At 71.3% G+C, this 112,600-nt stretch carries 103 protein-coding genes, 4 tRNA genes and 1 pseudogene (2 of these 108 only partly in view); 49 read left to right on the top strand and 59 right to left on the bottom strand.

The genetic code is table 11. The features are described 5' to 3' along the window. The 4 genes from AQI95_RS16975 to AQI95_RS16960 all read right to left on the bottom strand — a co-directional run. Window positions 1–999: the 5' portion of an ABC transporter ATP-binding protein gene (locus tag AQI95_RS16975; RefSeq protein ID WP_067123730.1), read on the bottom strand. 930 nt of this gene lie to the left of the window's left edge; the window shows 999 of its 1,929 coding nt (coding positions 1–999); it begins with the start codon at window positions 997–999; its stop codon lies off the left edge, out of view. Further along, on the bottom strand, window positions 999–2,732 hold the full coding sequence (locus tag AQI95_RS16970; protein ID WP_067123728.1) for an ABC transporter ATP-binding protein: 1,734 nt from the start codon (window positions 2,730–2,732) through the stop codon (window positions 999–1,001). The genes AQI95_RS16975 and AQI95_RS16970 overlap by 1 nt, the downstream gene beginning before the upstream one ends. A gap of 134 nt (window positions 2,733–2,866) precedes the next feature. After that, a complete protein-coding gene (locus AQI95_RS16965) occupies window positions 2,867–4,318 on the bottom strand; it encodes a xylulokinase (RefSeq protein ID WP_067123726.1) in 1,452 nt (483 codons plus the stop codon). 103 nt (window positions 4,319–4,421) lie between these two features. Beyond that, on the bottom strand, window positions 4,422–4,727 hold the full coding sequence (locus AQI95_RS16960) for a hypothetical protein (RefSeq protein ID WP_067123724.1): 306 nt from the start codon (window positions 4,725–4,727) through the stop codon (window positions 4,422–4,424). A 155-nt stretch (window positions 4,728–4,882) separates the two neighbouring features. Here AQI95_RS16960 and AQI95_RS16955 point away from each other — a divergent pair. From AQI95_RS16955 to AQI95_RS16935, 5 genes and pseudogenes are all read left to right on the top strand, one after another. Continuing rightward, a tRNA-Asn gene (locus AQI95_RS16955) sits at window positions 4,883–4,955 on the top strand. Between the two features lie 6 nt (window positions 4,956–4,961). Next, window positions 4,962–5,034: transfer RNA gene (locus AQI95_RS16950), tRNA-Asn, on the top strand. A gap of 176 nt (window positions 5,035–5,210) precedes the next feature. Next, a tRNA-Ile gene (locus AQI95_RS16945) sits at window positions 5,211–5,287 on the top strand. A gap of 241 nt (window positions 5,288–5,528) precedes the next feature. After that, window positions 5,529–6,690: pseudogene (locus AQI95_RS16940) on the top strand (molybdopterin-dependent oxidoreductase). A 17-nt stretch (window positions 6,691–6,707) separates the two neighbouring features. Continuing rightward, on the top strand, window positions 6,708–7,112 hold the full coding sequence (locus AQI95_RS16935; RefSeq protein ID WP_067124093.1) for a hypothetical protein: 405 nt from the start codon (window positions 6,708–6,710) through the stop codon (window positions 7,110–7,112). 518 nt (window positions 7,113–7,630) lie between these two features. Here AQI95_RS16935 and AQI95_RS16930 read toward each other — a convergent pair. Together AQI95_RS16930 and mreB are read right to left on the bottom strand one after the other, a co-directional pair. After that, entirely contained in the window at window positions 7,631–9,052 is a 1,422-nt protein-coding gene (locus tag AQI95_RS16930; protein WP_067123722.1) for a sensor histidine kinase, read from the bottom strand. Window positions 9,053–9,071: 19 nt separating this feature from the next. Further along, window positions 9,072–10,109 carry a rod shape-determining protein gene (gene mreB, locus AQI95_RS16925; RefSeq protein ID WP_067123720.1) on the bottom strand — a complete coding sequence of 346 codons (1,038 nt, stop codon included), beginning with the start codon at window positions 10,107–10,109 and terminating at the stop codon, window positions 9,072–9,074. Window positions 10,110–10,500: 391 nt separating this feature from the next. Between mreB and AQI95_RS16920 the strand changes: the two genes are divergently transcribed. Beyond that, window positions 10,501–14,124, top strand: a complete 3,624-nt coding sequence (locus AQI95_RS16920) for a S8 family serine peptidase (RefSeq protein WP_067123718.1) — start codon at window positions 10,501–10,503, stop codon at window positions 14,122–14,124. Here AQI95_RS16920 and AQI95_RS16915 read toward each other — a convergent pair. Together AQI95_RS16915 and AQI95_RS16910 are read right to left on the bottom strand one after the other, a co-directional pair. After that, window positions 14,099–15,517, bottom strand: a complete 1,419-nt coding sequence (locus AQI95_RS16915) for a carboxyl transferase domain-containing protein (protein WP_208614194.1) — start codon at window positions 15,515–15,517, stop codon at window positions 14,099–14,101. The genes AQI95_RS16920 and AQI95_RS16915 overlap by 26 nt on opposite strands. Beyond that, window positions 15,510–16,955, bottom strand: a complete 1,446-nt coding sequence (locus tag AQI95_RS16910) for an acyl-CoA synthetase (protein ID WP_067123716.1) — start codon at window positions 16,953–16,955, stop codon at window positions 15,510–15,512. Before AQI95_RS16910 ends, AQI95_RS16915 begins: the two co-directional genes overlap by 8 nt. Window positions 16,956–17,114: 159 nt before the next feature. On the opposite strand from AQI95_RS16910, the gene AQI95_RS16905 reads away from it, so the two are divergent. Beyond that, window positions 17,115–17,984 (top strand): ATP-grasp domain-containing protein, encoded by an 870-nt coding sequence (locus tag AQI95_RS16905; RefSeq protein WP_067123714.1) that lies wholly within the window; start codon window positions 17,115–17,117, stop codon window positions 17,982–17,984. Here the strand turns inward: AQI95_RS16905 and AQI95_RS16900 are convergent. Beyond that, window positions 17,981–18,538 (bottom strand): RNA-binding protein, encoded by a 558-nt coding sequence (locus tag AQI95_RS16900; RefSeq protein ID WP_244188758.1) that lies wholly within the window; start codon window positions 18,536–18,538, stop codon window positions 17,981–17,983. The two genes, AQI95_RS16905 and AQI95_RS16900, sit on opposite strands and share 4 nt — an antisense overlap. 129 nt (window positions 18,539–18,667) lie before the next feature. Here AQI95_RS16900 and AQI95_RS16895 point away from each other — a divergent pair, with 129 nt between their 5' ends. Both AQI95_RS16895 and AQI95_RS16890 read left to right on the top strand, forming a co-directional pair. After that, window positions 18,668–19,441: an IclR family transcriptional regulator gene (locus AQI95_RS16895; protein WP_067123710.1), complete on the top strand. Its 774-nt coding sequence runs from the start codon at window positions 18,668–18,670 to the stop codon at window positions 19,439–19,441. Beyond that, the gene (locus tag AQI95_RS16890; RefSeq protein ID WP_067123708.1) at window positions 19,438–20,286 is read left to right on the top strand and encodes an SMP-30/gluconolactonase/LRE family protein; all 849 of its coding nucleotides are present in this window, start codon (window positions 19,438–19,440) and stop codon (window positions 20,284–20,286) included. The genes AQI95_RS16895 and AQI95_RS16890 overlap by 4 nt, the downstream gene beginning before the upstream one ends. On the opposite strand, the gene AQI95_RS16885 is transcribed toward AQI95_RS16890, so the two are convergent. The 4 genes from AQI95_RS16885 to AQI95_RS16870 all read right to left on the bottom strand — a co-directional run bounded on the left by AQI95_RS16885 (window position 20,276) and on the right by AQI95_RS16870 (window position 26,687). Continuing rightward, entirely contained in the window at window positions 20,276–21,700 is a 1,425-nt protein-coding gene (locus AQI95_RS16885) for an FAD-dependent oxidoreductase (protein ID WP_107121664.1), read from the bottom strand. The two genes, AQI95_RS16890 and AQI95_RS16885, sit on opposite strands and share 11 nt — an antisense overlap. Then, window positions 21,693–22,922 (bottom strand): MAB_1171c family putative transporter, encoded by a 1,230-nt coding sequence (locus AQI95_RS16880; RefSeq protein ID WP_067123706.1) that lies wholly within the window; start codon window positions 22,920–22,922, stop codon window positions 21,693–21,695. The genes AQI95_RS16885 and AQI95_RS16880 overlap by 8 nt, the downstream gene beginning before the upstream one ends. Next, window positions 22,919–23,587 (bottom strand): toxin-antitoxin system, toxin component family protein, encoded by a 669-nt coding sequence (locus AQI95_RS16875; protein WP_079071294.1) that lies wholly within the window; start codon window positions 23,585–23,587, stop codon window positions 22,919–22,921. Before AQI95_RS16875 ends, AQI95_RS16880 begins: the two co-directional genes overlap by 4 nt. Before the next feature lie 148 nt (window positions 23,588–23,735). Then, window positions 23,736–26,687 carry a glycoside hydrolase family 35 protein gene (locus AQI95_RS16870; RefSeq protein WP_067123703.1) on the bottom strand — a complete coding sequence of 984 codons (2,952 nt, stop codon included), beginning with the start codon at window positions 26,685–26,687 and terminating at the stop codon, window positions 23,736–23,738. A 75-nt stretch (window positions 26,688–26,762) separates the two neighbouring features. Between AQI95_RS16870 and AQI95_RS16865 the strand changes: the two genes are divergently transcribed. From AQI95_RS16865 to AQI95_RS16855, 3 genes are all read left to right on the top strand, one after another. After that, window positions 26,763–27,221 (top strand): RrF2 family transcriptional regulator, encoded by a 459-nt coding sequence (locus tag AQI95_RS16865; RefSeq protein WP_067123701.1) that lies wholly within the window; start codon window positions 26,763–26,765, stop codon window positions 27,219–27,221. A gap of 141 nt (window positions 27,222–27,362) precedes the next feature. Beyond that, the gene (locus tag AQI95_RS16860) at window positions 27,363–28,016 is read left to right on the top strand and encodes a DUF4360 domain-containing protein (protein ID WP_067123699.1); all 654 of its coding nucleotides are present in this window, start codon (window positions 27,363–27,365) and stop codon (window positions 28,014–28,016) included. A gap of 170 nt (window positions 28,017–28,186) precedes the next feature. Then, entirely contained in the window at window positions 28,187–29,536 is a 1,350-nt protein-coding gene (locus AQI95_RS16855; protein ID WP_067123697.1) for an FAD-dependent oxidoreductase, read from the top strand. On the opposite strand, the gene AQI95_RS16850 is transcribed toward AQI95_RS16855, so the two are convergent. Together AQI95_RS16850 and AQI95_RS16845 are read right to left on the bottom strand one after the other, a co-directional pair. Next, a complete protein-coding gene (locus AQI95_RS16850) occupies window positions 29,514–29,699 on the bottom strand; it encodes a DUF397 domain-containing protein (RefSeq protein ID WP_067123694.1) in 186 nt (61 codons plus the stop codon). The two genes, AQI95_RS16855 and AQI95_RS16850, sit on opposite strands and share 23 nt — an antisense overlap. Next, the gene (locus AQI95_RS16845) at window positions 29,696–30,532 is read right to left on the bottom strand and encodes a helix-turn-helix domain-containing protein (protein WP_067123692.1); all 837 of its coding nucleotides are present in this window, start codon (window positions 30,530–30,532) and stop codon (window positions 29,696–29,698) included. Before AQI95_RS16845 ends, AQI95_RS16850 begins: the two co-directional genes overlap by 4 nt. Window positions 30,533–30,639: 107 nt before the next feature. Between AQI95_RS16845 and AQI95_RS16840 the strand changes: the two genes are divergently transcribed. Further along, entirely contained in the window at window positions 30,640–31,191 is a 552-nt protein-coding gene (locus AQI95_RS16840) for an ATP-binding protein (protein ID WP_079071292.1), read from the top strand. Window positions 31,192–31,300: 109 nt separating this feature from the next. Next, window positions 31,301–31,675 (top strand): VOC family protein, encoded by a 375-nt coding sequence (locus AQI95_RS16835; protein ID WP_067123690.1) that lies wholly within the window; start codon window positions 31,301–31,303, stop codon window positions 31,673–31,675. Window positions 31,676–31,700: 25 nt separating this feature from the next. On the opposite strand, the gene AQI95_RS16830 is transcribed toward AQI95_RS16835, so the two are convergent. Next, a complete protein-coding gene (locus AQI95_RS16830) occupies window positions 31,701–32,099 on the bottom strand; it encodes a VOC family protein (protein ID WP_067123688.1) in 399 nt (132 codons plus the stop codon). Between the two features lie 92 nt (window positions 32,100–32,191). Here AQI95_RS16830 and AQI95_RS16825 point away from each other — a divergent pair, with 92 nt between their 5' ends. Further along, entirely contained in the window at window positions 32,192–33,181 is a 990-nt protein-coding gene (locus tag AQI95_RS16825; protein ID WP_067123687.1) for a helix-turn-helix transcriptional regulator, read from the top strand. Here AQI95_RS16825 and AQI95_RS16820 read toward each other — a convergent pair. The 8 genes from AQI95_RS16820 to AQI95_RS16785 all read right to left on the bottom strand — a co-directional run bounded on the left by AQI95_RS16820 (window position 33,178) and on the right by AQI95_RS16785 (window position 43,501). Beyond that, the gene (locus AQI95_RS16820) at window positions 33,178–34,938 is read right to left on the bottom strand and encodes a pyridoxal phosphate-dependent aminotransferase (protein WP_067124087.1); all 1,761 of its coding nucleotides are present in this window, start codon (window positions 34,936–34,938) and stop codon (window positions 33,178–33,180) included. The genes AQI95_RS16825 and AQI95_RS16820 overlap by 4 nt on opposite strands. A gap of 79 nt (window positions 34,939–35,017) precedes the next feature. Continuing rightward, the gene (locus AQI95_RS16815; RefSeq protein WP_067123685.1) at window positions 35,018–36,169 is read right to left on the bottom strand and encodes an aldose epimerase family protein; all 1,152 of its coding nucleotides are present in this window, start codon (window positions 36,167–36,169) and stop codon (window positions 35,018–35,020) included. A 25-nt stretch (window positions 36,170–36,194) separates the two neighbouring features. Next, complete coding sequence (gene mmsB, locus AQI95_RS16810) at window positions 36,195–37,439, bottom strand: multiple monosaccharide ABC transporter permease (RefSeq protein ID WP_067123683.1); 1,245 nt, start codon at window positions 37,437–37,439, stop codon at window positions 36,195–36,197. Beyond that, complete coding sequence (mmsA, locus tag AQI95_RS16805) at window positions 37,436–39,013, bottom strand: multiple monosaccharide ABC transporter ATP-binding protein (protein ID WP_067123681.1); 1,578 nt, start codon at window positions 39,011–39,013, stop codon at window positions 37,436–37,438. Before mmsA ends, mmsB begins: the two co-directional genes overlap by 4 nt. 44 nt (window positions 39,014–39,057) lie before the next feature. Continuing rightward, window positions 39,058–40,167 (bottom strand): multiple monosaccharide ABC transporter substrate-binding protein, encoded by a 1,110-nt coding sequence (chvE, locus tag AQI95_RS16800; RefSeq protein WP_067123678.1) that lies wholly within the window; start codon window positions 40,165–40,167, stop codon window positions 39,058–39,060. A 48-nt stretch (window positions 40,168–40,215) separates the two neighbouring features. Then, a complete protein-coding gene (locus tag AQI95_RS16795; RefSeq protein ID WP_067123676.1) occupies window positions 40,216–41,184 on the bottom strand; it encodes a hypothetical protein in 969 nt (322 codons plus the stop codon). Window positions 41,185–41,336: 152 nt separating this feature from the next. Continuing rightward, on the bottom strand, window positions 41,337–42,341 hold the full coding sequence (locus AQI95_RS16790) for a zinc-dependent alcohol dehydrogenase (protein WP_067123674.1): 1,005 nt from the start codon (window positions 42,339–42,341) through the stop codon (window positions 41,337–41,339). Continuing rightward, window positions 42,338–43,501, bottom strand: a complete 1,164-nt coding sequence (locus AQI95_RS16785; RefSeq protein WP_067123672.1) for a mandelate racemase/muconate lactonizing enzyme family protein — start codon at window positions 43,499–43,501, stop codon at window positions 42,338–42,340. Before AQI95_RS16785 ends, AQI95_RS16790 begins: the two co-directional genes overlap by 4 nt. 202 nt (window positions 43,502–43,703) lie before the next feature. On the opposite strand from AQI95_RS16785, the gene AQI95_RS16780 reads away from it, so the two are divergent. Then, the gene (locus AQI95_RS16780; protein WP_067123670.1) at window positions 43,704–44,603 is read left to right on the top strand and encodes an SCO2400 family protein; all 900 of its coding nucleotides are present in this window, start codon (window positions 43,704–43,706) and stop codon (window positions 44,601–44,603) included. Window positions 44,604–44,790: 187 nt separating this feature from the next. Continuing rightward, entirely contained in the window at window positions 44,791–45,942 is a 1,152-nt protein-coding gene (locus tag AQI95_RS16775; protein WP_067123668.1) for a serine hydrolase domain-containing protein, read from the top strand. Between the two features lie 177 nt (window positions 45,943–46,119). Here the strand turns inward: AQI95_RS16775 and AQI95_RS16770 are convergent, their stop codons facing one another. Together AQI95_RS16770 and AQI95_RS16765 are read right to left on the bottom strand one after the other, a co-directional pair. Further along, a complete protein-coding gene (locus AQI95_RS16770) occupies window positions 46,120–46,539 on the bottom strand; it encodes an organic hydroperoxide resistance protein (RefSeq protein WP_067123666.1) in 420 nt (139 codons plus the stop codon). A gap of 108 nt (window positions 46,540–46,647) precedes the next feature. Next, entirely contained in the window at window positions 46,648–47,676 is a 1,029-nt protein-coding gene (locus AQI95_RS16765) for an NADP-dependent oxidoreductase (RefSeq protein ID WP_067123664.1), read from the bottom strand. A gap of 88 nt (window positions 47,677–47,764) precedes the next feature. Between AQI95_RS16765 and AQI95_RS16760 the strand changes: the two genes are divergently transcribed. Continuing rightward, the gene (locus AQI95_RS16760) at window positions 47,765–48,202 is read left to right on the top strand and encodes a MarR family winged helix-turn-helix transcriptional regulator (RefSeq protein ID WP_067123662.1); all 438 of its coding nucleotides are present in this window, start codon (window positions 47,765–47,767) and stop codon (window positions 48,200–48,202) included. Between the two features lie 20 nt (window positions 48,203–48,222). Further along, window positions 48,223–49,032 (top strand): EI24 domain-containing protein, encoded by an 810-nt coding sequence (locus AQI95_RS16755; protein WP_067123660.1) that lies wholly within the window; start codon window positions 48,223–48,225, stop codon window positions 49,030–49,032. A 32-nt stretch (window positions 49,033–49,064) separates the two neighbouring features. On the opposite strand, the gene AQI95_RS47355 is transcribed toward AQI95_RS16755, so the two are convergent. Further along, window positions 49,065–49,217: a hypothetical protein gene (locus AQI95_RS47355; protein WP_159056533.1), complete on the bottom strand. Its 153-nt coding sequence runs from the start codon at window positions 49,215–49,217 to the stop codon at window positions 49,065–49,067. 126 nt (window positions 49,218–49,343) lie between these two features. On the opposite strand from AQI95_RS47355, the gene AQI95_RS16750 reads away from it, so the two are divergent. Further along, entirely contained in the window at window positions 49,344–49,643 is a 300-nt protein-coding gene (locus AQI95_RS16750; protein WP_425264880.1) for a RidA family protein, read from the top strand. A gap of 90 nt (window positions 49,644–49,733) precedes the next feature. Here AQI95_RS16750 and AQI95_RS16745 read toward each other — a convergent pair whose 3' ends face one another. After that, window positions 49,734–50,315, bottom strand: coding sequence for a TetR/AcrR family transcriptional regulator (locus tag AQI95_RS16745; RefSeq protein ID WP_067123658.1), 582 nt, complete (start codon window positions 50,313–50,315; stop codon window positions 49,734–49,736). A 104-nt stretch (window positions 50,316–50,419) separates the two neighbouring features. On the opposite strand from AQI95_RS16745, the gene AQI95_RS16740 reads away from it, so the two are divergent. Both AQI95_RS16740 and AQI95_RS48330 read left to right on the top strand, forming a co-directional pair. Next, window positions 50,420–52,861, top strand: a complete 2,442-nt coding sequence (locus tag AQI95_RS16740) for a glycoside hydrolase family 3 protein (protein WP_067123655.1) — start codon at window positions 50,420–50,422, stop codon at window positions 52,859–52,861. Between the two features lie 130 nt (window positions 52,862–52,991). Further along, a complete protein-coding gene (locus AQI95_RS48330) occupies window positions 52,992–53,960 on the top strand; it encodes a hypothetical protein (RefSeq protein WP_067123653.1) in 969 nt (322 codons plus the stop codon). Window positions 53,961–53,971: 11 nt separating this feature from the next. Here the strand turns inward: AQI95_RS48330 and AQI95_RS16730 are convergent, their stop codons facing one another. Both AQI95_RS16730 and AQI95_RS16725 read right to left on the bottom strand, forming a co-directional pair. Further along, a complete protein-coding gene (locus tag AQI95_RS16730) occupies window positions 53,972–54,943 on the bottom strand; it encodes an aldose epimerase family protein (RefSeq protein WP_067123651.1) in 972 nt (323 codons plus the stop codon). A 26-nt stretch (window positions 54,944–54,969) separates the two neighbouring features. After that, a complete protein-coding gene (locus AQI95_RS16725) occupies window positions 54,970–55,863 on the bottom strand; it encodes an SGNH/GDSL hydrolase family protein (RefSeq protein WP_067124085.1) in 894 nt (297 codons plus the stop codon). Window positions 55,864–56,129: 266 nt separating this feature from the next. Here AQI95_RS16725 and AQI95_RS16720 point away from each other — a divergent pair, with 266 nt between their 5' ends. Next, a complete protein-coding gene (locus tag AQI95_RS16720; protein WP_067123649.1) occupies window positions 56,130–56,624 on the top strand; it encodes a DUF3145 domain-containing protein in 495 nt (164 codons plus the stop codon). Between the two features lie 82 nt (window positions 56,625–56,706). Here AQI95_RS16720 and AQI95_RS16715 read toward each other — a convergent pair whose 3' ends face one another. The 5 genes from AQI95_RS16715 to AQI95_RS16695 all read right to left on the bottom strand — a co-directional run bounded on the left by AQI95_RS16715 (window position 56,707) and on the right by AQI95_RS16695 (window position 61,676). Then, complete coding sequence (locus AQI95_RS16715; protein ID WP_067123647.1) at window positions 56,707–57,978, bottom strand: beta-ketoacyl-[acyl-carrier-protein] synthase family protein; 1,272 nt, start codon at window positions 57,976–57,978, stop codon at window positions 56,707–56,709. Between the two features lie 84 nt (window positions 57,979–58,062). Beyond that, window positions 58,063–58,311, bottom strand: a complete 249-nt coding sequence (locus AQI95_RS16710) for an acyl carrier protein (RefSeq protein WP_067123645.1) — start codon at window positions 58,309–58,311, stop codon at window positions 58,063–58,065. An 89-nt stretch (window positions 58,312–58,400) separates the two neighbouring features. After that, the gene (locus AQI95_RS16705; RefSeq protein WP_067123643.1) at window positions 58,401–59,432 is read right to left on the bottom strand and encodes a ketoacyl-ACP synthase III; all 1,032 of its coding nucleotides are present in this window, start codon (window positions 59,430–59,432) and stop codon (window positions 58,401–58,403) included. Between the two features lie 10 nt (window positions 59,433–59,442). Further along, complete coding sequence (locus AQI95_RS16700; protein WP_067123641.1) at window positions 59,443–60,369, bottom strand: ACP S-malonyltransferase; 927 nt, start codon at window positions 60,367–60,369, stop codon at window positions 59,443–59,445. A gap of 89 nt (window positions 60,370–60,458) precedes the next feature. Beyond that, the gene (locus AQI95_RS16695; protein WP_067123639.1) at window positions 60,459–61,676 is read right to left on the bottom strand and encodes a PucR family transcriptional regulator; all 1,218 of its coding nucleotides are present in this window, start codon (window positions 61,674–61,676) and stop codon (window positions 60,459–60,461) included. Between the two features lie 95 nt (window positions 61,677–61,771). Between AQI95_RS16695 and AQI95_RS16690 the strand changes: the two genes are divergently transcribed. After that, window positions 61,772–62,464, top strand: a complete 693-nt coding sequence (locus AQI95_RS16690; protein ID WP_067124083.1) for a pirin family protein — start codon at window positions 61,772–61,774, stop codon at window positions 62,462–62,464. Here AQI95_RS16690 and AQI95_RS16685 read toward each other — a convergent pair. Both AQI95_RS16685 and AQI95_RS16680 read right to left on the bottom strand, forming a co-directional pair. Continuing rightward, window positions 62,430–63,251: a serine hydrolase domain-containing protein gene (locus AQI95_RS16685; protein ID WP_067123637.1), complete on the bottom strand. Its 822-nt coding sequence runs from the start codon at window positions 63,249–63,251 to the stop codon at window positions 62,430–62,432. The two genes, AQI95_RS16690 and AQI95_RS16685, sit on opposite strands and share 35 nt — an antisense overlap. Before the next feature lie 19 nt (window positions 63,252–63,270). Then, complete coding sequence (locus AQI95_RS16680; RefSeq protein ID WP_067123635.1) at window positions 63,271–63,747, bottom strand: GNAT family N-acetyltransferase; 477 nt, start codon at window positions 63,745–63,747, stop codon at window positions 63,271–63,273. Window positions 63,748–63,844: 97 nt separating this feature from the next. Between AQI95_RS16680 and AQI95_RS16675 the strand changes: the two genes are divergently transcribed. Then, entirely contained in the window at window positions 63,845–64,309 is a 465-nt protein-coding gene (locus tag AQI95_RS16675) for a MerR family transcriptional regulator (protein WP_067123633.1), read from the top strand. A gap of 53 nt (window positions 64,310–64,362) precedes the next feature. Here AQI95_RS16675 and AQI95_RS16670 read toward each other — a convergent pair whose 3' ends face one another. From AQI95_RS16670 to AQI95_RS16660, 3 genes are all read right to left on the bottom strand, one after another. Next, window positions 64,363–65,211 (bottom strand): DUF4429 domain-containing protein, encoded by an 849-nt coding sequence (locus AQI95_RS16670; protein ID WP_067123631.1) that lies wholly within the window; start codon window positions 65,209–65,211, stop codon window positions 64,363–64,365. Window positions 65,212–65,277: 66 nt separating this feature from the next. Further along, window positions 65,278–66,495, bottom strand: a complete 1,218-nt coding sequence (locus AQI95_RS16665; protein ID WP_067123629.1) for an alpha/beta hydrolase — start codon at window positions 66,493–66,495, stop codon at window positions 65,278–65,280. Window positions 66,496–66,578: 83 nt separating this feature from the next. Beyond that, window positions 66,579–67,214: a TetR family transcriptional regulator gene (locus AQI95_RS16660; RefSeq protein WP_067123627.1), complete on the bottom strand. Its 636-nt coding sequence runs from the start codon at window positions 67,212–67,214 to the stop codon at window positions 66,579–66,581. A 66-nt stretch (window positions 67,215–67,280) separates the two neighbouring features. Between AQI95_RS16660 and AQI95_RS16655 the strand changes: the two genes are divergently transcribed. Continuing rightward, window positions 67,281–68,900, top strand: coding sequence for an MFS transporter (locus AQI95_RS16655; protein WP_067123625.1), 1,620 nt, complete (start codon window positions 67,281–67,283; stop codon window positions 68,898–68,900). A gap of 377 nt (window positions 68,901–69,277) precedes the next feature. Here the strand turns inward: AQI95_RS16655 and aceE are convergent, their stop codons facing one another. Next, window positions 69,278–72,025 (bottom strand): pyruvate dehydrogenase (acetyl-transferring), homodimeric type, encoded by a 2,748-nt coding sequence (gene aceE, locus AQI95_RS16650; RefSeq protein WP_067123623.1) that lies wholly within the window; start codon window positions 72,023–72,025, stop codon window positions 69,278–69,280. A gap of 381 nt (window positions 72,026–72,406) precedes the next feature. On the opposite strand from aceE, the gene AQI95_RS16645 reads away from it, so the two are divergent. From AQI95_RS16645 to AQI95_RS16620, 6 genes are all read left to right on the top strand, one after another. Further along, window positions 72,407–72,838, top strand: coding sequence for a DUF3052 domain-containing protein (locus tag AQI95_RS16645; RefSeq protein WP_067123620.1), 432 nt, complete (start codon window positions 72,407–72,409; stop codon window positions 72,836–72,838). Window positions 72,839–72,949: 111 nt separating this feature from the next. Continuing rightward, window positions 72,950–73,408, top strand: coding sequence for a peroxiredoxin (locus tag AQI95_RS16640; protein ID WP_067123618.1), 459 nt, complete (start codon window positions 72,950–72,952; stop codon window positions 73,406–73,408). 138 nt (window positions 73,409–73,546) lie between these two features. Continuing rightward, window positions 73,547–74,122 (top strand): calcium homeostasis/redox stress adaptation protein, encoded by a 576-nt coding sequence (locus AQI95_RS16635; protein WP_061920108.1) that lies wholly within the window; start codon window positions 73,547–73,549, stop codon window positions 74,120–74,122. Between the two features lie 130 nt (window positions 74,123–74,252). Continuing rightward, window positions 74,253–74,831, top strand: a complete 579-nt coding sequence (locus AQI95_RS16630) for a TerD family protein (protein ID WP_067123617.1) — start codon at window positions 74,253–74,255, stop codon at window positions 74,829–74,831. Between the two features lie 103 nt (window positions 74,832–74,934). Beyond that, window positions 74,935–76,074 (top strand): DUF475 domain-containing protein, encoded by a 1,140-nt coding sequence (locus tag AQI95_RS16625; protein WP_067123615.1) that lies wholly within the window; start codon window positions 74,935–74,937, stop codon window positions 76,072–76,074. A gap of 89 nt (window positions 76,075–76,163) precedes the next feature. Continuing rightward, window positions 76,164–76,901: a TerD family protein gene (locus AQI95_RS16620; protein WP_067123613.1), complete on the top strand. Its 738-nt coding sequence runs from the start codon at window positions 76,164–76,166 to the stop codon at window positions 76,899–76,901. A 45-nt stretch (window positions 76,902–76,946) separates the two neighbouring features. Here AQI95_RS16620 and AQI95_RS16615 read toward each other — a convergent pair whose 3' ends face one another. Next, entirely contained in the window at window positions 76,947–77,741 is a 795-nt protein-coding gene (locus AQI95_RS16615; protein ID WP_067123612.1) for a TerD family protein, read from the bottom strand. A gap of 189 nt (window positions 77,742–77,930) precedes the next feature. On the opposite strand from AQI95_RS16615, the gene AQI95_RS16610 reads away from it, so the two are divergent. The 3 genes from AQI95_RS16610 to AQI95_RS16600 are packed head-to-tail and all read left to right on the top strand — an operon-like array spanning window position 77,931 to window position 82,502. Beyond that, window positions 77,931–79,097 carry an HpcH/HpaI aldolase/citrate lyase family protein gene (locus tag AQI95_RS16610; RefSeq protein WP_067123609.1) on the top strand — a complete coding sequence of 389 codons (1,167 nt, stop codon included), beginning with the start codon at window positions 77,931–77,933 and terminating at the stop codon, window positions 79,095–79,097. A gap of 37 nt (window positions 79,098–79,134) precedes the next feature. Further along, the gene (locus AQI95_RS16605) at window positions 79,135–81,636 is read left to right on the top strand and encodes a phosphoribosyltransferase (RefSeq protein WP_067123607.1); all 2,502 of its coding nucleotides are present in this window, start codon (window positions 79,135–79,137) and stop codon (window positions 81,634–81,636) included. Further along, a complete protein-coding gene (locus AQI95_RS16600) occupies window positions 81,636–82,502 on the top strand; it encodes an HAD family hydrolase (protein WP_067123605.1) in 867 nt (288 codons plus the stop codon). Before AQI95_RS16605 ends, AQI95_RS16600 begins: the two co-directional genes overlap by 1 nt. On the opposite strand, the gene AQI95_RS44895 is transcribed toward AQI95_RS16600, so the two are convergent. Further along, the gene (locus AQI95_RS44895) at window positions 82,499–82,711 is read right to left on the bottom strand and encodes an FmdB family zinc ribbon protein (protein WP_079071310.1); all 213 of its coding nucleotides are present in this window, start codon (window positions 82,709–82,711) and stop codon (window positions 82,499–82,501) included. The two genes, AQI95_RS16600 and AQI95_RS44895, sit on opposite strands and share 4 nt — an antisense overlap. Before the next feature lie 175 nt (window positions 82,712–82,886). Between AQI95_RS44895 and AQI95_RS16595 the strand changes: the two genes are divergently transcribed. The 3 genes from AQI95_RS16595 to AQI95_RS16585 all read left to right on the top strand — a co-directional run bounded on the left by AQI95_RS16595 (window position 82,887) and on the right by AQI95_RS16585 (window position 87,723). Continuing rightward, a complete protein-coding gene (locus tag AQI95_RS16595) occupies window positions 82,887–85,094 on the top strand; it encodes a transglycosylase domain-containing protein (RefSeq protein ID WP_425264879.1) in 2,208 nt (735 codons plus the stop codon). 48 nt (window positions 85,095–85,142) lie between these two features. Beyond that, window positions 85,143–86,432, top strand: coding sequence for a polysaccharide deacetylase family protein (locus AQI95_RS16590; protein WP_067123603.1), 1,290 nt, complete (start codon window positions 85,143–85,145; stop codon window positions 86,430–86,432). A gap of 175 nt (window positions 86,433–86,607) precedes the next feature. Beyond that, entirely contained in the window at window positions 86,608–87,723 is a 1,116-nt protein-coding gene (locus tag AQI95_RS16585) for an amidase domain-containing protein (RefSeq protein ID WP_244188768.1), read from the top strand. On the opposite strand, the gene AQI95_RS16580 is transcribed toward AQI95_RS16585, so the two are convergent. The 3 genes from AQI95_RS16580 to AQI95_RS16570 form a co-directional block, all read right to left on the bottom strand. Continuing rightward, complete coding sequence (locus tag AQI95_RS16580; protein ID WP_067123601.1) at window positions 87,711–88,286, bottom strand: DUF4383 domain-containing protein; 576 nt, start codon at window positions 88,284–88,286, stop codon at window positions 87,711–87,713. The two genes, AQI95_RS16585 and AQI95_RS16580, sit on opposite strands and share 13 nt — an antisense overlap. A 105-nt stretch (window positions 88,287–88,391) precedes the next feature. Then, on the bottom strand, window positions 88,392–89,753 hold the full coding sequence (locus tag AQI95_RS16575; protein WP_208614203.1) for a coiled-coil domain-containing protein: 1,362 nt from the start codon (window positions 89,751–89,753) through the stop codon (window positions 88,392–88,394). A 101-nt stretch (window positions 89,754–89,854) separates the two neighbouring features. Continuing rightward, window positions 89,855–90,637 (bottom strand): DUF4097 family beta strand repeat-containing protein, encoded by a 783-nt coding sequence (locus AQI95_RS16570; protein WP_067123597.1) that lies wholly within the window; start codon window positions 90,635–90,637, stop codon window positions 89,855–89,857. Between the two features lie 218 nt (window positions 90,638–90,855). On the opposite strand from AQI95_RS16570, the gene AQI95_RS16565 reads away from it, so the two are divergent. Next, window positions 90,856–90,930: transfer RNA gene (locus tag AQI95_RS16565), tRNA-Val, on the top strand. Window positions 90,931–91,022: 92 nt separating this feature from the next. Here the strand turns inward: AQI95_RS16565 and AQI95_RS16560 are convergent. From AQI95_RS16560 to AQI95_RS16550, 3 genes are all read right to left on the bottom strand, one after another. Further along, window positions 91,023–91,346 carry a hypothetical protein gene (locus AQI95_RS16560; RefSeq protein WP_067123595.1) on the bottom strand — a complete coding sequence of 108 codons (324 nt, stop codon included), beginning with the start codon at window positions 91,344–91,346 and terminating at the stop codon, window positions 91,023–91,025. A gap of 112 nt (window positions 91,347–91,458) precedes the next feature. Then, on the bottom strand, window positions 91,459–91,911 hold the full coding sequence (locus AQI95_RS16555) for a MarR family winged helix-turn-helix transcriptional regulator (RefSeq protein WP_067123593.1): 453 nt from the start codon (window positions 91,909–91,911) through the stop codon (window positions 91,459–91,461). A gap of 140 nt (window positions 91,912–92,051) precedes the next feature. Continuing rightward, entirely contained in the window at window positions 92,052–92,951 is a 900-nt protein-coding gene (locus tag AQI95_RS16550) for a ketopantoate reductase family protein (protein ID WP_067123591.1), read from the bottom strand. 94 nt (window positions 92,952–93,045) lie between these two features. Here AQI95_RS16550 and AQI95_RS16545 point away from each other — a divergent pair, with 94 nt between their 5' ends. Together AQI95_RS16545 and AQI95_RS16540 are read left to right on the top strand one after the other, a co-directional pair. Next, window positions 93,046–93,291: a DUF2277 domain-containing protein gene (locus tag AQI95_RS16545; RefSeq protein ID WP_067124077.1), complete on the top strand. Its 246-nt coding sequence runs from the start codon at window positions 93,046–93,048 to the stop codon at window positions 93,289–93,291. Between the two features lie 285 nt (window positions 93,292–93,576). After that, complete coding sequence (locus tag AQI95_RS16540) at window positions 93,577–94,032, top strand: DoxX family protein (RefSeq protein ID WP_067123589.1); 456 nt, start codon at window positions 93,577–93,579, stop codon at window positions 94,030–94,032. Between the two features lie 162 nt (window positions 94,033–94,194). Here AQI95_RS16540 and AQI95_RS16535 read toward each other — a convergent pair whose 3' ends face one another. Next, window positions 94,195–94,725 (bottom strand): superoxide dismutase, encoded by a 531-nt coding sequence (locus AQI95_RS16535; protein WP_067124075.1) that lies wholly within the window; start codon window positions 94,723–94,725, stop codon window positions 94,195–94,197. Window positions 94,726–94,973: 248 nt separating this feature from the next. Here AQI95_RS16535 and AQI95_RS16530 point away from each other — a divergent pair, with 248 nt between their 5' ends. Further along, the gene (locus AQI95_RS16530) at window positions 94,974–95,588 is read left to right on the top strand and encodes a DedA family protein (RefSeq protein WP_067123588.1); all 615 of its coding nucleotides are present in this window, start codon (window positions 94,974–94,976) and stop codon (window positions 95,586–95,588) included. A 142-nt stretch (window positions 95,589–95,730) separates the two neighbouring features. On the opposite strand, the gene AQI95_RS16525 is transcribed toward AQI95_RS16530, so the two are convergent. After that, window positions 95,731–96,375, bottom strand: a complete 645-nt coding sequence (locus AQI95_RS16525) for an HNH endonuclease family protein (protein WP_067123586.1) — start codon at window positions 96,373–96,375, stop codon at window positions 95,731–95,733. 387 nt (window positions 96,376–96,762) lie between these two features. Here AQI95_RS16525 and AQI95_RS16520 point away from each other — a divergent pair, with 387 nt between their 5' ends. Next, window positions 96,763–97,344 (top strand): TMEM165/GDT1 family protein, encoded by a 582-nt coding sequence (locus AQI95_RS16520; protein ID WP_067123584.1) that lies wholly within the window; start codon window positions 96,763–96,765, stop codon window positions 97,342–97,344. Window positions 97,345–97,595: 251 nt separating this feature from the next. Then, window positions 97,596–98,264 (top strand): HAD-IA family hydrolase, encoded by a 669-nt coding sequence (locus tag AQI95_RS16515; RefSeq protein WP_067123581.1) that lies wholly within the window; start codon window positions 97,596–97,598, stop codon window positions 98,262–98,264. A 54-nt stretch (window positions 98,265–98,318) separates the two neighbouring features. On the opposite strand, the gene AQI95_RS16510 is transcribed toward AQI95_RS16515, so the two are convergent. Then, a complete protein-coding gene (locus AQI95_RS16510) occupies window positions 98,319–99,245 on the bottom strand; it encodes a peptidoglycan-binding domain-containing protein (protein WP_067124073.1) in 927 nt (308 codons plus the stop codon). Window positions 99,246–99,398: 153 nt separating this feature from the next. Here AQI95_RS16510 and AQI95_RS16505 point away from each other — a divergent pair, with 153 nt between their 5' ends. The 3 genes from AQI95_RS16505 to AQI95_RS16495 all read left to right on the top strand — a co-directional run bounded on the left by AQI95_RS16505 (window position 99,399) and on the right by AQI95_RS16495 (window position 102,892). Then, window positions 99,399–101,438, top strand: a complete 2,040-nt coding sequence (locus tag AQI95_RS16505; RefSeq protein WP_067123579.1) for a DHA2 family efflux MFS transporter permease subunit — start codon at window positions 99,399–99,401, stop codon at window positions 101,436–101,438. A gap of 264 nt (window positions 101,439–101,702) precedes the next feature. Continuing rightward, window positions 101,703–102,425, top strand: coding sequence for a helix-turn-helix transcriptional regulator (locus tag AQI95_RS16500; protein WP_067124071.1), 723 nt, complete (start codon window positions 101,703–101,705; stop codon window positions 102,423–102,425). 50 nt (window positions 102,426–102,475) lie between these two features. Then, window positions 102,476–102,892, top strand: a complete 417-nt coding sequence (locus tag AQI95_RS16495; RefSeq protein WP_067123577.1) for a nuclear transport factor 2 family protein — start codon at window positions 102,476–102,478, stop codon at window positions 102,890–102,892. Between the two features lie 37 nt (window positions 102,893–102,929). Here AQI95_RS16495 and AQI95_RS16490 read toward each other — a convergent pair whose 3' ends face one another. Beyond that, on the bottom strand, window positions 102,930–103,352 hold the full coding sequence (locus AQI95_RS16490; RefSeq protein ID WP_067123574.1) for a DnaJ family domain-containing protein: 423 nt from the start codon (window positions 103,350–103,352) through the stop codon (window positions 102,930–102,932). Between the two features lie 131 nt (window positions 103,353–103,483). Here AQI95_RS16490 and AQI95_RS16485 point away from each other — a divergent pair, with 131 nt between their 5' ends. After that, window positions 103,484–103,876: an FHA domain-containing protein gene (locus AQI95_RS16485; RefSeq protein WP_067123572.1), complete on the top strand. Its 393-nt coding sequence runs from the start codon at window positions 103,484–103,486 to the stop codon at window positions 103,874–103,876. A gap of 28 nt (window positions 103,877–103,904) precedes the next feature. On the opposite strand, the gene AQI95_RS16480 is transcribed toward AQI95_RS16485, so the two are convergent. The 3 genes from AQI95_RS16480 to proP all read right to left on the bottom strand — a co-directional run bounded on the left by AQI95_RS16480 (window position 103,905) and on the right by proP (window position 107,202). Beyond that, window positions 103,905–104,576 carry an O-methyltransferase gene (locus tag AQI95_RS16480; protein WP_067123570.1) on the bottom strand — a complete coding sequence of 224 codons (672 nt, stop codon included), beginning with the start codon at window positions 104,574–104,576 and terminating at the stop codon, window positions 103,905–103,907. Window positions 104,577–104,624: 48 nt separating this feature from the next. Continuing rightward, window positions 104,625–105,752 (bottom strand): DUF2330 domain-containing protein, encoded by a 1,128-nt coding sequence (locus AQI95_RS16475; protein WP_067123568.1) that lies wholly within the window; start codon window positions 105,750–105,752, stop codon window positions 104,625–104,627. A 73-nt stretch (window positions 105,753–105,825) separates the two neighbouring features. Next, window positions 105,826–107,202 (bottom strand): glycine betaine/L-proline transporter ProP, encoded by a 1,377-nt coding sequence (gene proP, locus AQI95_RS16470; protein WP_067123566.1) that lies wholly within the window; start codon window positions 107,200–107,202, stop codon window positions 105,826–105,828. A gap of 396 nt (window positions 107,203–107,598) precedes the next feature. On the opposite strand from proP, the gene AQI95_RS16465 reads away from it, so the two are divergent. Beyond that, complete coding sequence (locus tag AQI95_RS16465; protein WP_067123563.1) at window positions 107,599–109,662, top strand: bifunctional glycosyltransferase 87/phosphatase PAP2 family protein; 2,064 nt, start codon at window positions 107,599–107,601, stop codon at window positions 109,660–109,662. A 359-nt stretch (window positions 109,663–110,021) separates the two neighbouring features. On the opposite strand, the gene AQI95_RS16460 is transcribed toward AQI95_RS16465, so the two are convergent. The 3 genes in view from AQI95_RS16460 to AQI95_RS16450 are tightly spaced (at most 17 nt apart) and all read right to left on the bottom strand, a layout consistent with a single transcriptional unit that may run on beyond the window. After that, window positions 110,022–110,306, bottom strand: a complete 285-nt coding sequence (locus AQI95_RS16460; protein ID WP_067123561.1) for a hypothetical protein — start codon at window positions 110,304–110,306, stop codon at window positions 110,022–110,024. A 17-nt stretch (window positions 110,307–110,323) separates the two neighbouring features. After that, window positions 110,324–111,349 carry an NHL repeat-containing protein gene (locus tag AQI95_RS16455; protein WP_159056531.1) on the bottom strand — a complete coding sequence of 342 codons (1,026 nt, stop codon included), beginning with the start codon at window positions 111,347–111,349 and terminating at the stop codon, window positions 110,324–110,326. Then, window positions 111,339–112,600: the 3' portion of a hypothetical protein gene (locus AQI95_RS16450; RefSeq protein WP_159056530.1), read on the bottom strand. Its footprint extends 724 nt past the window's final position; 1,262 of the gene's 1,986 nt are visible here — the last part of the coding sequence; its start codon lies off the right edge, out of view; its stop codon occupies window positions 111,339–111,341. Before AQI95_RS16450 ends, AQI95_RS16455 begins: the two co-directional genes overlap by 11 nt.

The following is a 112,600-nucleotide window of genomic DNA, read 5'->3' as shown; positions in this document are numbered from 1 at the left end:
GGACAGGGAACCGGAGGCGACGCGCAGCCCGCCGACGACCGCGACCAGGACGTAGTTGAGGTTCGAGACGAACATCATCAGCGGCTGCATGACACCGCTGTTGAACTGGGCCTTGAACCCGGCCTGGTAGAGCGCCTCGTTCTGCTCGGCGAACGCCTTGGCCGACTCCTCGTGCCGGCCGAACACCTTCACCAGGGTGTGCCCGGTGTACATCTCCTCGACGTGGGCGTTCAGCTTGCCGGTGGAGCGCCACTGCTGCACGAAGTGCGGCTGCGACCGCTTGCCGACCCGGGTGGCCACGACGAACGACAGCGGCACGGTGACCAGGGCGACCAGGGCCAGGATCCACGAGACGTAGAACATCATGACGAGCACGCCGATGATGGTCAGCAGCGCGTTGATCAGCTGGCCCATCGACTGCTGGAGCGTCTGCCCGATGTTGTCGATGTCGTTGGTCGCGCGGGAGAGCACCTCACCGCGCTGGCGCTTGTCGAAGTACGACAGCGGCAGCCGCGACAGCTTCGTCTGCACGGACTCGCGCATGCGGAACACCGTGTTGTTCACGGCCCGGTTGACCAGCCTGGTCGCCACCGCCGTCAGCAGGCCGGCGATCAGGAACGTACCGGTCGCGAGCAGCAGGACGTCGCCCACGGCACCGAAGTCGATGCCCTTGCCGGGCGTGAAGTCGGTGCTCTTGAGCATGTCCGCGACGGAGCCCTGGCCATGGGCCCGCATCCGGTCCAGGACCTGCTCCTTGGTGGCCCCGGCCGGCATCCGGCGGCCGATGATGCCGGCGAAGACCAGGTCGGTGGCCTTGCCGAGGATCTTCGGGCCGATGACGCTCAGGGTCACGCTGACGAGCACGCACAGCAGCACGCCGTAGATCGTCAGCCGTTCCGGCTTGAACTGGGAGATGAGCCGTCTGCTCGACCCCTTGAAGTCCAGCGAGCGCTGGTCGGGACCTCCTGCGGACATCATGCGCCCCATGGGCCCGGCCATCAGGCGGCCTCCGCTTCCGTCAGCTGAGAGAGGACGATCTCCCGGTAGGTCTCGTTGCCCGCCATCAGCTCCCGGTGCCGGCCGGAGCCGACGACCCGGCCCTCGTCCAGCACGAGGATCCGGTCGGCGTCCCGGATGGTCGCCACCCGCTGGGCGACGATGACGACGGTCGCCTCGGCGGTCTCCTGGGCGAGCGCGCTGCGCAGGGCCGCGTCGGTGGCGTAGTCGAGGGCGGAGAAGGAGTCGTCGAAGAGGTAGATCTCAGGGCGCTGCACCAGGGTGCGGGCGATGGCCAGGCGCTGGCGCTGGCCGCCGGAGACATTGGTGCCGCCCTGCGCGATCGGCGCGTCGAGGCCGCCTTCCAACTTGCTCACGAAGTCCTTGGCCTGCGCCACCTCCAGCGCGTGCCACAGTTCCTCGTCGGTGGCGTCGGGATTTCCGTAGCGCAGGTTGGTGGCGACGGTGCCGGCGAACAGATACGGCTTCTGCGGCACCATTCCGACCGTCCTCGCCAGCAGCGTGGGGTCGATCTGCTGGACGTCCGTGCCGTCGACGAGCACCTCGCCCTCGGTGGCGTCGAACAGCCGCGGGACCAGCCCGAGCAGCGTCGACTTGCCGCTGCCCGTGGAGCCGATCACGGCGGTCGTCTCACCCGGCCGGGCCACCAGATCGACGGACTTCAGCACCGGCTCCTCGGCGCCCGGATAGCGGAAGCCGGCGCCCCGGATCTCCAGATGGCCGTGTGCGCGCAGTTCGGTGACGGGCGCGAGCGGCGGGACGACGCTCGAATCGGTCCCGAGGACCTCCTGGATGCGCTCGGCACACACCTCCGCGCGCGGCACCATCATGAACATGAAGGTGGCCATCATCACGGACATGACGATCTGCATCAGATAGGCGAGGAACGCGGTCAGGTCGCCGATCGCCATCTGGTCGCTGTCGATGCGGTGCGCGCCGAACCACACCACCGCGATGGACGACAGGTTCACCACCGTCATGACGATCGGGAACATCAGCGCGAGCATCCGGCCCGTGGCCAGCTGCATCTCGGTCAGATCGGTGTTGGCCTTCCCGAACCGTTCCTGCTCGTAGGTGTCGCGGACGAAGGCGCGGATCACCCGGTTGCCGCTGATCTGCTCGCGCAGCACCCGGTTCACCGTGTCCAGCCGGACCTGCATCGACCGGAACAGCGGTCGCAGCCGGCGCACGATGAGCGTGACGCAGATCGCCAGCACCGGCACGACGGCGACGAGGACCCCGGACAGCGGAACGTCCAGGCCGAGCGCCATCACGATGCCGCCCACACACATGATGGGCGCCGACACCATCAGCGTGAACGTCATCAGGACCAGCATCTGGACCTGCTGTACGTCGTTCGTCGTACGCGTGATGAGCGAGGGTGCCCCGAAGTGACCCACCTCACGGGCGGAGAAGGACTGCACCTGGTCGAACACGGCACCGCGCACGTCCCGGCCGAGCGCGGAGGCGGTGCGGGCGCCGTAGTACACGGCTCCGATGTTGCAGACGACCTGCGCCAGCGAGATGCCGACCATCAGGGCGCCGAAGGACAGGATGTAACCCGTGTCACCCTTCACGACACCGTTGTCGATGATGTGCGCGTTGAGGGTGGGCAGGTAGAGAGTGGCGCAGGTCTGCAGGAACTGCAGCAGCACCAGCAAGGCTATGGGTTTCTTGTACGGCCTGAGATGGGTCCGCAGAAGTCGTATGAGCACGCTACGTCTCTCGGGAGTCGACGACAGGGGGCTGGTGGGTGTGCCCTTGGCCCCTATCGTCGAACACTCCACCCGTGTTACCTCAACCCATTAACCCGGCGGCGAGGCGCGTACAACCCTGGGGATTCGGGGCGTTATGACTGAAATGCTCCAGGATGGGTCTGTTCCCGTACGGCCACGAACTGCTGCCGCACGGCCTGCCCCACGGCCAGCTCGTCGCCCGGCTCCAGCACCTGCGCCGCGGCCCCCTGCCAGGCCGGCGGGGTGCGCGGGTCGAGCGTGCCCTGCGACACGCCCAGGGCCCAGGCCGCCTGCCGGGCCGCGCCGATCGCCGCGTAGTCCGCGGGCTGGGGCACGACGACCTGCGCGCCGAACAGCGAGGGCGCGGCGGCCTGCACGGCCGTCAGCTCGGCGGCCGGGCCGAGCAGGAAGATCCGCCGCACGTCCACGCCCCGCCCGCGCAGCACGTCCAGCGCGTCGGCGAGCCCGCACAGCATGCCCTCGAACGCGGCCCGCGCCAGATGCTCGGGCTTCATCGACTCCCGTCGCAGCCCGGCGATCGTCCCCGCGGTGTGCGGAAGATTCGGCGTCCGTTCACCTTCCAGATAGGGCAGGAGGACGAGTCCGTGGGCGCCCGGCGTCGACTTCATCGCCAGCTCGGACAGGCTCTCCAGGTCCGGCAGCCCCAGAAGCTCGGCGGTGCCGCGCAGGGTGCGTACGGCGTTCAGGGTGGTGACGACCGGCAGATGCATACCGGTGGCGTCGGCCAGGGAGGTGATCATCCCGGACTGGTCGACGAGCGCCTCCGGGTGCACGGCCATCACGGACCCGGAGGCCCCGAGGCTCACCACCGCGTCGCCGAGCCCGATCCCGAGCCCGAACGCGGCGGCCATGGTCTCCCCGGTCCCGGCCGAGATCAGCAGCCCCTCCGGCGTCGTACCGGCCGCGTCCGACGGGCCGATCACCTCCGGCAGCATCGCCTGGTGGCCGAGCGCCAGCTCGACCAGGTCGGGCCGGTAGGCGCCGGTGGCGGCCGACCAGTACCCGGTCCCGGAGGCGCCGCCGCGGTCGGTGGTCCTGCGCGCCGGCCGCCCGAGCAGCTGCCAGACCAGCCAGTCGTGCGCCTGCAGCAGTACGGCCGTGCGGCGGGCGTTCTCGGGCTCGTTCTTCGCGAGCCAGCGCAGCTTGGTGACGGGCTGGGCGGCCTGCGGCGCACAGCCGACCGCCTGCGCCCAGGCCTCCCGGCCGCCGAGCGCGTCGACGAGATCCGCCGCCGCGACCTGCGCCCGCTTGTCGCCGCCGACCAGTGCGGGGCGCACGGTGTTGCCCTGGGCGTCCAGCGGGATCACCGCGTTCTGCTGGGCCGACACGCCGATGGCCTGCACGCCCTCCAGCAGGCCGCCGCCCGCGGCCTCGCCGAGGGAGAGCAGCCAGGCCTGCGGATCCACGTCACTGGGGCGTGCGCCGTCCGGCGTCTCGACCGGATGCGGTGCGTAGCCCTGCCGTAGTACGGCACCGGTGTCCGTGTCGCAGACCACGATGCGTGTGAAGTCCGGTGAGCTGTCCAGCCCGGCGACTATCCCCATACGGAGAATTTTGCAGCATTCCTGCGGTTGTTTTCGCCGGGGGCGGCGACTGGCCGTGGGCTGCCCCGTGACGTGCGCTCCGAAAAGTCCCCCGACGCGTCGCCTACGTGTTGCTCGTGCCCCAGTCGTCGTCGGGAGCGCCGTTCGGGTTTCGCTCCCGGAGGGACCGGACCCGCTGGGCCACGGTCTCGGGGACGCGGTCCCCGACCTTGCCGCTGACCGTGTGGAAGGCCATGCCGGCGTACTGGCGGCCCTGCTGGGCGGCGCTCTCGGCGGTATTGCGCACGGCCGGGTTCTGGGCGATCCGCCGGGCGGACTTCTTCAGCTGCTCGTAGCGCTCGCGTCCGGCCCTCGTGCCGAGTACGTAACCGAGAGCCAGTCCGGCGACGAACGTGAGCCGGTAGCGCATGGCTGCCACCCTTCCTTGCCTGTCTGCGGTGCGACGTGGGCGCCGGGGATACCGATTGGCGGAGCACCCCCCTGCTTGCGCTAATGTATGTGTCGCAGCGAGCGCCCGCCCCCTGGCGAATACCCAGGTAGGTACGTTCGATGCAATCGAGGCGATCCTCCGTAGCTCAATTGGCAGAGCAGCCGGCTGTTAACCGGCAGGTTACTGGTTCGAGTCCAGTCGGGGGAGCTTCGGTCCTCCGTAGCTCAATTGGCAGAGCAGCCGGCTGTTAACCGGCAGGTTACTGGTTCGAGTCCAGTCGGGGGAGCGCAGTGAACGAGGACCCCTAGGGGGTCCTTTTTCATGCCCGCGGGAACCGCCGCGCCTGCGCCGCTGTCCTCAAGGTCGTGAGCAGCGCGGATGCCGACCATCCGAAGCAGGAGATCGTATGAGCGGCTATGCTGCGGCAGACGGCGCGCACACATGTACGCGACACGCCGCTATGGGGCGGTAGCTCAGCCGGTTAGAGCAGCGGACTCATAATCCGTCGGCCGTGGGTTCGAGTCCCACCCGCCCCACCACTCGCTACACGTGCAGAAACCTTCTGACCTGCGGAATCGCGGGGTCCCGACGGGTCGAAGCCCTGGCACTTCATGCCGGCACCGTACGCCGGACGGATGCCCCTGACCGCCCGCACCTGCTGACGGATTCCTGACCTTCGGCGGCACGTCCCGTGGCCCTCGTCGCCGCAGGGATGCCGGACGTGACGTCCGTCTTCTGCAAGGGCTTCGGGCATTCCGTCGCCGGCTCGCGGCGGTTGGGATGGAAGCCGTGAGATCGCGCATTCCTTCGCTCCGGCCGCCGGTGTTCCGGGGGCGGTTGCACGACGCCCGGACGGCGACCTCGATCGGGCGGTGGCTGGGCCTGGCGTTCGCCGTGTGCTTCGTCACCGGACTGATCAGCCACTTCCTCCAGCATCCGCCGGGCTGGCCGGCCAACGACCTGCCGAGCCGCCCGGTCTGGGGCTACCGGCTCACCCAGGGCCTGCACGTGGCCTCCGGCATCGCTGCCGTTCCTCTGCTGCTGGCCAAGTTGTGGACGGTGTACCCGCGGCTGTTCGAATGGCCGCCGGCGCGCTCGGTGCTGCACGCACTGGAGCGGCTGTCGATCGGACTGCTGGTGTCGGGAGCCGTGTTCGAGTTGTTCAGCGGGCTGCTGAACACCGTCCAGTGGTACCCCTGGCCGTTCTCGTTCGTGCCCGTGCACTACGCGGTGGCCTGGCTGGTGGCCGGGTCACTGGTGCTGCACATCGCCGTCAAGGCCCCCGAGATCAAGGCCCATTGGAGCCGGCGGTCATCGGGAACGCTCGCCCTGCCCGCCGAGGACGCACCCGACCGGCGCTCGCTGCTGGCCGCGGTGGCCGCGGCGGTCGGTGCGGTCACGCTGACCACGGTCGGCCAGTCCTTCACCCCGCTGAGGAAACTCGAAACTCGATCTGCTCGCGCCCCGGCACCCGGACCACGGCCCGCAGGGCCTGCCGGTCAACCGCACCGCTGCCGCGGCCGGCGTCGGCCGCATCCCCGACGACGCCTACCGCCTGGTGGTGGACGGGCCGCGGCCCTACACGCTGACGCTGGCAGAACTGCGCGGCCTGACACAGCGTGAGGTGGAGCTGCCGATCGCCTGTGTGGAGGGCTGGAGCAAGTCGGCGCACTGGACCGGCGTGCGCATGACGGATCTGCTGGACCGGGCCGGTGCTCCGCCGCACGCGCGCCTGCGGGTCGTGTCGTTGCAGCTCCGTGGCGGCTACCGGGTCTCCGAGATGAGCCACGGGCAAGCCCGCGACCCGCTCACGCTGCTCGCGCTGCGCCTCAACGGAGAGGAACTCACGCCCGACCACGGTTACCCGGCCCGCCTCATTGCACCGAACCGGCCCGGTGTGCTGCAGACCAAGTGGGTCGGCCGACTGGAGGTGCTGTCGTGAAGCCGCGGCAGGTGAAGGTGAGCGTGACGCGCGTGCTGGCCGGCGCGGCCGGACTGGCGCTGATGGGCGTGGGGGCGTCGTCGCTGCTGGACGTGCCCGACCTGATGGACGTCCTGGTCTGGCTCGGCGGGGCCCTGGTCCTGCACGACGCGCTCATCGCGCCGTTGGTCCTGCTCGCCGGACTGGTCCTGGTCCGCGGCGGCGTGCGCGGGCCCGTACGCGGGGCGCTGCTGGTCGCGGGCGCGTTGACGGCCGTGGCGCTGCCGGTGCTGCTGCGTCCGGGCCCCAGGGCCAACTCCTCGGTTCTGCCGCTGGACTATCCGCGCAACTGGCTGCTCACACTGCTGGCGGTGGCCACGGTCACCGCACTCGTGCTCGCCGCGAAGGGGTTCAGTCGGCATCGGCGCCGTCCGCCGTCCTGAGCCCGCAGGGGTTTCTCGGGCGGGGACGGCACCACCGGCGCCTCGCCGCCCCGCCCTCGGCAGCCTGAAGAGGCCGCGGTCAACCTCCGTGGATCTGAACGGAGTTGACGGACCTTCGGGTGGCACGTCGCGGGCGTGCGACGCGGGCGGCGGAGAGCCGCACGAAACAGGGCGTCCGTCCCCGTTCACGGCTCGGTGAGAACTCGCACGACCGGGCCGACCGGACGACGCCCGCCGGTAGCGGAATGCGACCATTGGGTTGACCCGTACATGCTTGAACAGCCCGTGTGTTGGGCACGCACCTCCTACCGGCATCCACCGCCGGGCCGTACCGGCAGAGGGAGGGCGTCATGGACCGTCGCATCCGGGTACGCGTCAGCCGACGCCCCACCACCCCGCGCGAACGCGAGATCGACCGCAGGACGCCGTCGGGGCGCATCCTGCCGTACTGAGCACCGCTGCGCGCAGCGGCCAGGGGTCCTTCCGGGGACGGGAGTTGCTCCCGGGTTCGGCGCCGGTCACAACGGCGCCCGCCAGGTGGCCGTCGTGCCCTGCGCGTCCTCACCGGGTCCGAGGTCTCCGTCGTCGTACACCGTCAGCCGTACGGCCGCCCGGCCGTCCGTGAGGGTCGCCGTCGCGTCGACGGTCACCTCGATGCGGGAGACGCCCCGGCGGCGGGCGGCGGTGTCGAGGGCCCGCCGGAGCGTGGTGAGCAGCTGGCCGGCCACGCGGTCCGGGACCCGGCTGTCCACCGCGCCCAGGAAGCGGGTGGACGGCTGGAAGCCGAGCACCGCCGCCACGCCCGCCGTCTCGCGCAGCACCCGGCCCCGCAGCGTGGTCGGCGCCTCGGCGGGCGGCTGCTGGAGCGCGAAGATCGCCGTCCGCACCTCCTGGACGGTCGACTCCAGCTCGTCGACCGCCTTGCCGAGCATGTCCTGCACGACCCCCACCCGGGCCCGGCGCTGCGCCGCCTGCAGCATCATGCCCGTGGCGAACAGCCGCTGGACGACCAGGTCGTGCAGATCGCGGGCGATGCGGTCGCGGTCCTCGTACACCGCGAGCCGTTCCCTGCGGTGCCGGGCGCCGGCGAGGACCAGGGCGAGCGCGGCCTGGGAGGCGAACTGGGTGGCCAGGCGGTGCTCGACGTCCGTGTACGGGCGGGCGCCGCGCCGGCGCGGCAGCGCGAGGGTGCCGATGAGCTGCCCGTCCGCCTGCAGCGGCAGCATCATGCTGGGCCCGAACCGGTGCCGGACACGGGTCGTCATCCGCGGGTCGGTCGCCGAGTCGTCGATGAACACCGGCTCGCCGCCCAGCAGTTGCTCCAGCACCGGGCTGCCGGGCTCGATGTTCGTCCCGACGAGGTCCCCGGGGTCGTCGTGCGTCGACGCGGTGACGATCTCCATCCCGCCCTCGGGGGTGGGCTGGAGGATGACACCGGCGCAGGCGTCGGCGAGCAGCCTGGCCCGTTCCGCGACCGTCATCAGCGCGTCCGCGGCGCTCTCGCCGCTCAGCAGCGCGGTGGTGACGGCCGCCGCGCCCTCGATCCACCGCTCGCGCTGCCGGGCCGCCTCGTACAGGCGGGCGTTGCCGATCGCGGCGCCCGCCTGGGCGGCCAGCACCCGCAGCAGCTGCTCCTCCTCGCCGGTGAACGGGCCGCCGCCGCTCCTGCCGATCAGACGCAGCCGACCGAACGGCTCTCCGCCGACCAGGATCGGCACGTCCAGGCCGTCGGCGTCCTGCGGCGCAGGTGTCGTCGTACGGATCTCGGCCGGGCCGCCCTTGCCGGGGTCGGCCGTGCTCAGCGCCGCGTACCGGGCGCCGGTCAGCTCGGCGGCGCCGTCCACGATGCGTTGCAGGGTGGTGCGCAGTTCGAGTTCGGAGCCGACCCCGAGGACCGCTTCGAGCAGCGGCGGCAGGTGCGGGACGGGATCGCCGGGCATACGGTGTGCCGCGCGCGGCTCAGGCGGCCAGCGGGTTCAGCACCAGTGGCTCGATCCGGCCCTCCAGCATGGCGCCGAGGCCCTGGGCCGCACAGATGTCGGGCCGGTCGGCGATGTGCACCGGCATTCCGGTGGCCTGCCGCAGCATCTGGTCGAAGCCGGGCAGCAGCGCGGAGCCGCCGACCATCACGATCCCGCGGTCGGCGAGGTCGGCGACCAGATCGGGCGGGCAGTCGCGCAGCACCTTGCCGATGCAGTCGAGGACGGCGGTCAGCGGGGTCTGTATGGCGTCGCGCACGGCGGCGGTGTCCACGCGCACACTGCGCGGGAGCCCGGTGACCACGTCGCGGCCGAGGACCTCGGTCTGCGTCGGGCCGTGTGCGGTGAGGCCGTTGCTGGACAGGGCTATGTGCAGCGGACGCACGGACTGTCCGGGCAGCATCAGCTTGTGCTGGTGCCGCAGGTGCTGCACCACCGCGTGGTCCACGGCCTCGCCGCCCACCGGGACCCGCTCGGCCGAGACGATGGACCCGAGCGAGAGCACCGCGACCTGGGTGGTCGCCGCCCCGCACACCATGATCATGGTGGCCTCGGGGCGCTCTACGGGCAGTCCGCAGCCGATGGCGGCGGCGATCAGGGTGTCCACCAGCTCGACCCGGCGCGCGCCCAGCCCGACCAGCGTCTCGGTGATCGCCCGCTGGGCCAGCGGATCGGCTCCGTGCGGGGTGCAGGCCGCCGCCCGCAGCCGCAGATTGCGCCGCAGGGCACGGCGCGTCTTGTCGCCGAGCAGATGCCGCAGCATGCGGTGGGCCATCTCGATGTCGACCACCGTGCCCCCGGACACGGGGCGTACGACCGTGATGTAACCCGGTGTCCGTCCCGTCATCCGCTCCGCCAGCTCGCCGACGGCTATGAGCGCGCCGGAACGGGTGTTCACCGCGGCGACCGAGGGCTGGTCGACGATCAGCCCGGCGCCCTTCACATAGACCCTGGTACGGGCCGCGCCCAGGTCGACGCCGAAGTGGCAGCGGCGCAACTGCTCCAGACTGACGTTCACGACGGTCCTCCCGGTGCGCGTGCTTCGGTGTCGGTGCGCCCGGCCGGCTGGCGGGCCTCTCACAGCATCCTGGACGCGCCCTGGGGGCGGGCGCCTGCTGGAGGGGGCCGGGCGGGGTGCCGCCGAACGGGGGTTTTCGGCCGCGGCGCGCGATCCGGTGATGGACAGCGGGCCCCTTTCCCCACTCGCCGCTCCGCCGGCGACGGCGCGTCGGCCGCCGGTGCGGCCGACGACGCACGTCGCAATCCCTGTGGTTCCGGCAGGAGTTGGCGGATTGCCGCCAGGACGCGTTCCCGCCACCTCCCGTCAACACCGTTGCATCACCACGCACCTGACACTCGTCGCAGCACACGAGCCACTCGGACAGACACCCCGACGAGAAGAGGCGTGGATGACCAGAGGACCAGTCAGACGCGGGGCGGCACTGCTGGCGGTGGGGCTGGTGAGCGCCCTGCTGCCGGCCGGCCCGGCGCTCGCGCGGGAGCAGGCGCCCGCCCCGCACCCTCCGGCCGCCGCCGGCCCGGCCACCACCGTCACCCTCGTCACCGGGGACAAGGTGACCGTCACCGACCTCGGGCACGGGAAGAAGACGGTCACCGTGCGGCGGCCCGCGGGGGCCACCGGTGCCGTACGGACGCAGGAGAGCGACGGCGAGATCAGCGTCGTACCGGACGAGGCGCTGCCGTATCTGCGGGCCGGGACGCTGGACCGGCGCCTGTTCGACGTGAGCGGGCTGATCCGGCAGGGGCTGACGGACGCCGGGACCGACACGCTGCCGCTCATCGTGACCTTCGGCAAGGGCGCGCGGGCCGTCGCCCCGGCCGGGACCGAGCGGACCCGCAGCCTGCCCAGCCTGCGCGGTGCCGCGGTCGAGGCCGGCAAGGGGCGCACCTTCTGGCGGTCGTTCACCCGCCGCGACGGCGTCGACAAGGTGTGGCTGGACGGCCGGGTGAAGGCCGACATGGCCGAGAGCAACGCCCAGATCGGCACCGGGGCGGCCTGGGCGGCGGGCCTGACCGGCAAGGGCGTCACGGTCGCCGTCCTCGACACCGGGGTCGACCTGAGCCACCCGGACCTGGCGGACCGGGTGAGCACCACCAAGAGCTTCATCGACGGCGAGGACGTCGCCGACCGCAACGGCCACGGGACGCATGTCACCTCCACCGTCGGCGGCAGCGGAGCCGCCTCCGGCGGCAAGGAGAAGGGCGTCGCGCCCGACGCCACGCTCGCCGTCGGCAAGGTGCTCAGCGACGCCGGCTCGGGCAGCGAGTCGCAGATCATCGCCGGCATGGAGTGGGCGGCGCGGGACGTGCACGCCCGGATCGTCTCGATGAGCCTCGGCTCCACCGAGCCGAGCGACGGCACCGACCCGATGGCCGAGGCCGTGAACACCCTCTCCGCCCAGACCGGCGCGCTGTTCGTCGTCGCCGCCGGCAACACCGGCGCCCCGTCGTCCATCGGCTCGCCCGGCGCCGCCGACGCCGCCCTCACCGTCGGCGCGGTCGACTCCGCCGACCAGGCGGCCTACTTCACCAGCGCCGGACCCCGCTACGGCGACAACGCCCTCAAGCCCGACATATCGGCCCCCGGCGTCGACATCCTGGCCGCCCGCTCCCAGCTCGTCGACGGCAGCGGCTACTACACCTCCATGAGCGGTACGTCGATGGCGACCCCGCACGTCGCCGCGGTCGCCGCGCTGCTCGCGCAGGAGCACCCCGACTGGACCGGCGCCCGGCTGAAGGACGCGCTGATGTCCAGCTCGAAGCGGCTGGACGCCTCCGCCTATGTGCTGGGCGCGGGGCGGGTGAGCGTGCCGGACGCCGTCGAGGCCCGGGTCACCGCCACCGGCAGCGCCGACCTCGGCTTCTACAGCTGGCCGTACGACGCGGACAGACCGGTGACCCGGACGGTCACCTACACCAACTCCGCGGACCAGCCGGTCCAGCTGAAGCTGTCCGTGCAGGGCGCCCCGGACGGCGTCGCCACGCTCGCCGACACCTCCCTCACGGTCCCGGCCCACGGCACCGCCGCCACCACGGTCACCGGCGACGGAGCCAAGGCGCCGGTCGGCGAGACCAGCGGACAGATCGTGGCCGCCGACCCGACCGGCAGCGCCGTCGCGCACACCGCGTTCGGGCTGGTCAAGGAGGAGGAGCGGTACACGCTCACCGTCCACGTCAAGGACCGCGCGGGCGCACCCGCCCCCGCCGACCTCACCGTGCAGCGGCTCGCGGCGGGCGAGGACGCCCAGCCCGCCCGTGTCGGTGACTCCGGCACCCTGCGGCTGCGCCTGAAGCCCGGCACCTACTCCCTCGCCACCTTCCTCGACGTGCACGGCAGCCACGGCGCCGACTCCCTCGGCCTCGGCTTCCTCACGGCCCCCGAGATCACCCTCGACCACGACCAGGACGTCACCCTGGACGGCCGCGGGCTGCGCGAGATCAAGGCCGACGTCGACCGGCGCACCGAGACCCGCCAGCTCCTGATGGAGTACGACCGGCAGGCGAACGGCGCCGACCTCTTCGGCGCGGTCCAGGTGCCCCTCACCTACGACAGCGTCTTCGCCGCACCGACCGCGAAGGTCACCCAGGGTTCCTTCGAGTACCGGACGGTGTGGCGGCTCGCCAAGCCCCTGCTGGAGGTCAAGGGCGTGGGCGAGGCGACGGTCCAGGCCGGCGGCACCCTGATCGAGGGCCGTACGCGGCTGCCGCTCGTCGACGCCGGCGACGGCCCGTTCAGCGGGGTGTCCGGCAAGGCGGTGCTCGCGCACCTGCCCACCGGCGCCGACCCGGCCGCGCTCGCCCGGGCCGCGCAGGACGCGGGCGCCAAGGCGCTGTTCGTGACGGACGACGCGCCCGGCCGGCTGATGGCCTGGTGGGGCACCGACGACAACGCCGACCGGCCGCTGCAGATCGCCACGGTGAACGCGGCGGACGCGGCCCGGCTCCGAGCGGCGCGGACGGTCGAGATGACCGGCACCCGCAACTCCCCGTACGTCTACGACCTGTCCGAGGGCCACCCGGGCGCGATCCCCGACCGCGACCTGACCTACGCGCCCGGAGACCACGGACTCGCCGCCGTCCGGACGAAGTTCCACGCGTCACGGGGCACCGCCGGCGGCGAGTTCCGCTACTCCCTCACCGGCACCTTCGCGATCGGCCTCGGCTTCCAGGAGCGGATCGACCTGCCCGCCGAGCGCACCGACTACGTCTCCACCGGCCCCGGCCAGCTGTGGCACGAGTCCGTCACGATCGGCGACGGGACCCTGGAGGAGCGCAGCGGTCTGGTGCGGTACTCGGGCGGCTCACGTCCGGAGCTGAACTGGTTCCGGCCGGTGTGGCACCCATGGCTGGGCACCGGGCTCGGCTGGGGGCAGCAACGCGCGGGCAAACAGATCCAGTTGAACACCCCCGGCTGGGGCGACTCGGGGCCCGACCACACCGGCTTCGGCGACGCGTGGAGCGCGGACAGCGGCATGAGCCAGTCCACCGCCGTCTACCTCGACGGCACACAGGTGGACAAGAACACCGGCTCCGCCGCGTACGTCTGGGACGCGCCCGCCGACGAACACGCCTACAAGGTCGTCACCGACACCGCCCTGGACGCGGCCCGCTGGCCGCTCGCCACGACGGGGCACAGCGAGTGGACCTTCCGTTCCGCGGCGACGCCCGAGGACCACTGGACCTGTCTGCCGCTGATCAACCTCTCCTACGCCCTCGACACCGACCTCGCCGGGACCGTGCGCGGCGGGCAGCGGATCCCGGTCGGGCTCGGCGCCGCCTACGTGGCCCGTGCCACCGGCACCGGAACCCTGACCGGGGGCCGGCTGGAGGTGTCGTACGACGCCGGTGCGACATGGCGGACGGTACGGCTGACCTCTGGCCGGGGCGCCGCGTGGCACGGCACGCTCAGCGTCCCGCGCGGGGCGCCGTCCGTCTCGCTGCGGGCCTCGGCCCACGACGACAAGGGCGGCTCGGTGACCCAGGAGATCATCCGGGCGGTGGGGGTGAGATAGCGCCGCGGGGGTGGTCCGGGGGCTGTACGACGCCCCGGATCACCCCCAGCTCCACCAGGTCCTGCGGCCGGATCCGGAGCTGCTCGGCGGTCGCCTCGACCTCTGCCGTCGGGCGCTTGAGGATGGCCGCCGCCAGTTCCGGGGCGATCACCGAGAAGTAGCTGTCCGGGGTGGCCCAGGTGTTGCCGGGCGCGGCCAGGGCGAGGGCCCCGCCGGAGCCGCCCTCCCCTATGACGAGCGTGGTGACCGGGACCCCGGCCGCGGCCACCGCCGCGAACACCTCCGCGATCGCCGCGCCGGCCCCCTGCCGCTCCGCCTCCGCGTCGTTCGCGGCGCCCGGGGTGTCCACCAGCGTCAGCACGGGGATGCCGAGCCGGTCCGCGAGCCGGATCAGCCGGGCCGCGGTCCGGTACCCGGCGGGCCGGGTCGCCGCCCCGGTCTGCGCCGCGTAGGCCACGGTACGACCGTCCCGCTCACCGAACCCACACCGCATGCCGCCCGGATCCGTGCCGCCGCACCGGTCGCCGCCGATGTCACGGCGCCGGGCGAAGTAGGCGTCCAAGTAGGCCTGCGCGCGGGGCCGTTCACCGTCCCGGGCGCGCCGGACGGCGTCCCAGCCGGTGACCGGGAGTCCGGCGGCGCCGAGCGCGGCCGGGACGGGGGCCGGTGCGACGGGCCGGTCGCCCGCGTCCCGTGTCCCCCTCCGGCCGGCCGGACCGCCGGTCAGGAGCCGCAGCCACGACCCCAGTACCTCCTTCAGTTCGGCCGGGTCCACCACCGCGTCCGCCGAGCCGACCGCCACCTGGGACTCCGCGGTGTAGGCGGCGGGGTCGGCGTCGGCCGGGCGGACGCGGGAGCCGGCGAAGCCGACCTGGGCGCCGGGCAGCGCCAGCACGACGTCGGCGCCCGCGCCGAGCGTGGCCCAGCCGCCGCCGGTCGTCGGGTCCCGCACCACGGCGATCTGCGCCAGCCCCGCCGCACGGGTGAGCGCCGACTGCCGGGCCACGCGCTGCAGTTGGCTCAGTGCGAGCATGCCCTCCTGCATCCGGCTGCCGCCGGTCGCGGTCAACGGTACGACCGGCAGCCGGTGTTCACGGGCGTGGGCGTAGGCCGCCTCCAGCCGGTCCCCGGTGCGTTCGCCGAGGGAGCCGCCGAGGAAGCCGAACTCGAAGGCGATCAGCACGGCCCGGGTGCCCCCGACGTCCGCGGTGCCGCAGACGACGGACTCCTCCTCGCCGGTGCGCTCGGCGGCACGGGCGCGTGCGGCGTCGTAGCCCGCCCAGCCGAGGGGGCCGTCCGGGCCCGACCGCCGTGCCGGGCAGGGGAGTTCGGCGAAGCTGCCGGCGTCCGCGACCAGGGTCAGGATCTCCCGGGCCGAGCGCCGCTCAGACATCGGCCAGTGCCCGCTTCATGATCTTTCCCATGTCGTTGCGGGGCAGCGCGTCCAGGTAGCGGACGACCCGGGGGCGCTTGTGCGGGGCGAGGCGCCGGGCCACGTGGTCCGCCAACTCCTCGACTGCGGGCGGCGCCTTCGCGTCGGCCGGGACGATCCAGGCCACGATCCGCTCACCCAGGTCCGCGTCCGGCTCGCCGGTGACCGCCGCCTCCCGCACCGCCGGATGCTCCAGCAGTGCGTTCTCGATCTCGCCGGCCCCGATCTTGTAGCCGCCGCTCTTGATCAGATCCGTGGCCTTGCGCCCGACGATGCGCACGTACCCGTCGCTCTCCCGCACCGCCATGTCACCGGTGCGGAACCAGCCGTCGGCGGTGAACGCGGCGGCCGTGGCGTCGGGCCGGTTCAGGTACTCGGTGAACAGGTTCGCGCCGCGCACCTGGATCTCGCCGACACTCTCCCCGTCCTGCGCCGTGATCGGCGTCCCGTCGTCCTCCACGAGCCGCAGCTCGACGCCGGGCAGCGGTACGCCCACGGTCCCCGCGCGCGCCTCCCCGTCGGCCCGCACGCTGGTGTTCATCAGCGTCTCGGTCATGCCGTACCGCTCGATCACCCGCCGTCCGGTGGCCGCGGCGATCCGCTCGTGGTCGTGCACCGGCAGCGCTGCCGAGCCCGAGACCAGCAGCCGGGCCCGCCCGAGGGCCTCCGCCAGCTCCGGGTCCGCCGGGAGGGCCTCGGCGATGCGGTGGTACATCGTCGGCACCCCGAACAGCATGGTCGCGCCGGCGTTCAACTCCCGCGCCACGCCCTCGGTGGAGAACCGGCCGAGGTGCCGGACGCTGCCGCCGCGCCGCAGCGGTCCGAGGGTGCCCAGCACGAGCCCGTGCACATGGAACAGCGGCAGCCCGTGCACCAGCACGTCCTGCGCCGTCCACTGCCAGGCGTCGGCGAGCGCGTCCAGGGTGGTGGCGAGGGCCCGGCGGGGCAGGACGGCGCCCTTGGGCGGGCCGGTGGTGCCGGAGGTGTAGACGATCAGCGCCGGGTCCGTGTCGGAGGCGGACTCCTCGGGCACGGCGCCGCGGGCGTCCGCGTCGACGTCCAGCCGCTCCAACGCGCCGAGCGCGTCCGGGAGTCGGGCCCCCGGTGCGGCCAGCACCAGCGTGGGCGCGCTGTCGGAGACGATGTGCGCGAGTTCCTTCTCGCCCGACTTCGGGTTCAGCGGCACGGCCGCCGCCCCGGCGAGCAGGACGCCCGTCACGGCGACGGCGGTCTCCAGCTCGGGGGTGGCCCACACGGCGACCCGGCCGGCGCCGCGCAGCCGCCCGGTGAGCGCGCCGGCGGCACCCGCGAGATCGCCGTACGTCAAAGACCGCTCACCGAACCGCAGGGCGACCCGCTCGCCCGGACCACCCACCAGGGCGGGAAAGAGGGAGGACACGCGTCGCACTCCTAACACTGTCGACCGGTACCGTTCGGCACCCTTCCTACCCCAGGAGCCAGTTCCTCACCACCGTGCTCAGCTCAGCCGCGAGCCGGTGTACGACCGGAGGTTGTTAGCCTCACCGTGATCGGACCGTCGTACGAAAGGGAGTCCGCCATGCCCCGCATCGCCCTCGCCACCTACGACCCCGGCACCGAGCCCGGCAAGGACAGTGATCTGCCGGAGCTGGTGCGGGCGCTCAGGGCCGCCGGGGCCGGTGCCGAGGCCCGGTACTGGGACGATCCAGAGGCGGACTGGGCCGGCTACGACCTCGTCGTCATCCGGTCCACCTGGGACTACAGCTGGCGGGCCGAGGAGTTCGACGCCTGGGTGGAGCGGGTCGGCGCGCTGACCCGGCTCGCCAATCCGGCACCGCTGGTGCGCTGGAGCACCGACAAGCGCTACCTCGGTGAGCTGGCCGCCGCCGGTGTGCCCACCGTCCCCACCCGCTACATCGCGCCGGGCGAGCCCGCCGACCTGCCCGCCGACCACGAGTACGTGATCAAGCCGACCTCGGGCGCGGGCGCCCGGTTCGCCGCCCGCTACACGCCCGACGAGCACGAGACGGCGCTGCGGCAGCTCGCCCGGATGCACGCCGAGGGCTTCACGGCGATGGTGCAGCCGTACATGGCGGGCATCGACGTCGACGGGGAGCGGGCGCTGCAGTTCTTCGGCGGCGAGCTGCTGCACGCCAGCCGCAAGGGCGCCGTCCTCGCGCCAGGCACGCCGTACGACGCCGACAAGGTGGCTCACCCCGGCCTGGAGCCCTGGCGGCCCACCGAGGCGGAACTGGCGGTCGCCGAGAAGGCGTTGGGCGCCGTGCCGGGTGCGGACGCGCTGCTGTACGCGCGCGTGGACCTCGTGGACGGGGCGGACGGCGAGCCCCGGCTGATGGAACTGGAGCTGGTGGAGCCGAACCTGTTCCTGTGGCTGCATCCCGGGTCGCTGGAGCGGGTCGCACAGGCGATCCTGGCGGCTGCCTCCTAGACGATCACAGCCGTCCGCTGGAGCAGTCCCCAGGTGAACTCGGCGACCACCTCGTGCCGTACGCCGTCCGCGTCCGGCGCGGTGAAGGCCAGCCCCCAGCGGGTGGGTGCGGTGCCCTCCAGCGGGCGGGCCGGGGCGAAGGCGCGGGCGACCTCGTCCACCGTGCAGGACCAGGGGGCGAGGTCGGCCAGGGTCCGAAGCCTCGGGGCGGGGGCGTCCGGCGCCCGTACCAGCCACTCGTTCCAGACCCCGCCGTCCGGCCCGACCAGCACCTCGAAGCGCAGGTCGGGCCAGAGCGGCAGGGCCCAGCGGCGGGCCTCGCAGTCGACGTCGCCGAGCCTGTGCGGCAGCACGGTTTCGGGCTCGCCGAGGGCGGACCGGTACCGGGCGGCGGCGGACCGGGCCCTCGGGGAACGGACCATCGCCTGCCAGCGCTTGTTGGCCTCCCGCATGTCGGCCATCGACGCGCCGAGGGTCCGGCGGGCGTCCTCGACCAGATCCGGATTGTGGTCGGCCATGCGGCGCAGCAGCACCAACTGGAAGTCGACGTACATGCCCCCCATGGTGCCCGGCTCCCTCGGGACCATTGCCCGTGCACCTCCCCGTGACTAACCTGTGTTCGCCATGCCGATCGCTTGTTGAAATCTCGAACACGCGCCTATATCCAAGGGAGGGGGCCGGACGTGGGACGCCTCGTGCCTGCCGTGACCCGGGCTCTCGACATTCTTGAGCTGTTCCTCGACGGGGACGGGACGCTCTCCGCCCCCGACATCGTGCGCAAGCTGCAGCTGCCGCGCACCACCGTGCACGAGCTGGTCACCACGCTCGCCGCACGCTCGTACATCGTGCCCGTGCCGGACCAGCCCGGACGTTACCGGCTCGGCGTACGCCCGTACCAGCTCGGCAGCCGCTACGCCGAGCAGCTCGACCTCGCCGCCGAGGGCCGGCAGGTGGCCCGCTCGGTCGCCGAGACCTGCGACGAGACGGTCCATGTGGCGATCCTCGAGGGCACCGACGTCATCTACATCGCCAAGGTCGACTCCACCCACGCCGTCCGCATGGTCTCGGCCGCCGGCCGCCGCCTGCCGGCCCACTGCACCTCGGTCGGCAAGATGCTGCTGGCCTCCCTGCCCGAGCAGGAGCTGACGGCGCGGATCCCCGACGACGCCGAGCTGACCGCGATGACGCCCAACAGCATCACCGACCCCGCCGTGCTGCGCTCGGCGCTGGCGGAGATCCGGCGGCAGGGCGTCGCGGTGGAGAGCCGCGAGTCCAACCCGGACGTGAGCTGTGTGGCGGCCCCGGTGCGCGACCGCACGGGCCAGGTCGTCGCCGCCCTGTCCGTCTCGGTCCCCATGATCCGCTGGAGCGAGGAGCGGCGGGCCGAGCTGGCGCGGCTGGCGGTGAAGGGCGCGGCGGAGCTGTCCGAGCGGCTGGGCCACCGGAGCGCGGTGTGAGCGGCGGGTACGAGGTCGCCGTACGGGCCGAGGCGACGCTGGGCGAGGGCCCGACCTGGGACCCGGCGACGGGCCGGCTGATCTGGCTCGACATCCTGGGCATGCGCGTGCACACCTACGACCCGGCGACGGGCCGGCGCACCGTACGGACCACGGAGCAGCACGTGGGCGCTGCCAAGCCCCGGGAGGGCGGCGGCCTGGTCCTCAACCTCCGGGACGGCGTGGGCCTGGCGGACCCCGACGGCACCTTCCGCTGGCTGCACCACGAGCCGGTCGCGGGCCGTCGCGGGAACGACGCCGCCGTGGCTCCCGACGGCTCGCTGTGGGCGGGCACGATGCGCTACGACGAGGCGCCGGGCGGCGGCACGCTGACCCGGCTGACCGGCGACGGTACGGCGCGGACGGTCCTGTCCGACGTCACGGTCGGCAACGGGACGGGCTGGAGCCCCGACGGCCGGCTCATGTACCACGTCGACAGCCCCACCCGCCGGGTGGACGTCTTCGACCACGACGGCGAGCGGACCGGAGGCCGCCGCCCCTTCGTCCGGATCGAGGAGGGCGCGGGCTTCCCGGACGGTCTGACGGTCGACGCGGACGGCTGCGTGTGGGTGGCGCTGTGGGACGGCGCCGCGGTACGCCGCTATACGCCCGCCGGCGAGCTGGACCGGGTGATCAGCCTGCCGACGCCCCGTACGACCGCCTGTGCGTTCGGTGGCGCCGGCCTGACCGACCTGTACATCACGACGGCGCGTACGGGCCTGCCCGCCCCGCATCCCCTGGCGGGGTCCGTGCTGGTGGTCCCGGGGGCGGGAGCGGGGCTGCCCCAACCGGCGTTCAAGGGGTGACGGTGCCCACGGCGTCGACCCCCGCCGCCTTCCGCTCCTGCGCGGTCAGCGGCGGCCCCGTCAGCGGGGGCCTCAACGGCCCCATCGCCGCCGCGAGCAGGACCTGCGGGGTGAGCAGCACCTGCGCCCCCCGCTCCAGGGACGTCACGTCGGTGACCCGGCGGGCGACGCGGCCGTTGCCCGTCGCGGTGTACATCAGACGGCCGACGTAGGCGGACACGATCCGGTCCCGCACGGTGGGCCCGGAGGGCGTCGCGCCGGGGTAGAACACGTCCTGGCCGAGGGCCAGGTCCCAGGCCGCGCGGACCGGGCGGGCGACGGCCCGCTGCACGCGGCGCGCCAGCCCCGGCGTGCCCCAGCCGTGCCGCTTGACCACCTCGCGCAGCAGCAGCGCGCTCTGCGCGGCGACGGCCAGACCGTGGCCGTAGACCGGGTTGAACACGGCGAGCGCGTCGCCGAGCACGGTGAAGTTCTCGGGCCAGGCCGGCATCCGCTCGTAGAAGTGCCGGCGGTTGACGGTGGAGCGGGTGACCGACACCTCGGACAGCGGCTCGGCGCGCTCCAGCAGCTCGCCCAGCAGCGGATGCCGCAGCTTCTCCCGGGCGAAGGGGATGAACTCCTCGTCGGCGGCCGAGGGTTCGCCACCCCGGGTGCCGCAGAGGGTGACGATCCACCGGCCCTGCTCGATGGGCAGCAGGAAGCCGGATCGGCCGGGTCCGTCGCCGTGCGGATCGGACTGCAGGTTGACCACCGGGAAGTCGTCCCTGGCCGCCTCGGGGGCACGGAAGAGACGGCTGGCGTAGACGACGCCCGGGTCGATCTCCCGGTGCTCCGGCGCCGACAGCCCGAGGTCCGCCAGCCACCCCGTGGCCCGGGACCCGCGCCCGGTGGCGTCGACCACGAGATCGGCGCTCAGGGTGTGTTCGGCGCCGTCCCGGCTCCGCAGCCGTACGCCGGTGACCGCGGCGTCGGTGCCGGTGAGGCCGAGGGCCTCGGTGCGGTCGACGAGTTCGATCCGCCGGTCGGCGAGGACCTGTGCGCGCACGGTGGCGTCCAGCAGGTCCCGGCCGGCCAGGATCACATGGTGGGACTCGGGCCAGCGCCGGAACCAGCCCTGTGCGGAGAAGGCGACCATGCCCGTCGTGACCGGGTGCCGGCGCCCGCCGGCGGCCTGGAGCGCCTCGGTGATCCCGGGCAGCAGCTCCTCCACGGCCCGTACCCCGCCCGACCACAGCATGTGGGCGTGCCGGGCCTGCGGCAGCCCCTTGCGGGGTTCGGCGCCGTCGGGCAGCGCGTCGCGTTCGACGATCACGACCCGGTCGGCGCAGTCGGCGAGCGCGCGTGCCGCGAGCATGCCGGTGTGGGATCCCCCCAGCACGACGGCGGTTCTGACGGGGGAGGGGGCTTCAGTCATGCGCGGACACGCTCTCTGCCGGGGCGGCCGCGTGAGCGCGTACCGCCATGATGTCGTCGGGGTGGCGGAGGGCTTGGGACACGGCCTGGATTTCCTGGAGCAGGTAGGTCGTGTCGGGTCCGGAGGGCGAGCCGGCGCCGTCGGACCGCGCCGCCCGCTCGCCGCCGGCCGCGTCCAGCAGGGCCACGGCGGCGGCGAGGGCCCTGGCTCGGCCCACTTCGTGGCCGAGGGCGAGGGCGGAGTCGTACGCGCGTGCGCGCAGGTCCTCGTCGAGGTGCCGGGACAGTTGCAGCAGCGCGTCGCGGATGAAGGTCTCGCGGCGGATCAGGCGCAGTTCGGCGGGGGCCTGCGGGGCGAAGGGCTCGCGCTCGCCCGTGACCGTGCGCGTCAGCTGGTAGAGGGGGCCGAGGGAGCGGTGGCGCAGCCGGACGTTCCAGCGCTCGTGGAGATACTGGCCGACGTGCGGGACGATGAAGCCCACCGCGACCAGGGTGGCGGACACGCACGCGCCCGCGGGAGCCACGTCGGTGCTCAGCCAGTCCAGGTCGTGGCCGGTCCACCGGGCCACGACGGCCGTGAGCTTGGCGGCGTCGAAGAACAGGTTCGTGGCGTAGCCGACGCCCAGCAGCCCGAGCCCCCAGCGCAGCCAGGCGTCCAGGCCGTCCGTGCGGATCCAGTTCCAGATCAGCCGTGCCGTGATCGAACAGGCCACGGTGTGCGCGACGAGGTAGAGGAGGATCTCCTCACGCATGAACGGGGTGTCGGCGTAGTAGGTGTCGATGTCGCGCAGCCGCTCCACGGGCACGTCCGCGAGCGCGAACAGCACCCACAGGGCGACCACCACACCCGCGTAGACGGACACCACCCAGCGGGTCACCCGGCGGGTCTGGGCCGAGCGGTCGGAACGGCCGTTGCGCCAGGCGATGATCAGCAGCAGCCAGGACGCGCAGAGCGCGGTGAGCAGGGAGTACACCCAGGGCGCCGAGATGTTCGGCACCCCGGTGACCCGGTTCGTCCAGGCGATGGTCCGCGGGGACGCGAAGACGAACACCCCGCAGGCGAACAGCAGCAGTCCGCCGACGGCGCGCAGCATCGGGTCCCGCCACATCTTGATGATGCTGGGCAGCTTGATCGCCAGGGCGGCGGTCAGGACGGCCGTCGGGATCCAGAAGGAGATGGAGACGTCACCGGTGAATCCGGAGGAATCGAGCGCCAGGATCACGGCGTTGTTCCCCTCTCGCGTGCCGCTCCCTCCGCCTTGGGCGCGCGCCCCTTCGGCTCGTCCGCCTGCTCGCGTCCGCGATAGCCGAGGGTCCGTTGCACCGGGCCGAGGGAGGCGCCGGCACCGGCGCCGGAGTCGGCGAGACGGTGCCGGAACAGGGCGGCCAGGCGGTGCCCGAAGTCGTCCGCCTCGGCCTCGTCGGCCTCCCGGGAGCCGTTGCGGGCGGCCACCGTGAGGGGCGTGTCCCGCCAGCCGGGTGTGTCGGCGAGGGCGCGGGCCGCCGCGTCCCCGGCGAGGTGGTGGTGCCGGTGCCCGGCGTGCAGATGCCACAACTCATGGCCGAGGATCACCAGTTGCTGCACGGCCTCGGCCCGCTCCTCCACGATCACCAGGTCGAAGTCGGCGAACTCCACCCACAGCCCGGTGACCTCGATCTCGTCCGGGAAGCGCTCGAAGCGCAGGCGCACCGGCCGCCCGCCGCGCAGCCGGGTCATCTCCTCGCACAGCACCCGGCACACCTCGCGTACGCCGTCCGGCGCCGAGGGGCGGGTGCGGACGGCGGCGGCGAGGTCGCCGGCCAGCGAGCGCATCGCCGAGCCCGGACGGGAGCGCCGCAGCCGTGCGGTCAGGCGTGCCGCCCGCTCACGCGCGCCCGCGATGCCCATCGCCTCCCCCTTCTCCCGGCCGCTGCAGGGCCCGGCTGTAGGGCCCGTCCGAGGGTACGCGCCTGGATGTGTTCGCGTCATGCGATCCGACGAGCGTCGTTCAACCGGGAACGACCCGGTGAGCGTGTACGTGATCAGGGCGGCACGGTCAGACGGGGGCGACCGGCAGCCCGCCGCTCGCCCTGCCGAGCAGCGTCAGGCTCACCTTCCCCGGCCCCGACAGCGTGGTGAACTCCGACAGGACCGCCAGCGCGAGGGTGTTGGTGCCCCGGGTGCGCAGGATGCCGTTCGGCAGGACGAAGGTGTGCTGCGGGCCCACGTTGTTGATGTACTGGCCCATGTTCCAGCCGTTGAGGAAGATCTGCGCCCGGTAGGCCCGGTACGGATCGTCCTCGAAGGTCAGTCCGATCGAGGCGTCGACGTCCGCCGGAACCGACAGCCGGAAGCCGGTCCGGTACCAGGTCACGCCCTGGTACCGGGCGGCGCGCGGGAAGGCCGTCGGCTCCCAGTCGTGGTCCCGGAAGGCGGGCAGGTGCCAGCCCTTGCGCTCGCCGTACAGGCCGCCGTTGTTCATCGGGCCGCGCACGGGGTCGGGGGCCGCCGCACCCTGGATCCGCCACGTCACCTTCGGCGAGGCGCCGTGGAAGGTGGCGGCCACGAGGCCCCGGGCCGTCTTGTGGGTGTCGAGGCCCTTGCCGTCCTGGTCGCGCTGCATGCGCCGCACGAGCACGGACAGCACGTGCCGGCCGGGCGAGCGCAGCGCCTGCCGCACCGGGAAGGCGGCGGTCGCCGCCCAGCTCCCCTGTCTGGTGGTCGTGTCCTTGTCCGGGACCGGCATCCGGTGGGTGCCCAGCGGCTCGCCGTCCAGCCAGGCCATCAACAGGCCCTGGGTGCCGGTGCTGTACGCGAGCGCGACCTCGTCCAGGCCGGTCGAGTCCGTGAAGGTGCCCCGGTACCAGACGTCTCCGTAGTGGAAGCCGTAGTCGTCGGCGAAGAGGACCGGCCGGCCGTCCGGCACGGGCGTGGTGCTGAACGACGTCCGCTTGTCGGCCGTCTTCCAGCCCGAGTCGTCGAAGCCGGGCCCGGCCTCTGGGTTCTCCCTGCGCATCCGCCAGCCGCCCAGCTCGGGCAGCTTCACCTCGGGCGCGGCGGGCAGCAGGCCGGTGGTCATCAGGCTGCCGGACAGCGTCACCCGGGTGGGCAGTCTGCGCCCGTTCCACACCAGGCTGTCGATCCCGCGCGGCCCCCACACCTCCACGCTCGTCGTCTCGGTGACGTCACCCGTCAAGTGGACCTCGGAGCCGCGCAGTTCGACATGGCGCAGCAGCGCCGGGCCGTACACGAGCAGGGTTCCCGACGGGGTGTCGTACGGGAACAGGCGTACGACGGTGGCGTCGTCGGCGAAGAGCAGCAGCAGCGGCGTCTCGCTCTCGCCCTTCTGGACCAGCACACGGGTCAGTCCGCCCTGGCCGAGCGGTACGTTCACGTGCAGCTCGTCGTCGGCGAACGCCCAGGCGGCCTCCGGGTCCAGACGCATGACGCTGGGCTCGGTCCGGCACTTCAGCACCAGCTCGGCCATCTCCGCGCGGCGCCCCGAGAACAGGGCGATGTCCTGCCGCCCCGCCGTCACGCACAGCACGGGCTCGGCGGTGGCGTACTTGAGGATCCGCCCGCCCAGCTTCAGCCCGGTCGTCAGCAGCCTGGCGTCCTTGCCGGGCACGGTGACCCGCACCCGGCCGGCATCGGTCGGCAGATCGGTGGTGACCGGGTCCGCGGCGTCGTTTCGGGCGACGTAGACGTGCGCGCCGGTGTCCGGGTTGGCCAGGTGGTAGACCTTCAGGCCGTCGGCCTTCACCTCGGCCGCCCGGTCCAGCTTGGCGAAGTCGGGCACGCGCTGCAGCAGATGGCCGAGCTGGTGCATCGGCGCGATCTTCTCGGTGACGCCCCGGCCCTCGTCGATGGCGGCGCCGTAGTCGTACGACGTGTAGACGACCGGCGCGGGCAGCCAGCCCCAGGAGGTCCCGCCGAAGGTCATGTACACGTTGTGCAGGGTGAGCCCGTTGGCGAGGTTGGTGAGGTAGAACCGGCGCTCGTAGGCGGCGTCCCGGGTGCGCCGCGACTCGGCGTACCCCTTGCCGTCGAACATGGCCCCGCCCCACGGGTCGAACCAGCCGCCGCCGAACTCGGGCACGAACCCCGGCGTCGACGGCGAGGCGCTGGCCCCGCCCTTCGCGCCGCCGGGCCCGAACGTCCCCCAGTCCGGCGGGGTCTGCGTCGGCGACGGATACCCGTCGAAGCCGTACAGCCAGCCGTCCTTCTCGCCGCCGGTGTCGAACGAACCGGGCACCCAGTAGCCGTTGCGCCCCTTGTCGTTGTGGAACAGCGGTACGTCGATGCCGTCGGCCCGCACCTTCTTGTACAGGTGCGACATGTACGCCCGGCCGCTCTCGTCGAGGTGGGCGTCGTACTCGTTCTCGATCTGGTACAGCAGGATCGTGCCGGTGCCCCGGGTGTACAGGTGCCTTCGGGCGATGCGGTTCACCTGGGTCAGCCACTCGTCGACGTGCCCCAGATAGGTCGGGTCGTCGGTCCGGGCCCTGCCCTCGGTCGCCGCCAGCCAGCCGGGGAAGCCGCCGCCGTCCACCTCGGCGTTGATGTACGGGCCGGGCCGCAGGATGACGTACAGCCCCGTCTCGGCGGCCGTGCGCAGGAACAGATCGAGGTCCCGGACGCCGGTGAAGTCGTACGTCCCCGGTGCGGGGGAGTGGTAGTTCCAGGCCGCGTAGATGCTCACGGCGTTGTACCCGTGCGCCCGCATCTTCTGCAGCACGTCCCGCCACAGGGAGGGGCTCGGCAGTCTGAAGGGGTGCATCTCGCCGGACCACACGACCAGCCGTTCGCCGTCCACGAGCAGCGAGTACCGGTCGTAGCCGATCGTGTGCGGCTCGCCGTCGGCGCTGGGCGGGGCGGGTGCCGGTCCGGTCGGCGCGCCGTGCGCCGCGTAGGCCGAGGGCGCCCCGGGGCCGCCGCTGCCGCCCAGGGCGAGCCCCAGGGCGGTCGAGCCGGCCAGGGCACTGAAATTACGTCTGCTGAGCGCCAAGGTGGATCCTCCCGGGCGATCTTACGGGGCGCGGGTGCGGCCATTCTCCACGCGGCGACGCCCCACAATGGATCCATGAGGATCTCGGCGCGGGCGGATTACGCGGTACGGGCGGTACTGGAGCTGGCCGTACGGCAGGGTAACGGCCCCGTGAAGGCAGAGGAAATCGCCTCCGTCCAGGCCATCCCGCACAAGTTCCTGGAAGGGATCCTGGGCGACCTCAGGCGTGGCGGGATCGTCGACAGCCGGCGTGGCGGAGGCGGCGGCTACCGGCTGGCGCGGGAGGCGGCCGACATCACGGTCGCGGATGTGATCCGGGCGGTGGACGGCCCGATCGTGTCGGTCCGCGGCGAACGCCCGACCGGCCTCGCCTACACCGGCACCGCACAGCCCCTGCTGCCGTTGTGGATCGCGCTGCGCGCGAACGTCCGCCGGATCCTGGAGGGTGTCACCCTCGCCGATCTCGCGGCGGACGAGCTGCCGGAGCCCGTCCGTGCGCTGGCCGCGGAACCGGGGGCGTGGGAGAACCCGTAGCCGGGTGCGCGGGCCGTGGTGAAAAACTCCGGATGTGAATGGCCGGAGTTGAGCCTTCCGGGTGTGGGCCGGGCTTTCTACGATGCGGAGCGCTTCACAGGCTCCACACAGACCCCCCACACACGACTATTGGGAGAAACCATGGCTGGTGGACTCCTCCTGAGCGGCGCCGTGGCGGCGCTGCTCTCCACCGCGATACCCGCCCACAGACCCGCCGGCGGAGTGTTCGACGACCCGCCCCCGGACAAGATCGTCATCGACGTGGCGACGGTGAACGGCTCCGGGTGCCCCGAGGGCACCGCGGCGGTCGCCGTCTCGCCGGACAACACCGCCTTCACGGTGACCTACAGCAACTACCTGGCCCAGGCCGGCGGCAACTCCGACCCCACGGCCTTCCGCAAGAACTGCCAGCTGAACCTGGTGGTCCACGTCCCGCAGGGCTTCACCTACGCCGTGGCCAGCGCCGACTACCGCGGCTTCCTGGCCCTGCAGCCCGGCGCGAGCGCCACCCAGAAGGCCTCGTACTACTTCCAGGGCTCCTCGCAGACCGTGCCCAGGACCCACCCCTTCAGCAGCCCCTTCAACGACAACTGGGAGGCCAGCGACAGCACGGACTGGGCTCAGCTGGTCTGGGCGCCCTGCGGGGTCCTGCGCAACTTCAACATCAACACCGAGCTGCGCGTGAACGCGGGCACCACCAACGCGGACAAGGTCAGCTTCATGACGATGGACTCGACGGACGGGGACATCAGCACCGTGTACCACCTGGCATGGAAGCAGTGCCCGAGCAGCTAGGCCCGCACTCGCACCTGCACCGTCCATCCACGTAGACGACCGGATCCGGCGTTACGGCGTGCAGGCCCATGAATGCATGATCGTGGGCCTGCACGCGCTCCCCGAATGCTTCACGAGCCCCATGTCAGGGCTCTCGGCGGTGCCGTTGACTCGGGTGGATGGGAAACGACATGAGTACAGATCGCCCCTGGGGCAAGGCTGTCGTCATCGGCGGCAGCTACGCCGGACTCGTGACCGCACGCGTCCTGGCCGACTTCTTCCATGAGGTCGTCCTCGTCGAACGGGATGCCGTCGACGAGGACACCGGCGTCCATCCGGGCGCCCCGCAGGGCTACCACGCGCACGCGATGCTCGCCAGGGGCGGGCAGATCCTGGAGCGGCTCTTCCCGGGCCTGCGCGAGGAGTTGAGGGAGGCGGGAGCGCCGTTCTTCGACTACGGCGAGGGCATCGACTACCTGCTGCCCGTCGGACTCGCGCCACGGCAGCGTACGGGCGTGGCGATCCAGACCTTCACCCGCGACGAACTGGAACGCCGCCTGCGCCGCAAGGTGCTCGCCCTGCCCCAGGTCAGGCTGATGCCGTCCACCCGGTGCACGGAGCTGACCCGGGACTCCTCGGGCCGGGTGAGCGGCGTGATGTGCCGATCGCAGAGCGACGAGCCGGTCCAACTCGCCGCCGACCTGGTCGTCGACGCCTCCGGACGGTCCAGTTCCCTGACGGACTGGCTGGGCGCGATGGGGATCACCGTGCCGCCGAAGCGCACGGTGAAGGCGAAAGTCACCTACACGTCGATGAACTTCGACCGGCCCGCGGCGAACGACCCCGGCCACCCCGGCTTCTACGTCGCCTATCAGATGCCGTTCGCACCCACCGTGCCCCGGGCCGGCGTCCTGCTCGCCGTGGAGCGCGACCGCTGGACCTGCTCGCTGTTCGGCTTCGAGGAGCAGCCGCCGACCGACGACAAGGGTTACCTGGAGTTCGCGGAGAGCCTGGACAACCCGCGCCTGGCCGAGCACATCGCCCGGCGCACCGTCCAGGAGCCCACCCGTCGCTACACCAGCGTCGACAACCAGTGGCGGCCCTTCCACGCCGTCGGCAACTGGCCCGACCGCCTCATCGCCGTCGGCGATGCCGTCTGTGTCTTCAACCCCGTCTACGGCCAGGGCATGACGGTCGCCGCGATGGAGGCGGAGCTGCTGCAGACCATGCTGGAGCAGTGTCGCGCGAGCGGCCGACTGGACGGCCTCGCCCGCGGATTCCAGAAGAAGGTGGGCCGTCTGGTGCTGGGCCCGTGGACGCTGTCCACGAACTCGGACCTGATGTGGTCCCCGAAGGGCCAGCCCCTCGCCGCGCGCTTCGCCCACTGGTACAACACGCGTCTGTTCCACGTGGCGGTGAAGGACGTGGCCGTATGGCGGCGGTTCGTGCGGGTGGTGAACATGGTGGGCTCACCGGCCCTGCTGTTCCATCCCTCGGTGGCCCTGAAGGTCCTGACGGTCACTTCCCGCCGGCGTGCGTGACGAACGCGGACCAGGCGGCGGGTGAGAGGGCGAGCGAAGGACCTTGCCGGTCCTTGGAGTCGCGGATGTGGATGGTGGCGGGGCAGGTGGCCACCTCCACGCAGTCGCCGTCACCGCCGCTGCTGTAACTGCTCTTGAACCAGGCCAGTTCGGAGGTGTTCATAGGTCCCCTCGCATCCGCTGCAGCAGACTCCGGGAGTCATCCAGAGTGAGAGCCTGCGAACGCATCCTGGCATACCGCTGGTTCAGGATGCTGAGCTCTTTCGCGTCGGATACGAGCAGTCCACCTCGCTGTCCCTCGCAGTAGGCGAACCACTTGTTCTTCGGGGTCTCCAGCAACTGCATGGGTCCGTCGAGACCGGCGTGGGATTTCCGGACCGTCGGCATGACCTGGATCTCAACGTTCCGTAGATCGCTGATCTCCAGCACGTGGTCGATGAGTTCCCGTGTGACCTCGACTCCGCCTGTGCGCCGCTGAAAGGCGTGCTCCTCGACGATGAAGCCGAACGCCGTGTTCGGCCGGTCGCGCAGCAACTGCTTGCGCTTGGCTCGGGCGGCCCAGTTGTCCTCGATCTGGTCGTCGTCCAGCGGCGGAAGCTGTTCAGTGAACAGGACCCGCGCGTACCGCTCCGTCTGCAGCAGCCCCGGCACCATCCTGGACTCGTACGTGTAGAGCGTGATGGCCAGCTTCTCCAGTCCGGCCCATCGCCGGAACCAGGAAGCCAAGCCCGCCTCCCGCTCCAGAAACTCCGCCGCCCTCCTCAACGCCCCCGTGTTCCCCAGCGCCGGCTCCGCCGCCTCCACGAAGTCCGGGTCCGGCATCCTCCTGCCCAACTCGATGGACGCGACCGTGTGTTTGGAGAACCCCACCAGTTCCCCGAGTTCCTCCCTGCTCAGCCCGTGATACTCCCGGAGGGCCTGTACCACCGCTCCGAACTGGCGCAGACTGACCGACGACTCCGGCTCACCGCCGTTTCCCGTACCCATGGCGCACATGGTTACGGCCTGTCACGAGTACTGTCCAGGCCGTGACTGCGTACGCTGCGCGAGCGTACGCGGTCCGCACCTGGTGAAGTGCCGGTCACGCCCGCCACATTGGGCCCATGACCGCACCGCCCCACGCCACCCGCACCGTCACTCAGCGCCTCAGTTCCACCCCTCGCGGCGCCCGCCTGGCAAGGCATCTCACGCTGGCCCAGCTCGACACCTGGGGCATCCCGCACGGCACCGAGACCGCCGACGCGGTCGCGGCGATCGTCGCCGAGCTGGCCGCCAACGCCGTCACCCATGGGCGCGTACCGGGGCGGGACTTCGAACTGAGGCTGGTCCGGCTGGCCGGGAGCATCCGCGTCGAGGTGAGTGACACGCACGACGGACGACGGCCGCCCGGACCCGAGGACGTGACCGAGCCGGGGCCGCTCGCCGAGGCGGGGCGCGGGCTCGTGCTGGTGGACGCGCTGGCCGACCGGTGGGAGGTGGTCCAGCGCGACCCGCTCGGCAAGACCGTACGGGCCGAGGTCGACATGCCGCCGTGGCTCAGTACGGCGTTGGTGCGAGAACGGGGGACTCGCCAACCGGATCATGTAAAGTCGCCCGACGTGAACACCGGACCGGCGCTACGCCACACACGGATCGGCTACCCGGTGAGGGGCTGACCGCACGGCGGGTGCGCGGAAGGCACCCCCTCGGTTCGGCACGCGGACCTCCTGATGCTCGCGCATCGCGAGTCCGTTCTTCGTGCCGAACAACAAAGAGGTCAGCCGCATGGCAGTCACGTTCAACCACACCATCATCGCCGCCAAGGACCGCACCGAATCCGCCCTGTTCTTCCGCGAGTTGCTGGAAGTCCAGGAAGCGCCGTCCTGGGGCCCGTTCACCAACATCCAGCTCCCCGACGGCGTGCTGCTCCAGTTCGCCGAGCCGCCCGTGGAGATCCAGATGCAGCACTACGCGTTCCTCGTCGACGACGAGCTGTTCGACCGGGCGTACCAGCGGCTGTGTGATCGCGGCATCGAGCACTGGGCCGATCCGCAGATGCGGCGCCCGAACGAGATCAACGACGAGCACGGCGGTCGAGGGGTGTACTTCAAGGACCCGGCCGGTCACGCGATCGAGCTGATCACCCGCCCCTACCTGTAGTCGACCCACAGACCCCCGCCGGCCGTCAACGTGCGAACTTTGCGACGGCCGCCGGGGTGACGGGGGTGAAGAAGTTCACGAGGTTGCCGTCGGGGTCGCGGAACAGCAGCGATCGGTTGCCCCAGGGCATCGTGGTGGGCTCGGTGACGAAGTCGGCGACGAAGCCGGTCAGGTTCTCGTGGACGCGGTCCACGTCGTCGACGAGGAACTCGGTGATCACGCTGTGGTTGTCCGCCGGGCGGGCGGAGCCCGGGGCGAACAGCGGGACGGTGCGCGTGCCGGCGATCGCGAGGGTGGCGTTGGGGGTCCTGAGTTCGGCGAAGTCCTCGGTGGCCCACACCGCCTGCACCCCCGTGGCCCGCTCGTAGAACTCGACGAGGCGCGCGACGTCGCCGGTGATGATGCGGATCGAGACGAAGTCCATGGTGATCTCCTTGGCTGCTGGAGCTGCTGTGCTTCGCAGGCTAGAAGAAATAGTGGACAGAATCGGTCCTGTATTCGCGTTAGGCTGGGAACATGCCTCGCCCCACCGGCCGCGTGCTGACACTCCTGGAGTTGCTGCAGTCGGGCGGCACCCGGACCGTGGCCGAACTCGCCGATCGGCTCGGCGTGGACGGGCGCACCGTGCGGCGGTACGTGGACCAGCTGGTCGACCTCGACGTGCCCGTGGAGTCGGTGCGCGGCCGCTACGGCGGGTACCGGCTCGCTCCCGGGTACCGTCTGCCTCCGCTCATGCTCAGCGACGACGAGGCGCTGGCTGTGCTGCTCGGCCTGGTCGCCGGCCGCCGGTCGGGGTTGACGGCGGCGGGGCACACCGCGAGCGAGACGGCAACGGCCAAGATCCGGCGGGTGCTGCCCGGCCACGTCGCCCGCCGGCTCGACGCACTCCTGGAATCCCTCGCCTTCACGGACCGCCCCGGCGAGTCCGCCACCCCGGACGCCGGGGTCCTGCTCACCGTCGCCGACGCGGTACGACACCACCGACCGGTCTCGATCAGATACACCGACCGCGAGGGCCGGCGCAGCGAACGCACGCTGCACGCGTACGGAATCGTCGCCCATTCGGGCCGGTGGTACGTCACGGGCACGGACCCGGAGATCGGCGAGGACCGCACCTTCCGGCTCGATCGCATCGCGGACGCGAGGACCCTGCCCGGCTCGTTCGAGGCGCCCGTGGACCCCGATCCGGCACAGCGAGTGCTGTCAGGGTTCGCCACGGCCGAGTACCGGCATGAGGTGACCCTGCGGATCCACGGGACGGTCGAGCAGATCCGCGCCCACCTTCCCGCCGGCGTCGCGCGCCTGGAGGAGCACGCGCCCACGTCGGACAAGGACCCGGCGGCCGAGCGGTGGCTGCGCGTCGAACTGCGGGCGGAGCGGCTCGACTGGTTGCCTGCGGTACTCGCCGCACTCGACCGGCCGTTCGTCATCGAGCGCCCCGACGAACTGCGCGACCTGGTCATCGCACGCGCCGAACGCCTCGCGTCCTACGCCCGCCGAACCTAGCCCGCCGCGTTCGGCCAGCTCTGGGCGTTCGGCCAGCCGGTGGCCGGCGCCGGGGTCAGGCCGGTGGCGGCGGCAGGCGCCGTCATGCCGCGCACCTGAGCCGCCGTGAGACCGCCACGGGCCGGGACTCCGGGGGGAGTGGGGGCGATCGCGGCGGCGGGGGCCGGTATCGGGACGGGGGCGGGAGCGGGCGCCGGTGTCGGCAGAGGTATCGGGGGCGGCAGGGGAGCAGGCGTCGGTACCGGGACCGGCTGGGGGACCGGCATGGGGGCCACCGGCTGCTGCACGGGTGCCATGGGCTGCTGCACGGGTGCCATGGGTGGCGGCGCCGGGACCGGCTGGGCCGCCGCGGGCACCGGCGCCTGCAAGGGCGGTGCCGGGAGTGGTGCGGGGGTCGGCTGGGGTGCCGCGGTCAACGGCTGGGGCGCCGCCGGCAGCGGCATCCCGGCGCCGGGCGGTACGGCGGCGGGGAGCGGCATGCCGGTGCCGGCGGCCGGAGCGGGAGCGGCGGTCATGGCCTGGGCCTGTGCGGCCAGGCCCGGTACGCCGCCTCCGTTGGTCGCGCCCACCAGCCGGTCCACCGCCGCCGTACCCGAGCTGTAGCTGGTCCCGGTGCCCAGCTCGGGTACGGCGGCTCCCCTCCTGGACCCGTAGAGCACCTGCTCCAGGCCGGACACCAGGCGACGCACGTCGACCTGGGGGCGCACCACGAGTCTCAGGAAGCGGCTGGAGGATCCGATCTTGTTTCCGCACTCGCGGACCAGAAGCCGGTGCTCGGTGAGCATCCGGTCCCGGACCACCGTGCCCTCGGCGCCGACGGGCAGCCGTACGAAGAGGAAGTTCCCCTGGGAGGGGTAGACGGTGAGGCCGGGGAGTGCGGAGAGGTGGCCGGCCATGTCCAGGCGGTCGCGGCGGATCTGCTGAAGGCTCTGCGCGTACTCGGCGCCGTGCTCCTTCAGCATGAACACCACGTGCTCGGCGAAGGAGTTGAGGTTCCACTTCGGCAGCATCGAGCGGACCTTTCCCGCGAGGGCCGGGTTCGCCACCAGATAGCCGAAGCGGATGCCGTGCAGGCCGAAGTTCTTGCCGAGGCTGCGCAGGACGATGACGTTCGGGCGGAGCATCGCCTCCTGGACGACGCTGGGCTCGGTCTCGGCGTCGGCGAACTCCAGGAAGGACTCGTCCACGACCACCAGGTCCAGGTCGGCCATCGCGTCCATGAACTGCACCACCGACTGCTTGCGCAGATAGCCGCCGTCGGGGTTGTTCGGGTTGCAGATCACCGCCACCCGGGTGCCGCGCCGCCGGATGAACTCGGCGTACTGGGCGAGGTCCAGGGCGAAGCCGCTGGCCTCCTGGAGCGGGAACATGTCGACCCGCTTGCCCGTCTCCATCGGCTGGTCCGTCCAGCGGCCGAAGGTGGGGACGGGGACGGCGAGGGACTCGCGGACCAGCAGATGGTCGATCCAGGTGATCAGTTCGGTGGAGCCGTTGCCCATCGCCACGCAGCTCGGCGGCAGTTGCAGCAGTGAGGACAGCTCACCGGTGATGATGTCGGCGCTGCTCGGGTAGTACGTGACGATCTCGCGCAGCCGGGCCGCCAGCTCCTCGAACATGGCCGGCGTGGGGAAGTACGGATTGCACGGGACGCAGAAGTCCACCGGGCCGGTTCCGTCGCCGCCCTCTCGCGTCAGCGCCGCCATCGAGGGGCTGTGCGCGGCGGTGCCGCGGAACAACGTGGTGACGTTGCCGGCCAAAGGTTCCTCCGTTCGGGCGGCCCGCGCGGTGGAACGCGGGCCGCCCTTCAGTACGGAGGCGGACGTGCCGTCGTTCAACTCATGTGCTGAACTTGTGAATGGTGGTCGTCCGGTACGTCCGGCCCGGCCGCAGCACGGTGGAGGGGAACGACGACTCGTTCGGCGAGTCCGGGAAGTGCTGGGTCTCCAGGGCCAGCCCGTCGCCCTGCCGGTAGGTGCGCCCGGACGGGCCGACGAGGGTGCCGTCGAGGAAGTTGCCCGAGTAGAACTGCACACCGGGCTGGTCGGTGAGGATCTTCAGGGTGCGGCCGGAGCCGGGGTCGCGCAGGGTCACCACGTGCTCGGGGCGGGCTGTGACGCCCTTGTCGAGGACGAAGTTGTGGTCGTAGCCCTTCGCCGTGACCAGCTGCGGGTGGCCGATGCGGATGTCCCGGCCGATCGGCTTGGGGCGGGTGAAGTCGAAGGGGGTGCCCTCGACCGCCGCCAGCTCGCCGGTGGGTATCAGGCCCGCGTCGGTGGGGGTGAACCGGCCTGCGGCGAGGTGGAGTTCGTGGTCGTAGATGCCGCCGCCGCCCTCGCCCGCGAGGTTGTAGTACGTGTGGTTGGTGAGGTTGACGACGGTCGGCCTGTCGGTGGTGGCCTCGTAGTCGATGCGCCAGTCGCCGTGCCGGGTGAGCGTGAAGGTCACCTTCGTCCGCAGCGTGCCGGGGTAGCCCATCTCGCCGTCGACGCTCGTGTAGTACAGGTGCAGTCCGACGTCCGCGCCGTCGGTGAACGGCTCGACGTCCCACACCTTGGTGTTGAAGCCCAGCCTGCCGCCGTGCAGGCTGTTCACGCCGTCGTTGACGGACAGCTGGTACGTCGTGCCGTCAAGCGTGAAGCGGCCCTTGGCGATGCGGTTGCCGTAGCGGCCGATGGTGGCGCCGAAGTAGGTGGTCCCGGCGACGTACGCGGCGAGGTTGTCGTAGCCGAGCGAGACGTTCGCGTGGCGGCCGTGGCGGTCCGGGATCTCCAGGGACTGGACGATGCCGCCGTAGGAGAGGACCTTCAGGCGGGTGCCGCCGTTCTGCAGCGACCAGCGGTACACCTTCGTGCCGTCGGCGAGCGTGCCGAAGTACTCCTTCACGGGCTTGCCTGCGGAAAGGGCCTGGGCGGTGCCCGTGCCGAGCGCGGTGGCCGCGAGGCCCGCCGCCGCGGCGCCGGCGATGACCGTGCGTCTGTTCAGTTCCATGTGGTGCGGCTCCTTTGAGCGACGCTTACGAACCGGACTTGCGCTTGTTCCACACGTCGAACCCGACCGCCGCCAACAGGGCCAGGCCCTTGATGACCTGCTGCCAGTCGGTGCCGACGCTGAGGAGGTTCATGCCGTTGTTCAGTACACCGAGGACGAGACCACCGATGATGGCGCCGAGGACGGTGCCGACACCACCGCTCATGGAGGCGCCGCCGATGAACGAGGAGGCGATGGCCTCCAGCTCGAAGCCGTCGCCCGCCTTCGGCGAGGCCGCGTTCAGACGGGCGGCGACCACCAGACCCGCCAGGGCCGCGAGCACGCCCATGTTCAGGAACACCTGGAAGGTGATGCGCCTGTCCTTCACACCGGACAGCTTGGCCGCCGGCAGATTGCCGCCGATGGCGTAGATGTGGCGGCCGAAGACCGAGTTGCGCATGACGTAGCCGTAGCCGCCCACCAGCGCGCCGAGGATGATCAGGACGATCGGCGCGCCGTCGTAGCTGGCCAGCAGCAGCGTGAGGGCGAGGATCGCGGCGACCAGGGCGACCAGCTTGAGCAGGAACAGCCGCACGGGCACGACGACGAGGGAGAACTCCTGCTGGCGGCGCCGGTCGCGGACCTCCTGCCACACCACGGCGGCGATCAGGACGATGCCGAGGAGCAGGGTGAGGTTGTGGTAGTTGGTGTTCGGGCCGACCTCGGGCAGGAAGCCGTTGCCGATCTTCTGCAGGCCGTTCGGGAACGGGCCGAGGGTCTGGCCCTTGAGCAGGATCTCGGTGAGGCCGCGGAAGAGCAGCATGCCCGCCAGGGTGACGATGAACGACGGTATGCCGAGATACGCGATCAGGAAGCCCTGCACGGCGCCCGCCGCCGCGCCCACCAGCAGGCACAGCATCAGGGCGAGGGGCCAGGCCATGCCGTGCTGCACGGTCAGCACGGCCGCGAACGCGCCCACGAACGCCGTGATCGAGCCGACCGACAGGTCGATGTGCCCGGCGATGATCACCAGCATCATGCCGATCGCGAGGATCAGGATGTAGCTGTTCTGCAGCACCAGGTTGGAGACGTTGCGCGGCAGCAGCAGATCGCCGCCGGTCCAGAACTGGAAGAGGACGACGATCAGACCGAGCGCGATCAGCATGCCGTACTGGCGCATGTTGCGGCGCAGGCCGCCGAGCACCAGCCGCAACAGGCCCGCGCCGGCGGCCGATCCGCCCTTGCCCGGCGGCGCGGCGGCCGGGCTCTTGTCGGTGACGTCCGTGCTCATCGCGTTACCTCTTCGTCCTTCGCCTTGTCGGTCGGCGCCTTGTCCTTCGTCATCCGGCGCATCAGCACTTCCTGCGTGGCCTCGGCCCGCGGCACCTCACCGGTCAGCCGCCCGGCGGCCATCGTGTAGATGCGGTCGCACATGCCGAGCAGCTCCGGCAGCTCGGAGGAGATGAAGACGACCGCCTTGCCCTGGGCGGCCAGCCGGTCGATGACCGTGTAGATCTCGTACTTGGCGCCCACGTCGATGCCGCGCGTGGGTTCGTCGAGGATCAGCACGTCCGGACCCGCGAAGATCCACTTGCTGAGCACGACCTTCTGCTGGTTGCCGCCGGACAACTTGCCCACCGGCTCGAACACCGTCGGCGCCTTGATGTTCATCGAGGTGCGGTAGCCCTCGGCGACCTGCCGCTCCGCCTGCTCGTCCACCACGCCGCGCTTCGCGACCTTCTTCAGCGCGGTCAGCGAGATGTTCCGGTTGACGGTGTCGATGAGGTTGAGGCCGTAGTGCTTGCGGTCCTCGGTGACGTACGCGATGCCGTGCTCCACCGCCTGGGCGACGGACTTCGTACGGATCTCCGTGCCGTCCTTGAGGACCGTGCCGCCCGCGTACCGGCCGTAGGTGCGGCCGAAGACGCTCATCGCGAGTTCGGTGCGGCCGGCGCCCATCAGGCCCGCGATGCCGACGATCTCGCCCCGGCGGACGCTGAGCGACACATCGTCCACGACCTTGCGCTGCTGGTCGATGGGGTGAAGGACGGTCCAGTTGCGGATCTCCAGCGCCGGTGCCGCGCCCTCCTGCGGCTCGTGCGGGGTGCGCTCGGGGAAGCGGTGGTCGAGGTCGCGGCCCACCATGCCGCTGATGATCCGGTCCTCGGTCGTCTCCGGCGCCTTCACGTCGAGCGTCTCGATGGACCTGCCGTCGCGGATGATCGTCACCGAGTCGGCGACCCGGCGGATCTCGCCCAGCTTGTGGGAGATGATGATCGAGGTGATGCCCTGGTTCTTCAACTCCAGGATGAGATCGAGGAGTTTGCCGCTGTCCTCGTCGTTCAGCGCCGCCGTCGGCTCGTCGAGGATGAGCAGTCTCACCTCCTTCGACAGGGCCTTGGCGATCTCCACCAGCTGCTGCTTGCCCACGCCGATGTCGGCGACGCGGGTCTCCGGGTGCTCGTCGAGGCCGACCCGGCGCAGCAGTTCGGTGCCGTGTCCGAGGGTCTCGTTCCAGTTGATGAACCCGCGCGTGGCGTGTTCGTTGCCGAGGAAGATGTTCTCGGCGACGGAGAGGTACGGCACCAGCGCCAGCTCCTGATGGATGATGACGATGCCGCGCCGCTCGCTCGCCCGGATGTCCTTGAACCGGCAGACCTCCCCCTCGAAGAGGATCTCGCCCTCGTAGGTGCCGTGCGGATGGACGCCGGAGAGCACCTTCATCAGGGTGGACTTGCCGGCGCCGTTCTCCCCGCAGATGGCGTGGACCTCGCCCCGGCGGACGGTCAGGGTGACGTCCGACAGCGCCGTGACACCGGGAAAGGTCTTGACGATCGAGCGCATTTCCAGGACGGGTCCCGCCATGGTCGTGCCTTCCAATCAGGTTGGGGTCGGGCAGAAGGGCGGGATCACTTGAGCTGGGACTCGGTGTAGTAGCCGCCCTTGACCAGGACGTCCTCGTAGTTGGTCTTGTCCACGCTCACCGGCTGGAGCAGATAGGCCGGGACGACCCTGGCGCCGTTGGTGTAGGTCTTGACGTCGTTGACCTGTGGCTTCTTGCCGTGCAGGACGTCGTCGACCATGGTCACCGCGACGGAGGTCTCCTTGCGGCTGTCCTTGAAGACGGTCTGGGTCTGCTGGCCCGCGATGATCGACTTGACCGAGGCCAGTTCGGCGTCCTGGCCGGTGATGACGGGCAGCGGGTTGCTGCCCGATCCGTAGCCGTCGGACTTCAGCGCGGAGATGACGCCGATGGAGATGCCGTCGTAGGGCGAGAGCACCGCGTCGACCCGGCCGCTCTTGTAGGACGAGGTGAGGATGTCCTCCATGCGCTTCTGCGCGGTGGTGCCGTCCCAGCGCAGCGTGGTGACCTGGTTCAGTCTGGTCTGCCCGGACTTCACGACCAGCTGCTTCTTGTCGATGTACGGCTGGAGCACCTTCATCGCGCCGTCGAAGAAGTACTGGGTGTTGTTGTCGTCGTTGGACCCGGCGAACAGCTCGATGTCGAACGGGCCCTTCCTGCCGGTGTCCAGGCCGAGCTTGTGGACGATGTAGGTGCCCTGGAGGGTGCCGACCTTCTCGTTGTCGAACGAGGCGTAGTAGTCGACGTTCTTGGTGCCGAGGATGAGCCGGTCGTAGGCGATGACCGGGATGTTCGCCTGGGCGGCCTCCTGGAGCACGTTGTTCAGGGACTTGTTGTCGATGGCCGCGATGATCAGGCCCTTGACGCCCTGCGTGATCATGTTCTCGATCTGCGAGACCTGGGTGCTCGGGTCGTCCTCGCCGTAGACCAGCCTGGTCTTGTAGCCCTTGGCCTTGAGGTTCTCGACCATGTCGTTGCCGTCGTTGATCCAGCGCTCGGAGGATTTCGTCGGCATGGCGATACCGATGGTGGCGCCCTTGACGTCACCCGTCTTCTCCTTGCTGCCGCCCGAGCCGCTCTGGCCGCAGGCGGTCAGGGTGAGGGCGAGCGAGGCGGTGGCGGATATCGCGGCGAGGGCGGCTCTGCGGTTGGGCATGGTGAACTGTCCTTGATCGTCTCGGCGTCGGGAGGTCGGTGCGAGGGTTCAGGCGTTGCAGGGGAAGCGGTGGAGCGGTCCGGGCAGCCGCGAGCCGAGCGGCGCCATGTCGCCGTCCGCGCCGTGCCGGGCGAGCAGGTCCAGGGCGAGCCGGCCGCGCCGCACCCGCTCCCGGGCGGTGTCCAGGGTCAGATCCCGCAGGTGGGCGCCCCACGGGTAGATGCCGGGCGCCTTGGACAGACCGAACTTCAGATAGAGCGGGGCGCCGCGCCGGATCAGCTCGGCGACCTCGTACATCCGCACGTAGCCGCCGAGGTCGTCGGGGGCCTCGATGTACATGTCCATCGGGGCGGCGGACACCCGGCGGATCTCGGTGAGGTGATCCAGCGTCAGATCGCTGGGCACGTTGACGGAGTCGGCGCCGAGCCGCTCGTAGACGGCGTACGAGGCGGGGTTGACGGGACCGACGAGCGCCGAGACCTTCAGCGTGGTGCCGGCGGGGATGACGCCGCTCTCCCGGGCCCGGTGCAGCGTCCACAGCACGCCCTCGTCGGCGACCAGCAGACACGTGACGCCCAACTCCGTCGCCCGTACGGCGTCCTCGACGCAGCCGGCGACGGCGTCGTGGCCCCGTGCGCGCAGTCCGGCCCCCCGTGAGTCGGAGCGCACCGAGCCGCCGATGTCCCAGGTGCCGCGCGGGCCGGTGAACAGGCAGAGTTCGATGTCCCGTGCGCCGGTCGCCCCGACCATCTCGGTGATCTCGGCGTCGGTCAGCATCCACACGCCGCTGCCCTGGCTGATGCGGTGGATCGGCACATCGAGGCGCGAGGCCTCCTTCAGGACGACGGCCAGCGCTTCGGGACCCTCGCAGGAGGGGATCTCGGTGCGCCAGCGGCCGCCGCCCGGGAAGCTGTGCCCGGAGGCGTCGGCGGGGTCGAGGGCGGGCGCGGCCAGGCCGAGCGCGGCGAGCGCCTGCTCGCCGGGCCTGCGGGCCGCCGGAGCGGAAGCGTCGGTCACAAGCTGTCCTTAGTGTTCGATATTTCGGACATGGTTCGGGACTCTGGGTACGGAAAACCGTTGGAGCTACGCCGGTCGGGGCGCCGTCAGGTGACGCCCCGACCGGCGTACGGCCAGGGCCCGCGACCCCGGCAAGGTCCGGAAGAGAGGCCCTACGGGCGCAGCAGCACCTTGCCCACCCCGGGGTCGCCCGCGCCGACGAGATCGATGGCCCGGGAGAACTCGGTCAGCGGCAGCTCGTGCGTGACCAGCGCCGACGGATCCAGCAGCCCGGCGCCGAACACCCGCACGGTGTGCGCCCAGGCGGCCGGTGGCGCCCCGAAGACGGTCTGCACCTCCAGCTGCCGTACGACGAGATCGGTCGGGTCGAGCCCCTTGGCACCCGGCGCCGGGATCCCGGTCAGGACCAGCCGTCCGCCGCGCCGGAGCAGGGCCGCGGCGGTACGCGCGGCACCGGCCGAGCCGGCCGTCTCGACCACGACGTCGAAGTCGTCCGGCAGCGCCTGCTCGCGCAACCGGAAGTCGGTGGCCCCGAACCGCCGCGACAGCGCTTCCCGGTCGTATCCGGTCCCCACGACGAGCAGCTCGGCCGGTGAGACGGCCTTCAGGAACTGCACGGCGAACATCCCGAGCGTGCCTGTGCCGACCACCGCGACCCGCTCGCCCGGCCGGGCGCCGGCCTTCAGCGCCGCCGCGGCGACACAGGCGGCCGGTTCCAGCAGGGCGGCGGCGGTGAGATCGGCGTCGTCCGGCAGGACGTGCAGCAGCCGGGCCGGCAGGGTGAGCGTGCCGGCCATGGCACCCGGCAGGGTGAACCCGGTCTCCTCGTACCCGGCCGTGCACAACGTGCTCTCGCCCGCGTGGCAGCGGTCGCACACCTGGCAGTTGCGGAAGCCCTCCCCGACCACCTTGCGGCCGACCAGGCCCGTGGGCACCGAGGCGCCCACGGCGCGCACCGTCCCCGACCACTCGTGGCCCGGCGTCAGCGGATAACGGACGTACCCCTCGGGCCGGTTGCCCTGGTACACCTCGCGGTCGCTGCCGCAGATGCCGACCGCGTGCACGGCCACCAGCGCCTCGCCCGGGCCGGGCTCGCGGGGTGTGTGCGCGACGAGCCGGTGCCGGCCCGGAGCCTCGACGAGGACGGCGCCGCTCACCTGGTCTCCTTCGGCCTGCGCTGCTCCCAGCCCTCGGCCCACAGATCGAACCGGGCCTGCGCCTGCGGGAATTCGGCGGCGGCGTCGGTGTCCAGCTCGATGCCGAGGCCGGGCGCGTGGGACAGATGGAAGCACCCGTCCTCCGGATCGACCTGCGGCGCGCCCTTCACCACCTGCTTGATCTCCGCGTCCGCGAAGTCGTTGAAGTGTTCGAGGATCTTGAAGTTCGGTGTGGTGAAGCCGACTTGGAGGGAGGCCGCGGTGAGCACGGACCCGCCGACGTTGTGCGGGGCGAGCAGCATGTAGTGCGTCTCGGCGGTGGCGGCGAGCTTGCGGGTCTCCCAGATGCCGCCGATGTGACCGACGTCGGGTTGGAGGATGTCCGCGGCCTGGCTGTCGAACAGCTCGCGGAACTCGATCCGGTCGTGGATCCGCTCACCGGTGGCGACCGGTATGTCCACCTTGGCCGCGACCTTCTGAAGCGCCTTCAGGTTCTCCGGCGGCACCGGCTCCTCCAGCCAGGCCGGACGGAAGGGCGCCATCTCCTTGGCCAGCCGGACGGCGGTGGCGGGGGAGAAGCGGCCGTGCATCTCCAGCATCAGCTCGGTCTCCGGGCCGATCGCGTCCCGTACGGCCTCGATGAGCGAGACGGCGTACAGGGTGTCCTGGTGGTCCAGTTCGAAGTGGCCGGTGCCGAAGGGGTCGATCTTCAGTGCGCGGTAGCCGCGCTCGACGACACCCTGGGCGGCCTTGTGGTAGGCCTCCGGCGTCCGCTCGGTCGTGTACCAGCCGTTGGCGTAGGCCTTGACCTTGTCCGTCACCTTGCCGCCGAGCAGCTGCCAGACCGGCACGCCCAGCGCCTTGCCCTTGATGTCCCAGCAGGCCATCTCGACGACCGCGATGCCGGACATGACGATCTCACCGGCGCGGCCGTAGTCGCCGTACTTCATCCGGCGTACGAGATCCTCGACCGCGAAGGGGTCCGTGCCGACGATGTGAGGGGACTCGGCCTCCCGCAGATAGCCGATCAGCGCGTCTGTTCGGCCGAGCATCCGGGTCTCGCCGACTCCCGTGATGCCCTCGTCGGTGTGCACCTGGACGTAGGTCAGGTTGCGCCACGGCGTGCCGACCACGTGTGTGCTGATTCCGGTGATGCGCACGGCAGTTGCCCTTCAGCTGTTCGAAATTTCGTCACACGTTCGAAATGCTGGCGTGACAGTAAGGACGGGGCGGTCGGGGTGTCAATGGGTCGAACGGATAACGGTTCCGGCAGACTCTTTCGTGGATTCTTCCGCTGCTCTACGAAACCTTCACAAGGGTGCCTAGGAACCTGACCCACGGGGAATCTAGTCTTCCGGCGTCATGGACTACTGCCACCCGTGCCGACGGCACCTCAACGGCGCCCTGGCCTGCCCCGGGTGCGGAACGCCGGCGCGCTCCACCGCGCAAGCGCCCGTCGCGCACGCCTACGCGGGCACGGGTGAGACTCCGGGCCACGGCGCCCCGCAGGAACACGCCCCGCAGGAGCACGCGCCTCAGGCGTACGAGCCCCGGTCGTACGAGCCTCAGGGGTACCGCATCCCCCACCAGTTCGCCCCGGCGGAGCCCGCGGAAGAGGAACCGGACCCGCACGAGGAGCCGGAAGCGGCGGCCGAGTCCGCGGCCGACTCCGAGCCGGGCGGCCGGGCGGCCCGGCGCAGGGCGCGCGGCGCCGCCACCGTGAGCCCCGCCGACGCCGACGCCAGCCGCCGCGACCGCAAGGCCGCCGCACACCGGCGCAGGCGCCGCCGTACCGTGCTGATCACCGCGGGCTTCGTGCTGGCCGCGAGCGGCCTCAGCCTCGCCGAACTCGGCACGGACGCCCCCTTCGCGCCCTTCTCCAGCGGACAGCCGGACTCGTCGCGGGACACCGCGGCCGACGGCGGCACGTCCTCCGCGTCCCCCGGTACCACGGCCGACCCGGCCTCCGACACCTCCGGTACGGCCTCGGGCGCCTCCGGCGGCGCCTCCCCGGACGCCTCGGCCTCCGCGTCCGCCACCGCGTCCTCGACGGCCAAGGACTCCGCGTCGCCCGGCGCGAAGGACACCGGCACGGCGCGGCAGACCGCCACGACGGGCTCCGGCACCACCCCCAAGGCCCCGGCGCCCCCGGCCACGTCCCGCCCGGCCGCCACCCCGTCCGGCGCCCCGACGACGGCCGCTCCGTCCCCGACGCCGTCGCCCACCAGGACCTGCACCCGGTTCCTGTGGTGGTGCACCTGAGCCCTGCCGCGCGCCCGCGCACCACCTCGCGCCATCCGCCATACGGGGCAGGGGTGACACCCCGAGGCGCTCGCCGCGGTTGAGTCGAACAGGTGCATCGCCCCGTACCGGTCTCGGGAACGTCCGAAGCGGGAACGGGCGTTGTACCGAGGGGGAGCAGCGAGAGCGGCTCAGTTGAGGAGAGCGGATGACGCAGCAGATCACCGTCCACGGCACGGTCGCCGAGGGCTTCGAGGCGGTGCGCGAGGAGTTCGCCGCCTTCGTCGAGCTCGAACGCGCCGACTACGAGGGCCAGTTGTGCGCGTACGTGCGCGGCCGGCGGGTCGTCGACCTGTGGGCGGGCACGGAGGCGGACTCGCTGTACGGCGTGTTCTCGTCCACCAAGGGAGCCGCGCACCTCGTGGTCGCGCTCCTGGTGCAGGACGGCACGCTGGAGCTGGACCGCAAAGTGACGTACTACTGGCCCGAGTTCGCTGCCGAGGGCAAGGGCGCGGTGACCCTCCGGGAGCTGCTGGCGCACCGGGCGGGCCTGGTCGGGATCGACGCCGGGTTCTCCGCCGAGGAGATCGCCGACGACCGGGCCATGGCCGAGCGGCTCGCCGACCAGAAGCCGTTCTGGCGGCCGGGGACGGCCTTCGGCTACCACGCGCTGGTGATCGGCGCGCTCGCCGGAGAGGTGGTCCGCCGGGCCACGGGGCACACCTTGCAGGAGGTCTACGAGGAGCGGGTGCGCGCGCCGTACGGGACGGACTTCTTTCTCGGGCTGCCCGAGTCCGAGGAGCCCCGCTTCCGGCCGGTGCAGCCGATGCTGCCGACCCCCGAGCAGCAGGCCCTGGCGGCTGCCGCGCCGACCGGCCCGCACACGCTGACCTCGATCGCCTTCAACACCCACGTCCCGGAGCCGGGCACGCTGGCGGACTACGCCAACTCCCGCCTCGTACGGGCGAAGGGCCCGGCGTCGGCGGGCGGTGTCGCCTCCGCGCGGGGGCTCGCGCAGATGTACGCCACGGCGATCAGCGAAGTGGACGGCCGCCCGCCCCTGCTGAAGCCGGACACGGTGGCCGAGGTGGGCCAGATCCACTCCGTCGGCTACGACCTGGTGGCCCGCGCCCACAAGGCGTACGGCCTGGGCTTCCAGGCCACGGCGGACATGTGGCACCCCGCCCTGGGCGCCGGCACCTTCGGCCACAGCGGCGCCGGCGGCACCCAGGCCTTCGCCGACCCCCGCAGCGGCCTGGCCTACGGCTACACGCGCCGGCGGATGGTGTTTCCGGGGGGAGCGGCACCGGAGAACGACGGGCTGGTGAGAGTGGTCCACAAGGCGGCGCTGGCGAGCTGAGCCGGCCCAGGGGCGCGGGGCTGTGTCTGACATGCGGCTCCCGCCGCGTGGGCGCGACCGGCCCACGGCGACCGGCACCCGGCGGCCGACCGCACCCGGCACCCGCCCCCCCCGGCCGAAGAAGAGACCGCACCCCACGTCCAAGGGTGCGGCCTCCACTGTCTGAAACGACGCTCGTCAGGCCAGCGTCACGGTGATGTTGCCGCGCGTCGCCTTCGAGTAGGGGCACACCTGGTGCGCCTTCTCGATCAGCTCCCGGGCCGCCTCGGCGGAAACGCCGGGAATGCTCGCCGAGATCTCCACGATGATCCCGAACCCGTCGTCGTTCTTGCCGATGCCGACCTTCGCGGTGACGGTGGAGCCGGAGACGTCGGCCCCCTCCTGCCGGGCGACGACCCCCAGCGCCCCCTGGAAGCAGGCGGAGTACCCCGCGGCGAACAGCTGCTCCGGGTTGGTCCCGGACCCGCTGCCGCCCATCTCCTTCGGCGGGTTGACGACGACGTCGAGTCGGCCGTCATCCGTGGCGACCCGGCCGTCGCGGCCGTTCTCGGCGGTGGCGACGGCGGTGTACAGGACGTCGGACTGCGTGATGGGCATGCGGTTGTCTTCCTCCTCGGTCCGCCGCGACTCGCGCCCACGATCGACGGCAGATTTCGGAAAGAAGTTACCGCATGCCGGAAACGCTGGGGAAGGCCTGTCGGGGCCTCAGAGCTTGACGATCATCTTCCCGATGTTGTCGCCCCGCAGGACCCCGAGGAACGCCTCCAGGGTGTTCTCGATGCCCTCGACGACCGTCTCGCGGTACTTCAGCTCGCCCGAGGCGACCCACGGCCCGACCTTCTGGACGAACTCCGGCTGCAGGTCGTAGTGGTCGCCGACCAGGAAGCCCTCGATGCGGCCCCGGGTCTGGATCAGCCGGGCGAGGTTGCGCGGGCCGGGCGCGGGCTCGGTGTTGTTGTAGACCGAGATCATGCCGCAGACGGCGATGCGGCCGCCCTGGTTGAGCGAGCCGATGGCCGCCTCCAGGTGGTCCCCGCCCACGTTGTCGAAGTAGACGTCGATGCCGTCGGGCGCGGCCTCGCGCAGCTGCTCGGAGACCGGGCCGTTCTTGTAGTTGAACGCGGCGTCGAAGCCGTACTCCTCGACCAGCAGCTTGACCTTCTCGTCGGAGCCGGCCGAGCCGATCACCCGGGAGGCGCCCAGGAGCTTGGCGAGCTGGCCGACCTCGCTGCCCACGGCACCCGCCGCGCCGGAGACGAAGACGACGTCGCCCTCCTTGAAGGCGGCGGTGCGCAGCAGGCCGGCGTAGGCGGTCAGGCCGGTCATGCCGAGGACGCCGAGGAACGCCGACAGCGGTACGTCCCGCGCCTCGACCTTCACGGCCGGCACGGACGTCGGGCCCACCTTGACGGCGTGCTTCGCGTCCAGGGCCGCGTACTCGCGCCAGCCGAAGAAGTGCAGGACGTGGTCGCCGACCTCGATGCCCTCGGCGTTGGAGGCGATCACCTCACCGACCGCGCCGCCCTGCATGACCTTGCCCAGCTCGAAGGGGGCGGCGTACGACTTCGCGGCTGACATCCTGCCGCGCATGTACGGATCGACGGAGAGGTACTTGTTCCGTACCAGCACCTGGCCTTCGCCGGGGGTCGGGACCGGGGCCTCGACGAGGGTGAAGTCCTCGGCCTTGGGCCAGCCGACGGGACGGCTGAGCAGGTGCCACTCGCGGTTGATCATGACAGCGCCTTTCCTGATACTTCAGAACCTGAAACAACCATGCGCTTCAATATTTCATGATGTCAAGTAAGCGGGTATCCTGGCGGGTATGGCCACAGCACCGAAGACCCATCGCCCCGACGCCCTCACGATGGAGGTCGTCGAACTCATCGGGGATGTCGTGGCCCGCTTCTACGCGGACTACGAGGAAGCGGCGGGCGAGCACGCGCTGACCGGCCCCCAGGCCCGGCTCCTCAGTCTGCTCTCGGTGGAGCCGCTGCCGATGCGGAAGCTGGCGCAGAAGCTGAAGTGCGAGCCGTCCAACGTCACGGGCATAGTCGACCGCCTGGAGTCCCGGGGGCTGGTCGAGCGCCGCCCCGACCCGGCGGACCGCCGGGTGAAGGTGGCCGCCGCCACCGACGAGGGCCTGAACGTCGCCCGTGACCTGCGCGAAGGCCTCCATTTCGCCCGCGAACCGCTCGCCGGCCTCTCGGCCGCGGAGCGCCGCTCGCTGCGCGATCTGCTCCGCCGCATGCTGGCCGGCTGAGCATCGGTAAAGTTCCGGTCATGCGCGATCTTGGGGTGGGGTTCCGACATCTGCTGGAGGGCCAGCGCTGGATGGCCCGGCACGGCCGCCAGTACGGCTTCGGGCTGCTGCCCGGCCTGATCACCCTGGTCCTCTACGCGGCGGCGCTGATCGCGCTCGCGCTGTGGGGCGAGGACGCGGTCACCTGGGCGACCCCGTTCGCGGACCACTGGTCCAGCCCCTGGCAGGGCCTGTTCCGCGGGTTTTTGACCGCGGTCCTGTTCGCCCTCGGCTTGCTGTTGGCCGTGCTGACCTTCACGGCCCTCACCCTGCTGGTCGGCCAGCCCTTCTACGAGAACCTCTCGGAGCAGGTCGACGCCGACGTCTCGCCCGACGGCACCGCCCCGCGCTCGCAACTGCCGCTCTGGCGCGAGCTGTGGATCTCGGCCCGCGACAGCCTGCGCGTGCTGGTGCGGGCTGCGCTGTGGGGGGTGCTGCTCTTCGCCCTCGGCTTCCTCCCCCTCGTCGGTCAGACCGTCGTGCCCGTGATCGGCTTCTTCGTCACCGGCTTCTTCCTCACCGAGGAACTCGCCGCCGTCGCCCTCCAGCGCCGGGGCGTCGAACTGCGCGCCCGGCTCGCCCTGCTGCGCTCCCGCAAGACCCTGGTCTGGGGCTTCGGCGCACCCCTCGGCCTGGCCTTCCTCGTCCCCTTCGTCGCGGTGTTCCTGATGCCGGGCGCCGTCGCGGGCGCGACGCTGCTCACCCGGGAGCTGCTCGGGGAGGAGCGCGCGGACGACCGCGAGTCCGACGTCGCCCGCACCGCATCGCAGTCCCGCACCGCACCGCAGTAGCGAGCGAGCCGCCCGGCGCCGCGGCGGGCGGGTCAGCCGGGGATCCGTTCCGCCGCCTCCCGCAGCGCCGCCACGAAGGCCCGCGCCGCCGTCGCCACCGGCGTCGCCGAACTGCCGGTCACCGCGGCGGTGTCGGAGAGCTTCCGGCGGGCGGCCGAGGACCTCTCCCCGGCCCGCGCCGACATCGCCCGCGCCGCCGCCCGGATCCGAACCGCCTGAGGGCCCCGACCGTCTGAGGGCCCCGACCGTCTGAGGGCCCTGACCGTCCGACGACCCGCGACCGCCTGAAGACCCCGTCCCGGAAGGCTCCGATGAACGTCACCCTCGACAACCCCGCCGACGCCCCCCAGCCCGCCAACGCCCACTACTCACAGGTCGCCCGTGTCGAACACGCCGACGGCAGCGCCCTGTTGTTCCTCTCCGGCCAGATCGCCGAGGGCGCCACGCTGGCCGAGCAGACCCGTGGTGTCTTCGAGACCATCGAGGCGCTGCTCGCGTCCCACGGGGCCACGCTCGCGGACGTCATCAACATCCGCACCTGCCTCACCGACATCGGCGAGCTGGACGCGTACGCCGCCGGTTCCTGGCGGGCGCCGCGCCGACGAGCATGACCTTCGAGGTGCCGCGGCTCTTCCGCCCACAGGCGCAGGTGGAGGTCGAGGTCGTGGCGGCGGTCCCGGCCACGCGCCGGCGGCCGGCCCTCAGTCCGCCGGCTCGCCCAGCAGCCGCAGGAAGTCCCGGAACGCCTCCGGCATGTCCACGGACCCCGGATCCAGCAGCCACTGGTACTGCAACCCGTCCATCACCGCGACCAGCAGCGGAGCGGTGCGCTCGGGGGTGAGGCCGTTCGGCAGGCGGTCGCCGTACTCGGCGCGCAGCACCGCCGCCATGGACGCGCGGACCTCGGCGTACCGCTCGGTGAAATATCCCCGCGCGGGATGATCCTCCGTCACGCTCTCCCCGAGCAGCGCCGAGAAGGTCTGGATGATCGCCGGGCGCATCGCGTTGTACTCCACCAGCGACGCCAGCAGCTCCATCCGCCACCGCGGGTCCGGCACCGCGTCCCACCGGTCCCGCTCCTGGAGGACGGCCACCAGCAGCGCGTCCTTGGTGGGGAAGTAGTGCAACAGCCCCTGCTGGGTCAGCCCGACCCGCTCGGCCACGGCGGCGAGGCTCGCCCCCCGGTAGCCGCGCTCGGCGATCACCTGGAGCGCGGCCCCGACGATCTCCGCACGCCGCTCCTCGCTCCTGACCCTCGCGTTCATGACGTCACCGTACGTCATCCGTTCGACCGAAATATAACGTCAGAATAACGAAACCTACCGCTCTACAGGTAGTCGATGCACGATGGAGGCACCTGCACGGACTGCAACGAGGAGGCACCGCGATGGCGGGATCCCAGCCCACCCCGGCCGACACGGCCCGCGAGACGGCCGTCGAGGCCGCCCTCGGCAAGCTCGGCCTCGACGCCAAGGCACGGCTGCTGGCCGGCCAGGACATGTGGACCCTGCCCGCCCTGCCCGAGATCGGCCTGGAGCCGCTGGTCATGTCCGACGGTCCGATCGGCGTCCGGGGCGTGCGCTGGACCGCGGACGACCCCTCCGTCGCCCTGCCCTCACCGACCGCGCTCGCCGCCACCTGGGACCCCGAACTCGCCCGCCGGGCAGGCGTGCTGCTCGCCCAGGAGGCCCGGCGCAAGGGCGTCCATGTGCTGCTCGCGCCCACGGTCAATCTGCACCGCTCCCCGCTCGGCGGCCGGCACTTCGAGTGCTACAGCGAGGACCCGTACCTGACCGGCGCGATCGGCACCGGCTATGTGACCGGCGTCCAGTCCGGCGGGGTCGGCACCACCGTCAAGCACTTCGTCGCCAACGACGCCGAGACCGACCGCTTCACCGTGGACAACCTGGTCTGCGAACGCGCCCTGCGCGAGCTGTACCTGGCCCCCTTCGAGACCATCGTCGAAAACGCCCACCCCTGGGGCATCATGACCGCCTACAACCAGGTCAACGGCACGACGATGACCGAGCACCACTACCTGGTCGACACGGTCCTGCGCGGCGAATGGGGCTTCGACGGCGTCAACGTCTCCGACTGGATGGCCGCCCGGGACACGGTCGGCGCCATCAACGGCGGTCTGGACGTGGCCATGCCCGGACCGCGGACCGTCTACGGCGAGGCCCTCGCCCGAGCCGTCCGGGACGGCGAGGTCGAGGAGAGCGCCGTCGACGCGGCCGTACGCCGCGTGCTGCGGCTCGCCGCCCGCGTCGGGATCCTCGACGGTGCCGAGCCCGTCGTGGCCGAACCACCCGCGCCCGTCGACGGCGAGGCCCTCGCCCGCGAGATCGCCCGCCGCTCCTTCGTCCTCGTCCGCAACGAGAACGCCGCCCTGCCCCTGAAGCCGAACGGCACCGTGGCCCTGATCGGCGCCGCCGCCCGCGACGCCCGCGTCCTCGGCGGCGGCTCGGCCACGGTCTTCCCGGCCCGGATCGTCGCTCCGCTGGACGGACTCACCGCCGCACTTGCCGAGGGCACCCTCAGCCACACCGTCGGCGCCGACCCGTCCACCGAACTCGCCGTCGCCGACCAGGGCTTCACCCTGCGGGCCGTCTGCCGCGACGCCGACGGCGACGTCATCGGCACCCGGTCGGCCCCGAACGGCCTGATCCAGTGGATGGGTTCGGACCTCCCCGCGGGCGTCACCCACGACCGGCTGCACTCCGTGGAGCTGACCGGCACCTTCATCCCGCGCGAGTCCGGCCCGCACACCTTCGGCATCAAGGGCATGGGCGCCTTCACGCTCAGCGTCGACGGCACCACGCACTTCGACGACGTCCAGCGCCCCGACAAGGAGGACCCCTTCGAGGCCCTGTTCGGCGCCCCCGTCCCCCGCGCCCAGGCCGACCTCGTCGCGGGCGAGCCGGTCGCCGTCTCCCTCACCTACGTCGTCCAGTTCCCCGACGACGTGCCCATGAGGGTCATCACCTTCGCGCTCTCCCACTCCGCGCCGCAGCGCGACCCCGACGAGCTGATCGCCGAGGCCGTCGAGGCGGCTCGCGGCGCCGACACGGCCGTCGTCATGGTCGCCACCACCGACCGCGTCGAGTCCGAGGGCTTCGACCGCACGGACCTCAGGCTCCCCGGCCGCCAGGACGACCTGGTCCGCGCGGTCGCCGCGGCCAACCCGAACACGGTCGTGGTCGTCAACTCCGGCTCGCCGGTGGAACTGCCCTGGCGCGAGGACGTGGCCGCCGTCCTGCTCAGCTGGTTCCCCGGCCAGGAGGGCGGCGCCGCCCTCGCCGACGTCCTCACCGGCACCCACGAGCCCGGCGGCCGGCTCCCCACCACCTGGGGCTCCCTCGCCGACGCCCCGGTCACCCGGGTCACCCCCACCGACGGCCGACTGCCGTACGACGAGGGCGTGTTCATCGGGTACCGCGCCTGGGACAGGGCCGGCCGCACCCCGGCGTACCCCTTCGGCCACGGCCTCGGCTACACCGACTGGAGCTACGAGTCCCTGGAGGCCGACGGCACCACCGCGCGGATCCGCCTGCGCAACACCGGTGCACGGCCGGGCCGCGAGGTCGTCCAGGTCTACGTCCGCCCGGCCGAGCCCGACCCCGGGCGCCCGGCCCGGCTGCTGGCCGGCTTCGCCTCGGCCGAGGCCGGTCCCGGCGAAGCAGTCGAGGTGACCGTCGCCCTGCCCCGCCGCGCCTTCGAGATCTGGGACGAGAAGGCGAAGGCGTGGGTGTTTGTGAAGGGTTCGTACGAGATCGCCGCCGGACGCTCGATCGCGGACCGCAGGCTCACCGCGCCGATTAACGTCTGATCCGGGACAAGTCCCCCACGAGCAGCCCCGGTCCGGGACCTGACCCCTGGACCGGGGCTCGCCACCTGCGGATACGTATAGACTCCCGGCCCGCGAGACCGGAAGTCAGCGGGTACGGGGGAGAGACATCGTGTATCCAGGCCAGCCACAACAGCCGGGTCCGTACGGGCAGCAGCCGCCCGCGGGACCGTACGGGCAGCAGCCGCAGTACCAGCAGCAGCAGCCCTATCCGCAGCAGCAGCCGTACGCGCCGCAGCAGCCGTACGCGCCGCAGGGCTATCCCCAGCAGCCCCATCCGCAGCAGCAGCCGTACCCGCCGCAGGGCTATCCCCAGCAGCCCTATCCGCCGCAGCAGCCGTACCCGCCGCAGCAGTCGGCCCAGCCGCCCGCTCAGCACGTCGGCGAGGGACGGATGCGGCTGGATCCGAACCTCACCCCGGCCCAGCGCGACCTGGCGCTGAAGATCCAGGCCAAGTCCAAGCCCATGGCCTACGGCATGGTCCTCGGCATCCCGCTCACCTTCGGCGGCGTCCACTACGGCATCACGCGCCAGCCCCTCGGATTCGTCGCGGCGCTCGCCGGACTGGGCCTGCTGGCCTTCGGCGTCTTCTCGCTGCTGCAGATGAGGGCTCTCAAGCAGCAGCTGCGGCTCATCACGGCGGACGCCTGGCGCTCCCCGGCCGCGCATCTGCCCGGCGCCCGCAAGGCCGCCACGCAGGCCGCCTACCTCAACGGCCTGCTCGTCCTGCTGTCCCTCGCCGCGACCGGCTACCTGCTCTACAAGGGAGCCGGCTGGGGCGCCTACGGCAACTCCCTCGGCTTCGGCGCGCTGATGCTGGGCGCCGCGCTGCCCTTCGGGATGGCGCTGGCCGCCGCCACCACCGTCCCGCAGTTGCTCCAGGTGATTCCGGCGGGCGCGAAGGTGGGGCGGAGCCTGTACTCGATCATCTTCGTGCTGGCCACGACGGTGACGGGGGAGGGCATCAAGGGCGGCTCGCCGGGCCCGGTCGTGGGCGGTGGCGCGACCTTGCTGATCTGCGGCGGGGCCATGTCCCTGCTCGGGAAGGCGGCCAAGCGGATGCGGGGGGAGCAGGGATAGGCCGTCGGCGCTCAGCGTGCCGAGAACACGTACACCGTCTGCGACCTGAAGGTCTCGCCCGGCCGCAGCACCGTGCTCGGGAAGTCCGGGTGGTTCGGGGAGTCGGGGAAGTGCTGGGTCTCCAGGGCGATGCCGTCGCCCGGGGCGAACGGGCTCGCGAGGTGGTCGGCGGTGTAGAGCTGGACGCCCGGTTCGGTCGTGGCCACGGTCAGGGTCCGCCCGGAGGCCGGGTCGTGCAGCTCGGCGGCCTCCTGCGGGTCGGTGGTCACGCCCTTGTCCAGGACGAAGTTGTGGTCGTAGCCCGAGCCGACCGTGCGGGACGCGCGGAAGTCGAACCGGGAGCCGGCCACGTCCGCCAGGACCCCCGTCGGAATCAGGTCGGCGTCGACGGGGGTGAAACGGGAGGCGGCGAGCCGCAGTTCGTGCCCGCCCGCATGGCCCGAGCCGGCCAGGTTGAAGTAGCTGTGGTTGGTGAGGTTGATCACGGTCGGCGCGTCCGTGACCGCCTCGTACGCGATCCGCAGCGCACCGCAGGCGTCCAGCGTGTACGTGGCCGACACCTCCAGCCGGCCCGGAAAGCCCTCCTCACCGTGCGGACCGACCCGGCTCAGCCGCACCCCGCCCTCGACCGGCTCCGCCGCCCAGACCCGCTTGTCGAAACCGCGGGCGCCGCCGTGCAGGGAGTTCGGGCCGCTGTTCGGCTCCAGGGCGTAGACCACGCCGTCCAGCGGGAAGCGGGCGTGCGCGATCCGGTTGGCGTACCGGCCGACGAGGGCGCCGAAGTACGGCCCCGGGTGCGCGAGATAGCCGTCCAGGCCGGCGAACCCCAGCACCACCTCCGCCGTCCGGCCCTCCCGGTCCGGCACCCGGACCGAGCGCACGATCGCGCCGTACGTCAGGACCTCCACCCGCGTCCCCGCGCGCTCCAGCGTCCAGAGGTGGACCTCGGTGCCGTCGGAAAGCGTGCCGAAGAGTTCGTTCATATGGAAAACCCTAGGCGATCAATGCCCTAAGCAACCGGACCGGCGGCGGTGATCGTCCGGTACGCGATCGCCGCGAGCCGGGCCTGGCCGTCCTTGCCGGGATGGAACCAGTCCCAGTGGCTGAGCTGGTCCGTGTCGAAGCGGTAGTCGTAGACCGCGCCCCCGTCGAAACGGCAGCGGCGGTCCTTGGCGCAGACCTCCTTCAGCACCTTGTTGTACTCCACCACCCGCTGCTGCACCCGGTCCCGGCGCACCACGGCAGCCCCGCTCAGATCGTCCGCGTCGGACAGCATCGACGGGCAGATGCCGAGCTTCCACACCTGCTTGCCCAGCGGATTGGTCCGCCCCTGCGACCACAGCCGCTTCAGGTTCGGCACGCTCGCCACGTACACCTGCGTCTTCGGGTGGGCCGAACGCAGCGTGCGCAGTGCCTCCTCGAAGTCCGCGCGGAAGGCGGTCACCGAGGTCATCGCCGCCGCCGACGACCGGCAGGCGTCGTTCGCGCCCGCCATCACCGTGACCAACTCGGGGTCGCGCCCCGCCGCCTGGGACATCTGCTCCGGCAGGTCCGCCATGCGGGCCCCGGTCTCCGCGTAGTTCCAGCTGCGCTCCGCCGCGCCCTCGACGCCGAGCAGCCGCACCGCCAGGCTGTCGACCTTCGCGTCGCTGCCCGTCGCCCACGACACCTCGGGGCAGTCCGAGAGCACCGTGCACGCGTCGAAGCCGCGCGTGATGGAGTCACCGACCGCGGCGATCGAGCTCGGGCTGCGGTTCCACAGCGGCGCGGGCTTGGCGGCGTGCGCCCTGGTGCTCTCGGGCGCGGGCGAACTCCCGCCCATGACGTCGCATCCGGCGACGCCCAGCACGGCGACCGCCATGACGGCGAGAGCGGCGCGCCCACGGCTGCTTCGCTTCCGCATCCCCTGCTGATCCCCTCGGTCGTCGAATCCGGTGTCTTCGGTGCTTCCTCCCATAACAACGTGCGAGGGTTCCCGACCGGGTGCCTTGGAACGGAGCACCCCCGTACAAGCGTCCCCCTGGGTGAATGGCGGAGGTTTCCTGGCACCGGGACCGACGGTACGTCACACTCCTTGCACCGCCGCAGGGTAGCCTCGCCATCAACGCGGCCGTCGCGCCACAGCCGCCAGCCAGTCCGCAAGATGTCCCGCTCTGTCCGGAGGTTCGGGTGACGACACGTGGAGTTCTGTACGTGCACTCCGCGCCGCGCGCGCTGTGCCCGCATGTCGAGTGGGCCGTCGCCGGGGTGCTCGGCACGCGTGTCAGTCTCGACTGGATCCGGCAGCCCGCGGCCCCCGGCACCTGGCGCTCGGAGTTCTCCTGGCAGGGCGAGGCCGGTACGGCCTCCAAGCTGGCCTCCGCGCTGCGCGGTTGGCACCTGCTGCGTTTCGAGGTGACCGCCGAGCCCTGTCCGACCGCCGAGGGCGAGCGCTACAGCTGCACTCCCGACCTCGGCATCTTCCACGCCGTCACCGGCATCCACGGCGACATCCTCATCCCCGAGGACCGGCTGCGCGCGGCGCTGACCCGCGCCCAGCGCGGCGAGACGGAGCTGGAGGCGGAGATCGCCAAGCTCCTCGGCAAGCCGTGGGACGACGAACTGGAGCCGTTCAGGTACGCGGGCGAAGGCGCCCCGGTGCGCTGGCTGCACCAGGTGGTGTGAGTCCGCGCCGTCCCGCTTCGCGCACGGACGAGGGCCCCCGCCGTTCGGCAGGGGCCCTCGTCCGTGTTCTCGTACGGTGTTCTCAGACGGTCCGGAACGCCAGCACCACGTTGTGCCCACCGAATCCGAACGAGTCGTTCAGCGCGGCGATACGGCCCTCGACGGGCAGCTTCCGTGCCTCGCCCCGGACGACGTCGGCGTTGGCCTCCGCCTCGGGGTCGATGTTCTCGACGTTGATGGTCGGCGGCGCCACCCGGTGGTACAGCGCGAGCACGACCGCGACCGACTCCACGCCGCCCGCACCACCGAGCAGGTGACCGGTCATCGACTTGGTCGCGGAGACCGCCATGTGGTCCGCGTCGTCGCCGAACACCTTCCGCAGCGCCTTCAGCTCGGCGATGTCACCGGCCGGCGTCGAGGTGGCGTGCGCGTTGACGTGCACGATCTCGGCCGGGTCCAGGTCGGTGTTGTCCAGCAGGTTCTGCAGCGCGTGCGAGATGCCGCGGCCCTCCGGCTCCGGCTGCACGATGTCGTGGCTGTCGGCGGAGACGCCCTGCCCGACGGCCTCCGCGTACACGCGCGCCCCGCGCTTCGCGGCGTGCTCGGCGGACTCCAGGACGACGACGCCGGCACCCTCGCCGAGGACGAAGCCGTCACGGGCGACGTCGTAGGGGCGCGAGGCACCCTGCGGGTTCTCGTTGTTCTTGGACATCGCCATCATGTTGCCGAACGCGGCGATCGGCAGCGGGTGGATGGCGGCTTCCGTACCGCCGGCGACGACGACGTCGGCGCGGCCGGTGCGGATCATCTCGATGGCGTAGCCGATGGCCTCGGCGCCCGAGGCGCACGCGGAGACCGGCGTGTGCACGCCCGCACGGGCGCCCACGAGCAGGCCCACGTTGGCCGAGGGGCCGTTCGGCATCAGCATGGGGACGGTGTGCGGGGAGACGCGGCGGACGCCCTTCTCCCGCAGCACGTCGTACTGGTCGAGCAGGGTCGTCACACCGCCGATGCCGGAGGCGATGACGGCGCCCAGCCGGTCCGGGTCGACGCTGGAGTCCTCACCGGCCTTGTCGGTGAAGCCCGCGTCCTTCCAGGCCTCCTGAGCGGCGATCAGAGCGAACTGCGCGGAACGGTCCAGCTTGCGGGCCTGCGGCCGCGGGATGACCTCGGTGGGCTCCACGGCGATCGGAGCCGCGATACGGACGGCCTGCTCGGCCGCCCACTCCTGCTCCAGGGGCTTGACACCGGACGTGCCGGCGATCAGGGCCTCCCAGGTCGAGGCTGCGTCGCCACCCAGCGGTGTGGTTGCGCCGATACCGGTGACGACCACGGTGCGATTGGTCGGGCTCACGGGAATTCTTTCTCCAACGGATACGGGATTCAGCGGCGCCACCGCCGGGTGGCGGGGCCTTGCAGCCTGGGCCTAGAGGGTGGCTCAGGCCTGGTGCTTGAGGATGTAGTCGGTGGCGTCGCCGACGGTCTTGAGGTTCTTGACGTCCTCGTCGGGGATCTTCACGTCGAAGCGCTCCTCGGCGGCGACGACGACCTCGACCATGGACAGCGAGTCGACGTCCAGGTCGTCGGTGAAGGACTTGTCCAACTGGACGTCCTCAACCGGGATGCCGGCGATCTCGTTAACGATCTCGGCGAGACCCTTGACGATCTCTTCCTGAGTGGCGGCCATGTTGGCGCTCCTTCTTCGATGTCTCGATGTTTCAGACGGTTTGTGGCACATTGCTGCCGCGCTGGATCACACGATCCGGCACGGAGTGCCTAGGGGAGGGTAACGACCGTGGCGGCGTAGACGAGACCCGCCCCGAATCCGATGACGAGCGCGGTGTCACCGCTCTTCGCCTCCCCGGTCGCCAGGAGCCGCTCCATCGCGAGCGGAATCGAGGCGGCCGAGGTGTTGCCGGTGGTGCGGATGTCCCGGGCGACCGTGACATGCTCCGGCAGTTTGAGAGTCTTCACCATCGAGTCGATGATCCGCACATTGGCCTGGTGCGGGATGAAGACGTCCAGGTCGTCCGGGCTGATCCCGGCCGCGTCCAGCGCCTGCTGGGCGACCTTCGCCATCTCGTACACGGCCCAGCGGAACACCGCCTGGCCTTCCTGGGTGATCGCGGGGAACTTGACGTTGCCCTCGCTGTCGAGGGGCAGTTCGGACACGTCGCCGATCCTGAACCGGTCCCACGGCACGGTCTGCTTGATGGTCTCGGACTTGTCGCCCTCCGAGCCCCACACGGTCGGGCCGATCGCCGGCTCCTGCGAGGGACCGACGACGACCGCGCCGGCGCCGTCACCGAACAGGAAGGCCGTGGCCCGGTCCTCCCGGTCGGTCAGGTCGCTCAGTCGCTCCACGCCGATGACGAGCACGTACTCGGCGGAACCTTCCACCACCATGCCCTTGGCGAGGGTCAGGCCGTAGCCGAAGCCCGCGCAGCCGGCCGAGATGTCGAAGGCGGCGGCCTTGTCGGTGCCCAGCTTGTCGGCGATCTCCGTGGCCACGGCCGGGGTCTGGCTGAAGTGCGAGACGGTCGAGACGACCACGGCACCGATCTGCTCGGCGTCGATGCCGGCGTCCGCGATCGCCTTGCCGGAGGCCTCGACGGACATCGCGGCCACGGTCTCCTCGGGCCCCGCCCAGTGCCGGGTCTCGATGCCCGAGCGCGAGCGGATCCACTCGTCGGAGGAGTCGATCTTCTCGAGGATCACCTCGTTGGGCACCACCCGGGTGGGGCGGTAGCCGCCGACGCCGAGGATGCGCGCATACGGGGCGCCCTTGCTGGGCTTGATCTTCGCCATGTACGGCTCCTTAGGCGGCGGCGTGCTCCGCGATCAGCTCGCGGGCCGTGTCGAGGTCGTCGGGGGTCTTCAGGGCCAGCGTCTTGACGCCGGGCAGCGCCCGCTTGGCCAGGCCGGTCAGCGTGCCACCCGGGCACACCTCGATGAGCGCGGTGACGCCCAGCTCCTTGAACGTCTCCATGCACAGGTCCCAGCGCACGGGGTTCGCGACCTGGCCGACCAGCCGCTCCAGGATCTCGGCGCCGGCCGCGACGGTGCGGCCGTCCTTGTTGGAGACGTAAGGGAGCCCGGGGTCGGCGGGCGTCAGCTCGGCGGCGGCCTTGGCCAGCGTCTCGACGGCGGGAGCCATGTGCTGGGTGTGGAAGGCGCCGGCGACCTTCAGCGCGACGACCTTGCGGACGCCCTCGGGCTTGTCCTCGCTCAGCGCGGCGAGCTGCTCCAGCGTGCCCGCGGCCACGATCTGGCCCGCGCCGTTGATGTTCGCCGGGGTCAGGCCCAGCTTCTCCAGGTGCGCGAGTGAGGTCTCGGGGTCGCCGCCGAGCAGGGCCGACATACCGGTCTCGGTGATCGCGGCGGCATCGGCCATCGCCAGACCCCGCTTGCGGACCAGAGTCAGCGCGTCCGTGTCGTCCAGCACGCCCGCGACAGCGGCGGCCGTGAACTCGCCGACGCTGTGGCCGGCGACGGCGCCCGGAGCGATCACGGACATGTCACCGAGTGCCGCGGCGGACAGGATTCCGGCGGCGACCAGCAGCGGCTGGGCCACCGCGGTGTCACGGATTGCGTCGGCGTCGGCCTGGGTGCCGTAGTGCACCAGGTCCAGTCCGATGGCGTCCGACCATGCGGCGACGCGGTCCGCGGCACCGGGGAGATCGAGCCAGGGAGTCAGGAAGCCAGGCGTCTGGGCGCCCTGGCCGGGAGCGACGAGTACGAGCACTCTCACACTCTCTCTTGGGGACGGCCAGGGCCGCCCGTGGGGACAGGGACGAAGAACACGAAGGGCTTTTGTGGGCCCCCGACAAAACCCTATGCCTGGGCCTCACCGTCGGCCAGACGCCCGAGGATGAGCGCGATCCGCAGTGTGAACGCGGATCGTACATCCGATGGCGACCAACCGGTGACGTCAGTCACACGTCGGAGCCGGTAGCGCACGGTGTTCGGGTGAACGAAGAGCATCCGGGCCGCGCCTTCGAGGCTGCTCGCCTGCTCCAGGTAGACACTCAGGGTTTCCAGCAGCGCGGACCCCGCTTCCTCCAACGGTCTGTAGATCTCCTCCACCAGCTGCTCGCGGGCGCTCGGATCGCCCGCGATCGCACGCTCCGGCAGCAGATCGTCCGCCAGCACCGGCCGCGGCGCGTCCTGCCAGGCCGAGCAGGCCTTCAGTCCCGCGGCGGCGGCCTGCGCGGACCGCGTGGCGGCCAGCAGATCCGGTACGACGGGCCCCGCGACGACCGGCCCGGCGGCGAAGGGCCCGATCAGCGACTTGGCGACGGCCAGCGGATTGCTGCTGCCCCCGGCGATCACCACGAGCCGATCCCCGAGCACGCCGGTGAGCACCTGCAGCTTGGCGTGGCGAGAGGCCCGCCGGATCGCCTCGACGGTCAACTCGCTGTCCCCGTCGGGCGCGGTCCCGAGCACGACGCACACATGCTCCGGCGAGTTCCAGCCGAGCGCGGCGGCCCGGCTGACGGCCCCCTCGTCGGCCTCTCCGCTGAGCACCGCGTTGACGACCAGCGACTCCAGCCGGGCGTCCCAGGCACCGCGTGCCTCGGCGGCCTGCGCGTACACCTGCGCGGTGGCGAAGGCGATCTCCCGGGCGTACACGAGCAGCGCCTCGCGCAGCACGCTCTCGTCGCCGGGGGCGGCCACCTCGTCGATGGCGCTCTCCATGACCTCGATGGTGGTCCGCACCATCTCCACGGTCTGCCGCAGCGTGATGGCCCGGGTCAGCTCGCGCGGCGCCGTCCCGAAGACATCGGTGGAGATCGCCTGCGGGGCGTCCGGATGCCGGAACCACTCGGTGAAGGCCGCGATGCCCGCCTGGGCGACCAGCCCGATCCAGGAGCGGTTCTCGGGAGGCATGGCCCGGTACCACGACAGGGTCTCGTCCATGCGCGCGATGGCCTGCGCGGCGAGGGACCCGGAGGACTTCTCCAGCCGCTTCAGGGTCGCGGCGTGCGGGTGGACGTCGTGTGCGTGGTGATCGGCGTGCGGCACGCCGCTGTGGGATTCGGGTTCGGGCACGGGGACAAGACTGCCTTATCCGGACGCCGCCGTGCGCCGCCGGGTCGAGGTGCGGGCGCCGGGCGGCCCGCGGCCGGTCTACGGTGGTGCGCGTGATGGACGTACGGCGCGCCGGTGAGCGCTACCCGGGGGGCGACGCGGAGGCCGGCATCCAGTCGTGGCACGCCTTCTCCTTCGGGCCGCACTACGACCCCGGCAACCTGCGCTTCGGAGCGGTGATCGCCTGCAACGAGGAGCGGCTCGCGCCCGGCGCCGGCTTCGACGAACACCCGCACAGCCACACCGAGATCGTCACATGGGTGGTCGAGGGCGAACTGACCCACCGCGACTCCACCGGCCACGAGAGCCGGGTACGCCCCGGCGACGTGCAACGGCTCAGCGCGGCCGCGGGCGTGCGGCACGTGGAGCGCAACGACGGATCGCTGCCGCTGACCTTCGTCCAGATGTGGCTGGCCCCGCGGGAGCCCGGCGGGGAGCCGTCGTACGAGATCGTCCCGGGGATCGCCGACTCCACGCCGTACGCCGTCCCGGAGGCGGGGGCGATGCTGCACGTCCGCCGCCTGGCCGCCGGCGAGCGGACGGCCGTGCCGGACGCGGCGTACGTGTACGCCCATGTGGTCCGGGGCGAGATCGCGCTCGCCGGGCAGACGCTCGGGCCGGGCGACTCGGCGCGGCTCACGGACGCGGGCGATCTGTCGGCGGTGGCGGCGACGGCGGCGGAGCTGCTGATGTGGGAGATGGCCCCGGCGGACCTCAGCCGCGCAGTTCCGCCAGCACCCCGTCCGTGAACACCGGCCACGCCTCGACCGCCCAGGGCCCGAACGCCCTGTCGGTCAGGGCGGCGCACGCCACCCCCGCGTCCGGGTCGATCCACAGGAACGTACCGGACTGGCCGAAGTGGCCGAAGGTCCGCGCAGACGACGAACTCCCGGTCCAGTGCGGCGACTTGGCGTCCCGGATCTCGAACCCCAGCCCCCAGTCGTTCGGGTTCTGGTGCCCGTACCCCGGCAGCACCCCCTTCGTCCCCGGATACTGCACGCTCATCGCCTGTGCGACCGTCCGCGGATCCAGCAGCCGCGGCATCTGCACCTCCGCCGCGAACCGGAGGAGGTCGGAGACCGTCGACACCCCGTCCTTGGCCGGCGAGCCCTCCAGCGTCGTCGACGTCATCCCCAGCGGCTCCAGCACCGCCTGGCGCAGATACTCCGGGAAGGGAATGTCCGCGGCCTTGGCGATGTGGTCGCCGAGCTGCTCGAACCCGGCGTTGGAGTACAGCCGCCGCTCCCCGGGCGGAGCCGTCACCCGGTGCTCGTCGAAGGCCAGCCCGGAGGTGTGGGCGAGCAGATGGCGCACGGTCGAGTCGGGCGGCCCGGCCGGTTCGTCCAGCTCGATCGCGCCCTCCTCGTACGCGACGAGCGCCGCGTAGGCCGCCAGCGGCTTGGTGACCGAGGCGAGCGGGAAGCGGTGCCCGAGGGGGCCGTGCGTCCCGAGGACGGTCCCGTCGGCTCGTACGACGCCCGCCGCCGCGGTGGGCACGGGCCAGTTCTCGATCGAGGCCAGGCTGTTCAACGACATGGTGCCGAGCCTATGCGGCTCACAGGAGCAGCCGCATCGACGGGTCCGGGTCGCGCGTGAAGCCGAGCGAGGCGTACAGCGGTTCGGCCGCCGGGGAGGCGTTGAGCAGCACATGCCCGGCGCCCCGGGCCCGGAACCAGGCCAGCAGCTCCTCCATGCACGCGCGCGCGTACCCGCGGTGCCGGGCGTCCGGGTCGGTCGCCACGCTGAACACGTGCCCCACGCGCCCGTGCGGATTGCCGGCCCTGCCGATGCGGTACTCCAGCGTTCCGGCCGCCAGCGCGGCCAGCGCCCCCGGCCGGTCCGGACGCTCGACGACGAAGGCCGCGAAGTCCGCGTCGCTCTGCGCGAGCCGCTCCCGCAGCGTCGGCAGGGACTCGGCATGCCACTCGGTCGGCCCGGCGCCGCCCGCGCTCCAGAGCGAGTCGATCATGACCTGCCGCAGCCGCAGCACTTCACCGGCGTCCTCGGGCAGCGCCCGCCGTGCAAGACTCATGCGCCGCACGCTAGCGGTGCGACCAGGCTCGCGTCCTGCGGATTTCTTACCCGATCCGCTTGCTTGGAGTGCACTCGAAGGCCATAGCGTGGAGACCATGACGGTGATGCAGACCACGCCAGCGGACACCGGACCAACGGCCCCCGCCGACATCTGCTCCGCCCCGCCCAGGCGCCATCCGCGACCCGACGGCCAGGACCGCTACACGATCAGCGAGGTCGTCGTGTTCACCGGCCTGACCGCGCACACCCTGCGCTGGTACGAGCGGATCGGCCTGATGCCGCACGTCGACCGTTCGCACACCGGCCAGCGGCGCTACAGCAACCGCGACCTGGACTGGCTGGACTTCGTGACCAAGCTGCGGCTGACCGGCATGCCGGTGGCGGACATGGTCCGGTACGCGGAGATGGTCCGCGAGGGCGAGAGCACCTATCCGCAGCGGCAGGCCCTGCTGGAGTCGACCCGCCGGGACGTCCTGAGCCGGATCGCCGAACTGCGGGACACGCTCGCCGTGCTGGACCTGAAGATCGGCTTCTACGCGAGAGAGGGGAGCCCCCGATGACCGACGCCGGGCTCGCGTGACCTTTCGCCTGGGAGCGGCGGCCGGCCCGGGGGCTACAGCTCGGCCAGCAGCTCGGCCTTCTTGCCGGCGAACTCCTCGTCGGTGACCAACCCGGCCTGGTGCAGCTCGCCCAGATGCCGGATGCGCTCGGCGATGTCGGCGGGGTCGCGCCGCGGCGGGGCCGGCACCGCGGGTACCGGCCCCCGCGTGCGTACGGCGGCCAGGACCGCCGCGGCGAACGGCAGCGACTCGTGCACCGGCCCGTACCCCAGCCCGAAGACGACGGCCGCCGGATCCTGATCGGCCTGCACGGGCGCGTCCGGGGCCGCGTCGCGGCGCACCAGCCGCAGATGGCCCTCGAACACCTCCGGTGACCGCCACTCCACGCCGCTCAGGTCGGTGACCGCGAGGCTCTGGTCGCCGGCCTTCCACTTCGCCGACGACGCGCCCGTCCACGACCAGCGGAACTGCACCGCCGTACCGTCGAACGACGCCTTTCCGTCGTACGCCTTGAACGACAGCGGCGCCTCGGGCGCGGCCACCAGATGGCGCTCGACGGGCCCGGACTCGGTGAGCAGCCCCTTCAACTCGTCCGCGTAGTACTCGGCGAGGGTCTCGCGCTCGGCCGGCAGCACCAGCCGGTACGGATCGGAGCCGTCCTTCAGCTGCCCGGCCGCCGCCTCCACCAGCGGATCGGCGCCGGCGCGCGGCAGCAGCCGCAGGACGACGGTGCCGCGCCTGCCCGGCGCGAGCGTCACGCCCTCGACCGCGGACAGCGGGATACGCCGCTCCCCGAGCGCCTGGAACAGCTTCGGTGTCCGAATCCCCCGTTCGTAACGGATGAGCACGGAGTCGGACTCGAACTCCCAGACGGCATGAAATCCCGCCAGTACGTCACCCATGCGGCTCATCGTATGCGGCACGTGCTCCTCCGTCGCCACCCGCGCAGACCGCACTTCCTGCTGTTTCTACGCGCGTCCGGCCGTCGTCGTGCCGGACGCACCGGCCCGGCACGCGTCGTTCTCGCGTGCGCACGTCACCGCGTCGTACGCGCCGACGCCGACGTCGGCGAGATTGCGCAGGCTGTCCGTGCCGGGCTGGAAATAGCCGGCGTGACCCTTGGCGTCCCGGGCGGACAGCACACGCGCGCCGAACTCCGAGGACACCGGATCGGCACCGTGCCCGAGCCCGCCCAGCTCCAGATACGGCACGTCCTGGATCCAGTCGGTGGCGTCCCGCATGGCCCACACCCGGGCAGAGGTGTCCAGGTGGGAGGCGGCGGAGACCCGCATGCCGGGGCTCGCGGCCACCGCTATGTCGGTCACCCGGTCCGGCATGGCGTGCGCGGCGACACCGCAGACCACCGTGCCGTAGCTGTGGCAGATCGCCGCCACCGGGGCCCTGCCGGGCAGGCCGCCCAGCATGGCGTTCAGCCGCACGGCGCCCTCCTCGGCGCGCAGGCCGGTGGCCGCGTCCACGCCGAGTCCGTCGGGGGCGGTGTAGTCGGCCCAGGCGATCACGGCCGTCCGGGTCGTGGGGCTCTGGGCGCGCTCCGCCGCGTACAGCGCCTTGGCCATGCCGACCGGGGCGCTGTAGGGGCGGTAGGTCTTCTGGAAGGTGAGCAGATCGGTGTCGACGCCGGGGACGACGACCGAGATCCGCTGGGCCGTGTCCAGGTTCCCGAACACCTCCGCGACGCGGCCCGAGCCCTCGGGGTCGAAGGCGAGGACCTGCCGGCCGGGGCTCAGCAGGGCCTCGTAGCGGTGCATACGACGGCCCGCGTCCTGCTGCCCGGCCGCGCTGAGCCGGCTGTCGTGCATGCGCTTCTTCTCGACCTTGCGGGCCTGGTCCAGCGCGATGTGGTTGGCGCGGTAGCGCAGGGTGACCGGGGCGCCGTTCATGTTGCCGACCGCGAGCGGGTAGCGGTGGGCGAGACGGGCCTGGTCCTCGGCGCCGAGGGAGGTGAAGAAACGGCTGAGCCGGGCCGGCGCGGCCTCGGGGTCCGGCAGGTGGAGGCCGTGGACGGTGCCGTGTCGCCACTTGTCGAGCGAGGCCTGCAGTTCGGTCGACTCCCGGTGGGTGCGCAGGGCGGTCCAGCCGGTGGTCGCGAGCATCACGAACACCACGGCCAGCGCCAGCAGTGCGCGCCAGACGTTCAGTTGCGGGGAGGTATCGAAGGAAGTCACTGGGAGGACACACTAGGAGAACGGCGGGGTCTCGGGGTAACCGAGTGACAGGTATCACGTTTCGTGATACGCCGAACGCCCCGTCAGTGATCTCGGTCCGCGCGCCAGTTCCCGGTGAGCGCCGAACCCACCTGGTCCAGGTAGGACGCGGTGAGTTGGCGGACGGCGCCCAGGCTGAGGTCGTCGCCCTTGCACCACTGCCGTTCCGTGACCCTCATCACGGCGCCGAACACGGCCACGGCGAGTCGCGGCCGGGGGTCGGCGTCCACGTCCACACCCTCGCGCTCGGCCAGCAGGCGCGCGATCGTCTCCTCGGTGGCGGCCGAGCGGCGCAGGTGGGCGGCGAGCAGCGCGGGCGTGGACTCGATCGTCCGGTACATGCGCAGATGCAGATCGATCGGGACGGCCGTCTCGACGGTCCCGCGGATCGCGTCCCAGCCCTGCAGGATCGCCTGCCGCAGGGCCTCCATCGGTGCCTCGTGGGCCGGGCGCGCCCGTACGGCGGCCACGAAGTGCTCCTCCGTCATGGCCTGCACGGCGAAGGCCGCGTCCTCCTTGCCGGCGAAGTAGCGGAAGAAGGTGCGCTGGGAGACGTCGACGGCCTCGGCGATCTCGTCGACGGTGGTGTGCTCGTAGCCCTGGGTCGTGAACAGCTCCAGGGCGGCCCGCAGCAGCGCCTCCCGTGTGCGCTGTTTCTTGCGTTCCCGCAGTGTTTCCATGGGTGTCAGTTACTGACGGATGAAATGGTTTGTCAATTGTCAGAGGCTGACACTAACCTCGTTCGTATGACTAGTCAGACCACCGTCGACGCGACGGGGCCGGGGGACAAAAGCTCGGCCGCCCCGCCCGCGTCGGCTCCGGCCGCGGGGCTGCGCGGCCATCCGTGGCTCACCCTCATCACCGTCGCCGTAGGCGTCATGATGGTGGCCCTCGACGGCACCATCGTCGCCATCGCCAACCCGGCGATCCAGAAGGACCTGGGGGCCACCTTCGCCCAGGTGCAGTGGATCACCAACGGCTACTTCCTCGCCCTCGCGGTCTCCCTGATCACCGCGGGCAAGCTCGGTGACCGCTTCGGCCACCGGCAGACCTTCCTCATCGGCGTCACCGGCTTCGCCGCCGCCTCGGGCGCCATCGGCCTGTCGAGCAGCATCGCCGCGGTCGTCACCTTCCGCGTGTTCCAGGGCCTGTTCGGCGCGCTGCTGATGCCGGCCGCGCTCGGCCTGCTGCGGGCCACCTTCCCGGCCGAGAAGCTCAACATGGCCCTCGGCATCTGGGGCATGGTGATCGGCGCGTCCACCGCGGGCGGCCCGATCCTCGGCGGTGTCCTCGTCGAGCACGTCAACTGGCAGTCGGTGTTCTTCATCAACGTGCCGGTCGGCGCGCTCGCCCTCCTCCTGGGCGTGCTGATCCTGCTCGACCACCGCGCCGAGAACGCCCCGCGCTCTTTCGACATCCCCGGCATCGCGCTGCTCTCCGGCGCGATGTTCTGCCTGGTGTGGGCGCTCATCAAGGCCCCGGCCTGGCACTGGGGCAACGGCAGGACATGGGCCTTCATCGGCGCGTCCGTGGTGCTCTTCGTCGCGTTCGCCCTGTGGGAGACGAGAGTCAGGGAGCCGCTGATCCCGCTCGGCCTGTTCCGCTCGATCCCCCTCTCGGCGGGTGTCGTGCTGATGGTCCTCATGGCCATCGCCTTCATGGGCGGCCTGTTCTTCGTGACGTTCTACCTGCAGAACGTCCACGGCATGCGCCCGATCAACGCGGGTCTGCACCTGCTGCCGCTCACCGGCATGATGATCGTCGGCTCGCCGCTCGCCGGCGCCGCGATCACCAAGCTCGGCCCGCGCATCCCGCTGGCCGGCGGCATGGCCGCGACCGCCATCGCCATGTACGGCATGTCGACGCTCAAGGCCGACACCGGCAGCGGTGTCATGTCCATCTGGTTCGCGCTGCTCGGCCTCGGCCTGGCACCGGTCATGGTCGGCGCCACCGAGGTCATCGTCGGCCACGCCCCCATGGAGCTGTCCGGCGTGGCGGGCGGCCTCCAGCAGGCGGCCATGCAGATCGGCGGCAGCCTCGGTACGGCGGTGCTGGGCGCCGTGATGGCCTCCAGGGTCGACAGCGACCTGGCGGGCAACTGGAACGGGGCCGGGCTGCCGAAGCTGACCCCGGATCAGCTGGGCAAGGCCTCCGAGGCGGTTCAGGTCGGTGTGGCGCCGGTGCCGAAGGGTGTTCCGGAGCAGGTCGCCGCGAAGATCACCGATGTCGCCCACGACACCTTCATCTCCGGCATGAGCCTCGCCTCGCTGGTCGCGGCCGGCGTGGCGGCGGTCGCCGTCCTCGTCGCGCTGCTCACCAAGCGGGGTGCGAACGCGGAGGCGGGTGCGGGCGTGGGCCACATCTGAGGGCCGTACCCGCGGGATTTCCCCTATCAGGGTGACTCCGCTAAAGATCCCTCGCACCGGACGCACGCCGCAGGTCACAGTGGGTCAAGTCCTCCGCAGGACATGGGAGGACCGCCGGGCCGCGGCGTGCGTTGCGGAGGGGGCTGCGCAGGCCTGCGGCGCCTCGGCGGGGGCGGCAGCGGGGTGGGGACGCGTTCACCGTCGCCGGGTGGGGATCCGTGCCCGGCTGCTCGCGCAGTTCCCCGCACCCCTGAGGGGGTTGCAGTGCAACTTCCGAAGGGGCGCGGGGAACTGCGCGAGCAACCACGACGGATCCGCACCCGGCAGCGAATCGGCGCCCCCACCCCGGTCGCCGCCCCCGCCAAGGCCGCGCAGCGCTACGCGTCGCCGCCCGCCGCTCCCGGATCCGCCGCCGAGACGTCCAGCAACTGGTAGCGGTCGATGGCCTGCTTCAGCGCGGACCGGTCGATCTTGCCCTCCCGGGCCAGTTCCGTCAGCACCGCGACGACGATCGACTGCGCGTCGATGTGGAAGAAGCGCCGGGCCGCCCCCCGGGTGTCGGCGAAGCCGAAGCCGTCCGCGCCGAGCGACTGGTACGTGCCCGGCACCCACCGCGCGATCTGGTCCGGAACCGATCGCATCCAGTCGGACACGGCCACGAACGGACCCTCGGCGGCGCTGAGCTTCCGCGTCACGTAGGGCACCCGCTGCTCCTCCTCCGGATGCAGCAGGTTGTGCTCCTCGCACGCCACCGCCTCGCGGCGCAGCTCGTTCCACGAGGTGGCCGACCAGACGTCGGCGCGCACGTTCCACTCCTCGGCGAGGATCCGCTGGGCCTCGAGCGCCCACGGGACCGCCACGCCCGACGCCATGATCTGCGCCGGGAGCGAGCCGGCCGTGCCCGGCCGCAGCCTGTGGACGCCCTTGAGGATGCCCTCGACGTCCACGTTCTCCGGCTCGGCCGGGTGCTGGATGGGCTCGTTGTAGACGGTCAGGTAGTAGAAGACGTCCTCGCCGTGCGGGTGCTCGGCGTCGCCGCCGTACATCCGGCGCAGGCCGTCCTGCACGATGTGCGCGATCTCGTACGCGTACGCCGGGTCGTAGGCCACGCACGCCGGGTTGGTCGAGGCCAGCAGCTGCGAGTGGCCGTCCGCGTGCTGCAGACCCTCACCGGTCAGGGTCGTACGACCCGCGGTCGCGCCCAGGACGAAACCGCGTGCCAGCTGGTCGGCCATCTGCCAGAACTGGTCACCCGTGCGCTGGAAACCGAACATCGAGTAGAAGACGTAGACGGGGATCAGCGGCTGGCCGTGTGTCGCGTAGGCCGAGCCGGCCGCGATCAGGGACGCCGTGCAGCCCGCCTCGGAGATGCCGTCGTGCAGCATCTGGCCGGTCGGCGACTCCTTGTAGGCGAGGAGCAGGTCCCGGTCCACCGCCTCGTACTGCTGGCCGAGCGGGTTGTAGATCTTCGCGCTCGGGAAGAAGGAGTCCATGCCGAACGTGCGGTACTCGTCCGGCGCGATCAGCACGAACCGCCGGCCGATCTCCTTGTCCCGCATGAGGTCCTTGAGGAGCCGGACGAACGCCATCGTCGTGGCGATGGACTGCTGGCCCGAGCCCTTCTTCACGCTCGCATAGGTCTTGTCGTCCGGCAGTGCGAGCGGCTCGGCACGCACGACGCGCGTCGGGACGTACCCGCCGCACTGCTTGCGCATGTCGTGCATGTACTGGATCTCGTCGGTGTCCCGGCCCGGGTGGTAGTACGGCGGCAGGCCGGACTCCAGCTGCTGGTCGGTGATCGGCAGGTGGAGGCGGTCCCGGAAGCGCTTGAGGTCGTCGACCGTCAGCTTCTTCATCTGGTGCGTGGCGTTGCGGCCCTCGAAGTTCGGGCCCAGCGTCCAGCCCTTGATCGTCTTGGCCAGGATGACCGTCGGCTGGCCCTTGTGCTCCTTGGCCGCCTTGAACGCCGCGTAGATCTTGCGGTGGTCGTGACCGCCGCGGCCCAGGTGCAGGATCTGGTCGTCGGTCATGTTCTCGACCATCGCGCGCAGCCGGTGGTCGTCGCCGAAGAAGTGCTCGCGGATGTACGCGCCGGACTCCGTGGCGTACGTCTGGAACTGGCCGTCCGGGGTCGTGTTCATCTTGTTGACGAGGATGCCGTCGCGGTCCTGCGCGAGCAGCGGGTCCCAGGTGCGGTCCCAGATCAGCTTGATCACGTTCCAGCCGGCGCCCCGGAAGATCGACTCCAGCTCCTGGACGATCTTGCCGTTGCCGCGCACCGGGCCGTCCAGGCGCTGCAGGTTGCAGTTGACGACGAAGGTCAGGTTGTCCAGGCCCTCGCGGGCGGCGATGGACAGCTGGCCGAGCGACTCCGGCTCGTCCATCTCGCCGTCGCCGAGGAAGGCCCACACGTGCGACTTGGACGTGTCGGCGATGCCGCGCGCCTCCATGTAGCGGTTCATCCGCGCCTGGTAGATCGCGCCGAGCGGGCCGAGGCCCATGGAGACCGTCGGGAACTCCCAGAAGTCCGGCATGGAGCGCGGGTGCGGGTAGCTGGACAGGCCGTCGGGGTACTTCGACTTCTCCTGGCGGAAGCCGTCGAGCTGGTCCTGGGTGAGCCGGTCGAGCAGATAGGCGCGGGCGTAGATGCCCGGCGAGGCGTGGCCCTGGAAGAAGACCTGGTCGCCGCCGTCGCCCTCGTCCTTGCCGCGGAAGAAGTGGTTGAAGCCGACGTCGTAGAGCGAGGCGGAGGAGGCGAAGGTGGCGATGTGGCCGCCGACGCCGATGCCGGGGCGCTGGGCGCGCGAGACCATCACGGCCGCGTTCCAGCGGGTCGCGTTGAGGATCTTGCGCTCGATCTCCTCGTTGCCCGGGAAGAACGGCTCGTCCTTGGTGGCGATCGTGTTGACGTAGTCCGTGCTGCGCATCTCGGGCACGGACACACGCTTCTCGCGGGCCCGTTCGATCAGTCGGAGCATGAGATAGCGGGCCCGTTCCCGGCCGCGCTCATCCACGGCGGCGTCGAGGGAGTCGAGCCACTCCTGGGTCTCTTCGGGATCGAAGTCAGGAACCTGACTCGGAAGGCCGCCAATGATGATCGGATTGCGATCGGATCCGGAAGCCACGCTGTTCCTTACCTGTCAGAGGGCCGATTTTCTGCTTTTCTTCACCTGTCTGCACCGTCCCCCATCGTGTACCTGGGGACGGCGTACGTCATCTCATCGCTGGTTCCATCGGTCGAAACGCAACGATACGCCCGGGGTGTGACGTGCCTGGCAAAGGTGTTCGAGAGGCGCCGCAAAACAGGCAAATGTGTGTGATGTGGAACACGCTGGATCGGGATACGGTGCCAGAAGTTGCGGCGACAAGGCCGGGATCGTCACCGTTTCGGCGGTCCGAAGGGCCGGGTACTTGCGCGATCCGTCCCGCCCGTGTGGACTACGGCCAGGCAACGCGCGCACGCGCGTGGCTGAGTTTTTCCCAAAGACATGATCAGGAGGCAGACCGTGAGCGCGACCGCGGACCACGCGGAGACGAACCTGGCCGTCAGGCTGGGTTTCCAGCCCGACCAGGTGGTCCAGGAACTCGGCTACGACGAGGATGTGGACCTAGAACTCCGCGAGGCCATCGAGGCGGCCACCGGCACCGAACTGGTGGATGAGGACTACGACGACGTGGCCGATGCCGTGGTGCTGTGGTTCCGCGACGAGGACGGAGACCTGACGGACGCGCTGGTCGACGCCATCGGGTTCCTCGAAGAGGAAGGCCAGATCGTCCTTCTCACGCCGAAGACCGGCCGGGACGGCTACATCGAGCCCAGCGACATCAGTGACGCGGCGCGGACGGCCGGCCTGTCGCAGACCAAGAGCGTCAGCGTGGGCAAGGACTGGAACGGCAGCAGGCTTTCGACCCCGAAGGCCGGCTCATCCAAGCGGTGACTGTCTTCCGCAGGTGAGCGATGCGGGGGCGGCGGTCCCCTCGGGAGGCCGCCGTCCCCGCCGCCGTAGGCTGTTCTCCTCCGAACAGCCCACCGAAAGGGAAACATCCCGATGGCGATCCAGGTCGGCGACAAGGCCCCCGACTTCGAGCTCAAGGACAACCACGGCAAGGCCGTGAGGCTCTCGGACTTCCGCGGTGCCAAGAACGTGGTTCTCCTCTTCTATCCCTTCGCCTTCACCGGTGTGTGCACCGGCGAGCTGTGCGAGCTGCGCGACAACCTGCCGAAGTTCGTCAACGACGACACCCAGCTGCTCGCCGTCTCCAACGACTCGATCCACACCCTGCGCGTCTTCTCCGAGCAGGAGGGCCTGGAGTACCCGCTGCTCAGCGACTTCTGGCCGCACGGCAACGTCTCGCGCGCGTACGGCGTCTTCGACGAGGACAAGGGATGCGCCGTCCGGGGCACCTTCATCATCGACAAGGAAGGCGTCGTGCGGTGGACCGTGGTCAACGGCCTGCCGGACGCGCGCGATCTGGACGAGTACGTGAAGGCGCTCGACACCCTGTAGGCCGACCGTGGCCGACACCTGTGATTCTCCGGGTCCAGGGTCTGCGAGGGGCGGGAACCCGTCACTAGGATCGGCACGTTGATCCCATATCCGAAGCACGACGGGGCTCCCCGCCCCTGGACACCACATGGAGGACCCGTGGGAGTCAGCCTCAGCAAGGGCGGCAACGTATCGCTGACGAAGGAGGCCCCGGGCCTGACCGCCGTCATCGTCGGTCTGGGCTGGGACGTGCGCACCACGACCGGCACGGACTTCGACCTCGACGCCAGCGCGCTGCTGCTGAACAACTCCGGCAAGGTCGCCAGCGACCAGCACTTCGTCTTCTTCAACAACCTCAAGAGCCCCGACGGCTCGGTCGAGCACACCGGTGACAACATCACCGGTGAGGGTGAAGGCGACGACGAACAGATCAAGATCAATCTGGCCGGCGTCCCGGCCGACATCGAGAAGATCGTCTTCCCGGTGTCGATCTACGACGCCGAGAACCGCCAGCAGTCCTTCGGCCAGGTCCGCAACGCGTTCATCCGCGTCGTGAACCAGGCGGGCGAGCAGGAGATCGCCCGCTACGACCTGAGCGAGGACGCCTCCACCGAGACCGCCATGGTCTTCGGCGAGCTGTACCGGCACGGGGCGGAGTGGAAGTTCCGCGCCATCGGTCAGGGCTACGCCTCCGGTCTGCGCGGTATCGCGCAGGACTTCGGCGTCAACGTCTGACGTACAGGGACGTCAACGTCTGACGTACGACGTCGAGAAAGCCCCGCGATCCGTCCGGCGCCGCACCGTTTACGGGCGGCGCCGGACGTGCAGGACAACCAGTAAGCACCACTAGGGGAGGACCAGCATCATGGGCGTCACGCTCGCCAAGGGAGGCAATGTCTCCCTCTCCAAAGCCGCACCGAACCTCACCAACGTCATGATCGGGCTCGGCTGGGATGCGCGTTCCACCACCGGCGCCCCCTTCGATCTTGACGCCAGCGCGCTGCTGTGCGGCGCCGGCAACCGTGTGCTGGGCGACGAGTGGTTCGTCTTCTACAACCAGCTCAAGAGCCCCGACGGCTCGGTCGAGCACACCGGTGACAACCTCACCGGTGAGGGCGAGGGTGACGACGAATCGATTCTGGTGGACCTCGCCAAGGTGCCGCCGCAGTGCGAGAAGATCACGTTCCCCGTCTCGATCCACATGGCGGACGAGCGCGGCCAGACCTTCGGCCAGGTCTCCAACGCGTTCATCCGCGTCGTGAACCAGGCCGACGGCCAGGAGCTGGCCCGCTACGACCTGAGCGAGGACGCCTCCACCGAGACCGCCATGATCTTCGGCGAGCTGTACCGCTACCAGGGGGAATGGAAGTTCCGCGCCGTGGGCCAGGGCTACGCCTCGGGCCTGCGCGGTATCGCCATGGACTTCGGGGTGAACGTTTCGTAGCCGCTGGTACCGCCGGTAGGGTGCACCTCTAGACTCGGGGTCAACGTTTAGCAAAGCCGAGTACGGCGCGGGGGAGACCCGTACCTAGATGATTGGGTAGCCAGTGCTTCTGAAAACCTTCGGCTGGTCGTTCGCGGTGACCGCGCTCGGCCTGGTCGCCGCGGTCTTCTACGGGGGGTGGGAGGCCTTCGGAGTCGTGGCGATCCTCGCCGTCCTCGAGATCTCGCTGTCGTTCGACAACGCGGTGGTCAACGCCGGCGTCCTGAAGAAGATGAACGCCTTCTGGCAGAAGATCTTCCTCACGGTCGGCGTCCTCATCGCGGTCTTCGGCATGCGGCTGGTCTTCCCGGTCGTCATCGTGGCCATCACCGCCAAGAAGAGCCCCATCGACGCGGTGAACCTGGCCTTCAGCGACAAGGACCAGTACCAGCAGCTGGTCACCGACGCCCACCCGGCGATCGCCGCCTTCGGCGGCATGTTCCTGCTGATGATCTTCCTGGACTTCATCTTCGAGGACCGGGACATCCAGTGGCTGCGCTGGATCGAGCGCCCCCTGGCCAAGCTCGGCAAGGTCGACATGCTGTCGGTCTGCATCGCCCTGATCGCCCTGCTGATCACCTCCTTCACCTTCGCCGTCCACGCCCACCAGCACGGCGGCGCCCATGTCGACAAGGCGCAGACGGTCCTGATCTCCGGCATCGCCGGTCTGATCACGTACATGATCGTCGGCGGTCTGTCCGGCTACTTCGAGGACCGGCTGGAGGAAGAGGAGGAGCGCGAGCACGAGGCGGAGGAAGAGGCCGCCCGCACCGGCAAGAAGAAGTCGGCGGTGCTGCTGGCCGGCCAGGCCGCGTTCTTCATGTTCCTCTACCTGGAGGTCCTGGACGCGTCCTTCTCCTTCGACGGCGTCATCGGCGCCTTCGCCATCACGAACGACATCGTGATGATGGCCCTCGGCCTCGGTATCGGCGCGATGTACGTCCGCTCCCTCACGGTCTACCTGGTCCGCCAGGGCACCCTCGACGACTACGTCTACCTGGAGCACGGCGCCCACTACGCCATCGGCGCCCTGGCCGTGATCCTCCTGGTCACCATCCAGTACGAGATCAACGAGGTCATCACCGGTCTCGTCGGCGTCGTCCTGATCGCCTGGTCCTTCTGGTCCTCCGTCCGCCGCAACCGCGCACTGGCGGCGGCCGGCGAGGGCAGCGACGAGAAGGCCGAGGTGCCCTCCGGGGTGTGACGCCCCGGCGGGTGAGGAACGCTCTGAGCGGGGCGGCCGACGGGGTCGGCCGCCCCGACGGCGTTGACCAGAGTGACCAGGGGGCGGGAATGGGATTCTTCGACGGACTGCGGGGCGCCAATGCCGCCGACTTCGACTCGGGCAACGCCTCGACCAACGCCATCGAACTCACCAGGCGGCACCAGACGGTGTCCCTCACCAAGCAGGGGGCGTCCACCGGCAATCTGCGGGTCAACCTGACCTGGCGGATGCGCACCTCCGACTTCGACACCACCCAGCGCACCAGCCTCTTCCGGCACCCCTTCAAGGCCCTCAGGCCGCCGGAGGTGCTCGGCCACGGCCAGAGCATGGTCAACGTCGACCTCGACCTCGGCTGCCTGTACGAGCTGACCGACGGCACGAAGGGCGTGGTCCAGCCGCTCGGCAACTACCTCGGCGACGTCAACGGACCGCCGTACATCAAGCTCAGCGGCGACGACCGGTTCGGCTCGGCGTCCGGCGAGACGATGTACGTCAACCTCGACCACCGCGACGCCATCAAGCGCCTGCTGGTCTTCGTCTACATCTACGACCAGACCCCGGCCTTCGACCGCACCCACGCCATCGTCACGCTGTACCCCAGCAACGGGCCTCGTATCGAGATAGGCCTGGACGAGCGGCATCCACAGGCTCGCTCGTGTGCGGTCGTGATGATCGAGAACATCAAGGGGGAGCTGGTCGTCCGCCGCGAGGTGAAGTTCGTCTACGGCTTCCAGGGAGAGCTGGACCGGCTGTACGGGTGGGGGCTGCAGTGGGGCCGGGGCTACAAGACCAAGGCCGAGCGGTAGCGCCCGGGCGGTGGTACCCAGGGGAGCGCGGGGAACCGCCCGCGCTCACCGCCCGATGAACTGCGGCCCCTGCGGAGGCAGCCGGAAATTCGGGTCCGCGGGCCCCGCGGGCACCGGAACCGGCTGAGGCTGCGGATACCCGTACGCGGGCGCGGCCGACGTCGGCTGCGGGTACCCGTACGCCGGCGGAGCCGACGTCGGCTGGGGGTAGCCGTAGGCCGGCGGCTGCTGCGGCACGGCTGACGTCGGCTGCTCGGGGGGCAGGGGCTGGGCCGGCCGGGACTCCTCCTCCACCTCCGACTCGTCCACCGAGATGCCGAAGTCCGTGGCGAGCCCCTTCAGCCCGTTCGAGTACCCCTCGCCCAGTGCGCGGAACTTCCAGCCCTCCCCGCGCCGGTACAGCTCACCGCAGATCAGCGCGGTCTCCGCGCCCGTCTCCGGCTTGATCTCGAACCGGGCCAGCGGCTCCCCGTCGGCGACCGCGGCGTCGTACAGCTGGATGCACAGCGCCGGCACCTGGTCGAAGGTGATCCCGTCCGCGGACGCGACCAGCAGGATCCGGCCGACGCCCGGCTCGACGGCCGGCAGATCCGTCTGGACCGTGTCGGTCAGCCCCTCGGTGACGCGCTTCTTGCCCAGCCGCCACACCGAGCCGGAGGGGTGCCGGGGCTGGTTGTAGAAGACGAAGTCCTCGTCGGAGCGCACACGGCCGTCCGGGCCCAGCAGCAGCGCCGAGACATCCACGTCCGGAACCCCCTGGCCGGGCGTCCAGCGCAGTGCGGCGCGAACCGTTTCGGCCTCCAGCGGGACGTTCGACCCCTTCAGCATCGCGTGCGTCATGCGGTCATCCTGCCTTCTCGGTCCTGGCCACGACAATGCGGGGGGTGTGGTGTCCCACGGTGGCGCCGACACGGGCGAGTTACCAGAAATTCATGCCCATAGGGAACCCCTGACATGGATCCCTACGTACTATTACCGGCCACCTTTTACCGAACACACAGACTCGGCTCGCACCCCTGAGGGAGTCCTATGCGTCATTTCGGGCACATCGCCCCCGAGGTGCGGCAGCGCCTCTTCCACCGGGAGCCGAGCGCATTCACCGCCGACTCTCCGGCCCGGCTGCTCGCCGCCGCCCTCGGCGCCACCCTGTACAGCCCGGCCACCCGGTCCCGGCTCGCCGACGACATCGTCAAGCAGGCCGGGAACGGCGTGGTCTCGATGGTGCTGTGCCTGGAGGACTCGATCGACGACGCGGACGTCGTGGCCGGCGAGGAGAACCTCGTCCGGCAGTTCGCCGACCTGGCCGCCCGGCCCGGGATCGAGCCGCCGCTGCTCTTCGTCCGGGTGCGCACCCCCGAGCAGATCCCCGACCTCGTACGGCGGCTCGGCCCGTCCACGCGGCTGCTGTCCGGATTCGTGCTGCCGAAGTTCACCGAGGAGCGCGGCCTGCCCTTCCTGGACGCCCTGGCGGACGCCGAGGCCGACAGCGGCCGCCGGCTGTTCGCCATGCCCGTCCTGGAGTCCCCGGAGCTGCTCTACCGCGAGTCGCGCGTGGACACCCTGGAGGGCATCGCCCGCGCCGTCGACAAGTTCCGCGACCGGGTGCTGGCGCTCCGCCTCGGCGTGACCGATTTCTGCTCCTCCTACGGCCTGCGCCGCGCCCCGGACATGACCGCCTACGACGTCCAGATCGTCGCCTCCGTGATCGCCGACGTCGTGAACATGCTGGGCCGGGCCGACGGCACGGGATTCACCGTGACCGGACCGGTGTGGGAGTACTTCCGGGTCTCCGAGCGCATGTTCAAGCCGCAGCTGAGACAGAGCCCCTTCCTGGAGGTGCAGGCCGTCGAACTGCGCGCGAAGCTGATCGAGCACGCCATGGACGGACTGCTGCGCGAGATCTCCCTCGACCAGGCCAACGGTCTGCTCGGCAAGACCTGCATCCACCCCTCCCATGTGCTGCCGGTCCACGCGCTGTCCGTGGTCAGTCACGAGGAGTACAGCGACGCCCAGGACATCCTGCGGCCGGAACGCGGCGGCGGGGGTGTACTCAGGTCGGCCTACACGAACAAGATGAACGAGGTGAAGCCGCACCGCGCCTGGGCCGAGCGGACCCTGCTGCGCGCCGAGGTCTTCGGCGTGGCCCACGAGGACGTCGGCTTCGTGGAGCTGCTCGCCGCCGGAATCCCCGGCTGAGCCCGCTCGATCCTTTTCCATTTCGTCCAAGGAACGCATGAAGAACGCAGTGAATGACGGGGTCTGGTCCGGCAGCTGGGTCGCCGAGCGACTCGGGGTCGAACTCGTGGGCGACGATGCCCTGCCGGCCCTGCTCGGTCTCGCCCTGCGCCGCAACCCCAAGCGGGCCCATCTGCTCGTCTCGAACGTGCTCGGCAAGCACGTCCCGCAGTCGCCGACGGTCGTCTACGACCACGGCCACCGCCTGGGCCGTCGGGCCGCCGCGCTGCTCGGCGAGGCGGAGGCGGCCACGGCGGTCGTCCTCGGCTACGCGGAGACCGCGACCGGCCTCGGCCACGCCGTCGCCGACGGCATCGGCACGGCGCCGTATCTGCACTCCACCCGTCGGCCGGTGGCCGGGGTCGCCCGAGCGGGCGGCTTCGAGGAGTCGCACTCCCACGCCACCTCGCATCTGCTGCTGCCGGAGGAGCCCGCCCTGCTGGCCGGGGCTGGGCCGCTGGTGCTCGTCGACGATGAGTTCTCCACCGGCAACACCATCCTCAACACCATCCGTGACCTGCATGAACGATATCCGCGCGAGCGGTATGTGGTGGTCGCCCTGGTCGATATGCGATCGGCCGAGGACGTCGATCGGATGGCGCGGTTCGCCGACCGGATCGGCGCGCGGGTGGACCTGATCGCCGCCGCGTCGGGGACCGTGCGGCTGCCGTCGGGTGTGCTGGAGCGGGGGCAGGAGCTGGTGGCCCGCCATGAGTCCGCCGCTAGCGGGTCCGCCGTCGCCGGCCGCGGCGCCCGTGCGGCGGAGCCGCACGAGGTCCCGCCCCGCGCCCCGCGGCGGCTGGACCTGCGCTGGCCGGCGGGTCTGCCCGACGGCGGCCGGCACGGCTTCACCCCCGCCCATCGCGCCCGCCTCGAAGCCGCGCTGCCCGAGATGGTCGCCCGCATACGCGGCGCCCTGCCCGCCGGCGCCCACCGCGTCCTCGTCCTCGGCTTCGAGGAGCTGATGTACGCCCCGCTGCGCCTCGCCCGCGAGCTGGAGCGGATCACGGACGCGCAGGTGCGCTTCTCCACCACCACGCGCTCGCCCGTCCTCGCGGTGGACGACCCCGGATACGCGATCCGCACCCGGCTGGCCTTCCCCGCCCATGACGACCCGGCCGACGGCCCTGGCGAGCGCTACGCCTACAACGTGGCGGGCGGCGGCTTCGACGCCGTCGTCGCCGTGGTCGACTCCGTCGCCGACACCCCCGCGCTGCACGCCCCCGACGGCCTGCCGGCACGGCTCGCGGCGCACGTCCCGCACGTCCTGCTCGCGGTCGTCCCCTCCTACGTCCCGCAGACCGGCGTCCCCGCGCCCCCGCACGCTCCCGAAAGGCCGGCCATGCTGCCCGAGCCCCTCCGCGGCCCCGCGTTCTCCTCGTACCCGCCCGAGGAGGTCGGCTGGCTGCTCCAGGACCTCTCCGACATCACGCTGGAGGCGCCGACCGAGGAGCGGGAGGAGGCCATCCAGAGCGGCGGCGCGCACTACGCCGAGTCGCTGCCGGTGGAGTACCAGCCGAGCGAGCAGTACCAGGAGCTGTTCCACACGGCCCTGGACGCCTCGGCCGCCCGGCTCGCGCAGGCGGTCGGCGTGGTGACCGAGGCCGTCATCACCGAGCGGTCACCACGTCCGGTGCTGGTCTCGCTCGCCCGCGCGGGCACCCCGGTCGGCGTCCTGATGCGCCGCTGGGCCCGCTTCCGGCACGGTCTCGACCTCCCGCACTACGCCGTGTCGATCGTGCGCGGCCGCGGCATCGACGCCAATGCCCTGCGCTGGCTGGCCGCCCACCACGACCCGCGCGACGTCGTGTTCGTCGACGGCTGGACCGGCAAGGGCGCCATCACCCGTGAACTCGCCCTGGCCGTAGAGGAGTTCGAGGCGAAGGAGGGCGTCACCGGCTTCGACCCGGAGATCGCCGTACTCGCCGACCCGGGCTCCTGTGTGCGCACCTACGGCACCCGCGAGGACTTCCTCATACCCTCCGCGTGCCTCAACTCCACCGTCTCCGGCCTGATCTCGCGTACGGTCCTGCGTGCCGACCTGGTCGGCCCGGACGACTTCCACGGCGCGAAGTTCTACCGCGAACTCGCCGGCGCCGATGTCTCCGTCGCCTTCCTCGACGCCGTCGCCGCCCGCTTCCCCGAGGTCGCCGACACCGTCGAGGAGGCGGTGAAGGAGCTGTGGGCCGCGGACCGCACCCCGACCTGGGCCGGCTGGCGGGCCGTCGAGCGGATCAGCGAGGAGTACGGCATCCACGACGTGAACCTGGTCAAGCCCGGCGTCGGCGAGACCACCCGGGTGCTGCTGCGCCGGGTGCCCTGGAAGATCCTCGCGCGGGCCGGAGCGGGCGCCGACCTCGACCATGTGCGCCTGCTCGCCGAGCAGCGCGGGGTCCCGGTCGAGGAGGTCGGCGAACTGCCGTACACCTGCGTCGGGTTGATCCACCCCAAGTACACGCGCGGTGCCACGGGCGCCGACGGCAAGGCGGTGAACCTCTGATGCCGGTGCTGGTGGCGAGCGACCTCGACCGCACGCTGATCTACTCCTCGGCGGCTCTCGCGCTGACCATGCCGGACCCGCGGGCGCCCCGGCTGCTCTGCGTGGAGGTGCACGAGGCCAAGCCGCTGTCCTACATGACCGAGACGGCGGCCCAGCTGCTGACCGAACTCGGCGACACGGCCGTGTTCGTGCCGACGACGACCCGGACGCGCAAGCAGTACCAGCGCATCAACCTGCCCGGACCGGCCCCGAAGTACGCGATCTGCGCAAACGGCGGCCATCTGCTGGTCGACGGGGTGAGCGACGCCGACTGGCACGCGAGCGTGCAGGCCCGGCTCGCCGAGGAGTGCGCGCCGCTCGCGGAGGTCCGCGAGCATCTGCTGCGCACGGCCGACCCCCTCTGGGTGCGCAAGCACCGCCTCGCCGAGGACCTGTTCGCCTATCTCGTCGTCGAGCGCGAACTGCTGCCCGAGGACTGGGTCAAGGAGCTGGCGGTGTGGGCGGAGAACCGGGGCTGGACGGTATCGCTCCAGGGCCGCAAGATCTACGCCGTCCCGAAGCCGCTCACCAAGAGCGCGGCGGTGCGGGAGGTCGCCCGCCGCACCGGTGCGGAGCTGACACTGGCCGCCGGTGACTCCCTGCTGGACGCCGACCTCCTGCTCGCGGCCGACCGCGGCTGGCGTCCGGGACACGGCGAGCTGGCCGACGCGGGCTGGAGCGCGCCGGACATCAGCGCGCTCGCGGAGCGGGGTGTGCTGGCGGGTGAGCGCATCGTCCGGGAGTTCCTGAGGGAGGTGCGGCAGCCGGCCCGAGGGGCGCGGGGAACCGCGGGATCATCCACCCCGCCGCCGCACCGGCCCGCTTAGCCGCAGCACCCTCCACCACAGCAACCGCCCCCGCCGGACGCGGGGGCGGGAGCCTGGGCGGACGTCCCGCCCAGACCGACCGTCGACAACAGCTTCACGGTGTCGTCGTGCCCCGCGGGGCAGTTCGCGGGGGCGGCGGACTCGGCCATGGGCCGGCTCAGTTCGAACGTGTCGCCGCAGGTGCGGCAGCGGTACTCATAGCGAGGCATGGCCACAGACTAGCCGCCGCGCATCGGGGCGCGGCATCTCAATGTTTCATGAGTGTTGCGTCCCTTCGGTACGTATGTGCGGATGATTCGAAAACATCGCTGATAGCTTGTGAAGGCCGTTGCGAGGACGCTCAACCCCGCGCGAGCAAGAGCGAGTGCGGAGGGAGACGCAGTCGTGACCGATGCGTCGCAGGGGGAAGACCGTCCCACCGTGCGGGGGTCCGGTGGTGAGCCGCTCGCCGCCGACGAGACCCTGCACCTGAGGGTGGACGCCCTCAGGGCGGACGAGACCGTGCAACTGCGTGTGCCCGCGCCGCCGGAGCCGTCCGCCCCGGTCGGCCGCGCCGAGCGTCGGCGCAGCGCGCGCCCCACGGCGCGGGAGCGTGCGAGGACCGCGGCGGGCCGCCTGGTCGCGCCGCTGGCGCCGTACGCGCGGCGCCTCGTCCCCTACGCGCGCCGTCTGAGGCCCCTCTACCCACGCCCCGGCCGGACCGGCTGGCGCCGCTGGGCACCCTCCTGGCGCCAGTGGATCGGCGCCGTCCTCAGCGCGTTCGCACTGCTCGGGACCTTCCTGGTCACCGCGTACGCGCTCACCGACATACCGAGCAACCTGAACTCGTACGCCACCCAGCAGGACAACGTGTACTTCTGGTCCGACGGCACCCCGATGGCCCGGACGGGCTGGGTGCAGCGGCAGGCGATGCCGCTGAAGGACATCCCCGCCGACGTCCGCTGGGCGGTACTGGCGGCCGAGAACGAGACCTTCTACACGGACCCGGGCATATCCGTGACGGGCATCACCCGGGCTCTGTACCGCACGGTGGGCGAGGGCGACACCGAGGGCGGATCCACCATCACCCAGCAGTACGTCAAGAACGTCTACCTCAGCCAGAACCAGACGGTCAGCCGCAAGTTCACCGAGGCGATGATCGCCCTCAAGCTCGACAACAAGATGAGCAAGGACCAGATCCTGGAGGGCTACCTCAACACCAGCTGGTTCGGCCGCGGCAGCTACGGCATCCAGCGCGCCGCCCAGGCCTACTACGGCAAGGACGTCAGCAAGCTCAACGCCTCCGAGGCGGCCATGCTCGCGGGACTGCTCAAGGGCGCCGGCCTGTACGACCCCACACTCGGCAAGGCCAACCACCACCGGGCCGTGGAGCGCTGGTCCTGGATCCTCGACCGGATGGTCAAGACGGGCAAGCTGTCGCCGCGGGAGCGCGCCGAGTACAAGACGTTCCCCGAGCCGCTGAAGAGCAACCCGCTGTACAACACCGGTACGCAGAGCGACTACCTGGTGGAGCTGGCGTCGCAGTACGCCAAGAAGGTCGGGCATCTGACCGACAAGCAGTTCGACCTCGGCGGCTACCAGATCTACACGACCTTCGACCGCAGGCGCGAGCAGGCGCTCACCGACGCCGTCACCAAGGCCCGCAAGCAGGCGGGGCGGACCGACCCGGCGACGGCGAAGAACGGGCACTACGGCGCCGCCTCGGTGGCCGCCGACGGCCGGATCCTCGCCGTCTACGGCGGTCCGGACCACCGTACGCAGGGCTACAACGAGTCCAACGCGAGCACCGTCCCGTCCGGCACCGCGTTCCTGCCGTTCGTCTACGCCGCCGGGCTGGAGCACGGCGTCCACAAGACGCGCGGCGGGCCCGCCACCCCCGTCACCCCGGACACCGTCTACGACGGCGACGACGGCGTCCCGGTCATGACCCCCGAGGGCCCCTACTGGGACCGCAGCGGCAAGAAGGTCGCCGCGCACAACGAAGGCCGGAAGTCCTACGGGAAGATCACTCTGCGCCAGGCCCTGGCCCAGTCGGTGAACACGCCGTTCATGCAGCTCGGCATGGACACGGGCCTGGACAAGGTGCGCCAGACCGCCGAGGCGTCCGGACTGCTGTCCTCCAGCATGGGTCCCCAGGTGCCCGCCCTGGCTCTCGGCACCTCCACCCCCAGCGCGATCCGGATGGCCGGGGGGTACGCGACGTTCGCCGCCGAGGGCAGGCACACGGAGCCGTACTCGGTGAGCCGGATCACCCGGAACGGCGCGCCGGTCGCGCTGACCACCCCGCGCCCGACGCGGGCGGTCGGCGCCCAGGTGGCCGAGAACGTCGAGGAGGCGCTCACCGACTCCTTCCGCACCGCCCATCCGGCAGCTGCCGCCGGCTCGCCGACAGCGGCGGGGAAGGCCGGTACCGCCGACAAGGACACCGCCTCCTGGTACGTCGGCACCGCCGACTCCGTCTCGACGGCGGTCGTCGTCTACCGGATGGACCTGACGAAGTCCCTGGAGCCGCTGCCCCTTCAGGGACTGGCGGGGACGTCCGCCGACGACGTGCCGTACAACCTCTGGGCGGCCGCCATGGGTCTGGGCTGACGACCGGACCTCCGCACCACCTCACCCCCCTCGGAGAATGAGCCGCGCATGCCCCGCAAGAAGTCCCCGACGGGCCGCCGTCGAGCAACCGGCCGCCGTGTCCCCGGCCTCACCCGCCTGCGGGCCCTGACCCTCGCCGCCTTCCTCGTCGTGGCCTCGCTGGTGGCCGGCTACCTCGTGCTCAGCCGCACCGACGACACCGCGCCGGCCGCCTCCGCCAAGGCCCCGAAGCCGGCCCTCCCCAAGCCCACCGCGACCCCCTCGTGGGACGGCAGGACCCAGATCCTCGGTGACGGCTCCACCTCCTACACCGGCCCGCAGAAGGGCACGTTGAAGCCGGTGCCGCTCAAGCCCGGCGAGAAGCCCCCGCAGTTCGTCGTCTTCTCCTGGGACGGCGCCCTGGAGGGCGACGACCATCTCTTCTCGCACTACCGGGAGATGGCCAAGCGGTACAACGCCCACATGAGCTTCTTCCTCACCGGCATCTACCTGCTGCCCAAGAGCAAGAAGTCCCTGTACCACGGGCCGATGCACTCGCCCGGCGACGCCGCCATCGACTACCCCACCGACGAACACATCCGCACCACGCTGCAGCAGCTCCGCCTCGCCTACGAGCAGGGCAACGACATCGGCACCCACTTCAACGGCCACTTCTGCGGAGCCAAGGGCGGCGGTGACTGGAGCGTCGCGCAGTGGAAGAGCGAGATCGACCAGTTCTACTCCTTCGTGGAGAACTGGAAGACCAACACCGGGTACAAGGACATCCCCGCCCTGCCCTTCGACTTCAAGAAGGAGGTCACCGGCGGGCGCGCGCCCTGCCTGGAGGGCCAGAAGAACCTGCTGAAGGCCATCAAGAGCTACGGCTGGCGCTACGACGCCAGTTCCCCGGGCGACTTCCAGATATGGCCGGCGAAGAAGAACGGCGTCTGGGACTTCCCGCTGGAGATGCTGCCGTACGAGAACGGCAGGTTCCAGGGCCTGTCGATGGATTTCAACTTCCTCTACAACCAGTCCGGCGGCGAGACCGACGGCGACCCGGCCAAGTACCCCGAGTGGCAGCAGCAGACCGCCGACTCCTACATGGCCGGTTTCAACCGCGTCTACTACGGCAGCCGCGCCCCGCTGTTCGTCGGCAACCACTTCGAGCACTGGAACGGCAGCGTCTACATGAAGGCCATCGACGAGATCATCCCCAAGATATGCACCAAAAAGGGCGTCAAATGCGTGTCCTTCAAGGAGTTGGCCGACTGGCTCGACGTGCAGAAGCCGCAGACCCTCGCGGCCCTGCGCGGCCTCGACCCCGCCCAGTCGCCGGACTGGTCGCAGGTCGTCAAGTGACTTATGTATAAAGCAGGTTCCGCTTGTGCAACACTCTTCACATCCTTCGCACGAGTCGTGCAAAGATGCTCCTCTCCCGGTAGGTGTTACCGGCTAGAGGGGAACATCATTGAAATCAAGAAGACTGAGCCGTAAGCGGCGCCGCGCGACCATAGTCACGGCCGCGGCTGCCTCGGTGGTCGCCGGCGTGGCCCTGGTGCCCAACTGGAGCGCCGGCGCTGCGGTCACCAATGACCCGACGGTGGACGCGGCGACCAGGGCGACCTTCCAGAAGCTGGCCGACGCGGTCTTCACCGACCGCACCGAGGTCCTGGTGGACGGCGCCGAGAAGACCGGCACACGGCACACGTCCGGCTTCTCCGGGTCCGTGCGCATGTCCGGCGGCCAGACCCGCCTGCAGAGCTCCGCCCTCGGTGAACTGCGTGCCCGCAAGGCCCGCCTCGCCGAGCTGGGCGAGAAGTACAGCGCGGGCAGCACGAAGGTCACGCTCGACGCCACGCGGGTCACCGGCCGCAGCGCCAGGGTCGCCGTCACCGAGACCACGACCCTGACCTACGACAAGCCCGCGGCCAAGGGCCCGAGGACCACCGGATTCCAGGCCCACCACGAGCTGACCTTCCAGGCCGACCGCAGCGGCGACTGGCAGCTGACCGGCATCAAGGACACCGACGACGGCTATCTCGCGGTGAACCAGGTGGCGGCGCCCTCCGTCGCCAGGGCGAGGACGACCGCCGCGGACGACGGCCCGCCCGACGCGCCCCGCGCGTCCACCAGCTGGCCCGCGCGGTCCAACCCGAAGAACACCACCACCGGCGCCTACGACTACAAGGCCATGGTGGCGTACGCGACCAAGTACTGGAACCACTACAACCCGGACTACCCCGACTTCAACGGGGAGGGCGCGGGCGGCGACTGCACCAACTTCGTCAGCCAGACCCTGAAGGCCGGCGGCTGGAAGCACGTCCCCGGCTACACGAACGACTTCCACAAGTGGTTCGGCACCGCGGACATCCAGTCGGACTCGTTCGTCGGCGTCAACGAGTTCTCCTGGTTCGCCCTGTCCTCCAAGCGCGTCACGCCGCTCGCCGACGTGTACCAGGCGGACATCGGTGACGTGATCCAGATGGACTTCAACCGGGACGGTTCCAAGGACCACACGATGGTCGTCACCTACCGCGACCGCTACGGCACGCCGTATGTGACGTATCACTCCACCAACACCTACAACAGGTCGGTGGCCAGCCTCGTCGCGTCGTACCCGAACGCGTACTTCTACGCCTACAGGACCTGACCCCGCTGGTCCTGCCGCCCCGGCCCGTCCCCTTCCGGCAGCGTCCGCTGCTCGTGCGGGGAGGGCTCGGGATGGCGGGCCCGCCAGTACGGGTTGTCGTGCGGCAGGGTCGAGCCGACCCGGCCGTACATGCCGAAGGTCATCAGCAGCAGGCCCACGACGAAGCTGAAGAACACGTTCTGGATCTTGAACGCCAGGAAATTGTGCGTGGTGTCCAGCAGGCCGAGGCTCAGGAAGCCGGCCATCAGGAACAGCACTCCGAACACCATGTTCAGCGTGGACGCCACGTTGCCGCCGACCACCATCCCGGCGAGCAGGATCACCCCGACGACGATCGACAGCACGCTCAGCGCGCCGTTGGTGTTCAGCCCCGCGACCGTCGCGCCGCCGGTGTTGAAGAAGCCGATGTGGTTGATCAGACCCAGGACACCGAAGACGACGAGGAACGCGCCGATCAGGCCCGCACCGATCCGGTAGACCGTGTTCAGCTGGTGGTCGACGGGCAGGTGCTTGTCGAACTCGATCCGCCGCCGTGGACTCGTGTGCACTGCGTGTGTGGCCATGTCCGCCTCCCTGGGGGCGCTAACGGAGGCCAAGCGTCCACATCAATATCCACCTGCGACGCGGAGCCGTGCAACCGACGGGGCCCCTGCCCGGCGCTCGACGGCTCAGTGACCGCCGAGTTCCTCGCGGATCTGCGCCACCACCCGAGCCGCCGCCTGCCGGACGGCGTCCGTCTCGGTCAGGAAGTGCCAGTAGTCGGGATGCCGCCCCTCCAGCGTGCCGATCGCCCGCTCCAGCCGGGCCACCGCGTCGTCCAGCGGACGGGCGTGCCGGGGATCCGGGGTCGTGCGGCCCGTCATGGCCAGCCGCTGGGCGTCCCGGATCGCGAACCGGGTGCGCTCGATCTCGGTCTGCGGATCCTTCTGCACGGCGTTCAGCCGTGTGAGCCGGTCGCCGGCGGCCGACACCGCCTCGTCGGTCGCGTTCAGCAGCGCCCGTACCGTCGCCAGCAGCGAGGCGGCGTCCGGCCAGCGCTGGGCGTCCCGGGCCGTCTGCGCCTCGCGCAGCTTCTGCTCGGCCTGCCCCACGTTCTGCGTCGCCTGCTCGGGCACGTGCTGCAGGTCCTGCCAGCAGGCGGCCGCGAACCGGCGCCGCAGCTCGCTCAGGACCGGGTCCACCTGCCCGGCCCGGGTGGTCAGCGCCTGGGCCCGGGTGCGCAGGCTGACCAGCCGGTGGTCGATCTCGGCGGCCTTCTCCGGCAGCCGCTCGGCCTCGGCCCGGATCGCCCCGGCCTCCCGCTGCACCCGCTCGGCCCGCTCCAGCGTCTGCGCCGCGCCGTGCTGCCCGGCGCCCTGGTTCAGCCTCGTCAGCTCCGGGGACAGCGCGGCGAGCCGGCCGGCCAGGTCGTCGGCGCGCAGCCCCTGCTCCCGTACGGCGTCCAGGGCGTTGCTCGCGGCCAGCAGGGCCTGCCGGGCCCGCTCCACGGCCGGTGCCAGCCGGGCCAGCTGCGTCTCGGCCTTGCCGAGCAGCGGCCCGAGCGAGGTGCCGAACCGGTCCAGTTCCTGCTTGACCCGGATCAGCTCGTCCTTGGCGGAGGTCAGCTCCGCGCGCGCCTGGGAGGCCGTGGCGGCCTCCAGGTCGTCCCGGTCCAGGTCATGGGCGTCGACGGCCTGGATGTAGCGCCGGCTGACCTCGTCGATGCGCTGCCCGAGCGCCTCGAAGTCGGTGACGGCCCGCCGGGCGGCGGGGGAGTCGTCGACGGCCGTGATGGTCTCGATGGAGATCCTGAGGTCCCGCTGGGCGGTGTCCAGTTCGTAGAACGCGGCCGCCGCGGCGTCCTTCGCCGCCTGCGCCTCGGCCCGCTGGCCCTCCGCCCGGCCGCCGAACCAGCGCCGGGTGCCCCCGCCGGCGAACGCGGCGGGCAGGGCGAGCGCGGCCAGCACCGGCAGGCTCATCAGGGTGAGGGTGTCGCGCAGGGCCGTGGCCCCGGACCGGGCCCGGATGGCCGACGGCGGGTACGACCGCATCGCTGGCGTGCCCCGTGTCGCCGTCACATCCCTCTCCCGTGTGGTGGTCCGCCGTGGGTGGTGTCATTCTCCCACCCGTTGTAGACGAACACACGGGCCGGTCAGTTCGCCGTACGGACCGTGACCTTTCCGTTCGCGGAGTCCGCGGACACCGTGTGCGGGCTCCGGTCGTCCCGGGGCACGGACACCGAGACGCCTCCGTTGTCCGATTCCGCCTTCACCACGTGGTACGCGGCGCGGGGCAGGGCGACGGTCACCGGGCCGTTGTCGCTGGTGACGTCCACGCGGTCCGGCACCCGGCCGAGGGTGAGGTCGACCGGGCCGTTGCTGGTCTCGGCGTGCACGCGCGACGCGGCGGCCTCCGCCCGGATCGGGCCGTTGTCGGAGCGCAGGTCCAGCGGCCCGGTGGAGTCGGTGACGTGCACCTCGCCGTTGCTGGTGTGGATGCCGAGCGCGTCGGCGAATCCGTGCGCCCGCACGCTGCCGTTGCCCTCGTCGACGTCGACCCCGACCCCCTGCGGCACCTCGATCCGGTACTTGGCCGAGCAGTCGGCGATGAGCCCGGAGCAGTGCATCCGCAGTCTCAGCCGGTCGTCCTGGAAGGACCAGCTCACCGTGGGCCCGCCGCCGACGACGACCTTCCCCTCGAACCACCGGGTGACCTGGACCGTCCCCGCCTTGTTCCCCTTCGCGGCGACGATCTCCAGCCCCGCGTCGTCGGAGTCGACGGTGAGGGTGCGGCCGTGCAGGGCGAAGGACCGGTGGTCGGGGTGGGCGTCGTCGTCCGCGGACGCTCCGCAGGCGCTGACGCCCGCGACGAGCACGCCGGTGACGGCCGCCGTCACGGCGGCACGTGCGGGAAGGGAACGGGCCTTACGGGCCATTGGAATCTCCCCCTGTACCGGTTCGCCGGGTCGCGGCGCCCGGATCAACTCGGTCTCCGCCGACCCTAGATGATCACCACTCGCGCCTTGGATCCGGCAGCCTCCCGGACCCGGGGTGGGGTTAACCCCCGTAAGCCGTGGCCCGCCCTCACACGTTTGCGGTGCACCAGCCCCGGCAAGGTAGGCTGTCGACTCGTCCTGGGTGCAGCCCGGGTGCCGGGTGCGTAGCTCAGGGGTAGAGCGCCTGCCTTACAAGCAGGATGTCGGCGGTTCGAAACCGTCCGCGCCCACCAGGATCAGTGAGCAAGTTCAGAGGCCTTCCGGTGAGATCACCGGAAGGCCTTTCCCGTACCTGGGCGAGGAAGGCTGCGGTCGGGGGCTCTTCTCATTGCCGGGCGTGCTTCAGTCTGGTGCGGGCGTCCACGCGGTCCGCTGCCGCGACCTCGGCCCAGAAGCGGTGCGTGCTGACGAACACCGCCAGTTCGTGCTCGCGGCGGCGCAGCTTCTCCACCTCGGCCTGTTCGTCCGCGGTCCAGCCCGGGGACGCGGGCCGCTCCACCTTGCGCCAGCCGTTGTCGTCGCTGAATCCGTCCACCGGCTCCACCGACCAGGGAAGTCGCTTGAGCAGAGCCGACAGCTCGGCCCGGACCTGATGCAGCTCCTCCTGACCGGCAAGGAGGTCACTGGGAAATTCATAGGTCGTCGCCACGCGGCAATGCTACGCCTGTTCGATTTTGTGGAGCGAGCCGCTTTGCGGGACAGGGGGGAGGTTCAGCCGAACGGGTGATCGGGCCGGTGTGGGGTGCCAGGGGCGGACCCGCTCAGGCGGTCGACAGGCCCGCCCGCGTCGCGAGGCTTCCCAGGGTCGCGTGGAGCGCCCGCCGTTCGGGCTCGTCGAGATGTGCGGTCAGTTCGCCGTCCAGGGTCGTGGCCTCGGCCGTGCAGGCGGCCAGGAGTTCGTGGCCCCGGTCGGTGAGCGTGAGCACCTGGCGGCGGCGGTCCTGCGGGTCGCGCACCCGGCGCAGCGCGCCGAGGGACTCCAGATGGTCCGCGAGGGACACCACCAGGCTGGGGGCCACGCCGAGTCGGCCCGCCAGGTCCTGCTGGGAGGCGAACGAGCCCTGGCCGAGCGCGGTGAGCAGGCCCACGTGCTTGGGCTTGAGGTCGAGGCGCTCGATGCGCCCGGCGAAGCGGTCGCCGACCACCGCGCCCAGAGTGCCGAGCCGGAACACCAAGGTGTCCGGCAGCCCCGCGGAACCCTTGACTTCATTCATGCCGGTGATGAGACCTTCCGGTAAATCATTCATAGTGCGAATGATTCTGACGGTGAGTGAATCCTCGGAAGGTACAGAAGGTACCGGTGGGGGAGGCCGCCGGCCCAGTGGCCGCTGAACCACTGGGCCGACGGGCGTCCTCAGTGGCCGGCGGCCCGCAGTTCGTCCATCAGGCGCGCCGCCACCGGCACCGGTACGCCGTGCCGGCCGGCCGCGCGCAGCAACGCCCCGCCGATCGCGTCGAGTTCGAGCGGGCGGCCCGCCTCGGCGTCGCGTTGCATGGACGACTTGGCGGCGGGCGGGAAGGCGTCGTACCGGGCCAGGGCCTGGCCCGGGTCCGCGGGGGCGCCGCAGGCGCGGCTGACGGCGGCGGTCTCGGCGACCAGGGACTCCAGTTCCGCACGGTGCCGGGTGCGGACCTCGCCGAGGGGGATGCCGTAGCGGGTGGTGAGCAGGGCGAACGGGGCGAGGAAGGCCATCTTGGCCCACAGGGCCGCCGTCTCGTCGTCGAGCACCCGGGTCGTCGCACCGGCGGCCGCGAGGACGGCCGCCAGCTGTTCGAGGCGGGGACGGGGGACGGTGTCGCCGGCCAGGTCGATCTCCGTGAACGGGCTGCCGTGCTCGATCACGCCCGGGGCGAGGCGGGTGGACTCCACGCGGATCACGGCGGGGGCCACGCGGTCGGGGCGATGGCGGGCGCGCAGGGCCGCGGGGTGCTCGACGCCGTTCAGGAGCGGTACGACGAGGGCGTCGCCGAGGGCGCCGGGCGGGACGCGGGTGAGGGCGGCGTCCAGGGCGGTGTGCTTGACGGCGATCACGCAGGCGTCCACCGGTTCGCGCAGCTCGGTGTCCGCCTCGACGGGGGCGGTGAAGTCGCCGAACTGGCGGCTGCGGACCTGGATGCCGGTGCGGCGCAGGGTGTCGGCGGTCTCTTCCCGGGCCAGGCAGACGACGCGGTGGCCGGAGCGGGAGAGGAGGGCGGCGAGGAGGCCGCCGGTGCCGCCGGGGCCGAGCACGGCCACGGTGTTCTTGGTCGCCATGAGGCTGTTTCCCTTCGTCGGTCGGCCCCGTGGATCGGTGGCCGCCTTCGCCGTGATCGTCGCATCGTGGCGCGGTGTGCGTGAGACTGGGGGCATGTGCCGGAGCATCAAGACGCTGCGTCCGCCCGTACTGCCCGATGAGGCCACGGACGAGGACATCCACGCCGCCGCGCTGCAGTACGTGCGGAAGGTCTCGGGGTTCCGGGCGCCCGCCGCGCACAACCGCGAGGTCTTCGATCGCGCGGTGGCCGCGGTGGCCGAGGCCACGGCCGAGCTGCTCGGGGACCTGGAGGTACGGGGGCAGTCGGCGCGGAGCGCCACGCCCCACGGTCCGGCGTGACGGACGGCAGGGACGACAAGCGCGAAGCGACGCGCGGGCAACGGTCACGCGTCGGCCGTTCCCTCTGACTCACCGTCAAGATCCTTTCCAGGCAAGAGGGTTCGGCTTCGGCGTGCCCGCGTGGGGTGCGCGCCGGGGGGTGGAGGCCGAAGACATGGCCAGATGTTGAACTTGCAAGCATTGGTTAGGTGGCCCTAACCTGGCCTCTCATTCGGTACCGCCGCCCCCACGACCGGCCTACGTCCCCGGCCGGCCCGAACGACACCGAAGAGGAGAAACACCCTCATGACCGCACGTCTCAACTCCGCTCAGCCCTATGCCCTCGGGCTCTTCCGCATCGTCGTAGGCCTGCTCTTCGCCGTGCACGGCGCCGCCTCCCTCTTCGGCGTCCTCGGCGGCGCCGCCGGCACCCAGGGCGGCACCATCGCGGCCGGTACCTGGCCCGGCTGGTACGCGGCAGTGATCCAGCTCGCAGCCGGAGCCCTGGTGCTCCTCGGCCTCGGCACCCGCGGGGCCGCGCTGGTCGCCTCGGGCTCGATGGCGTACGCCTACTTCGACGTCCACCAGCAGGCCGCGCTGTGGCCCATCCAGAACGGCGGCGAGATGTCGGTCCTGTTCTGCTGGGCGTTCCTCCTGCTGGTCTTCACCGGCTCCGGCGCCTTCGGCCTCGACCGGCTCGTCGCCCGCCGCACGGCCGAGGACACCGGGGCCGCGGCCGAGCGGACCCCGATAGCGGCCTGACGCGAACAGCGCCCTTCCCCGCCGCGAGGGGGGAAGGGCGCCGCGTCGTCTCCGGTCCGCTCCCGGTGGTGCGCCCCGCTGACGCGTCCTGCTGACGACGCCTCGTTCACGACACCTCGTTCACGACACCTGGCTCACGACACCTGGCTCACGAGGTCCGGCTCACGAGGTCGGACCGAACGGCACCGTGAAACAGGCCGCCCGGCTGCCCTTGGTGCCGGGCTCGCTGTGGATCACCACCGAGGCGGCCTCGCCCTTGCGGAAGCTCCAGTTGTGCTGCGCGGCGCCCATGCCCGTGCCGTGACTGTCGGACTTGAAGTCCAGCCAGACCTCGTTCTGGGCGCTCATGTGGGCGGCGTCCATGCCGGCCTTGTCCTGGTAGTGCGAGCCGGCGGCGGCGGGGTCCGCCGCGCAGGCCTTCTGATGGACGTGGGCCCCGAAGAGGTGGTTCGGTTTGACGCCGACCATGCGCAGTTGGACGGTGGTCACGCCGTTGCTCTGGGTGTGCTGCCGCACCCGGATCCAGGCGCCGGTCGGGACGAGGGTCTTGTCGTACGTCACCGCCTTCGCCGTCGCGGACGCGCTCGGTGGAGCGAACTGGCCGACGGTCTCCAGTGAGACGCCGGGAGTGCTCGCGCTCCCGGTCGCGAACAGGGCTGCGGCGAGGGCGCCCGCGTATACGGCTGCGACCATGATGTGCACCTTTTCTCTGCTCGTATGCGCCGTTTCGTTCGAGGGGTGGGCCTCGACTCCGTGGAGCGGGCCCCTCTTCGTTGCTACGGGACGCGATACGGCTCTGCAGCCCTAAGCGTGCCATTCAGGTGAAAAATGCCACGTAGGCCTCATGTGCCCGACAAGTCCAGCGAGGCCCCCCGAGGCCCTGCTGTCACACCCCCGGCGTACGCTGTACGGCTGTCAACGGGGGAGTGACGGGAGTCGTCGTGTTCGAGAGTCTGGGGGCATTGGCCACCGGACCGTGGATCTATGCCGCGGTGGTCGTGTCGGTGGTGCTCGACGTGTTCGTGCCGGTGCTGCCGAGCGGCGTGCTGGTCATCACGGCGGGTACGGCAGCGGCCGCGGGGTCGGGCGCGGCCACGGGCCGGGTCGCACACGCCGTGCCGGACCTCCTGGTCCTGATCCTCTCCGCGGCGACCGCCTCGGTCCTCGGCGATCTCCTGGCCTACCGCCTGGCCTGGCGCGGCGGCGAGCGGCTGGACCGGGCGATAGCCCGCTCCCGGCGGCTGACCGCCGCGCAGGAACGTCTCGGCGACGCCCTGGCCCGGGGCGGTGGCGCACTGGTCGTGCTCGCCCGCTTCGCCCCCGCGGGCCGCTCGGTCGTCTCCTTCTGCGCCGGCGCCGCCCATCGCCGGGCCCGCGACTTCGTCCCCTGGTCCGCCCTGGCCGGCCTCTCCTGGGCCGCCTACAGCGTCGCCCTCGGCTACTACGGCGCCCAGTGGCTCGGCGCGACCTGGCTCGCCACGGCCGTCTCGCTGGCCGCCCTGTTCGGCGCGGGCGCCGCGGCGGGCTTCCTGATGCGCAGGCGGCCCGCCTCCTGACCGCTCGCGCCGTGCCGCGTTCGCCGGCCGCGGCAGCTCCCCGGGGCGCGGGGAACTGTGCGACCGGCCACGACGGGCCCGCGGTCTCCGTGCGCTCTCAAGCCCTGCGGTGTGCTCCCGAACCCTGCGCGCGGTGCGAACTTCAGCAGCCCGCCAGGTCCTTCGTCAGGGCCGTCTTCTCGGCGGAGTCGACCGAGAGGTTGTAGTAGTACTTCACCTGCACCCAGGCGCGGACGTAGGTGCAGACGTAGGCGGACCGGGACGGGATCCAGGTCGCCGGGTCCTGGTCGCCCTTGGCCTGGTTCACGTTGTCGGTGACGGCGAGGAGCTGCGGGCGGGTCACGTCGTTGGCGAAGGCCTGCCGCTGGGCGGTGGTCCACTTGCTCGCGCCGGAGTCCCAGGCCTCGGCCAGCGGGACGAGGTGGTCGATGTCGACGTCGGAGGGGGAGGTCCAGGTCGCGCCGTCGTACGGGGAGTACCAGCTGCCGCTGGTCGCGGTGCAGGCGGAGTTGGTGACGACGTTCTCGCCGTCCCGCTTGAGGATCCACTCACGGGTGTTGCAGGTGCCGGAGATGGTGATCCAGGTCGGGAACTTGTCGCGGCTGTACCCGGTGCGGTTCTCGGTGGCGACGGTGAGCTGGGAGAGGTAGCTGCGGGCGGTGCTGCCGCTGACCGGTGTGGGGAGGGCGGCGGAGGCGCTCGGGGAGTTGAACAGGGCGGCGGAGGCGACGACGCCGGTGAGGGCGGCGAGTATGCTCAGCCGTCGACGCGCGTAGAACTTCGGCATGCGAACTCCCTTGTGAGGTGGGGGTGTTGGAGCGCGAGCCAGGGAATGCTCGCGGTGCCGTGTTGCCGGAGGGTGAGCGCTCGGTAAGAAGCTAGTGACGCGCGCATGTCAAGGCAAGGTTCGCGACGGATTGACGTCCGAACCTTCACATCCCGTACGATGGGGAGCGCAGAAGGGGAGTAGCTCTTCGCCGGACCGTCGACATACTGCTCAGCGAGCCTGAGCCGGCGCCCGGAGGCGGACCTCGTGCGGGCCGCCAGCGAGACCTTCGGCAAGCAGTGCACGTCCGCGTCCCGTGACGCGGACGCCGTGTGTGCTGCCATGCCGAGGTGTCAGCGCGTGACGTACCACACTCTCGGCGGGGCAGCCCCGACCGATTGAGGAACCTTGATCAGCATCACCGTGACGGCGCTCGTCTTCGGCGTCATCTTCCTCGCCGAACTGCCGGACAAGACCGCGCTCGCCGGCCTCGTCCTCGGCACCCGTTACCGCGCGAGCTACGTCTTCGCGGGCGTCGCCACCGCCTTCCTGCTGCATGTCGTGCTCGCCGTCGCGGCCGGCAGTGTGCTGACCCTGCTGCCGCAGCAGATCGTGCACGCCGTCACCGGTGTGCTCTTCCTCGGCGGCGCGGCGATGCTGCTGCTGAAGAAGGGCGACGGCGACGAGGAGATCAAGAAGCCGGCCGACCAGTCCTTCTGGAAGGTCGCGGGCACGGGCTTCATGCTGATCCTCGTCGCCGAGTTCGGCGATCTCACTCAGATCATGACCGCCAACCTCGCCGCCCGCTACGACGACCCGATCTCCGTCGGCCTCGGCGCGACGCTCGGCCTGTGGGCCGTCGCGGGACTGGGCATCGTCGGCGGAAAGGCCCTGATGAAGAAGGTGCCGCTGCGGCTGATCACCCAGATCGCGGCGCTGCTGATGCTCGGGCTCGGCGTGTGGAGCCTGTACGAGGCGGTGGCGGGCTGAGCCCGGCGGGCGGCGGCGCGGTGGCCGGAGGGCGAGCTGAACGGTCGGTGAACCCTTCCGGGAGGTGGTGGCGGGAACCGCAGGTGTTTTGTACCGTGGAGGAACAAAGTGGCTCCCGCCCGTTTTCCCTGACCGGCGGGCGGGGCCGCCTTGTCCCTCCCGATGTCTCACCCGACATCCCGCCGGACAACCCGCCCGACGTCCCGACCGACGCCTTTCGGCACGGGGTCCTTCCGCTCCTGGAGCTGCCGATGACGGCCACCGCCGCGCCCACCGTCCTCACCACCCGTGCCCTCCTGCTCGACATGGACGGCACCCTCGTCAACTCGGACGCCGTCGTCGAGCGCATCTGGCGGCGCTGGGCCGAGCGGCACGGTCTGGACGGCGACGAGGTGATGAAGGTCGTCCACGGCCGGCAGGGGCACGCCTCCATGGCCGTACTGCTGCCCGACCGGCCGGTGGAGCAGAACTTCGCCGACAACGCCCGGATGCTCGCCGAGGAGACCGCCGACACCGACGGCGTGGTCGAGATCCCCGGCGCTGCCGACTTCCTCGCCTCGCTGCGCGGTCTGCCGCACGCGCTGGTGACCTCCGCCGACGTCGCGCTGTCCACCGCGCGCATGGGCGCCGCCGGGTTGCCGCTGCCCGAGGTCCGGGTCACCGCGGAGTCGGTCGGGGCGAGCAAGCCCGATCCCGAGGGCTTCCTGAAGGGGGCCGCCGAGCTGGGTGTGGATCCGGCCGACTGCGTCGTGTTCGAGGACTCCGGTGCCGGTATCGCCGCCGGGCGCGCCGCGGGGGCGCTCGTGGTGGGGGTGGGTCCCCGTGCCGGGCTCCACGAGCCCGATGCGGCCGTGCCCGACCTCACCCGGGTGCGGGTCGAGGCGGTCGGTGACGGGACGATCCGGCTGCACATCGGCTGACGCGGCGATGCGGCTTCCCGCCGGGGCGGGGTGCCGTGCCGGGGGCGCGCCCGGTCACGGCTCCCGTGTCTCGGCCTCCAGGCTCTCGCGGGTCGCCGGCCCGTACACGCCGAGGGTGTCGTCCCGGATGCCGCGGGCCAGTTGGTAGGTGCCCACCGCGTCCTCCACCGAGCGGCTGTAGACGCCGTCGATCCGGTCGTCGTAGAGGTCCAACTGCCGCAGCCGCTGCTGGAGTTCGGCCACTCCCGGCCCGCGGTCGCCGCACCGGAGCACCGGGGCGGTGGCGGGTGAGGTCCGTGCGGCGGGGGACGTCGTCAGGGACGGGGCGGGGGAGGCCGGGCGGGACGTGCCGGCGGACGGGGTCGGCGTCGCGGTCGGCGAGGCGGACGCCGTGGCCGACGGACTCGGACGGGTCGCCGGCGCGGAGGGCGACGGTACGGGCGCGCGGGGCGCGGTGGGGGAGGGCGATGCCGTCGGTGACGTCGGGCCCGGTGCGCTGACCTGCGGGACGCTCTCCCGGACCGCCTGGGCCGCCGGTTCCCGGGACGGCGGGTGATAGCTGAACAGCCCGCTCGCGAACCCGGCCGCCGCCACGACCGCCACACCGGCCCCGGCCACCGACAGCAGGACGGTACGGGGTGACCGCCGACGCGACGACTCACCTGCCCGGACCTCGACGGCCGGCAACGCTCGGGTCTCCGCGCCGTCGCGCGGCATCGGGACGGCGTCGGGTGGCATCGGGACGACGGGCGGCGCCTCGGCGGCGGGGAGGGTGTCGTCGGTCGGCTCGGAGCGGGGCTCGGTGACCTCGACGTACGGTCGTATCCGCAGGGGGCCGAAGTCCTCCGCCGCTGCCGCCTCGGCCGTGCGTGTCTCGCGCAGTGCCTCGGCGGCGCGTTCGGTGCAGTCGCAGGACGGGCTGTGGTCCGGTCCTCGCGGTGCCCCGCACTCCGGGCACGTATGGCGCTCGGAATCACTCACGCGTTCGCCCACTCCCCTCGTGTCCCCTCACGAACCTTTGAGACTAGGCGGACCTGCGGCGGATCCGTCGTCGGAAACGCCGCACTCAACAGGCCATAAACGGTGACACCGACCACGATGGAAGAGGTTGCACCCGAGCCCCGGGAGGTCTCCATGGCCGTGGACGCGCACGGTACGAAGAAGCAGGCGGAGGCCGCCGAGCACGTCCCCGGCAATGTGTTCGTCTCGATCGGCGCCCTGCTCCTCGGGCTGCTGCTCGCCGCGCTCGACCAGACGATCGTGTCGACCGCGCTGCCCACCATCGTCAGCGACCTCGGCGGCCTGGAGCATCTGTCCTGGGTGGTCACCGCCTATCTGCTGGCGTCGACCGCCGCGACCCCGCTGTGGGGCAAGCTCGGCGACCAGTACGGCCGGAAACGGCTGTTCCAGACCGCCATCGTGATCTTCCTCGTCGGCTCGGCGCTGTGCGGGATGGCGCAGAACATGCCTCAGCTGATCGGGTTCCGCGCGCTGCAGGGGCTGGGCGGCGGCGGGCTGATGGTGCTGTCGATGGCGATCGTCGGCGACATCGTGCCGCCCCGCGAACGCGGCAGGTACCAGGGGCTGTTCGGGGCCGTGTTCGGCGCGACCAGTGTGCTGGGTCCGCTGCTCGGCGGGCTGTTCACCGAGCATCTGAGCTGGCGCTGGGTGTTCTACGTCAATCTGCCGGTCGGTGCCCTCGCGCTCGCCGTGATCGCCACCACCCTGCACATCCCGCGCCGCACCGCCCACCACGTCATCGACTACCTCGGCACCTTCCTGATCGCGGCCGTCGCCACCTGCCTGGTCCTCGTCGCCTCCCTCGGCGGGACGACGTGGGCCTGGGGCTCGGCGCAGACCATCGGGCTCGCCGTGCTGGGCGTGCTGCTGGCCGCGGCGTTCGTGGCCGTGGAGCGGCGGGCCGCCGAACCGGTGCTGCCGCTCAAGCTGTTCGGCATCCGCACCTTCACCCTCGCCGCCCTCATCAGCTTCATCGTCGGCTTCGCCATGTTCGGCGCGATGACGTATCTGCCGACCTTCCTCCAGGTCGTGCACGGCGTCTCGCCGACCATGTCCGGGGTGCACATGCTGCCGATGGTGTTCGGGCTGCTGCTGTCGTCCACGGCGTCCGGGCAGATCGTCAGCCGCACCGGCCGCTGGAAGGTGTTCCCGGTCGTCGGCACCGCCGTGACCGCCATCGGCCTGCTTCTGCTGCACCGGCTCGACGAGCACAGCTCGACCGCCGAGATGAGTGTCTACTTCTTCGTGTTCGGCCTGGGGCTCGGCCTGGTCATGCAGGTCCTGGTGCTCATCGTGCAGAACGCGGTGTCGTACGAGGACCTGGGCGTCGCCACCTCCGGCGCGACCTTCTTCCGCTCGATCGGCGCCTCCTTCGGCGTGGCGATCTTCGGCACGGTCTTCGCGAGCCGTCTCGGCGACAAGCTGGCCACCGCCTTCCGGGGCGTGGCCCTGCCCCCCGGCGTCGACGCGAACGCGCTCAAGTCCGATCCGCGCGGGATCGCCGCCCTGCCGCCCGCCCTGCGCCCGGCGGCCCTGCACGCGTACGCGTCGGCCATCACCGACGTCTTCCTCTACGCGGCCCCCGTCGCCGTCCTCGGCTTCCTGCTGGCCTGGCTCCTCAAGGAGGACCGGCTGCGTGGCTCGGTCACCGCGCCGGACGCCTCCGAGACCATCCCGCCCAACCCGGTCGAGCGGTCCTCCTACGACGAGTGCTGCCGGGCCCTGTCGCTGCTCGGCACCCGCGAGGGCCGCCGCGAGGTGTACCGGACGATCACCGAACGGGCCGGGTACGACCTGCTGCCCGCCGCCAGCTGGGTGCTGCTGCGCATCCGCAAGTACGGCTCCGTCGAGCCGGGTGTCCTCGCCGAGCGCAGCCCCGTCCCGCTGGACGTCGTCCTCGCCGCCGCCCGCCAGGTCGAGGAACGGCGCCTGGCCGAACGCCGGGGCCTGGACCTCTACTTGACCGAGTCGGGCCGCGAGGTCGCCGACCGGCTCGCGCGCGCCCGCGAGGAGTCGCTCGCCGAACTCCTCGGCGACTGGTGGCAGCCCGGCCGCTCGACCGATCTGACACAACTGGTCAGGGAACTCACCGACGAACTGTGCGGCACCGAACGCGAGCGCCCGCACGACGAGTCGACGACCAGGACCGGCTGACTGCGAGCGGACCGCGCACCTCGGCGCGGTTGCCCGGCGAGCTGCCGCAGACCGGACGGGCGGCGGCGGAACCGGCGTCGAGGTGCCACGGGGCGTCGTCCACCCGCACCGCGTGCCGGACTTCACCGCCGTCGCCGGCTCCCCGCGCAACCGGTGCCGCGCGGTCCGGGCCGGACGGCGCTCGCCGCTCCGCCGCGACCGGCCGCGACGTTCCCCGCGCCCCGCGGCGGCCATGTCGGCCGGGCGGTGCGCACACTGTCTGTCGTGAATCGCACCGATCGCCTCTACGCCCTCGTCGAGGAGCTGCGTGCCGCCGCTCCCCGCCCCCGTAGTGCCCGGCTGCTGGCCCGGCGTTTCGAGGTCAGTGTCCGCACGATCGAGCGGGACCTCGCGGCGCTGCAGCAGTCCGGGGTGCCGATCCACGCCGAGCCGGGCCGCAGCGGCGGGTACGTCCTCGACCGGGGGCAGACCCTGCCGCCGCTCGCCATCACTCCGGCCGAGGCGACCGCCCTCGCCGTCGGGCTGCAGACGCTGGCCGGGACGCCGTTCGCGGCGGACGCGCGCAGCGCGCTGCACAAGGTGCTGGCCGTGATGCCACAACGGGAGCGCACGGCGGCGGCCGAGCTGACCGGGCGGGTACGGCTGCTCGTCCCGGCGACCCGTCCGGCGCCACCCGCCGGGCCGGTGGTCCCCGCCGCGCTGCGGGAGGCGCTGACGGCCGGGCGGGTGCTGCGGCTGGAGTATGCCGACGCGGCGGGCCGGGTCACCGTCCGGGACGTGGAGCCGCTCGGTTTCCTCGGTGGCGCGGGGCACTGGTATCTGGCCGGGTGGTGCCGGCTGCGAAGGGCGCCGCGCGGGTTCCGGCTGGACCGGGTGCGCTCCGCGACGGCCCTGGACGAGCGGGTCCCGCGGCGGGACTTCGACCTCGGCGCCATCGGCACCCTCGGTTCCGATGTCGTACCGCTCGACGCGGCGACCGTGATGTGACGGTAATCACCGACAGGGGGGTGTCGCGCGGCGGGCGGAGGCTGATGCCCATGACAACGACCCAGCCGACAACCGGCATCCCCCTGACCCCCGCCACCGGCATCGCTCTGTTCGAACGCTGGACCGCGCTGTGGAACGGCGACTTCAGCGACCCGGAGGCCTTCCTCGCCCCCGGCTTCCGAATCCGCTTCGCCAATGCGCCCGAGCGGGCGGCTGTCACCGACGCGGTGCACGGCGCCGCCGGGATCGTGGGCCTGATCTCCGACTTTCGTGCGCAACAGCCCGCACTGGTCTACACCGTCGACGGGACGGCGCTGGTGGACGCCGGCCTCGGCCAGGTCGCCTGCCGCTGGTACGTGACCCAGGCGGACGGCACCTGCAAGAGCGGGATCGATCAGTTCCAGGTGGTGGACGGGCGGATCTCGGCCGTCTGGTCGGTGAGCGGCCTGCGCCGCTTCGCCGACTGACCGACCGGTCCCCGCCGGTCCGCTGTCGGACCTCCGACTACTCGACGGCGTCCGTGGCGGCGGCCCTGCGCTGCCGCCAGGTGCGCACGACCTCCTCGACGTCGTACGGCTTCCTGCCCAGCGGGGGGCCGGGCGGCGGCTTGAACATCATGTCCTTGATCTTGACGTTGACGTCCTCGATGATCTGCCGCGCGATCCGCTCCGACGGAGCCGCGTACGCCGCCTCCAGCGCGTCCTCGGCCTCCTTGCGCAGAGCGAGTGCGGGCGGCAGGACGGACAGGCCCTCGCGAGCCATCTTCCGTTTGATCCACCACAGTTCGTCGTAGACGGAGTCGACCTCGGTGGGCAGCGGCTCGCCCGCCCCCGGCAGTCGCTCGAAATCACCGCGCCCCTGCGCGTCACGGATCTGCTTGTCGACCCACGAGTCGAACGGCACACCCGGTGGCTTTCGCTCGGTCATGACTCCATTGTGCCGGACGGCGCCCGGCCGGGCGTTCTATCATGCGGCGGCAGGGGAATCCGGCCGCCGTGCAGGGGCGTCGAACGACGTCGAAGGACGTCGGACGTGGAACGTCACAGGGGGGAACGCACGTGCTCGAACTCACCATGGCCACCGTCTCCGGGGCCGACGCGGGTGCCACGGCCGGGATGGCGATGGCCGAGGCCCCGAGCGAGCCGGGCGCCGTGCTCCGGCTCGGCCGGGACGCGGCCGTGTGCCGGCTGGTCACCCCGGACGACTGGCTGTTCGTCTCGCGTGTGCACCTGGAGTTCGTCTGCGGCCCGGACGGCGCCTGGCAGTTGACCTGGCTGCGCGGCTCCCAGCCCGAGCCGTCCTCCGAGGTCCGGCTGCTGCTCGGGGAGTACGCGCAGCCCGTCGGCTACGGCGCGACCGTACGGCTGCCGCACGGCGGGTCCGGCGAGATCGTCGTCCAGGACCGCACCGCGCCGCGCAGCGTCAACGTCGGCTTCTACCACGAGGCTTGAGCCGAGGCTCGGGCGTGCCGGAGCCGGTTCAGGCCAGCACGCGGGCCAGCGCGAAGCCGTCGTAGCCCTTGCTGCCGACCGTCTGGATCGCCGTGCCGGTCAGCCGCGGATGGGAGGCGATCAGCTCGATCGCCGCGCGCGTGCCCACCACGTCGGGATCGGTGCTGCCCGCGTCGCTGACCCGGCCGTGGCGCACCACGTTGTCCAGGACGATCAGGCTGCCGGCGCGGGTGAGGCGCAGCGCCCACTCCACGTAGTGCTCGTTGTTGGCCTTGTCGGCGTCGATGAACACGAGGTCGAACGGGGCCGGGTTCTCGTCGGCGAGCTTGGGCAGCGACTCCAGGGCGGGGCCCACCCGCACCTCCGCGATCCGGTCCAGGCCGGCCCGGGCGATGTTCCGGGTCGCCACCTCGGCATGCCTGGCGTCGTACTCCAGCGACACCAGTCTGCCGTCCTCGGGCAGGGCGCGGGCCAGCCAGATCGTGCTGTAGCCGCCGAGTGTGCCGATCTCCAGGATGTGCCGCGCGCCCTGCACCTGGGCGAGCAGGTGGAGGAACTTGCCCTGTACCGCCGTGACGGCGATCTGCGGCAGCCCGGCGGCGTCGTTCTCCCGCAGGGCCGCCAGCAGTGCCTCGTCGTCGGGGGCGAGCCGGCTGGTGAAGTAGTCGTCGACGTCGTCCCAGAGCTGGGGGTCGCTCATGCTTCTGCTGCCTTTCCCGAGTGTCTGCCCTTCGCGTACGACATCGTCTCAGCCGAGGGGCGCCGACGGTGAGATCGGCGGCGGGGGCTGCACGGGCGGCGGCGGAATCACCGGCCGCCGGGAGCGCCGTACGACCCTCACGGTGATCGCGGCGGCGGCCGACAGCAGGACACCGCCGACCGTGAGCAGCCAGGCCGGGATCCCGGCGACCTCGCGCAGCCGGTCCTCGTAGATCACCTGCTGGACCGGGGTGTCGGCGGCGGCCCGGACCAGCTCGTGGTCGCCAAGGATGCGGTCCGGCTCGGGGAACTGCTGGGTGAGCGCGGTCAGATACGGCGTGCCGGCGGCCAGCGCGCCGAGGGCGCCGCCGTGCGGATGGACGCGGCCCGCGAAGACCACGCTGGGCTGCATGCCGCCGATCGCCGTGCGCGTGCGCATGCGGTGCGCGGCGAGGACGTACAGGCCGAGCGACTGCGGGGTGCTCGCGAGGCGGGACAGCCGCATCGGGTACACCGGGGCGTCCGAGGCGAAGGTGAGGTGGAGGGGATCCAGCGCGCCGTGCAGCGTGCCGCCGGTGCCGTCCGGGGCGAGGCGGACGGCCACGTACTCCCAGTGCCGGTCGACGTACGGCTGCAGGGCCGTCCTCAGACGGGCGGGGAGGGGGAAGCCGTGGGTGTGCAGCCAGTCCTCCAGGGCGGCCGGGTCGGTGGCGGTCAGCCGGGCCACGTCGAAGGGGCCGAGCCGCTGGCGGTCCACGACACCGACGGCGGAGCCGCCGCCGGGTACGGGGGCGTCGGCCGCCAAGTCGTTGTCGTCGAAGGGCCAGTCGCCGTCCCGCGGCCAGAAGTGATGGCGGGTGCGGTGCACGGGGGCCATGGCGGTGGCCAGCTGGTCGAAGAGGGCGGGGTCGCCGAGGCGGACGGTGGCGCGGTGCGGGACGGGCATGATCCAGGCGGCGTGCCGCGCGTCGCCGTTCACCGTCAGCCGCATCACGATCTGCTCCCGCCGGCCGTCCCAGCGCAGCACGGACTGCTCGTTGCTGACGGATATCCGCGTGGCCGGGTCCGGCACCATCGCTCCGCACCCACAGGCGTAGGCCGGTGCGACGAGCCAGCTCAGCTGGATACCGAGGAGTGCGAGGACCAGGGCAAGTATGCGGGCACGGGCGCGTTTCACAGGCCTACAGACGACGCGGACCTGTCAACGGTTCCGGCGCCGCGGCGGGGTACGACCCGTACCCCTACGGCGATCAGCGACTCTCCACCGCAGGGGCGGAGCCCGGCAGCGGCCGGCCCGCACACTCCGACATCCGCCACACCGCGAAACCGCCCACGACAGCCGCGGCCATCATGTAGTACGCGGGCATCATCATGTTCCCCGTCGCGCCGATCAGTGCCGTCACGACCAGCGGCGTCGTGCCGCCGAACAGGGACACGGACACGTTGAACCCGATGGACAGGGACCCGTACCGCACCCGCGTCGGGAACAGCGCGGGCAGCGCGGCCGGCATGGATGCCGTGAAGCAGACCAGCAGCAGCCCGAGTGCCCCCATGCCCAGCGCGACGGCGAGCAGGCTGCCCTGGCGGATCAGCAGCAGGGCCGGGACGGAGAGGAGGAGGAAGCCCGCGCAGCCGGCCGCGATCACCGGACGCCGGCCGATCCGGTCGGTCAGCGCGCCCGCGAACGGCTGGACGATCATCATCAGCGCCATCACGCCCAGCACGACCAGCAGACCGTGCGTCTCGTCGTACTTCAGCTCGCTGGTGAGATAGCTCGGCATGTACGACAGCAGCATGTAGTCGGTGACGTTGAAGACCAGCACCAGGCCCATGCACAGCAGCAGCGGCTTCCACTGTCCCGCGACCATCTCGCGCAGCGGCACCTTCGGCCGCGAGGCCTCGGCCTTCTCGACCTCCGCCGCGAACGCCGGCGTCTCCTCCAGCCGCATCCGCAGATAGAGACCGATGATGCCCATCGGGCCCGCGATCAGGAACGGGATGCGCCAGCCCCACGCCACCAGATCGTGCGAGGACAGCAGCGCGGTCATCAGGGTGACCAGGCCCGCACCGCCGATGTAGCCCGCGAGCGTGCCGAACTCCAGCCAGCTGCCGAAGAACCCGCGCCTCTTGTCCGGGGCGTACTCGGCGATGAAGGTCGACGCGCCCGCGTACTCACCACCGGTGGAGAAGCCCTGCACCAGACGGGCGGCCAGCAGAAGCAGCGGCGCGCCCACGCCGATCGTCGCGTACGACGGGATCAGGCCGATGGCGAACGTGCCCGTCGCCATCATGATCATCGTGAGGGCGAGCACCTTCTGACGGCCCACGCGGTCGCCCAGCGGGCCGAAGACCATGCCGCCGAGCGGCCGGACCAGGAAGGCCGCCGCGAACGCTCCGAACGTCGACAGCAGCTGCGCGGTCGGGTTGCCGGACGGGAAGAAGACCTTGCCCAGGGTGACGGCGATGTAGCTGTAGACGCCGAAGTCGAACCACTCCATCGCGTTGCCGAGCGCGGCCGCCTTCACGGCGCGCCTGACCAGCGCGGGGTCGGTGACGGTGACCTCGGTGGGGGCCTGTGCGGCCCGCGAGGGCTTCGGCTGCGGGGGGATGGCAGTGGCGGTCGCCAAAACGGGGCTCGCCTACCTTTCGACGGGGACGGGGACGGGGGCGTGGTCCGTGGGGCGACACTGCCGGGAACGGGCCTAAACCGACCATAGGGGGACTTCGGGGCGTTACGGTGCGTACCCACTTAGCTGCATATTGCGGCTAAGTGGTGTGTACGCAGGTACGTCTGCCCGCCCGGCCTCTCGTACACCACCCCCGCGCTGTGACGCTTCTCGCGCCCCGGGCAAGGAACCGCACACCCCGCCGACTATCGTCTTCCGGACAAAAGGAGGACGACCGTCAGGTGAATCGAGAGTTTCCTGCGTCCTCCCTCCGGGGGTGCGCGACCCTCCATGGGGTGCGCGGAAGAACTCGGCGTGAACGGCGCCGGGACGGACGGGGCGGGAGGCCGACGGGGCGTGGCGAACGTGGAGCACAGCGGGCGAGCGGTGGACACCTTCGGAACGGCCCCTGACGAGGCACGGCTGCGCGCCGCCCGGCTGGGCCTGTGGGCCGTGGCGGTGATCCTCGCGGTACGGCAGCTGGCCGTCGTCCTCACCACACCGAGCACCGAGCGGCTGACCGCCCTGGAGACCTGGGTCGGACCCCAGGGCGTCCTGCATGTGAACGGCTCGATCTACGACTCGACCCGGTTCACCGGCACCCCCTTCGCCGGCCTCGTCCTCAAGCCCCTCACCCGCTCCGCGCAGGCCGCCCTCGGCTGGGGCTGGACCTTCGGCACACTGCTGCTGGTCGTCGCCCTCGGCCTGATCGCCGCCCGCGCGCTGCCCCAGCCGATCGGCCGCCGCACCTCCCTGCTGGCCGCACCGGTCGCGATCAGCCTGCTCATGCTGTCGCTGCCGGTCCGCAACGCCCTGTGGCTCGGCCAGACCAGCATCATCCCGGTGCTGCTCGTCCTGCTCGGCTGCTTCACCGTACGCGGGGAGCGGGGGAGCGGGCTGTGCATAGGCCTGGCCGCGGCTCTGCAGCCGACCATGCTGCTCTTCGCCCCGCTGCTGTGGTTCACCGGCCGCCGCCGGGCCGCCGCCGCCACGACCGGCACGTTCGCCGCCTGCACCGCGCTCGCCTGGGCGGCGCTGCCGCACGACTCGTACGCGTACTGGGTGCACCACATGGCCGGGACGGGCCTCGGCGGCAACGCCGACGCCCTCGGCAACCAGTCCCTGCACGGCGCCCTGCTCCGGCTCGACCTGACCGGACCGGTGGAGATCGCGCTCTTCCTGGTGCTCGGCGCCGCCGTCGCGGCCCTCGCCCTGCGCCGCGCCGTGCGCTACGCCCGCGACGGCCAGCTGCTGCTCGCCGTCGCCATCACCGGCTGCGCCGCCATCGCCGTGTCACCCACGGCCTGGCAGTACCAGCTGCTGTGGGTGCTGCTCGCCATGGTCGGCCGGGTGGGGAAGCGGGCCTCCGACCGCTATGTCTGGCCGGTGGCCGTCGTCCTCGTCACTACCCTCCCGGCGAAGATGATGCTGCCGAACATGTCGATGATGTACCCGCTGCGCGACAACCTCGTCCTGCTCGCGGCGGTGGCCGCCGCCACGGCCGTCCCCTTCCTGTCCCGGACGTCCCCCCACTACCAGACCCCGATCGCGACGCAGTACGCGCCACAGCCCCCGGCCCGCTTCGCGCGCGTCCCGCTCCTCCCCTTCCTCCGCCGGGTCCTGACCCGCCCGAACCTCCTGCTGGAACTGCTGCTCATCCGGGTCGTCTACGCCGCCTACCAGCAGGTCCGCCTCGCCGCGACCGGCGGCACCATCTCCGGCGGCCGGGCCCGCGCCGAGCACCACGGGCACATCGTGCTGGACATCGAGCGGTTCCTGCACATCGACATCGAGCACGCGGTCAACCACGCGGTGGCGAAGGTCGGCTGGCTGCGGAACTTCTTCGACTTCTACTACGAGTCCTTCCACTTCGTGGTCCCGCTGACGGTCCTCGCCGTCCTGTACTGGCGCCGCCCCGCCGACTACCGCTGGGCCCGCGCCTCCCTCGGCTTCGCCACCTTCCTCGCCCTGATCGGCTTCTGGCTCTTCCCGCTGGCCCCGCCGCGCCTGATGCCCGCGCTCGGCATGATCGACACCGTGCACGGCGTGCAGGACTTCTCCCAACCGAACTACGGCACCCTGACCGCGCTCACCAACCAGTACGCGGCGATGCCGTCGCTGCACTTCGGCTGGGCCCTGTGGTGCGGCGTGGTCATCGCGATCATCGCCCCGAAGTGGTGGATGAAGGCCCTCGGCCTGCTGCACCCCCTCTTCACCGTCTCGGCCATCGTCGCCACCGGCAACCACTGGGTGCTCGACGCGGTCGGCGGCGCGGCGGTCGTGAGCGCGGGCTTCGGCCTCTCGTACCTCCTCCAGGGCCCACGCGCGGCTGTGAAATCGGCGGGGGTGCAACTCCCCAGGGGGCGCGGGGAACTGCGCGACCAGCCGTCCACGGAACCACACCCGGCGACGAACCCGTAGACCCGTCTGCCCGCCGCCGTCGCACGGGCCAGCTCGCCGGCCGTCGGTGTCAAGCGACCGTGGGGCCGCCCGCTTCTCGGCGATTGTCGTGCTTCCGTGAGCTGCGTCAAGGGAGCTCCCGTTCCGCTGCGCTCCACTCCCGCGTCGCCTTCGGCGATCGGCCTGCGGCCGACCCTTGAGACACCTCACTCCAGCACGAGGGAGAAGCGAGCGGGCAGCCCGGGGAAAGTGGCCGCCATACCGGTACCAGCCCCTTGGGTCGGTTGCGTACGCGGTGTCCCCTCCGCTGACGGCTTCCCTGTCAAGTCTGTGCGTGTTACATGTTCTCCTTTATCACCCTACTCGGCCGGCTTTCTGGATCAGTCTCCCTTGTGCGCTTTTCTGTCCATTTTCGCCTGGTCCTGTCGCGCCTTCTCCACTAATCGGTTCTCCTCCGCTTGGAAGGAGTCGAAGAGGGTCTTCAGTTGCCTCATACGGCCTTCGTGATCAGTGCGCCAGTTATCGGCATTCTTGCCGATCCAGGCTTTCGGCATCATCTTGTCGACGTTCTTCATTGCGGTGCGAATTTCGCTCACCGCGTTCTCTATCGCGTTCATGTCCTGACGGCACATGTAGTCGAGGCGATCTTCTTGGGGTATCCCCATGAGCGAGAATCATTCCCTCATTTGGTGTTGGCGCGGACAGTGAGCGCGGGCACGGTCTTACCGGACATCGTGTTGCTTCCCATGACCAGTACTCGGTCACCCATCTGCGTGACGAACCATGGCATGGTGCAGGGGCTGTCGAGGGCGGGGTACTGCTCGCCGGCCGGGCAGATGCGATCGTGGGTCGCCTTGATGAGTACAGTGCCGGTCGTCTTTCGGACGTGAATCACGTACGAGGCGTATTTCGCGGAGTTACCGACGGAATACACGCCTCTTGCGTAGAAGCCGCCTCCGAGAGCAGGAGCCAGGGCTTGAGGGGAGAGTGCCGAGATCGGTATACGGCTGCCGGGCACCTTGCCGGAGATCGGCAAGCGGTGCGGGGCCTGGCCCAGGGGCAGGACGAGCATATCGGCGAAGGTTTGGCCGGTCAGCTGGACGTAGGCGGTTCCTGATGCATCGACGGTGCCGAACACCGCGAGTTTCCCGCCGTGACTGCCGTAGAGCGAAGTCGCCTTGTCATCCTTGAGGGCCCATACGCTCTTGCCGTCCAGGACGATGATCGAGCCGTCGGGACGCACTCCGATCGGCCTTGGCTCCACGAACTGATGCGACGTCCGCACGAAGCCGGAGGCGCCCTTACGGTTGACCTGGAGCAGACCGCTGTCCCCGCCGATGATCACGCCACCGTCGGGTGTGGCTGCCATGCCGTGGGCAGCGCCTGGATACGAGACGTGCGCGAACCGGCTGACCTTTCCTTGTGGTGTCATGCGCAGGATGTCGAAGTTCCCGCCAGCATTCATCATGTAGACGTTGCCCGAGCGGTCCCAAGCCAAGGAGCTGCTCCAGGCGCTTCCGGCAACGGCGTCATCGACGTCATAGCGCGTGCTCAGCTCACCGAGGGCGAACGAGGACACCTTGCCCTGCTCCGGATTGGGGAGGACAGCCTGCGCGTCGCCGCCTGCCGAGCAGGCAGTGAGCGGCAGTGTCATCGCGGCCGCCGGAATGAGGACGCGCCGCGTCCAAGCCCGGATCCTACTTGCCATCAGGTGACACCTCCGCATGGGAGAAGCCGCTCTGGAAAGCATTTATGTACGTAGCCCGATCGTCTTGCGTCGACGACCAGTTGTTGAAGTCGCCGTTGTTCCAGGCATTCGCGGCGACGGTCTTGGTCCGAGGGTCGTACCAGGGCGCGTTCGCCGGATCCGGAGGCGGAATCTTCCCCGCACGGATCAGCCCCTGCGCGATCGCCGGAGAGAAGGTCAGATACTGCTGCTTTGCTTGTTCCTGGTTGAGTCGCTCCTGTTTGTCCGCGTTACTCGTGGAGAAAGGGTCCTTGTCCGGGGCGATGATAGTTCTTCCCACGGTCACCAGGTTCTGGGAGTACTTGAGCCCTTTTGCGGCCAGCTGGGCCGCACCCTGGAGTGTTTCCCCCTCCGGGGTCGACGGCGCGGGAATCCATCCAAAGATGTTCCCGGCATAGTTGAGGACCATCAGGTTGTGCTTGTGCTCCTCGTCCAGTTGCTGGGCCTCGGTGTACTTGGCGCCGAGTTTCGCCTTGGTGAACAATCCGGCGATATGTCCCATGTTGGTGAGGTCATTGGTGGCATGTGCGCTGCCCGCCGCCTCCGAGACCTGCCCGTGCAGCGTGGTGTCGAACATGGCCGCAGCATCGGGGTTGTCCTTGGCGAACAGTTCCATGACATTGACCAGATCTTCGGGGTTGGAGCCCAGAACATGGCGGGAGTAGCCACGCGATTCGGGGCCCGCCAACAGGCTGGTGGCGCCGAGCTGGTCGGCCCAGGTGGCCGTGATGCCGGCCAGGGCGACGGCGGTGCCCTTGGGGTAGATCTGGAACTGCTCCTTCTTGTCGGCGTCATCCCGGTTGAAGAAGGTGTCCTTTTCCTTCGCCGCCGCGGTCAGGATGTTGCTGGCCGCCAGGCCGGACTGGTCGGCGTGCTCGGGGCTTCGGTCGTTGGCCGCGAGGGTGAGGACGCGGCGCACTGCGTCGGACTCGTCGATCGGTCCGTTGGGGCCCGGCGTCTCCCAGTGGTAGTCGACCAGTTGCCTGGCGTACCGCAGGCCCGCGCCATCCGGTGCGGTGAGCAGGTCGCGGGATGCCTCTGGGTTCTCGCCTATGCGGTTCATCAGGGCGAGAGCGGGGTCGTTGGCCTGGATGGCCGTGATGAGCCGTGAACCGTTGTCCGGGTCGGTGTACTGGGGGTCCAGATCGATCGACTGGTACCAGTTGTGGACGCCTGGCGAGGTGTAATAGCCGTACGTGCCGCTGCTTCCGA

The sequence above is a fragment of the Streptomyces yokosukanensis genome, from assembly GCF_001514035.1.
In the GTDB taxonomy this organism is placed as follows: Bacteria; Actinomycetota; Actinomycetes; order Streptomycetales; family Streptomycetaceae; genus Streptomyces; species Streptomyces yokosukanensis.
This window is presented reverse-complemented; position numbering and strand designations above follow the sequence as displayed.

What these genes read in the sequence shown, in the direction of transcription:
- AQI95_RS16965 (WP_067123726.1), bottom strand. Translation starts at nt 4,318, where the DNA reads ATGGGGATAGTCGCCGGGCTGGACAGCTCACCGGACTTCACACGCATC.
- AQI95_RS16960 (WP_067123724.1), bottom strand. Translation starts at nt 4,727, where the DNA reads ATGCGCTACCGGCTCACGTTCGTCGCCGGACTGGCTCTCGGTTACGTA.
- AQI95_RS16930 (WP_067123722.1), bottom strand. Translation starts at nt 9,052, where the DNA reads ATGCCCGGCGATCCCGTCCCGCACCTGCCGCCGCTGCTCGAAGCGGTC.
- AQI95_RS16920 (WP_067123718.1), top strand. Translation starts at nt 10,501, where the DNA reads ATGACCAGAGGACCAGTCAGACGCGGGGCGGCACTGCTGGCGGTGGGG.
- AQI95_RS16915 (WP_208614194.1), bottom strand. Translation starts at nt 15,517, where the DNA reads ATGTCTGAGCGGCGCTCGGCCCGGGAGATCCTGACCCTGGTCGCGGAC.
- AQI95_RS16905 (WP_067123714.1), top strand. Translation starts at nt 17,115, where the DNA reads ATGCCCCGCATCGCCCTCGCCACCTACGACCCCGGCACCGAGCCCGGC.
- AQI95_RS16900 (WP_244188758.1), bottom strand. Translation starts at nt 18,538, where the DNA reads ATGTACGTCGACTTCCAGTTGGTGCTGCTGCGCCGCATGGCCGACCAC.
- AQI95_RS16885 (WP_107121664.1), bottom strand. Translation starts at nt 21,700, where the DNA reads ATGACTGAAGCCCCCTCCCCCGTCAGAACCGCCGTCGTGCTGGGGGGA.
- AQI95_RS16875 (WP_079071294.1), bottom strand. Translation starts at nt 23,587, where the DNA reads ATGGGCATCGCGGGCGCGCGTGAGCGGGCGGCACGCCTGACCGCACGG.
- AQI95_RS16865 (WP_067123701.1), top strand. Translation starts at nt 26,763, where the DNA reads ATGAGGATCTCGGCGCGGGCGGATTACGCGGTACGGGCGGTACTGGAG.
- AQI95_RS16860 (WP_067123699.1), top strand. Translation starts at nt 27,363, where the DNA reads ATGGCTGGTGGACTCCTCCTGAGCGGCGCCGTGGCGGCGCTGCTCTCC.
- AQI95_RS16855 (WP_067123697.1), top strand. Translation starts at nt 28,187, where the DNA reads ATGAGTACAGATCGCCCCTGGGGCAAGGCTGTCGTCATCGGCGGCAGC.
- AQI95_RS16850 (WP_067123694.1), bottom strand. Translation starts at nt 29,699, where the DNA reads ATGAACACCTCCGAACTGGCCTGGTTCAAGAGCAGTTACAGCAGCGGC.
- AQI95_RS16845 (WP_067123692.1), bottom strand. Translation starts at nt 30,532, where the DNA reads ATGTGCGCCATGGGTACGGGAAACGGCGGTGAGCCGGAGTCGTCGGTC.
- AQI95_RS16840 (WP_079071292.1), top strand. Translation starts at nt 30,640, where the DNA reads ATGACCGCACCGCCCCACGCCACCCGCACCGTCACTCAGCGCCTCAGT.
- AQI95_RS16835 (WP_067123690.1), top strand. Translation starts at nt 31,301, where the DNA reads ATGGCAGTCACGTTCAACCACACCATCATCGCCGCCAAGGACCGCACC.
- AQI95_RS16830 (WP_067123688.1), bottom strand. Translation starts at nt 32,099, where the DNA reads ATGGACTTCGTCTCGATCCGCATCATCACCGGCGACGTCGCGCGCCTC.
- AQI95_RS16825 (WP_067123687.1), top strand. Translation starts at nt 32,192, where the DNA reads ATGCCTCGCCCCACCGGCCGCGTGCTGACACTCCTGGAGTTGCTGCAG.
- AQI95_RS16815 (WP_067123685.1), bottom strand. Translation starts at nt 36,169, where the DNA reads ATGGAACTGAACAGACGCACGGTCATCGCCGGCGCCGCGGCGGCGGGC.
- mmsB (WP_067123683.1), bottom strand. Translation starts at nt 37,439, where the DNA reads ATGAGCACGGACGTCACCGACAAGAGCCCGGCCGCCGCGCCGCCGGGC.
- mmsA (WP_067123681.1), bottom strand. Translation starts at nt 39,013, where the DNA reads ATGGCGGGACCCGTCCTGGAAATGCGCTCGATCGTCAAGACCTTTCCC.
- chvE (WP_067123678.1), bottom strand. Translation starts at nt 40,167, where the DNA reads ATGCCCAACCGCAGAGCCGCCCTCGCCGCGATATCCGCCACCGCCTCG.
- AQI95_RS16780 (WP_067123670.1), top strand. Translation starts at nt 43,704, where the DNA reads ATGGACTACTGCCACCCGTGCCGACGGCACCTCAACGGCGCCCTGGCC.
- AQI95_RS16775 (WP_067123668.1), top strand. Translation starts at nt 44,791, where the DNA reads ATGACGCAGCAGATCACCGTCCACGGCACGGTCGCCGAGGGCTTCGAG.
- AQI95_RS16770 (WP_067123666.1), bottom strand. Translation starts at nt 46,539, where the DNA reads ATGCCCATCACGCAGTCCGACGTCCTGTACACCGCCGTCGCCACCGCC.
- AQI95_RS16765 (WP_067123664.1), bottom strand. Translation starts at nt 47,676, where the DNA reads ATGATCAACCGCGAGTGGCACCTGCTCAGCCGTCCCGTCGGCTGGCCC.
- AQI95_RS16760 (WP_067123662.1), top strand. Translation starts at nt 47,765, where the DNA reads ATGGCCACAGCACCGAAGACCCATCGCCCCGACGCCCTCACGATGGAG.
- AQI95_RS16755 (WP_067123660.1), top strand. Translation starts at nt 48,223, where the DNA reads ATGCGCGATCTTGGGGTGGGGTTCCGACATCTGCTGGAGGGCCAGCGC.
- AQI95_RS47355 (WP_159056533.1), bottom strand. Translation starts at nt 49,217, where the DNA reads ATGTCGGCGCGGGCCGGGGAGAGGTCCTCGGCCGCCCGCCGGAAGCTC.
- AQI95_RS16750 (WP_425264880.1), top strand. Translation starts at nt 49,344, where the DNA reads ATGAACGTCACCCTCGACAACCCCGCCGACGCCCCCCAGCCCGCCAAC.
- AQI95_RS16745 (WP_067123658.1), bottom strand. Translation starts at nt 50,315, where the DNA reads ATGACGTACGGTGACGTCATGAACGCGAGGGTCAGGAGCGAGGAGCGG.
- AQI95_RS16740 (WP_067123655.1), top strand. Translation starts at nt 50,420, where the DNA reads ATGGCGGGATCCCAGCCCACCCCGGCCGACACGGCCCGCGAGACGGCC.
- AQI95_RS16730 (WP_067123651.1), bottom strand. Translation starts at nt 54,943, where the DNA reads ATGAACGAACTCTTCGGCACGCTTTCCGACGGCACCGAGGTCCACCTC.
- AQI95_RS16725 (WP_067124085.1), bottom strand. Translation starts at nt 55,863, where the DNA reads ATGCGGAAGCGAAGCAGCCGTGGGCGCGCCGCTCTCGCCGTCATGGCG.
- AQI95_RS16710 (WP_067123645.1), bottom strand. Translation starts at nt 58,311, where the DNA reads ATGGCCGCCACTCAGGAAGAGATCGTCAAGGGTCTCGCCGAGATCGTT.
- AQI95_RS16705 (WP_067123643.1), bottom strand. Translation starts at nt 59,432, where the DNA reads ATGGCGAAGATCAAGCCCAGCAAGGGCGCCCCGTATGCGCGCATCCTC.
- AQI95_RS16690 (WP_067124083.1), top strand. Translation starts at nt 61,772, where the DNA reads ATGGACGTACGGCGCGCCGGTGAGCGCTACCCGGGGGGCGACGCGGAG.
- AQI95_RS16685 (WP_067123637.1), bottom strand. Translation starts at nt 63,251, where the DNA reads ATGTCGTTGAACAGCCTGGCCTCGATCGAGAACTGGCCCGTGCCCACC.
- AQI95_RS16680 (WP_067123635.1), bottom strand. Translation starts at nt 63,747, where the DNA reads ATGAGTCTTGCACGGCGGGCGCTGCCCGAGGACGCCGGTGAAGTGCTG.
- AQI95_RS16675 (WP_067123633.1), top strand. Translation starts at nt 63,845, where the DNA reads ATGACGGTGATGCAGACCACGCCAGCGGACACCGGACCAACGGCCCCC.
- AQI95_RS16670 (WP_067123631.1), bottom strand. Translation starts at nt 65,211, where the DNA reads ATGGGTGACGTACTGGCGGGATTTCATGCCGTCTGGGAGTTCGAGTCC.
- AQI95_RS16660 (WP_067123627.1), bottom strand. Translation starts at nt 67,214, where the DNA reads ATGGAAACACTGCGGGAACGCAAGAAACAGCGCACACGGGAGGCGCTG.
- AQI95_RS16655 (WP_067123625.1), top strand. Translation starts at nt 67,281, where the DNA reads ATGACTAGTCAGACCACCGTCGACGCGACGGGGCCGGGGGACAAAAGC.
- AQI95_RS16640 (WP_067123618.1), top strand. Translation starts at nt 72,950, where the DNA reads ATGGCGATCCAGGTCGGCGACAAGGCCCCCGACTTCGAGCTCAAGGAC.
- AQI95_RS16630 (WP_067123617.1), top strand. Translation starts at nt 74,253, where the DNA reads ATGGGCGTCACGCTCGCCAAGGGAGGCAATGTCTCCCTCTCCAAAGCC.
- AQI95_RS16620 (WP_067123613.1), top strand. Translation starts at nt 76,164, where the DNA reads ATGGGATTCTTCGACGGACTGCGGGGCGCCAATGCCGCCGACTTCGAC.
- AQI95_RS16615 (WP_067123612.1), bottom strand. Translation starts at nt 77,741, where the DNA reads ATGACGCACGCGATGCTGAAGGGGTCGAACGTCCCGCTGGAGGCCGAA.
- AQI95_RS16610 (WP_067123609.1), top strand. Translation starts at nt 77,931, where the DNA reads ATGCGTCATTTCGGGCACATCGCCCCCGAGGTGCGGCAGCGCCTCTTC.
- AQI95_RS16605 (WP_067123607.1), top strand. Translation starts at nt 79,135, where the DNA reads ATGAAGAACGCAGTGAATGACGGGGTCTGGTCCGGCAGCTGGGTCGCC.
- AQI95_RS16600 (WP_067123605.1), top strand. Translation starts at nt 81,636, where the DNA reads ATGCCGGTGCTGGTGGCGAGCGACCTCGACCGCACGCTGATCTACTCC.
- AQI95_RS44895 (WP_079071310.1), bottom strand. Translation starts at nt 82,711, where the DNA reads ATGCCTCGCTATGAGTACCGCTGCCGCACCTGCGGCGACACGTTCGAA.
- AQI95_RS16590 (WP_067123603.1), top strand. Translation starts at nt 85,143, where the DNA reads ATGCCCCGCAAGAAGTCCCCGACGGGCCGCCGTCGAGCAACCGGCCGC.
- AQI95_RS16580 (WP_067123601.1), bottom strand. Translation starts at nt 88,286, where the DNA reads ATGGCCACACACGCAGTGCACACGAGTCCACGGCGGCGGATCGAGTTC.
- AQI95_RS16575 (WP_208614203.1), bottom strand. Translation starts at nt 89,753, where the DNA reads ATGCGGTCGTACCCGCCGTCGGCCATCCGGGCCCGGTCCGGGGCCACG.
- AQI95_RS16570 (WP_067123597.1), bottom strand. Translation starts at nt 90,637, where the DNA reads ATGGCCCGTAAGGCCCGTTCCCTTCCCGCACGTGCCGCCGTGACGGCG.
- AQI95_RS16555 (WP_067123593.1), bottom strand. Translation starts at nt 91,911, where the DNA reads ATGAATGAAGTCAAGGGTTCCGCGGGGCTGCCGGACACCTTGGTGTTC.
- AQI95_RS16550 (WP_067123591.1), bottom strand. Translation starts at nt 92,951, where the DNA reads ATGGCGACCAAGAACACCGTGGCCGTGCTCGGCCCCGGCGGCACCGGC.
- AQI95_RS16545 (WP_067124077.1), top strand. Translation starts at nt 93,046, where the DNA reads ATGTGCCGGAGCATCAAGACGCTGCGTCCGCCCGTACTGCCCGATGAG.
- AQI95_RS16540 (WP_067123589.1), top strand. Translation starts at nt 93,577, where the DNA reads ATGACCGCACGTCTCAACTCCGCTCAGCCCTATGCCCTCGGGCTCTTC.
- AQI95_RS16535 (WP_067124075.1), bottom strand. Translation starts at nt 94,725, where the DNA reads ATGGTCGCAGCCGTATACGCGGGCGCCCTCGCCGCAGCCCTGTTCGCG.
- AQI95_RS16525 (WP_067123586.1), bottom strand. Translation starts at nt 96,375, where the DNA reads ATGCCGAAGTTCTACGCGCGTCGACGGCTGAGCATACTCGCCGCCCTC.
- AQI95_RS16515 (WP_067123581.1), top strand. Translation starts at nt 97,596, where the DNA reads ATGACGGCCACCGCCGCGCCCACCGTCCTCACCACCCGTGCCCTCCTG.
- AQI95_RS16505 (WP_067123579.1), top strand. Translation starts at nt 99,399, where the DNA reads ATGGCCGTGGACGCGCACGGTACGAAGAAGCAGGCGGAGGCCGCCGAG.
- AQI95_RS16495 (WP_067123577.1), top strand. Translation starts at nt 102,476, where the DNA reads ATGACAACGACCCAGCCGACAACCGGCATCCCCCTGACCCCCGCCACC.
- AQI95_RS16490 (WP_067123574.1), bottom strand. Translation starts at nt 103,352, where the DNA reads ATGACCGAGCGAAAGCCACCGGGTGTGCCGTTCGACTCGTGGGTCGAC.
- AQI95_RS16480 (WP_067123570.1), bottom strand. Translation starts at nt 104,576, where the DNA reads ATGAGCGACCCCCAGCTCTGGGACGACGTCGACGACTACTTCACCAGC.
- AQI95_RS16460 (WP_067123561.1), bottom strand. Translation starts at nt 110,306, where the DNA reads ATGGGGATACCCCAAGAAGATCGCCTCGACTACATGTGCCGTCAGGAC.
- AQI95_RS16455 (WP_159056531.1), bottom strand. Translation starts at nt 111,349, where the DNA reads ATGGCAAGTAGGATCCGGGCTTGGACGCGGCGCGTCCTCATTCCGGCG.